The sequence below is a fragment of the Streptomyces sp. NPDC054956 genome (genome assembly GCF_053609185.1).
Genome location: NZ_JBSGXB010000001.1, coordinates 4,452 through 101,772, shown reverse-complemented (window position 1 = coordinate 101,772; position 97,321 = coordinate 4,452). Strand labels below are relative to the sequence as shown.

Below are 97,321 nucleotides of genomic sequence, written 5' to 3'. Positions count from 1 at the left end.
ACCATGCGGCGCGCGGGGGGGGGGGGGGGCGCGCCCCCCCCCCCCCGCGGCCGCCCGCAGGGAATCTTCAGCGCCGGCCCCCCGCCCCCCCCCCCCCACCCCGGGCGGGCCCCCCCGCCCGGGGCGCCCCCCCCCTCTCGCATGTCCGGCGCGGTACGGCAGGATGTGCGCATGACGAAGGTGCACGAGGACAGCCCCGTACTGCCCACCCAGCAGGACGAGGTGGCCGCCGCCGGGAGCGAGCTCATCGGCGGCCCACTGGGCCGCCACGCACGACTGGGCGGCCATTGGCTGACCCCGGTGCGCGTCGTGGTGCTCGTCGCCCTGGGGATGTTCGCGCTCGGCATGGTGCAGAAGCTCCCCTGCTACGACTGGGCCTGGTTCCGCGGGGCCGGCTCCCAGTACACCCACGCCTGCTACTCGGACATCCCGCACCTCTACGTCCTGCGCGGCTTCGCCGACGGCCTCACCCCGTACTTCGACCGGCTCCCCGGGGACATGCAGTTCCTGGAGTATCCGGTGCTCACCGGGCTCTTCATGGAGGTCGCCTCCTGGATGACCCCGGGCAGCGGCTCCATGCAGCACCGGGAGCAGATGTACTGGATGGTCAACGCGGGCATGCTGATGGCCTGCGCCGCCGTGATCGCCGTGTGCGTCGCCCGCACCCACCGCCGCCGGCCGTGGGACGCGCTGCTCTTCGCGCTGGCGCCCGCCTTCGCGCTCACCGCGACCATCAACTGGGACCTGCTGGCCATCGCCCTGACAGCCGCCGCGATGCTCATGTGGTCGCGGGGCCGGGCACTGTCCTTCGGCATCCTGATCGGACTGGCCACCGCGGCCAAGCTCTACCCCGTACTGCTCCTCGGTGCCGCGTTCGTGCTCTGCTGGCGGGCCGGGAAGTGGCGCGCGTTCGGTGCGGCGGCCGGTGGCGCCGTCGCCTCCTGGCTCGTGGTGAACCTGCCCGTCATGCTCTTCGCCTGGGAGGGCTGGACGAAGTTCTACACCTTCAGCCAGGAGCGCCCGATCGACTTCGGCTCGGTGTGGCTGCTGATCTCCCAGCGCGCCGGGACCCCGATCGAGGGCGCCAACACCTACGCGACGGGCCTGACGCTGCTGCTGTGCGCCGGCATCGGCCTGCTGGCGCTGACCGCACCGCGCCGCCCCCGCTTCGCGCAGCTGGCCTTCCTGCTGGTGGCCGCCTTCATCCTGGTCAACAAGGTCTACTCGCCCCAGTACGTACTGTGGCTCATCCCGCTCGCGGCGCTGGCCCGGCCGCGCTGGCGCGACTTCCTGATCTGGCAGGCCGGCGAGGTCGTCTACTTCCTCGGGATCTGGTTCTACCTCGCCTACACGACCAGCGGGGACAAGCACCAGGGTCTGCCCGTGGAGGGCTACCAGCTGGCGATCACCGCGCACCTGCTGTGCACGCTCTACCTGTGCGCCGTCGTCGTACGCGACATCATGCTGCCCGAGCGGGACGTGGTGCGGCGCGACGGCAGCGACGACCCCTCGGGGGGTGTCCTGGACGGCGCCGAGGACGTCTTCGTGCTGGCGCAGACGCCGAAGGCGCCGCAGGACGCGGCGCCTTCGGAGGGACAGCGGGTCGACTGGGGCGCGGGCCCCAGGGACTGACTCAGGCGTCGAGCACCCGGTCGAACTGCGTGGTGGTGTGGCGCAGGTGCGCCACCAGCTCGTCGCCGACCTTCGGCTCGGGAGAGTCCGAGGGCACGAACAGGATCGACACCTGCATGTGCGGCGGCTCGGCGAACCAGCGCTGCTTGCCCGCCCACACGAAGGGCGACAGGTTGCGGTTGACGGTGGCCAGCCCGGCCCGGGCGACGCCCTTGGCACGCGGCATCACCCCGTGCAGGGCCTTGGGAGCCTCCAGGCCGACGCCGTGCGAGGTGCCGCCGGCCACCACGACCAGCCAGCCGTCGGACGCGGCCTTCTGCTGGCGGTAGCCGAAGCGGTCGCCCTTGGCGACGTGGGTGACGTCGAGGACCGAACCGCGGTACTCGGTCGCCTCGTGGTCGCCCAGCCAAAGCCGGGTGCCGATCCGGGCCCGGAAGCGGGTCTGCGGGAACTGCTGCCGCAGCCGGGCCAGTTCCTCGGCCTTCAGGTGGCTGACGAACATGGTGTGCAGCGGCAGCCGCGCGGCGCGCAGCCGGTCCATCCAGCCGATGACCTCCTCGACGGCGTCCGAGCCGTCGGGGCGGTCCAGCGGCAGGTGGAGGGCGAAGCCCTCCAGCCGGACGTCCTCGATCGCCGCGTGCAGCTGGCCGAGGTCCTGCTCGGAGATGCCGTGGCGGCGCATCGAGCTCATGCACTCGATGACCACCCGGGCACCGACCAGGCCGCGGACCCCGTCCACCGAGGACACCGAGCGGATGACCCGGTCCGGCAGCGGCACCGGGTCCTCACCGCGCCGGAACGGGGTGAGGACGAGCAGGTCGCCGCCGAAGAAGTCCTTGATGCTGGCGGCCTCGTACGTCGTACCGACCGCCAGGACGTCGGCGCCCATCCGGTTCGCCTCTTCGCAGAGCCGCTCGTGGCCGAAGCCGTAGCCGTTGCCCTTGCAGACCGGGATCATCCCGGGGAACTGGTCCTGGATCTGCTTCTGGTGCGCACGCCAGCGCGCGGTGTCGACGTAGAGCGTGAGCGCCATGCCCGTCCGGAGCCTCTCTCGAAAAGCTGCGTGGTGCAGCGGTGCGGTGCGGTGTGTGGGGATGGGTGGGGTCAGCGGCGGGACATATACATGTCGAGCGCCTTGTGCAGCAGCTTGTTGAGCGGGAAGTCCCACTCGCCGACGTACTCGACGGCCTCGCCGCCCGTGCCGACCTTGAACTGGATCAGACCGAACAGGTGGTCGTTCTCGTCCAGGGTGTCACTGATGCCGCGCAGGTCGTAGACGCTTGCGCCGAGCGCGTAGGAATCGCGCAGCATCCGCCACTGCATCGCGTTCGAGGGGCGGACCTCGCGCTTGTGGTTGGCGGAGGCGCCGTACGAGTACCAGACGTGCTGGCCGACGGTGAGCATCGTGGCGGCGGCCAGCGGCTCCCCCTCGTGCTTGGCGATGTACAGCCGCATCCGGTTGGGGTCCTCGGAGTTGAGGGCCGTCCACTGGCGCTGGAAGTAGCTGAGCGGGCGCGGGCGGAACTTGTCGCGCTCGGCCGTGATCTCGTACAGGTGCTGCCAGGTCGGCAGGTCGTCGTAGCCGCCCTGGACGACCTCGACGCCGGCCTTCTCGGCCTTCTTGATGTTGCGGCGCCACAGCTGGTTGAAGCCCTTGAGGACGTCGTCCAGCGAGCGGTTGGCCAGCGGCACCTGGAAGACGTAGCGGGGCTGCACGTCGCCGAAGCCGGCGCCCCCGTCCTCGGCCTGCTGCCAGCCCATGCGGCGCAGCTTGTCGGAGACCTCGAAGGCGCGGGGCTCGATCTCCGAAGCCTCCACGTCGCGCAGGCGCTTGACCTCCGGGTCCTGGATTCCGGCCTTGATGGCGGTGGAGTTCCAGCGGCGGATGACGACGGGCGGGCCCATCTTCACGGTGAAGGCGCCCTGCTGCTTGAGGTGCGCCAGCATCGGCTGGAGCCACTCGTCGAGATTGGGGGCGTACCAGTTGATGACCGGGCCCTCGGGGAGGTACGCGAGGTACCTCTTCACCTTGGGCAGCTGGCGGTACAACACGAGGGCGACGCCGACGAGTTCGCCGGACTTGTCGAACCATCCGAGGTTCTCGGAACGCCACTCGTTCTTCACGTCGGCCCACGCCGGGACCTGGCAGTGGCTAGCCGAGGGCAGACTCTGGAGGTAGCCCAGATGCTGCTCTCGGCTGATGGTCCTCAGGGACAGGCTCATGCGGGGGGTCTCCTCCGGCGGCTTCGCTGGCTATGGCGCGAAGCCTACTGCGACAAGGGCGCCACCCATCTGGGGGACAGGCCGGGCCTGGGCCGGTGGGAGGCCGGCGCCCGTCGCGGAGGCACCCGGTCAGCCCAGCCAGCCCCCGAAGAGACCGCCGTGCGCCATGCCGAGGAAGAACCCGATGCCGGCGGCGCCGAGCCCGACGATCAAGGCGAAGCGCTCGCGCGTCGTCGCCGAGATGAACTGCCCGTAGGCACCGGTCAGGATCCCGATCAGTCCCGTCCAGGAGCTGAGCAGGTGCAGGTGGTGGAAGAACGCCGTGACGAACGCCACGGCGCCCAGGATCAGAGTGACCGCCACCAGGGTGTCCTGGAGCGGATGGGGCTTGCCGTCGGTCGCGAAGAGGGAGATCGACGGGGCCGGGGACTGACGTCGCATTGCCTGTGCCATCGGAAAGGCACCTCCTGGCTGCAGCAGAGCGGTGCGGGGGGCCTCCTCCGGCAGGGGCCGGGGGCATAGCACCGAGCACACCCGATGAATACAGATTGTGGCCTCCTGGTGCCGGATTTCAACCGGAAGGAGTCGAGGAGGTAGTCTGTACAGCTGCGCGGTGTCTGCTCTGCAGATGCCGTGCGCACGCATCACGACCCTCCTGCCACGGAACGACCGTGGCCGCTGAGTCCAAAGGAGGTGGGTTCCACATGCGTCACTACGAAGTGATGGTCATCCTCGACCCCGATCTCGAGGAGCGCGCTGTCTCCCCGCTGATCGAGAACTTCCTTTCTGTCGTCCGTGAGGGCAACGGAAAGGTCGAGAAGGTCGACACCTGGGGCCGTCGTCGTCTCGCTTACGAGATCAAGAAGAAGCCCGAGGGCATCTACTCGGTCATCGACCTCCAGGCCGAGCCTGCGGTCGTCAAGGAGCTTGACCGACAGATGAACCTGAACGAGTCGGTTCTCCGGACCAAGGTCCTTCGCCCCGAGACCCACTGAACTTCGGTTCAGCGGTAATCGGGATCGAGTAGCACAGCAGCCCAGCAGCAATCCCCGCCGAGAGGTTCATCCATGGCAGGCGAGACCGTCATCACGGTCGTCGGCAATCTCGTCGACGACCCCGAGCTGCGCTTCACCCCCTCGGGTGCGGCGGTCGCGAAGTTCCGTGTCGCGTCCACTCCCCGCACCTTCGACCGTCAGACCAATGAGTGGAAGGACGGCGAAAGCCTGTTCCTGACCTGCTCGGTGTGGCGGCAGGCGGCCGAGAACGTCGCCGAGTCCCTTCAGCGGGGCATGCGCGTCATCGTGCAGGGCCGGCTGAGGCAGCGGTCGTACGAGGACCGTGAGGGTGTCAAGCGCACGGTCTACGAGCTGGACGTCGAGGAAGTCGGCCCCAGCCTGAAGAACGCCACGGCCAAGGTCGCCAAGACCACCGGTCGCGGTGGCCAGGGTGGATACGGCGGCGGTAACGGCGGTCAGCAGCAGGGCGGCGGCGGTGGCAACTGGGGCGGAGCCCCGGGTGGCGCCGCTCCCCAGGGCGGCGGAGCTCCCTCCGACGACCCGTGGGCGTCCAGCGCGCCGGCCGGCGGTCAGCAGCAGGGCGGCGGCGGTGGCGGTTGGGGCGGAAGCTCCGGCGGCTCCGGCGGTGGCTACTCGGACGAGCCGCCCTTCTAGGGCAGCTCGCACCCCCACTTCTTGATTTCACAGGAGAGACACAATGGCGAAGCCGCCTGTGCGCAAGCCTAAGAAGAAGGTCTGCGCTTTCTGCAAGGACAAGACCGCGTACGTGGACTACAAGGACACGAACATGCTGCGGAAGTTCATTTCCGACCGCGGCAAGATCCGTGCCCGCCGCGTTACCGGCAACTGCACGCAGCACCAGCGTGACGTCGCCACGGCCGTCAAGAACAGCCGTGAGATGGCACTGCTGCCCTACACGTCCACCGCGCGATAAGGAAAGGGTGACCGAATAATGAAGATCATCCTGACCCACGAGGTCTCTGGCCTCGGCACCGCCGGCGATGTCGTCGACGTCAAGGACGGTTACGCTCGCAACTACCTGGTCCCGCGTGGTTTCGCGATCCGCTGGACCAAGGGTGGCGAGAAGGACGTGGCGCAGATCCGCCGCGCCCGCAAGATCCACGAGATCGCGACCATCGAGCAGGCCAACGAGTTCAAGGCCAAGCTCGAGGCCGTCAAGGTCCGTCTGGCCACCCGCGCGGGTGACGCCGGTCGTCTCTTCGGTTCCGTCACGCCCTCCGACATCGCCACGGCGATCGAGGCGTCCGGTGGCCCGAAGGTCGACAAGCGCCGCGTCGAGCTGGGCTCCCCGATCAAGACCCTCGGTTCGTACCAGGTCTCCGTGCGTCTGCACGCCGACGTGGCCGCGAACGTGGGCATCGAGGTCGTCGCCGCCTAAGGGCTGCGCATGAAGGGCCGCACCCCTCCGGGGTGCGGCCCTTCGTCGTTTCCGCGGCTTTCGGCAGGGGCGGGGCCCGTGGGGCGGTGCCGGGGCCGATGTTTCACGTGAAACATCGGCCTGTTTCACGTGAAACATCGCTCGGGGCCGCGCCGGCCCGGCGGCCCACCTGCCCGGGCGGACTACCGGGTCGCCCCGGCGACCAGCCAGCGGCCCGAGCGGGCGCGCAGCTGGAGGGTGGCCATCCGGACCAGCATCATCAGCGTCATGGCGCACCAGAGGGCCGTCAGACCGCCTCCCAGGGCCGGTACGAGCAGTGCGGCCGGGGCGAAGACGGCGAGGGTCACCAGCATGGCCCAGGCCAGGTAGGGGCCGTCGCCCGCGCCCATCAGCACGCCGTCGAGGACGAAGACGATCCCGCAGACGGGCTGGGAGAGTGCCACCACGAGCAGGGCGGGCAGCAGGGCGCTCTCGACCGCTGGGTCGCTGGTGAAGAGCGGGATGAAGACGGGCCGGGCGATGACCACCAGGAGGCCCAGTACGACGCCGGAGGCGATCCCCCACTGCACCATGCGACGGCAGGCGGCCTTGGCCCCCTCGGTGTCGCCCGCGCCGAGGTACCGGCCGATGATGGCCTGCCCGGCGATGGCGATCGCGTCCAGGGCGAAGGCGAGCAGGCTCCACAGGGAGAGCAGGATCTGGTGGGCGGCGATGTCGGCGTCGCCGAGGCGGGCGGCCACGCCGGTCGCGATCATCAGGACCCCGCGCAGGGAGAGGGTGCGGACCAGCAGTGGTGCGCCGGCCTGTGCGCAGGCCCGGATTCCCGCCGCGTCGGGACGCAGGGAGGCGCCGTGGCGGCGGGCGCCGCGAACGACCACGAAGAGGTAGGCGGCGGCCATGGCGCACTGGGCGATGACCGTGCCCCAGGCCGAACCGGCGATGCCCAGGCCCGCGCCGTAGACGAGTACGACGTTCAGGACCGCGTTGAGGGTGAAGCCGCCGATCGCGACGTAGAGCGGGGTTCGGGTGTCCTGGAGGCCGCGGATGACTCCGGTGGCGGCGAGCACCACGAGCATCGCGGGGATGCCGAGGGCGGAGATCCGCAGATAGGTGACCGCGTACTCGGCCACGGCGTCGGAGGCCCCGAAGAGGGAGACCAGGAAGGGCGCCGTGGGCAGCAGCAGGGCGATGACGGCCGCGCCGAGCAGCAGGGCGAGCCAGATGCCGTCCATGCCCTGCCGGATGGCGGCCTGGAGGTCGCCCGCGCCGACGCGGCGGGCCACGGCCGCGGTGGTGGCGTAGGCGAGGAAGATGAAGACGCTCACGCCGGTGCTGAGGAGCGCCGCGGCGATGCCCAGACCGGCCAGCTGCGGTGTGCCGAGGTGCCCCACGATGGCACTGTCGGCCATGACGAAGAGGGGTTCGGCGACGAGCGCGCCGAAGGCGGGGACCGCGAGCGCGAGGATCTCGCGGTCGTGTCGTCTCGGGGCAGCCTTCGGTGCTGCGGGGGCCTGTCTCATGTGCTCAATCTAATCTTCCACAGGTAATAGACACAAGGGCTATTAGATCCTTACTCACGCGTCGATTCGCGCGTTCGTCCCACCTCATTGGAGGCGATCTTGAGACAGTGGCGAAGTTTTTTCCCCCGACTGCCCCGTGGAGAGAGAAATCGCAGGTCAAGTGGGGTGGACGGGTAGGTCGGGTGATTTTGTCCACAGCGTCGTCCCCCGGTCCGTGCACAGCTTCCGGGGACTTACCCACAGCATTGGCGCCGTCATCCACACCTCATCCACACAGCCTGTGGATAACAAGATTGGCTGACGTCGCTCTCGGCTCTACCGTGGTTCGTTGCCCGACTCGCCGATTGCCGATTCGGGTGCCCCAAATGTCAGAGCCGTGTCGTAGAAAGAGTGACACGGCGAGGTCCGCGTTGCGGACGGGAGGAGGCGGCCCGGTGAGCATGCCCGAGCCCATGGACGACCCTTGGGCCGACAGCGGTCCAGGTGACCGTCTGCCCGCCCGTTCACGCCGCGGCGGCGAAGGCCGGGGCCGCGGGGACGACCAGCAGGACCGGGGCCGCGAGGGCGGCTCCTGGGACGGTGGCGGCGGCGGTTTCGAGCGGGTCCCGCCCCAGGACCTCGACGCCGAGCAGTCCGTCCTGGGCGGCATGCTGCTGTCCAAGGACGCCATCGCCGACGTGGTCGAGGTCCTCAAGGGCCACGACTTCTACCGCCCGTCGCACGAGACGATCTACCAGGCCATCCTCGACCTGTACGCCAAGGGCGAGCCGGCTGACCCGATCACCGTCAGCGCCGAGCTGACCCGGCGCGGCGAGATCAGCAAGGTCGGCGGGGCCCCGTACCTCCACACGCTGGTCCAGTCGGTCCCGACGGCGGCGAACGCCGAGTACTACGCGGAGATCGTCCACGAGCGGGCGGTCCTGCGCCGGCTGGTCGCGGCCGGTACGAAGATCACGCAGATGGGCTATGCCGCCGACGGGGACGTCGACGAGATCGTCAACAGCGCCCAGGCCGAGATCTACGCCGTCACCGAGCAGCGGACCTCCGAGGACTACCTGCCGCTGGGCGACATCATGGAGGGCGCCCTCGACGAGATCGAGGCGATCGGTTCGCGCAGCGGCCAGATGTCGGGCGTTCCGACCGGCTTCACGGACCTGGACTCCCTGACCAACGGTCTGCACCCGGGCCAGATGATCGTCATCGCCGCCCGTCCCGCCATGGGCAAGTCCACCCTCGCGCTGGACTTCGCCCGCGCCTGCTCCATCAAGGCCAATCTGCCCAGCGTCATCTTCTCCCTCGAAATGGGGCGCAACGAGATCGCGATGCGCCTGCTCTCGGCGGAGGCGCGGGTGGCCCTGCACCACATGCGTTCCGGCACGATGACGGACGACGACTGGACCCGGCTGGCCCGCCGGATGCCGGACGTCTCCGCCGCCCCGCTCTACATCGACGACTCGCCGAACCTGTCGATGATGGAGATCCGCGCGAAGTGCCGCCGCCTCAAGCAGCGCAACGACCTCTCGCTCGTCGTCATCGACTACCTCCAGCTGATGCAGTCGGGTGGTTCGCGCCGGCCCGAGAGCCGCCAGCAGGAGGTCTCGGACATGTCGCGAAACCTGAAGCTGCTGGCGAAGGAGCTGGAGGTCCCGGTGATCGCGCTGTCCCAGCTGAACCGTGGTCCCGAGCAGCGCACCGACAAGAAGCCGATGGTCTCCGACCTGCGCGAGTCCGGCTCGATCGAGCAGGACGCCGACATGGTGATCCTGCTGCACCGCGAGGACGCGTACGAGAAGGAGTCACCGCGCGCGGGCGAGGCGGACCTGATCGTCGCGAAGCACCGAAACGGCCCCACCGCGACCATCACCGTCGCCTTCCAGGGCCACTACTCGCGCTTCGTGGACATGGCCAACACGTAGGGGTTCCCGGCGTCTTCGGCGGATGATTGCGATCATGACATTCGAACCGACGCGGAAAGCGGGACCCGACAGCGCCATGGACATCGCACCCGAGGACCTCGCCCTGCTTCCCGCGACCAGGCGGGCGCTCCTGCACCGGATCGCGGTCGCGCAGCGCGAAGGCCGGGCGCCGTCCCTGGTGGCGGCCGTGGTGCGGGGCGGAGAGGTGGTCTGGGAGGGCTCCCGGACCATGGTCGAGGGGCACGGGCCCGACGGGAACGTGCAGTACCGGATCGGGTCGATCACCAAGACCTTCACCGCCGTTCTGGTGATGCGGCTGCGCGACGAGGGGCTGCTGCGGCTGGCCGACCCGGTGGAGAAGTTCCTGCCGGGAACGGGCGTCGGCGAGGTCACCGTCGGGCAGTTGCTGTCCCACACGAGCGGGCTGGCCGCCGAGACGCCCGGTGAGTGGTGGGAGCGGACGGCGGGCACCCTGCGTCCGGAACTCTCGGACGTCCTGGGCGAGGAGCCCTTCCGCTTCGAGCCCGGACTGCGCCACCACTACTCCAACCCGGGCTACACGCTGCTGGGTTCGCTCGTGGAGGCCCTGCGCGGAAAGCCGTGGGAAGAGGTGCTCCGGACCGAACTGCTGGAACCGCTGGGCCTGGAGCGCACGTCGGCACAGCCTTCGGCCCCGCACGCGGGCGGCTGGGCGGTGCACCCGTGGGCGGACGTGATGATGCCGGAACCGCTGGAGGACCTCGGACTCATGGCCCCGGCCGGTCAGTTGTGGTCCACCACGACCGACCTGGCGAAGTTCGCGGCCTTCCTCGTACGGGGCGACGAGCGCGTGCTGGGCGCCGGGTCGCTGCGGGAGATGCGGACGTCGGCCACTCCCCCGGAGCCCGGCCTCGCCGAGTTCGGGTACGGGCTCGGGCTGCAGCTGACGCAGAGCGGCGGGCGCCGGCTCGCCGGCCACACCGGCTCGCTGCCCGGGTTCCTCGCGGGTCTGTGGCTCAGCGAGGAGGACGACGTGGCCGCGGTGGTGCTGGCCAACTGCACCTCGGGGCTCCCGGCCGCGACGGTGGCGGCCGATCTGGTGGGCATCGTCGCGGAGGCCGAGCCGCGCGTGCCCGCACCGTGGCGGCCGCTGCGGGAGGCCGATCCGGTCGCGCTGGAGCTGTGCGGCCCCTGGTACTGGGGTACGTCGGCCCAGGCCGTACGACTGACCTACGAGGGGTTCCTGGAGCTGGGCCCGGTGGGCGGGAACGGCCGCTCGGCCCGGTTCCGGCCGGAGCCGGACGGCAGCTGGACGGGCCTGAACGGCTACTACGCGGGAGAGTCGCTGCGGGCCGTACGGCGGCCGGACGGGTCGGTCAGCCACCTCGACCTCGGCTCGTTCGTGTTCACCCGCGAGCCGTACGACCCCCAGGCCCCGGTGCCCGGCGGGGCCGACCCGCAGGGCTGGCGGGGCATCGGATAGGTCCGCCCTCCGCCCCGACCGGAGCGACTTCCCTCACGCCGATACGAGTTCACGCTCCAGCGGGGTGCGGAAGCGCGGGGTGACGCGGGCCTCCCCCAGCCAGGAGGCGAGCCGCGCGGCCTCGGCGGCGATCGCCTTCTCGGCGGCGCGGCCGGGGTCGGCCAGCAGCCGTTGGACGATCTCGCCGTCGGCGCGCTGGGCCCAGCCGCCGACGATCTCGCCGTTCCACCACACGGTGGGGCCGATGTTGCCGGCGTGGTCGAAGAGGGCCGGGCGGTGGGCGGGGTCGAGGTGGAAGCCGCGGTCCGCCCAGCCCATCGCGCTCGGGTCGAGGGCGGGCAGCAGGGCGGCCCAGGGTCCCGGGTCGGGTTCGGGACCGGTGTCGCCGGGGCCGACGAGCGCGGTGGTGCCGTCCTCGAGCCGGACCTCCTCGGGGCCCACGGCCGCGAGGGCCTTGCGGACCTCGGTGAGGGTCCAGCCCGTCCACCATTTGAGGTCGGCCTCGGTGGCCGGACCGTAGGAGTGCAGCCAGCGGCGGACGATCTCGGCACGGGCCTCGGCCGGCGGCACGGCGGGCCAGGGCTCGGTGTGGACCCAGCGGTACTGGCTGGAGGTCCAGGAACCCCTCGGCCGGTGGCGGCGGATCCGGCCGTCGGCGGCCAGCAGACGGATGACACGGGTGGCGACACCGGTCTCGGTCTCGTACTTCTTGCCCCGGCCGTAGACGAACTTCTGGCGCAGCGCGGGGACGGCCGTGGAGAGCTGGCTACCGGTGGAGGGGCCGTGGGCGTCGAGCGCGTCCAGTACGGCGCTCTCCACCCGGGCCAGCCAGTCGGCGTCGAGGCCCTGACCGTCCTCGTCGAGGTGTTTGAGGAAGGTGCGGCGCTCCTTGAGGGCGATGCCCCGGGCGGTGGAGGCGTCGACGTACGGGGCGAGTTCCGTGGAGACGGCGAAGAGCGTGTTGCGCATGCTGAGCAGCCGGACGAGGCTCACTTCCTCGTACAGGGCCCGCTCGATCGTGAGGGGATCGCTCTCGGCCAGGCGGGCCCGGGCCGAGAGGAAGACGGTCGAGGCGTCGGTGGCGTGGAAGGCGACCACCGCGTCGGCGGCCCGGGGCACATCGGCGGCGCGGGCCGAGGGCGCGAGGCGGTGCCTGAGGCCGAGCCGGTTGCGGCGCTCGGCGGTGGTGATGAGAGGGAGGCTGCTCATCCTCCCGATCGTAGGCCGGGCCACCGACGGTGGCCCGGCCCACGCACGGTTGCTCAGAGCTGGAGTTTGAACCCGACGTGGGAAGCCGTGAAGCCGAGCCGCTCGTAGAAGCGGTGGGCATCGGTGCGGGTCACGTCGGAGGTGAGCTGGACGAGCAGGCAGCCCTCCGCGCGGGACCGCTCGACCGCCCACTCGATGAACCGCGTACCGAGCCCGCTGTCGCGTTCGTCGGCGTGGACGCGCACGCCCTCGATGATCGAACGGGTACTCCCCTTGCGGGAGAGTCCGGGAACGATCGTCAGCTGGAGGGTGCCGACGACGCGGCCGTCGCGGACGGCGACGACCACGTGCTGGTGGGGGTCGTCCACCAGCCGCTCGAGCGCCTCCTCGTAGGGGGCGAGGTCGTCCGGGGACTCCCGGGTCGCCCCGAGCGGGTCGTCGGCCAGCATCGCGACGATCGCGGGCAGGTCCGCCTGTACGGCCGGGCGGATGAGCAGGTCGGAGTCGTTGTCAGGCATGGTCCGGTGCTCCTCGCTCAGCCCGCGGCCACGGTGATGGGCGCCCAGCGGCGGGTCCAGTCACCGGGCAGTCCGGGGATGTCCCGTGTCATGACGGCGTTGAAGGTGACGGAGTCCAGGCCCCGGTCCTTGAGCCAGTCGAGCAGTTCCTCGTGGCGGACGTCGACATCGGTCCGGAGCGGCCGGTCGGTGGTCGCGGCCAGGGCAGTGACCAGGGCCCGGGCCGAGGCGGTGTCCCGGGCGACCAGGGGGCCGATGACATGGGTCTGCATATTGGGCCAGAGGGCGCCGTAGCCGGTCAGCTCGCCGGCGGAGTCCTCGGCGACGAACAGCCGGTCCGTGAAGGCGGGCAGCCGGGTGATCAGGTGCGTCCGGTCGGCGCCGAAGACCTCGGCGTCCAGGCGGAGGATTCCCGGGATGTCCTCGGCAGTGGCCGGGCGGATCGAGCCGGAGTCCTCGGGGGAAGCGATGTCCTCCGGGCGGAAGACCCCCCGGAGCATCTCGGCGCGGCCGGTGGTCTCGAAGCCGAGTTCCTCGTAGAGGGGGCGGCCGTAGGGGGTGGCGTGCAGGGTGAGCGGGACGCCCTTGAGGACGTCGTCGCAGATGTACTTCATCAGGTACCGGCCGAGTCCCCGGCGGTTGTAGCGGTCGGCGACGAGGACCATGCCGACGGCTGCGAGTTCGGGATCCTCCTGGGAAGGGCCGTACCGGGTGATCACGCAGGCTGCGGCGAGTCCCTGTCCGTCGGGGGCGTCGATGCCGTAGCCGTGGCCGGCGGTGAGCAGCAGTCCCCACTTGTGGTCCTCGCGGGGCCAGCCGCGGTCTTCGGAGAGATCGGCGCAGTGGCGGAGGTCGTCCACGGTCAGTGCGCGGATCGGGAGGTCTGTGAGGTGTGGTGGTGTCACGGGCCCAGCCTGGTTCATCGGCCGGGGCCCGGTCCAGGGGATTTGCGGGTCGATGTTTCACGTGAAACATCCACCCGGCTCGGCTCCGTGCCGGTCGATGTTTCACGTTAAACATCGACCGGAGGCCGCCGGCGGGTGCCCCGGAACCCCCTGTCTCGCGGGCAGGGGAGGTACTAGCCTCGATGGCTATGACGCTCCTGCACCTGTTCGACCTCGACGGGACCCTGATGTACGGCTCGGCGGCGCCGGTCGAGATCTCCCGCCAGCTCGGCCTGTCCGAAGAGATCGCCGCGCTCGAGCGGAGTTTCGCCGCGCGGGAGATCGGGCCGCACCAGTTCGCGCTGGCGGCCCAGAAGCTCTGGACGGGCCTGACTCCGGGGCACGTCCGGACGGCGTTCGAAGGGGCGCCGTGGATCAACGGGATCAAGGAAGTCTGGCAGGAGATCCGGGAGCGCGGGGACTGCTGCGCGGTGGTCTCGCTGTCGCCCTCGTTCTTCGTGGAGCTGCTGCTGGAGTGGGGTGCGCACGCCGCGCACGGCTCGGTCTTCCCCGAGGTCCCCTTCACGCGGCCCGTGGACGTGGCGGGGATCCTGACCCCCGAGGCCAAGGTGACGGTGGCCGACCGGCTGTGCGAGCGGTTCGGCGTGACCCGCGCGGACTGCGTCGCGTACGGGGACTCCAGCACCGATGTGGCGCTCTTCGAGGTCGTGCCGGTCTCGGTGGCGGTGAACGCCCGGCCGTATCTGGCGGAGCGGGCCACCCACGTCTACGAGGGCCGGGACCTGCGGGAGGCATACCAGCTGACGGGGGTGGCACGCACGGGAGTTGAGGCATCTTAAGGGGAAAGTGGGTTCGAAACGCGGATTTCCCGCATTTCCCCGCAAGCTCTGGGGCGGGCTGGCACGCTGTGAAACCCGGAACCACGGATTCGAAGGCCGTGGCGCGTGCAGACCTACCGAGATGCTCGAAGCGAGGCACCGCATGGACGCTCCGCCCACCAGATCGGCAAGACGGGGCACGGCCCGGATACCGTCCGGGGACGGTGCGCCCGAGCCCTCCCCCGATGCCGTCCTCATCCGCCGGACCCTCGCGGAGATCGCGCCCGTAGCCGACAAGGTCACCTCCTACTTCTACGCCCTGGTGTTCACCGGGCACCCGGAGGTGCGGGGGATGTTCCCCGCGGCGATGGACGCCCAGCGCGACCGGCTGCTGAAGGCGTTGCTGACCGCCGCCGAGCACATCGACGACCCGGAGGTCCTGACCGCCTACCTGCGCCGGCTGGGCGCCGGGCACCGCAAGTACGGAACCCAGGCGGTGCACTACCCGCCGGTGGGAGAGGCCCTGATCGGGGCGCTGGCCCGGTACGCGGAGGCCACGTGGGGGCCGGAGACCGAAGCCGCCTGGGCACGGGCGTACACCGCGATCTCCCAGATCATGATCGACGCGGCGGCCGAGGCGGAGACCACGGCGCCGCCCTGGTGGCACGCCGAGGTGGTCTCGCACGATCTGCGCACCTCCGACATCGCGGTGCTCACCGTCCGCCCCGACCAGCCGTACCCCTTCCTCGCGGGCCAGTACACGAGCCTGGAGACCCCGTGGTGGCCCAGGGTGTGGCGGCACTACTCCTTCGCCTCGGCCCCGCGCGCGGACGGTCTGCTGTCCTTCCACGTGAAGGCCGTTCCGGCGGGCTGGGTCTCCAACGCGCTGGTACGGCACGCCCGGCCGGGCGACGTACTGCGGCTCGGGCCGCCCGCCGGATCGATGGTGGTCGACCACAGCACCGACAACGGCATGCTGTGCCTGGGCGGAGGGACCGGCATCGCCCCGATCAAGGCCCTGATCGAGGACGTGGCCGAACACGGCGAACGACGCCCGGTCGAGGTGTTCTTCGGGGCGCGCAGCGACAACGACCTGTACGACAAGGACACCTTGCTGGGGCTGCAGCGCTCGCACCCCTGGCTGTCGGTGCGCCCGGTGGTCTGCGACGAGGGGCTGGCCGGGCAACTGCCGCAGGCCATCGGCACCCACGGGCCCTGGAGCTCCTACGACGCGTTCATCTCGGGGCCGGCCGCGATGATCCGCAGCGGGGTGGACGCGCTGAAGCGGATCGGGATTCCCGGGGAGCGCATCCGGCACGACGCCGTGGAGGAGCTGGCGGGCGTCGCCGGGTGATTCCGGCCGGCGCCCGCGGTCGGCCGGGTCAGCCCAGGTCGGGGGCGTGCATCGCACGCACGCCTTCGATGTTGCCGTCGAGGTAGTGGCGGAGGGACAGCGGGACGAGGTGGACCGCGGCGATGCCGACGCGGCTGAAGGGCACGCGGACGATCTCGTACTCGCCCTCCGGCTCGTCGATCTCCGGGCCGTGCCGCTGGCTGGGGTCCATGGATTCGAGGTGGCAGACGAAGAAGTGCTGGACCTTGACTCCGGTCACACCTCTGTCGGCGATGTGCTCGACGGTGTCGACGAAGCAGGGCACGACATCGGTGATCTTCGCGCCGAGTTCCTCGTGGAGTTCTCGGTGGAGGGCGTCGACGACGGTGAGGTCCGAGGGTTCCACGCCTCCGCCGGGGGTGAGCCAGTAGGGATCGATGCCGGGCTTGGTGCGCTTGATGAGGATCAGGTCGTCACCGTCGAGCAGGATCGCGCGGGCGGTGCGTTTGACCACTGGACGTTCGGTCATGGGAGAAGAGTGGCCCAGACTTCCGCTTCTGAAACGCGTGCCCTCGAAACCCGCGCCCGTGGGGCCGCCGGGGCGGAGGGCGGGAGGTCCGAGCCACCGGGCGGGAGGCTCGGACCGGCCCCGTCGTGCGGGCGGCCGTTCAGGCCTCCGAGGCCGCCACGTCGAGGGCCCGCAGTACGTCCGCGACCAGGTCCTGGGTGTCCTCGGCCCCGGCGGAGAAGCGGATGAACCCCTCCGGCACGTCGTCCCCGCCCCACCGCCGGCGCCGCTCCGCGGTGGACCGTACGCCGCCGAAGCTGGTGGCGTCCTCCACGAGGTGCAGCGCGGCCATGAACCGTTCCGCGTGCGCGCGGTCGGCCAGGGTGAAGGAGACGACCGAGCCGAAGCCCCGCATCTGCCGGGCGGCCGTCTTGTGGGAGGCGTCCGAGGGCAGACCGGGGTAGCGCAGCCCGGTGACGTCGGCGCGGTCGGCGAGGGCCTCGGCGACGGCGAGCGCGTTGGCCCACTGGCGCTGGGCGCGCAGCTGGATGGTGGACAGGGAGCGGTGGGCGAGCCAGGCCTCCATGGGACCGGGGATCGCGCCGACCACCTTGCGCCAGCGCCGGATGCCGGCGGCGAGCTCCGCGTCGCGGCAGACCACGTAGCCGAGCAGCAGGTCGCCGTGACCGGTCAGGCCCTTGGTGCCGCTGGCCACCGAGAAGTCGGCGCCCAGTTCCAGGGGGCGCTGGCCGAGCGGGGTCGCGAGGGTGTTGTCGACGGCGACCAGGGTTCCGCCGGCGTGCGCCGCGTCCACGAGGCGTCGTACGTCGCAGACGTCGAGCCCGGGGTTGGACGGGGTCTCCAGCCACAGCAGCCGGGCCCCGTCGAGCACGGAGAGCTGGGCGTCGTCGCCGGTGGGGGCGGTGCGCACGTGGACCCCGTACGCCTCCAGCTGCTCCCGGACGAGCGGCAGGGCCTGGTAGCCGTCGTCGGGCAGGACGACGGTGTCGCCGGCGCGTGCCTGGGAGAGCAGGACGGCCGAGACGGCGGCCATGCCGGAGGCGAAGACGACGGTGTCCACCCCGTCCAGGCCCGGTGCCTCCAGTTCCCCGATGGCCCGTTCCAGCAGGGTCCAGGTGGGGTTGGTGTCGCGGCCGTAGGCGTAGGGGCCCTCCACGTCGCCGGGGAGGTGGAAGTGGGCGGCGAAGACCGGACCGGGCAGGGGCGGCTCGTTCTTCACGGGCTCGGGCAGGCCGGCGCGGACGGCCACGGTGCCGTCGCCGAACCCCTGGGACCGCGGGGGCGCGCTGTCGGGTGCGCTCATGGGGTGTGCTCCTTCACGGCTTCGCGTACGGCGGCCAGCAGGCCGGGGCTCGCCGCCTCGACCAGGTCCAGGCACTCCTCGAAGCCGGCGACGGGACCGTAGTAGGGATCGGGTACGTCGCCCTGCCCGGCCGGGGCCGCCGGGTCGTAGGACCGCAGCAGCCGGACCTTGGCGGCGTCCTCGGGAGTGGGGGCGAGGGCCCTCAGGTCGCGGAGGTGACCGGCGTCGAGCGCGATGACGAGGTCGAGACCGGCGAACCAGGAGGCCCGGAACTGGCGGGCCCGGTGGGCCTGCTCGTACCCGGCGGCCTCCAGGACGGCGACGGCGCGCGGGTCGGCGCCGTCACCCTCGTGCCAGCCGCCGGTGCCGGCGCTGTCGACCTCGACCCGGTCCGCGAGCCCGGCGTCGGCCACGTGGGAACGGAAGACGGACTCGGCGATGGGCGAGCGGCAGATGTTGCCGGTGCAGACGAAGCACACGCGGTACACGGGCGGCCGCCGCTTCAGTTCTTGTCGGGCAGGACCATGTTCACGGCCCAGGAGACGATGGAGATGATCAGGGCGCCCACGACCGCGGTCCAGAAGCCGTCGACGTGGAAGCTGAGGTCGAACTGCTTCGCCAGCCACGAGGTCAGCAGCAGCATCGCCGCGTTCACCACGAGGGTGAACAGGCCGAGGGTGAGGATGAACAGGGGCAGCGAGAACAGCTTCACCACGGGCTTGACGATGAAGTTGACCAGGCCGAAGATCAGCGCGACCAGGAGCAGAGTGACGGTGCGGCGGCCCAGGCTGCTGCCGTCGTCCAGGGTGATGCCGGCGAGGAGCCAGATGGCGACGGCCAGGGCTGCCGCGTTGGCGAGCGTCTTGACTACGAAATTCGTCATGTGTCTGATCGTTGCAGAGATGGTCCCGCTGGAACATCAGCTGATCTGCGGATGCCGGCGGTACGAGAGAGCACAAGGGGTACAAAGACGATGAAGGCCTTCCGGCTGACCGAGCTCGAGGCCGAGCGCGCCGCGAACGAGGGTGCCTATCTGCAGTTCCTGCGCGAGCGGAACATGTCGGTCGGGCTCTACGCGCTGGACGCCGGGCAGAGCGATCCCCAGCAGCCGCACGGCCAGGACGAGGTGTACTTCGTCGTGAGCGGCCGGGCCTCGATCACCGTCGGGGAGGAGACGACGACGGTGGCCAACGGGAGCGTGGTCTACGTCCCGGCCGGGGTGCCGCACAAGTTCCACCACATCACCGAGAACCTGAAGGTGATGGTGGTCTTCTCCCCGCCGGAGGCCTGAACCGGCAGGCCGGCTCAGGGTTCGTGGCCCGATCCCCCTAGGGGGCGGATCAGGGGACTGCGAGGGCTCGCGGGCCCCCGCCGGCAGCCGTGGCCTCCTAGCATCGAGAGCAGGAAGTCACGGACAAGGAAGAGGTTGGGACATGGAAGGCATCCGAGGGATATTCGAGGGCACCCCCTGGTGGGTCAAGTGGGTTGCCGTTCCGCTGCTGGTGCTCTTCGTCTTCGGCGGTGTGATCACCACCGTCCTGGGCGCGCTGATCAGCTTCCTGTTCAAGGCGCTCCTCCTCGTGGCCCTCGTCGGCGGACTGCTCTTCGTCGTGAAGAAGTTCACCGGGAGCGGCTCCAAGTCCTCCGCCGGAGAGTGGTAGGAAGCGGACGTCCCGGGCGGCATCGGGATTAACCCAGCTGAGGGAACGTGCAGCGCTAAACCGCTCACAGCCCGGGAATCGGCGGATAGAGTGGCAATCTGTGCCGTTCCCTGGGCACCGAAAGCCGGTACTGCCGCCCTGACCTGCGGTCCTTCACCACAGCCGCCGAGCACGACCCCCAGGAGTCACGGCACACGCGGGGGCGGCCCCCGCAGGGTGGGCCCCCGAGGCCCGCTGCCATGCCTGGGGGTGAGCTTTGTCTTCGGTTCACAACGCCGGTGTGCCGACCCTGATCGGTTCGGTGCAGAGGGCGCTGAGGCTGCTCGAAGCGGTCGGCTCCCATAGCGAGGGAGCCCCGGCGAAACAGTTGGCGCGCGAGGCCGGGCTCCCGCTTCCCACCGCGTACCACCTGCTGCGCACCCTCACGCACGAGGGCTACCTGCGCCGCGAGAGCGGCGTCTTCGTCCTGGGGGACGCCGCGGGCCGGCTGGCGGGCGGCGGACTCCAGCAGAAACGTCGCAGCATGATCCTCGACTCCCTCGCGCACTTCCGCGACGCGGTCGGGGCCCCCGTCTACTTCGCGGTCTACCGCGAGGGTGAAATCGAAGTCGTCGGCGTATCGGACACCGCGGCCAACCCGGCCTGCGAGGAGTGGGCCGACTTCCGCGAGACCGGCCACGCGCACGCCATCGGGCAGTGCCTGCTCGGCCAGCTCGACGAGAAGGCGCGCAAGGACTACTACGACCGCCACCCCGTCTCGGCCATCACCCCCTACACCGTCAGGGACATGAGGTCCCTGGAGCAGCGGATCGGCTCCATGGAGCGGATGCAGCCGGTGACGGAGCGTCAGGAGTACTCCCTGGGGACGGTGTGCGCGGCCATCCCCATCACCGCCGGCGATACAGCGGCAACCATGGCGATTTCTCTCCCTCTGCACCAGGAAAATCGATTGCTGTATGCGGTCGATCGGCTACGGAGTGAAGTAGGCGCGCTGTTGAGCACCCTCTCGTTCTCTATCAGTATCTGAAAACTCACTCCTTGTGATCTGCAAGCGCTTACACCACTCTTGTCAAGAGGGCCTTGGGGGATCATTCCTGGCCACTTCCACTACAGCGGGGTAGGCAATGCGCGAGTCGGTACAGGCAGAGGTCATGATGAGCTTCCTCGTTTCCGAGGAACTCTCGTTCCGGATCCCGGTGGAACTCCGGTACGACGCTCGGGACCCCTATGCGGTCCGCCTGACCTTCCACCTTCCCGGAGATGCGCCCGTGACCTGGGCGTTCGGCCGGGAACTTCTTCTCGATGGCATCAACAAGCCGTGCGGTGACGGCGACGTCCACATCGCTCCGACCGATCCGGAGGAGCTGTCCGATGTCCACATCCGCCTGCAGGTGGGTGCGGACAGGGCTCTCTTCCGTGCGAGCGCGGCGCCGCTCGTGGCGTTCCTCGACCGCACCGACCGCATCGTTCCGCTCGGCCAGGAGCGCAACCTCGGGGACTTCGAGGAGAACCTCGACGAGGCGCTCGACAAGATCCTGGCCGAGTCCCAGCAGAACGAGCAGAACGCGGGCTGACCGCACCCGAGCGGCACCGCATCGGGCGGCACCGCATCGGGCGGCACCGCATCGAGCGGCACCGCATCGGGCGGCACCGCCTCACGGCATGACCGCAGCACCGCATGACGCACAACGCATGACGCACAACGCATGACGCATTACGGCTCAGCGTGCCGACGCGCTGAGTGCTCCACATCGCCGTTCCTCGCGACCGGCCGTGCGCGCGAACTGACCAGTCGCGCCCGCCGGTCCGCCTTTCAGCGCTTGCGCCGCCGGCCCCGGCCGCCGCGCAGCGGCCCCGAGGCCGCCGCGGCCGCCGGGGCCGGCGCGCGGTCGGCGGAAACCACCAGCGCGGCCAGCGCCGTGGTCACGGGTACCGAGGCGACCAGTCCGATCGAGCCCACGAGGGTCCGTACGATCTCCTCCGCGACCAGCTCGCTGTTGGCCACCGAACCCATGCTGCTGTTCGCGATCGAGAACAGCAGGAGCAGCGGCAACGCCGCGCCCGCGTAAGCCAGTACCAAGGTGTTGACCACGGAGGCGATGTGGTCGCGGCCGATGCGGATGCCCGCCCGGTACAGGCCCCGCGGCCCCATCGAGGGGTCGGCCTGGTGGAGTTCCCAGACCGCCGAGGTCTGGGTGACCGTCACGTCGTCGAGTACGCCCAGCGATCCGATGATGACACCAGCAAGCAGCAAACCGCTCATGTCGATGTCGGGGTAGAGCCCGTGGATCAGCCCCGTGTTGTCGTCGGTGTTGCCGCTGAGGAACGCCCAGCCGATGAACAGCGAGCCCAGCAGCCCGATCAGCAGCAGTGACACGAGCGTGCCGAGGACCGCGACCGAGGTGCGGGCCGTCAGACCGTGGCACATGTAGAGCGCGATCAGCATGATCGCGCTCGCCCCGACCACCGCCACGACCAGCGGGTTCGAGCCCTGGAGGATCGCGGGGAGGATGAAGAGGGTCAGTACGGCGAAACTGACGGCGAGGGCGACGAGCGCGAACAGCCCGCGCATCCGCCCGACGAGGACGACCGCGAGGGCGAAGACGCCGGCCAGCAGGGCCATCGGGAACTTGCGGTTCACGTCGATCACGGAGTACTGGAGGTCGCGCGGCGCGTCCGGAGCGTAGGCGACCACCACTTCCTGACCCTTCGCCAACTGCCGTGGCGCGCCGGGCTGGACGATCTCGGTGAACTCGCGCCCCTTGTCCGGGCCGGAGCCCACCTGGACAGTGGCCTTCTTGCAGTCACCGGTCTGCGCGGCCACGGCCTCGCGGCCCTCGGGGGTGGAGGTGTCGCCGGTGGCGGGCACCTGCGCGGCGTTCACGGATTTGCAGTCGACACGCTCCAGCGAGACGACCGTGGCCTGCTGGGTCTGCCGGTCGAATCCCACGCCGGTGCGCTCGTGGGCCGGGGCTCCGCCCGGCCACAGCACGGCCATGCCGATCACCACGGCGGCGGCGAAGGGGATCAGTACGGCCGCGATCACCTTGCGCAGGTGCTTCGAGACGGGGGCCGCCGGGCCGTGGCTGTGGGAATGCCCGTGGGAGTGCCCCGGCTCCGGGTGCGCGTGGCCGGTGTGGGCGCCGTGGGCGGTGGGCTCGGTGGGCTCGGTGGGAGGATGCGGCGAGGACGTCACCGGCTGATCATCGCAACAGATGAGGGGGGCCCACTGTTCAGCACGCCACAGATGACGCTAGCGTGGGGGCTACTTTGCACAACGCGGGAGCTCGGAGCACCGGGCTGAGAGGGCGCTGATCACCGTACGCGCGTCAGATATGCGTACGGGAAGAGGCTGCGTCGACCGCCGAACCTGTTACCGGGTAATGCCGGCGTAGGGAGATCAGGTCTCATGACCATTCAGGACGCACGCACGCCTGCCGTCAGCCAGGACGCCGACGGCCAGACCGAGCGCCAGCCCGGCTGGCACAAGGGATACCTGGCGGGCTCCCGCCCCGACATCCGGGTGCCGGTCCGCCAGGTCCACCTCACCAACGGCAAGGACGTGACGCTCTACGACACGTCCGGTCCGTACACCGACCCGCAGATCGAGACCGACGTGCGCCGTGGCCTGCCGCCGCTGCGCGAGAACTGGATCATCGGCCGCGGGGACACCGAGGAGTACGCGGGCCGCCCCGTGCGCCCCGAGGACGACGGCATCAAGCACACCTCGCCGCGCGGTGGCCTCAAGAACCTCGACGCGGTCTTCCCGGGCCGCCCGCGCCAGCCCCGCCGGGGCCGTGGCGGTGCCGCCGTCACGCAGCTCGCGTACGCCCGCCGGGGCGAGATCACCCCGGAGATGGAGTACGTCGCGATCCGCGAGAACGTGTCCCCCGAGGTCGTCCGCGAGGAGATCGCCGCAGGTCGCGCGGTCATGCCCGTGAACGTGAACCACCCCGAGATCGAGCCGATGATCATCGGCAAGCGGTTCCTGGTGAAGGTCAACGCCAACATCGGCAATTCCGCGGTCACCTCCTCGATCGAGGAGGAGGTCGACAAGATGACCTGGGCGACCAAGTGGGGCGCCGACACGGTCATGGACCTCTCGACCGGCCGCAACATCCACACCACGCGTGAATGGGTGCTGCGCAACTCCCCCGTGCCGATCGGCACCGTGCCGCTGTACCAGGCGCTGGAGAAGGTCGACGGCCGTGCCGAGGACCTGACCTGGGAGATCTACAAGGACACGGTCATCGAGCAGGCCGAGCAGGGCGTCGACTACATGACGGTCCACGCCGGCGTGCTGCTCTCGTACGTGCCGCTGACCGCCCGCCGCAAGACCGGCATCGTCTCGCGCGGTGGCTCGATCATGGCCGCGTGGTGCCTGGCGCACCACAAGGAGAACTTCCTCTACACGAACTTCGAGGAGCTCTGCGAGATCCTCGCGACGTACGACGTCACGTACTCGCTGGGTGACGGCCTGCGTCCCGGCTCCATCGCGGACGCCAACGACGCGGCGCAGTTCGCGGAGCTGAAGACGCTGGGCGAGCTCAACACGATCGCCAAGCGGTACAACGTGCAGACGATGATCGAGGGCCCCGGGCACGTCCCGATGCACAAGATCAAGGAGAACATCGACCTCCAGCAGGAGATCTGCGAGGAGGCGCCGTTCTACACGCTCGGCCCGCTGACCACGGACGTCGCGCCCGCGTACGACCACATCACCTCGGGCATCGGCGCCGCGATGATCGCCTGGTGGGGCACCGCGATGCTCTGCTACGTCACCCCCAAGGAGCACCTGGGCCTGCCGAACCGCGACGACGTGAAGACCGGCGTCATCACGTACAAGATCGCGGCGCACGCGGCGGACCTGGCCAAGGGGCACCCGGGCGCCCAGGAGTGGGACGACGCCCTGTCGGACGCGCGCTTCGAGTTCCGCTGGGAGGACCAGTTCAACCTGGCCCTCGACCCGGACACGGCTCGCGAGTTCCACGACGAGACCCTCCCGGCCGAGCCGGCGAAGACCGCGCACTTCTGCTCCATGTGCGGTCCGAAGTTCTGCTCGATGAAGATCTCCCAGGACATCCGGCGCGAGCACGGCGGCGACCTGAAGGCCGAAGAGATCCAGGCGGGCATGGCGGAGAAGTCCGCCGAGTTCGCGGCCGCGGGCAACCGCGTGTACCTCCCGCTCGCGGACTGACGCGGACTGACGCGGGCTCCGGCGCGCACGGGACGGCTCGCGACTCCGAGGGGGGAGCCGCGGGCCGTCCACGGGCGTCAGCCCAGTGCCGTGAGGTAGTCCCCCGGCGCGCCGGGGGCTACCGCGTTCCGTGTCACCAGAACGCTGAGGCAGCGGTAGGCGAGGTCGGTGGAGCCGTAGACGTGGTGGGCGACCAGGGCCAGCTGCTTGAGCTGCTCGTCGGTCATGGATTCGGGATGCCCGAAGTCGCGGACGTACACGATGTCGGCCTCGAGCAGCTGGTGCAGGGCCTGGCGGAAGTCGCCACCGAAGATCACCGGGGCGATCGGCCAGCGCTTGACCGCCGTGAAGGCGTGCGGGATGAAGCCCTGGCGGCGCAGCTCCTGGTCCACGTCGCCGAACACGGGCTGGTCCTCGTAGAGCGGAACGAAAGAGACCTCGGTGTGGATCGCCACGGCCTCGGCCAGCTTCTCCCGGGCGTTCTGGAACACCATCAGTTCGGCGCCCTGGATGTCGATCTTCAGGAGGTCGAAGGCGCCGACCTCCTCCACGTCGTCCAGCCGCCGGGTGCCGACCGGGATCTCCTCGCGGACGCTGCCCCAGTCGGTGAAACCGTTGAAGAGCCCGAGCCGGTTCGGATCGGGCTTGAAGAGGCTGGTCATCCCGGAGGCGGCCGCCACGTGGAGGGTGTGGGTTCCGCCGTCGCCGATGGCATCGGGCAGGTAGGTCTCGTACGGGCCCTTGCGGCGCCGGAGCTCTTCGAGGGCGTCGGGCTGGGGCTCGAACCCGGTCACCCGGCACAGGCCGGACCGCAGCATGTCCAGGTACGGCGGGTCCCCGTCGATCGGGTTGGCGCCGATGTCGACGACGTGGGTCTGGCGGACGGGCCGCACGAGCGCGAGCACGGGCGAGGCCGCGGTGGCTGAGGCGGGGGTGGTGGGTGTGGTGGTTGATGCGGTGACCGTCATGGCGTTCTCATCCTCACGATCAGGCGACGACTCGGTACGAGGCGCCCAGCTTCTGCCGGGCGAAATCGAGGTTCGCGCGGACCCGTTCGTGCTGCTCGTCGGGCAGCTTGCCCTCGCTCAGGAGTCGCTCGCAGCACTCCAGTGACTCCTGGTACTCCCCGACCCAGTAGGCGGCGATGGCCAGCTCGTCGAGCGCGCGCCAGTCGTGCCAGGCGAATTCGACGAACAGGATGTCCTCCGGGTGCGGCGTACGTGCCGCCTGCCGGGCGAACAGGTAGGCGAGGGGCCAGCGGCTTTCGAGGCGGCAGAGGCGGGCGAGCTCGCCGAGGGCCTCGGCGCGTGAGGGCCGGCCCTCGTGCGCGCGGAGGTAGCGGTCGAGGATCTCGGCAGGCGGCCTCCCGAGGTCGACCGCGAGCCGCGCGGCGTAGAGCCGGGCGCAGTAGACCTCCTCGGCCCAGCCGCCCATCGCGGCCCGGTGGTCGTAGGCGGCGAGGGACTTCTCCGGCTCCAACGCGTCGCGCCAGCTCTGGGCCAGGTAGAACGCGTACCGGGTGTTGTCGGGTTCCTTCGCGAGGCCTTCGGTGAGGACTTCCGCGTCCCGCAGGTACTTCGCCCGCTGGCCGCCTTCGCGCAGGCGGGCTCCGCCGCCGACGGAGAGGATGTTGAAGCCCTCGATCACGCCGCGGCTGTGTTCGGTGCCGCATTCGATGTACTCGTGGAGCACGCCCACGTACCGCCAGGGCAGCCGGTTGGAAACCAGCGCCGGCCGCCAGTGGACGATCGGGCCGTCGTGCAGGGCGACCTGGTACGCGTCGAGGGTCAGCTCCGGCATGCGGAACCCGGGACGCACCTGCATCTCGTCGTCGCCGTCGATGAAGAGGAGATAGTCGGCGCTGGAGCGCGCGAGTTCGATCGCCTCGGTGCGGCTGCCGTCGAAACCCTTCCACGGACGGTCGTACAGGGTGCCGGGCAGGTCGGCGAAGCAGTCCCGGATCACGTCCTGGGTGCCGTCGGTGGAGCCCGTGTCCACGATCACCCATGTGTCGATCAGGGGGCGCACCGACTCCAGGCACTTCCGGATCGTCGGAGCCTCGTTCTTGACGATCATGTTCAGACAGACGGTCGGCCTCACCACGGCACCCTCTCGTCGGACGGATCGGACGGATCGCGGGCGACGTTAGGGAGTGCGGCCGCCGATGGGGTGGCGGCACGCCGGTGCGCTACGGAGCGTGGGCGTCGACGAGTCCGTTCGTGGGGATCGGATGGGCTGATCTATTGATTTACATACCGGAACGCTCAAGGTGCGGCCTCCGTCTTCCGTAGCTCCCCAAGGAAGTTCGAACTCGCGGCCGGGCGTTCCCGTCCCGGCTCGCATTCCGTTCCGAAGGAGTGCCGTACATGAGTCGTGAGCACCGCCCCAGGCCGCAGCTCGGCCCCATCCCCCGCAACAAGGCCTGGCTTACGGGAGGTGCTCTGGCCTCGCTCTCCCTCGTGCTCGTGGGCATGGGCAGCCCCGTCCTCGCGGCGGTCAGGCCGGCCGTCACGACCGTGAGAGCCGCGAACCCTCCGGGTGACGACTGCGAGCCGCGGCACGAATGGTCGCCGGACGAGGAGTACCGGGGCGACGGCCGGGACGAGGAGTGGCGCGAAGAAGGGCGCGCTCGCCGCGACGGCCACCACGACGGCCACCACGACAAGTGCCCGCAGCCAGGACCGACGGGTGCGACCGGTCCCACGGGGGCTACGGGTGCGACCGGCGCCACGGGCGCTACGGGTGCCAGTGGCTCGACCGGTGCGACCGGTGCGACCGGCGCCACGGGTGCGACCGGTTCGACGGGTGCGGCTGGTGTGACGGGTGCGACGGGTGCCACCGGTTCGACGGGTGCTACCGGTTCGACCGGTGCGACGGGCGACACCGGCCCGACTGGTCCGACGGGCGCCACCGGCCTGACTGGTCCGACCGGTGCGACGGGCGACGACGGTACCGACGGTGCGACGGGTGCCACCGGTGCCACCGGTTCGACGGGTGATACCGGCCCGACGGGTCCGACGGGTCCGACGGGTCCGACCGGTGCGACGGGTGACGACGGTACCGACGGTGCGACGGGTGCGACGGGGGCGACCGGTGCCACCGGTTCGACCGGTGACACGGGTCCGACGGGTCCGACCGGCCCGACCGGCCCGACCGGCTCGACCGGTGCGACGGGTCCGACGGGTCCGACGGGTCCGACGGGTCCGACGGGTCCGACGGGTCCGACTGGCCCGACGGGTCCGACGGGTCCGACGGGTGCGGGTGCGACGGGTGCCACTGGCGCTACCGGTGCCACCGGTGCGACGGGTGCAACTGGCGCCACGGGTACGACCGGTGCCACCGGTCCGGCCAGTGCGTGCAACGCCATCGCCAACTACAAGCCCAACGGCTCCCGCGAGGTCAAGGCGGTGATGGTCAACGGGATCGCGTACGTCGGAATCCGCGGGCTCGGGTCGGAACTGACGCCCTTCGACTGGCACAAGTTGAGCACCAACAACGGCTACCCGCTCGGGACGGCATGCGGAATCGCCGTCGACGAGCACAACAACAACGCCAACATCGAGGTCGAGACCATCACCGGGGACATCTACGAGACCGTTTGTACGGTCGACACCAGCAACCCTCCGTCGCTGGTGTGCGCTGACTCGTGGCACCTGATCAACCCCGGCCCCACGTCGGTGGGCCGCAACGCGGCGGCCGAGCCCGCCAAGAGCTCGCCCGCCAAGAAGCCCGTCGTCAAGAGCAAGGCCGCCAAGAAGCCGGCCGCCATGCCCGCGGTGCCGAAGGGCAACAAGCACCGCCCCTGATGCCCTGAAAGGGCAACGCCCGGCCGCTCCCCAGGGAGTGGCCGGGCGTTGGCATGCTTGCGCTGGAGTGCGCTCCAGCTCCTACAGTGCGGCCCCATGAGCATGCGATACCGAATTCTGGGCGGGACCGGCATCGAGGTCAGCACGTATTGCCTCGGCACGATGATGTTCGGGGCGGTGGGCAACCCGGACCACGAGGACTCCGCACGGATCATCCACTCCGCGCTCGACCACGGGATCAACTTCGTGGACACCGCGGACATGTACTCCGCCGGGGAGTCCGAGACGATCGTGGGCAAGGCGCTCAAGGGCCGGCGGGACGATGTCGTCCTCGCCACCAAGGTGCACTTCCAGATGGGCGAGGGACGCAACCGCAGCGGGAACTCCCGGCGCTGGATCGTGCGCGCCGTGGAGGACAGCCTGCGCCGGCTGGACACCGACTGGATCGACCTCTACCAGGTGCACCGGCCCGACCACGGCACGGATGTCGAGGAGACCCTGTCGGTCCTCGGTGACCTGGTGCGGGCGGGCAAGATACGGGCCTTCGGCTGCTCCACCTTCCCGGCCGAGGAGATCGCCGAGGCGCATCACGTAGCCGAGCGGCGGGCCCTGCCGAGGTTCCGGACCGAGCAGCCGCCGTACTCGATCCTCGCGCGCGGGATCGAGAGCGGAGTGCTGCCGGTGGCCCGACGGTACGGGATGGGCGTCCTGACCTGGAGCCCGCTCGCGTCCGGGTTCCTGAGCGGCAAGTACCGGCTGGGCGGGGCCATCGACCTGACCTCGGGGCGCGCGGCCCTCACGCCCGCCCGCTTCGACCCGGCGATCCCCGGCAACGTCGCGAAGCTGGAGGCGGTGGAGAAGCTCGTGGAGCTCGCCGACTCCATCGGCTGCACGCTGCCCGAGCTCGCCGTGGCCTTCCCGCTGGCGCATCCGGCCGTCACGTCGGTGATCATCGGCCCGCGGACCATGGAGCAGCTCGAATCGCTGATGAAGGGTGTCGGCCTGGTCCTCGACGACGCCACCCTCGACCGGATCGACGAGATCGTGGAGCCGGGCCGGAACCTGTACCACCCGGACGGGGCCTGGCGCCTGCCTGCACTGGCGGACGTCACGCAGCGGCGACGGGCACTGGGAGACCGGTCCGCCGGCTAGCCGGGCGAGCGCTCCGGGCTCCGATGTTTCACGTGAAACATCGGAGCCCGGCTTCATCACCGGGGCTGATCCGGGACCGGGTTCCCTGCCGGACGGATGCGGTACTCATGTGCGCTGACCCGATCGGCCGTGCGGCAGACCGCCAAGTGGCGGTGCTCGCTGCGCCGTTCCGCTGACCGATGGGCGCGCCGGTCGGACTCGCGAGGGAGTGGTCTTCAGGATGGCCCGCGGAGAGCCGGTGCTATTTCCGGACCTTCTGAGTTCCATTCGATCCGGTGTGCGCGAGGAGCGGTAGATGAGTTCTGAGAACAAGGCCCGTACGTACCTGGGGCCGTTGCCCCGCCGGGCCGGCTGGCTGGCGGGAGGCACGCTCGCCTCGGTGGCGCTGGTGCTGGCGGGCATCGCGTCCCCGGCCGTAGCACTGGCCGAGGCGCCCGTGGGCTCGGACCCCTGCAAGTCGGGGAACCACAGACCGAATGCGAAGCGGGCCGCGGAGGCTGCGACCGTGACCGGGCTGCAGCTCGCGCACGACGACAAGTGCAAGGTGGGCCCGACGGGCCCGCGCGGACCCAAGGGACACAAGGGAGCGACGGGTCCCACTGGCCCGACCGGAGCCACCGGCGCGACGGGTCCGACCGGAGCCACTGGTGCCACGGGTACCGGCGCGACGGGTCCGACGGGCGCGACCGGAGCCACGGGTGCCACCGGTGCCACGGGCGCGACGGGTGCCACCGGTGCCACCGGCGCGGCGAAGTGCCTCGACGTCGACGCCTACAAGCCCAGCAACAGCGAGGAAGTGAAGGCCGTGCTGACGGCCGACGGCAAGGCGTACGCGGGAATCCGCAACCTCCGGCAGCCGATGCAGGCAGGTCCCACCGCCTTCATCTGGTACGACCTCACCGACACCCCGAACGGCGGCTACCCGCCCGGTGCCTGCGCGATCTCCATCGCCACGCAGAGCTCAGCGGCCGAGGGCGTCTCGATCCAGGTGCTGACCGAGGCTGGCGCGGTGTACGAGACCACGTGCGAGATCAACACGCTGGGGGCCGGTGTCCCGCCGTTCCCGGCCAACACCCGCATCCTCGACTGCAACGAGGTGTGGACCCTGCTGACCCCGGGCCACCCGGCGCCGGGTGACACCGGCCCGGTCCCGGCTCCTCCGCTGAACCGGGTCCACCCGAACCTGCGCGAAGGCGTCGGCAAGAAGCACGAGAAGGCCGACCACATGATCACCATGGAGGGCGAGACGATCCTCCCGTCGCAGCCCTCCGGCGAGTGACACGGCGTGCTGATCTGACGTAGCACCCACACCCACCGACGCGGCCCGGGCCGCCGACGGACCTCAGTCCGCCTGGCCGTCCGGGCCGCCGACGTCGGGGCTGGTGAAGTCCGGGCTCGTGAAGTCCGGGGACGTGTAGCCGGGCCGGGGCCCCTCGGCCGGGGCTCCGGGGCTGGTGAAATCGGGCCGGGTGTATCCCAGGTTGGGGATGCGCCCGGCCCCCGGCCTTCTCGGGGCCGGGAACGCGGCCCCCGCGCTGGGATCGGCCAGCGCGTCCCGCAGGAACGGCATGATCCCCCGCTCCAGCAGGGCGTTGCGCCAGGCCTCGCGGGCACGGGACACCTCGTCGGGCACGGCCTCGGTCTCGTCCGCCACCACCTCGGTGGAGCTGTTGCGGACGGCCGTCACCAGCAGCCCGATCACGGCGAAGAGCAGGGCCGCGGCGGTGAGCCCGCCGAAGAGCCAGCCCGCCGTCAGCATCGTGTCGGCGAACGCCGGTTCGGGCTCGATCATCTTCAGGATGTAGCCCACCATCAGGAAGATCACCATGGCGGTGCCGGCCAGGACCGGCGCGAGGACCGCGACCACGGCGCTGACGCCCGCGCCGCCGCCCGCGCCCTGTCCGCCGCCCTCCTCACCGGTGGTTCCGGGGGTGGACAGGATCTCGTCCTGCCGTTCCTTGCGGACCTTCACGTAGTGGTCGTACTCGGCGGCGGCCGCGGCCGTCAGCAGCGCGGTGGCCCCCATGGCCATGGTGCGCAGCTGTTCGGCGTTCAGCCGTTCGCCGATGGCGGCGAGCTCGGGCCGGTCGTTCGCGGTGCGCAGCGCCTCGTCGAGGAGCCGATCGAACTCCGGTCGGTCTTCGGTGAGCAGGTGCGGAGCGCTGGTCATGTGCATCCCCCGATGCTCCGTGGAGGCCGGTATGCCCGCGTAGACCCGGGCACCGGCACAAACGGAGGAGAGCCTGCTACGGATAGGGCGATGGTAGAGCGCCCGAGCCGTACGTTGACAGGGGCTTTCCGGAAATACCCAGCTCCGGGAAGCCCTAGTCGTTCAGCGGGAGTTGTACGACGAGTAGTTTGCCCGCCATCGTCACGCCGCCGTCCATCGCGATGGCCAGGCCTTCCGCGTAGACGTGCGGGCCGACCACGGCCTCCGGACCACGCGATTCGTCGCCGTCCTCGGTGCCCACCTCGCCCAGCAGGTACGGGATGGGGCTGTGCCCGTGCACGACGCGGCTGCCGCCGTAGGTGCCGAGGAGCTCGCGGACGGCCGCGGGGCCGCTCTCCTCGTCCCGGAAGGCGAAGCGCTTGGTGAACTTGCGGAACAGGTCCCAGGTGATGTCGGCGTCGTTGCGGTTGAGCAGCTCGTGGATGGTGTCGTTGACGTCCTCGACCGAGTCGCCGTAGTCGAGGTAGGCGGTGGTGTCGGAGTGCAGGAGCAGGTGGTCGTCCACCAGGACGGCCGCGTCCAGCCGGGACATCCACTGCAGGTGGACGTCCTGCAGGCGCTCCATGTCGGTGCGCTGTCCGCCGTTGAGGAGCCAGGCGGCCTGGAAGGTGGCGGTGCCGGCGCCGGAGGCGACGGGGGTGTCACCGAACCGCTTGGCGCCGATGAGGAGCAGTTCGTGGTTGCCCATGAGGGCCTTGCAGTAGCCGCCGGCGGCCGCGGCCTCGGCGGAGAGCCGCATGACGAGGTCGATGACCCCGATGCCGTCGGGGCCGCGGTCGGTGAAGTCGCCGAGGAACCAGAGCCGGGCGTTGCCGGCGGACCAGTTCTGGTCGGCGTCGATCAGTCCCTGCACCCGCAGCTCGGCGACGAGCTCGTCGAGGTAGCCGTGGACGTCGCCGACGACGTAGAGCGGGCCCGGGCCGTCCGCCGCGGCGTCCTGGGGGACGTACTGGACCTGGACGGTGTCGCCGGGGCCGCCGAGGGCGCCGTGCCCGATGACGGGCAGGTCCCGCTGCGTCGGCGTGTAGCCCTCGTCGGGCTCGTCCTGTTCGGCGGCGTGGCCGGTGGCGCGCACGGGTTCACCGTTGCCGATGCCGCCCGTTCCGTAGGGGGCTTCGTGGCCGGAGCCGTGCTGAGCTGCGGGCCGTACGGCGCTCCCGTACCCGTAGCCGTACGCGTGCTGCGCGGGAACGTGGGAATGGCCCTGGTCGTAGTACACGGGGTACTCGCCGTAGCCGGTGGCGTCACCGGTGAGCCGGGTCGCCCCCGCGGCCACGGCATGTGGGGCTGGTTCGGCGACCGGCAACCGGAAGTCCCGCTCGGTGTCCGTCCGCACCGCGGGTCCCTGACCGGCCCCCTGAGTCATCGACCCCTCCACCACCGTCGCGCTGCCGTACACCTGCGGACCCTCCTGCCTCCGGGGCGGAGGGTCCGTGATGTCGTGCGCCCATCATAGGAATGCGGCTCGCGCTCTGTGACGCACCAGGGGTGGTGAATCCTGGCCGGAGCCGTTCGTTCCTACCGCTTTCTCCCGATATCGGTGTTGCTGAAATCCTCGGCGGGGCCGGCGGCCCCGCCGGTGGGCCGGCGTGGTGGTCAGTCCTGTGCCGGGGAGCGGGGTGGGCTGACGGTCGTACGGGGCTGCCTGCGCTGGGACGAGGTGCGGATGATCAACTCGGTCGGGACGACCTGTTCGACGGGTCCCCCCGTGTCGACGCCCTCGATGGCGTCGATGAGCAGCTGTACGACGGCGGTGCCGATGCGGCGCGGTTTGAGGGACAGGGTGGTGATGGGGGGTTCGGTGTTGGCGTAGACGGTGGATTCGCTGCAGCACACGAGCAGCAGGTCCTCGGGAACGCGCAGGCCGTAGCGCCGGGCGGCGGCCAGCAGGTCGGTGCCGTTGGGGTCGAAGAGCCCGTAGACGGCGTCGGGCCGGTCGGGCCGGGCGAGCAGCCGGTCGGCGGCGACGGCGCCGGCGCACGGGTCGTGGGCGGGGTAGGACTCGTAGACGGGATCCTGGCCCACGCGCTCGCACCAGCGCAGGTACGCGGTGGTGGAGAGACGGGTGTAGGTGTCGGTGGTGGTGCCGGTCAGCAGCCCGATGCGGCGGGCGCCGGCGGCTGCGAGGTGGTCGAGGAGGCCCAGTACGGCGGCTTCGTGATCGTTGTCGACCCAGGCGGTCACGGGGAGTGAGCCGGCCGGGCGGCCGTCGGAGACCACGGGAAGGCCCTGGCGGACCAGTTCGGTGACGACGGGATCGTGGTCGGAGGGATCGATGACGACGGTGCCGTCGAGGGCCACGTTGGACCAGACGTCGTGTCGTGAGGTGGCGGGGAGGATGACGAGGGCGTAGCCGCGGGCGAGCGCGGCGGAGGTGGCGGCCCTGGCCATCTCGGCGAAGTACGCGAATTCGGTGAAGGTGAAAGGTTCATCCCCGTACGTCGTCACGGTCAGGCCGATGAGGCCCGACTTGCCGGTACGGAGGGTGCGGGCCGCCGCGGAGGGGCGGTAGCCCAGCCGGTCTGCGACTTCGCGAACGTGGCGGCGGGTGGCGTCCGGCAGGCGCCCCTTGCCATTGAGCGCGTCGGAGACGGTCGTGATCGAGACGCCCGCCGCGGCGGCCACGTCCCTGATGCCGGCCCGGCCTTGTCGGCCGGCGGCCCGCCGGGTGGTCTCGGTCCGGCTCACCTGATGCTTCCCTGCTGCTGTCATGGCGTGCCGATAGTAGGGCTCGGTGGGTCGGGTGGTCCGGATGCATATGCAGGCGTTGACAGGCACGATTCTGCACGGTTCGCCACCCCCAATGACCTTGGAAACATAGGTATTTGGTGGCGAAGAGTGCAGGGTGCACTTGTCGTCGGGCCCGGGCATGCCAAAACGGAGCGCTCCGGGGCCTGTCTCAACTCACCTGTACGAGGGACGCGCGCCACGGCGCAGGCCACCGGCGCACGCATATATGCGTGCGCTCTCCCGCATTCCTGGCGCCTGCCGTTCTCGGATGGACGGAATCCTCATAAGGTGAGGAGTATTGAGTCGACGGCGACGTCGTACGGGACGGTCGAGGAGGACCTGCGGTGAGCGAGAAGAGCCCGAAGCTGCGCGCCGAGCTGGACGGCATCCCCACCTACAAGCCCGGGAAGCCCGCGGCCGCGGGTGGTCCCGTGGCGTTCAAGCTGTCCTCGAACGAGAACCCGTACCCGCCCCTGCCTGGGGTGCTGGAGAGCGTGGTCGCGGCGGCGGGCCAGTTCAACCGCTACCCCGACATGGCGTGCACGGGCCTGGCGAACGAGCTCGCGGAGCGGTTCGGGGTCCCGGTCGAGCACATCGCCACCGGCACCGGTTCGGTCGGGGTGGCCCAGTCGCTGATCCAGTCGACGGCGGGTCCCGGCGACGAGGTCATCTACGCCTGGCGGTCTTTCGAGGCTTATCCGATCATCACGCAGATCTCGGGTGCGAAGTCCGTTCAGGTCCCGCTGACCGACGGCGACGTGCACGACCTGGACGCCATGTTCGACGCGATCACCGAACGCACCCGGCTGATCTTCGTCTGCAACCCCAACAACCCCACCGGCACCGCGGTGCGCCGCGCCGAGCTGGAGCGGTTCCTGGACCGCGTGCCCTCCGACATCCTGATCGTCCTCGACGAGGCGTACAAGGAGTTCGTCCGCGACGTGGAGGTGCCGGACGGCATCGAGCTCTACCGCGACCGGCCGAACGTCGCGGTGCTGCGTACGTTCTCCAAGGCGTACGGGCTCGCCGGCCTGCGGGTCGGCTTCGCGGTGGCACACGAGCCGGTGGCCGCGGCGCTGCGCAAGACGGCGGTGCCCTTCGGCGTCAGTCAGCTCGCCCAGGACGCGGCGGTCGCCTCGCTGCGGGCCGAGGACGAGCTGATGGGCCGGGTCGGGTCGCTGGTCAGCGAGCGCAGCCGGGTCTACGGGACGCTGCTGGCCCAGGGCTGGACGGTCGTGCCCGAGACGCAGGCCAACTTCGTGTGGATGCGGCTCGGGGAGCGGACCGCCGACTTCGCGGCGGCCTGCGAGAAGGCCGGAGTGGTGGTCCGGCCCTTCGCCGGTGAGGGCCTGCGGGTCACGATCGGCGAGCCCGAGGCGAACGACCTGTTCCTGAACACGGCGGCCGCCTTCTTCAAGGAGTTCTAGCCGGGCCCGGTTCCGCGCGGACCAGTCCGGTTCCACACGGACTAGGCCAGTTCCACGCGGATGGGGTCGCCGTCGCGGACGGTGGCCAGCAGGCGGGGGTCGCCGTCGAACGAGCCGAGCACGTTGCACGGGCTCGCCAGGCGGCTCTCGCCACCCCGGGAGATCGGCGTCGGACCGTAGGGCAGCGCGAGCGCGTCGCCCTCCGTCCAGAACGCGACGGTGCCCGGCTCGACGACCTGCCGGGCGTCGTCCTCCAGTGCGACGGAGACGCCGGTGTCGAAATAGACCTCCTCGCCCCAGGTGTTGGCGGAGGCGGAAATCGGGAGCGCCCCGGCGAGCGCCTTGGCGGTCGGGGTCTCGTCGAGGGTCGCGGTGAGGTGGCCGGCGGGCCAGAGGATTCGAATCTTCATGCCCCATATTCAACAATCTGTTGAATATCTCCGCTAGGGGGTACCCCCCTGAAAGATGCCGACAGCGGTACGACATAATGCTTGTGAATGTGAACGCGTTCACAAGCGTGTCCTGCTTCCTCCCGGATTGAGTGGGATGCAAGGGGCAAACTGCGGCTGTGACCACGGCGAACCGAAGGAGACGACGACGTGGACCTAGCTCTGGCGCCAGAGACCCTGGCGCGATGGCAGTTCGGTATTACCACCGTCTATCACTTCCTCTTCGTTCCTTTGACGATCTCGCTGGCCGCGCTCGTCGCGATCTTGCAGACGGCCTGGGTGCGTTCGGAAAAGGAGAAGTACCTCAAGGCGACCAAGTTCTGGGGCAAGCTCTTCCTGATCAACATTGCGATGGGTGTCGTCACCGGCATCGTCCAGGAGTTCCAGTTCGGCATGAACTGGTCCGACTACTCGCGGTTCGTCGGTGACATCTTCGGAGCCCCGCTGGCCTTCGAGGCGCTCATCGCCTTCTTCTTCGAATCCACCTTCATCGGCCTGTGGATCTTCGGCTGGGACAAGCTGCCGAAGAAGATCCACCTGGCCTGCATCTGGATGGTCTCGATCGGCACCATCCTGTCCGCGTACTTCATCCTGGCGGCGAACTCCTGGATGCAGCACCCGGTCGGCTACCGGATGAACGAGGAGCGCGGCCGGGCCGAGCTCACCGACTTCTGGCTGGTGCTCACCCAGAACACCGCCCTGACCCAGTTCTTCCACACGATGACGGCCGCCTTCCTGGTCGGCGGGGCGTTCATGGTCGGCATCGCCGCCTACCACCTCGCCCGCAAGAAGCACATCCCCGTCATGCGCACCTCGCTGCGGCTCGGCCTGGTCGTCATGATCATCGCGGGGCTGGGCACCGCCATCAGCGGTGACCTGCTCGGCAAGGTGATGTACAAGCAGCAGCCGATGAAGATGGCCGCCGCCGAGGCGCTCTGGGACGGCGAGGCGCCCGCCCCCTTCTCGGTCTTCGCCTACGGCGACGTCGACAAGGGCCACAACACGGTCGCCATAGAGATCCCCGGGCTGCTGTCCTTCCTGGCCAACGACGACTTCACCTCCTTCGTCCCCGGCATCAACGACGTCAACAAGGCCGAACAGGAGAAGTTCGGGCCCGGCGACTACCGGCCCAACATCCCCGTCGCCTACTGGGGCTTCCGCTGGATGATCGGCTTCGGCATGGCCTCGCTCGGCGTCGGCGTGCTCGGGCTCTGGCTGACCCGCAACAAGTTCATGCTGCCGCCGGGGCTGCGCACCGGCGAGGAAGAGGTCCCGCACCTGGTCCTCTTCAAGAAGGCGCTGAGCCCGAAGTTCTCCCAGCTGTACTGGATCGTCGCCCTCTGGACCATGGGCTTCCCGCTGATCGCCAACTCCTGGGGCTGGATCTTCACCGAGATGGGCCGTCAGCCCTGGGTGGTCTACGGGGTCCTGCGCACCCGGGACGCGGTCTCGCCGGGCGTCTCCCAGGGCGAGGTGCTCACCTCGATGATCGGCTTCACCCTGCTCTACGCCATCCTCGCGGTGATCGAAGTCAAGCTCATGGTCAAGTACGTCAAGGCCGGCCCGCCCGAGCTCACCGAGGCCGACCTCAACCCGCCCACCAAGATCGGCGGGGACGACAAGAACTCCGACCGGCCGATGGCCTTCTCGTACTGAGGCTGAGGAGACCACACCATGCAACTTCACGACGTCTGGTTCGTACTCATCGCCGTCCTGTGGATCGGCTACTTCTTCCTGGAGGGCTTCGACTTCGGAGTCGGCGTACTGACCAAGCTGCTGGCCCGTGACCGCACCGAGAAGCGGGTCCTGATCAACACGATCGGACCCGTGTGGGACGGCAACGAGGTCTGGCTGCTCACGGCCGGCGGTGCGACCTTCGCAGCCTTCCCCGAGTGGTACGCCACCCTCTTCTCCGGGTTCTACCTGCCGCTGCTGATCATCCTGATCTGCCTCATCATCCGCGGTGTCGCCTTCGAGTACCGGCACAAGCGCCCCGAGGACAAGTGGCAGACCAACTGGGAACACGCGATCTTCTGGACCTCGCTGATCCCCGCGTTCCTGTGGGGCGTGGCCTTCGCCAACATCGTGCGCGGCGTGAAGATCGATGAGCACAAGGAGTACGTCGGAAACTTCTTCGACCTGCTCAACGTCTACTCGATCCTCGGCGGCCTGGTCACCCTGACCCTGTTCACCTTCCACGGCGCGGTCTTCACCTCGCTCAAGACGGTCGGTGACATCCGGGACCGCTCGCGCAAGCTGGCCGCCCGGCTCGGAGTGGTGACCGCCGTACTGGCGCTCGCCTTCCTGATCTGGACCCAGGTCTCGCGCGGCGACGGCTGGAGCCTCGTCGCGATGGCCGTCGCGGTCCTGGCGCTGGTCGGGGCCCTCGGCTTCAACTTCAAGGGCCGGGAGGGCTGGGCGTTCGCCCTGTCGGGGGTCACCATCGCGGCGGCCGTCGCGATGCTGTTCCTGACGCTCTTCCCGAACGTCATGCCGTCCTCGCTGAACGACGCCTGGAGCCTCACGGTCACCAACGCCTCGTCCAGCCCGTACACCCTGAAGATCATGACCTGGTGCGCGGGAGTGGCGACCCCGCTCGTCCTGCTCTACCAGGCCTGGACGTACTGGGTGTTCCGCAAGCGCATCGGCACCCAGCACATCGCCGACGCGCACTGAGTCCGACGCGCACTGAGTCCGTCGGGCGCTGAGTCCGACGGGCTCCCCGCCCGGCCCGCCCCACCCCGCCCGACCCTGCCTGGGGGATGTTTCACGTGAAACCGATCGACCCGCGCCTGCTCCGGTACGCCCGCTCCACCCGCCTCTTCCTGGGGGCGGTGGTGGCCCTCGGGCTCGCCGGGGCGGGGCTGGTCGTCGGCCAGGCGATGCTGATCGCCGAGATCGTGGTCGGCGCCTTCGAGGACGGTCTGGACGGCGGGGCCCTGCGGACCCCCCTGCTGCTGCTCGCGGCGGTGGCGCTCGGCCGGGGCCTGGTCGCCTGGCTGACGGAACTGGCCGCGCACCGCGCGAGCGCGGCGGTCAAGTCGGAACTGCGCGGCCGGCTCCTGGAGCGGGCCGCGGACCTCGGACCCGGCTGGCTGAGCGGACAGCGGACGGGCTCCCTCGTGGCCCTGGCCACGCGGGGCGTGGACGCGCTGGACGACTACTTCTCCCGCTACCTGCCCCAGCTCGGGCTCGCGATCGTGGTCCCCGTGGCGGTGCTCGCCCGGATCGTCACCGAGGACTGGGTGTCGGCGGCCATCATCGTCGTCACCCTGCCGCTGATCCCGGTGTTCATGATCCTGATCGGGATGGCCACCCAGTCCCGGATGGACCGCCAGTGGCGGCTGTTGTCCCGGCTGTCGGGGCACTTCCTCGACGTGGTGTCCGGCCTGCCGACCCTGAAGGTCTTCGGCCGCGCGAAGGCGCAGGCGGAGTCCATCCGGAAGATCACCGATGACTACCGGCAGGCGACGATGCGCACCCTGCGCATCGCGTTCCTGTCCTCGTTCGCACTCGAACTGCTCGCGACCCTCTCGGTGGCCCTGGTCGCCGTGACCATCGGCATGCGGCTGGTCCACGGGGAACTGGACCTGTACACCGGACTGGTCATCCTGGTCCTGGCGCCCGAGGCGTACCTGCCGCTGCGCCAGGTCGGAGCGCAGTACCACGCGGCGGCGGAGGGACTGGCCGCCGCGGAAGAGATCTTCGAGGTGCTGGAGACCCCGGCCGCCGCGTCGGGCGGGACGGGTACGGTTCCCGCTTCGGGGCTGCGGATCGAGCTCGACGGCGTCGCGGTCCGCTACGAGGGTCGGGGCGAGGACTCCCCCGGGCCGGTCTCGCTGTCGGTGGGACCGGGCGAATGCGTGGCCCTCACCGGGCCGAGCGGGGCGGGCAAGTCCACCCTGCTGCAAGTGCTGCTCGGGTTCGTCGCACCGAGTGCGGGCCGGGTCCTGATCGGCGGCGCGGACCTGGCCGGGCTGTCGGCCGAGCAGTGGCGGGAGCGGATCGCCTGGGTGCCGCAGCGGCCGCACCTGTTCGCCGGGACGATCGCGGAGAACGTCCGGCTGGCGAGGCCCGGGGCCACCGACGCCGAAGTGGGCGCCGCGCTGGAGGACGCCGGGGCGGGTGAGTTCGTACGGGCCCTGCCGCTCGGTGAGCGGACGGCACTCGGCGAGGGCGGGGTCGGACTGTCCGCCGGGCAGCGCCAGCGCCTCGCGCTGGCGCGGGCCTTCCTGGCGGACCGGCCGGTGCTGCTGCTGGACGAGCCGACGGCGGCGCTGGACGGCGAGACCGAGGCGGCCGTCGTGGAGGCCGTACGCAGGCTCGCGGTCGGCCGGACCGTGCTGCTGGTGGTGCACCGGCCGGCGCTGCTGGCGGTCGCCGACCGCGTCGTACAGGTCGGGACGGGCCCCGTGGGGCTCTCCCCCGACCGGTCCCCGACCGCCCCCGCCGAGGGGGCGGCCGTGCCGGCCGGCGCCGGGGCGGGCTCGGGTCCGCGCGATCCCGGGGAGTGGATCCTCGGGGAGGCTCCGGAGCGGGCTGCCGGGACGGGCGGCGCCGACTCCGGCGGACAGGATCCCCTCAAGCGGGTGCGCGGGGTGGCCAAGGCCTGGCAGGGACGGTTCAGGCTCGGACTGTTCCTCGGGGCGCTGGCCGTCGGGTGCAGCGTCGGGCTGATGGCCGTCTCCGGATGGCTGATCTCTCGGGCCTCCGAACAGCCGCCGGTGCTCTACCTGATGGTGGCCGTCACCGCCACGCGCGCCTTCGGCATGGGCCGGGCCGTGTTCCGGTACGCGGAGCGGCTCGTCTCCCACGACGCGGTGCTGCGCATGCTCGCCGACCTGCGCGTCGGCGTGTACCGCCGGCTGGAGCGCATCGCGCCGGCCGGGCTGCGCACGCAGCGGCGCGGCGATCTGCTGACCCGTCTGGTGGCCGACGCCGACGCCTTGCAGGACTACTGGCTGCGCTGGCTGCTGCCCGTCGGCACGGCCGTGCTCGTCGGGACCGGCTCGGTGGCCTTCACCACCTGGCTGCTGCCCGGGGCAGGGGCCGTGCTCGCCGTCGGACTGCTCGCCGCCGGGGTCGGGGTACCGCTGCTCAGCGCGGTCTGCGCCCGCCGTACCGAGCGCCGGCTCGCGCCCGCCCGGGGCGAGCTCGCCACCCGTGTGGCCGATCTGCTCACCGGAACCGCCGAACTGACCGTCGCCGGCGCGCTGGACGGCCGCAAGGCCGCCGCGAGGGACACCGACCGCACGCTGACCGGGATCGCCGCCCGGGCGGCCGCCGTCACCGGACTCGGGAGCGGCCTGTCCGCCCTGGTGTGCGGACTGACCGTGGTGTGCGCCGCCGCCGTCGGCGCGAACGCCGTCGCCGGGGGCCGGCTGTCCGGGGTGGCCATGGCCGTGGTCGTCCTGACCCCGCTCGCCGCGTTCGAGGCGGTCACCGGGCTCCCGCAGGCCGTCCAGTACCGCCAGCGGGTCCGCCGCAGCGCCGAGCGGGTCTTCGAGGTCATCGACGCCCCCGTCCCGGTCGCCGAGCCGCGGCAGCCGGTCCCGTTGCCCGCCTCCCCCTTCCCGCTGCGGCTGACCGGGCTCGCCGCCCGCCACCCCGGGCAGGAGCACGACGCGCTGCGCGGGCTCGACCTGACCCTGGAGGCGGGCCGCCGGATCGCGGTCGTCGGCCCCTCGGGCTCCGGCAAGACCACGCTGGCGCAGGTCCTGCTGCGCTTCCTGGACCAGCGCGAAGGCACGTACACCCTGGGCGGGACCGACGCGCGCGAGGTCGACGGCGACGAGGTGCGCCGGGTCGTGGGCCTGTGCGCCCAGGACGCGCACATCTTCGACAGTTCGGTACGCGAGAACCTGCGCCTGGCCCGGACCGGGGCGAGCGAGGCACAGCTGCGGGAGGCGCTCGCCGCGGCCCGGCTGCTGGAGTGGGCCGAAGGGCTCCCCGACGGGCTGGACACGCTGGTCGGCGAGCACGGCGAGCGGATCTCCGGCGGCCAGCGCCAGCGCCTGGCACTGGCGCGGGCCCTGCTCGCGGACTTCCCGGTGCTGGTCCTGGACGAGCCGGCCGAGCACCTGGACCTGGCGACCGCCGACGCGCTGACGGCGGATCTGCTGGCGGCGACCGAGGGCCGCACCACCGTGCTGATCACGCACCGGCTGGCCGGACTGGAAGCGGTCGACGAGGTGGTCGTCCTGGACCGCGGAGAGGTGGTCCAGCGCGGCGCGTACGCGGAGCTGGCCGGCGCTCCGGGGCCGCTGCGGCGGCTGCTGGAGCGGGAACGGGAGGCGGACGCGACACCGGCCGCCCCTCTCCGGGCCTGACTTCCCCCGGGCCCGACATCCCGCGGGCCCGGGTTTCCCCACTTTCGACTTTCCTCGCGAAACCGGACTAACTACTCTCAAGGGCATGTCAGCGCAGCAGTCCCAGGAATCGCCCGAGTCCTCGCCGGAGCCCGCGACGGACCAGCCCGACCCACTGGAGGCCGCTACCGCCGCCACCCGGAGTCTGCACGGGTTGTCCACCGAGCTCACGGCCCGGGTGCCGCAACTGCTGGAGGCCATGCGGTCGGTCGGTACCGGCCTCGAACTGCACTCCACGCTCGACCGGATCTGCGAGACGGCCGCCGAACTCGCGGACGCCCGCTACGCGGCCATCGGCGTCGTCGACACCGAGGGCCGCGGGCTCTCGGACTTCGTCACCTTCGGAATCAGCGACGCGCTGGCGAAGAAGATCGGACACCGCCCGGACGGGAAGCGCGGACTGCTCGGCGCACTGATCTCGAATCCCGACACGGTGCACCTCGCCGATCTGACCAAGGACCCGCGCTCGGCCGGCTTCCCCGCGCACCACCCGCCCATGAAGACCTTCCTCGGGGTACCGATCCGGGTGCAGGGCGAGATCTTCGGCAACCTCTACCTCACGGAGAAGAACGGCGGCGGCGAGTTCAACGACTACGACGTCCACATGGTCCGGGTGCTGGCCACCGAGGCGGGCATCGCCATCGGCAACGCCCGCCTCTACGAGGCCGCCACCCAGCGCGAGCGCTGGATCGACGGATCGGTCGCCGTCACCACCGCCCTGCTGTCGGGCGGGGACGCGGACGACGCGCTCGCGGTCGTCGCCGAACAGGCCCGCCGGCTCGCCGATTCGGCCGCCGGCATCGTCATGCTGCCGGCCGAGGAGGGCGGCATGGAGATCGTCGCGGTCTCCGCCGAGAACCCGGCCACCTCGCTCGGCGTCGTCATCCCGGCCGAGAGCCCCGTCGTGGCCAGGCTGCTGGAGGGCGAGCCCGTCTTCGTGGACGACGCCGCCTCGGACCCGCGCATGATCAGCCGGCTGACCAGCCAGTACGGGGCCTGCATGATGCTGCCCCTGCACAGCGGCGGCCGGGTGCTGGGCGCGCTCGTCACCCCCCGGGCGCGCGGCAAGCGGCCGTTCAGCGAGGCCGAGCGGACGTTGGCCACGCAGTTCGCCTCCCAGGCCGCGCTCGCGCTGATGATGGCGGAGGCGCAGCGGGACCGGGAACGCCTCGCGGTGTTCGAGGACCGCGACCGGATCGCCCGCGATCTGCACGACCTGGTCATCCAGCGGCTCTTCGCCACCGGGATGATGCTCGAAGGCGCCCAGCGCCGGTCCATCGTGCCCGAGGTGCGCGACGGGGTCGGCAAGGCCGTGGACGAGCTCGACGTGACGATCCAGGAGATCCGCACCGCGATCTTCGCGCTCCAGCAGGGCCCGGCGGAGGCCCCCTCGGGTCTGCGCACCCGGGTCCTGCGGGAGATCAACATGGCTGCCGTGCCGCTGGGCTTCAAGCCCGCGCACCGCTTCCTCGGGCCGATCGACGCGGTCGTCGGCGAGCTGGTCGGGAAGAACCTGATCGCCGCCCTGCGCGAGGCCCTCTCCAACGCCTTCCGGCACGCGGAGGCGTCCCGGATCGAGGTGGTCCTCGACTCCACCGTCACCCTGGCCGACGGCCGGCCCGGGGTCCGGCTGGAGGTGGCCGACGACGGGGTGGGCATTCCGGAGGGCGGGCGGCGCAGCGGACTGCGCAACCTGCGCCGACGGGCCGAGTCGCTCGGCGGCGCCAGCTCGTACGGACCGGGCCTCGGAGAGGACGGCGGCGGGACCACCCTGGTCTGGGAGGCCCCGCTCTAGGCTCCGCCAGGGCCTGCTCCCGGCTCGGGCCCAGGCTCGGCCGCGCTACGGCTGGGCGCCGGCGGCCCGTTCGGTCAGGATCTGCTCGATGACGAGGGCGACGCCGTCCTCGTTGTTGGCGACCGTACGGCCCGACGCGGCCGCGATCACGTCCGGATGCGCGTTGCCCATCGCGTACGAGGTCCCCGCCCAGCCCAGCATCTCCACGTCGTTCGGCATGTCGCCGAAGGCGACCACCTCGGCCGGAGAGATGCCGCGTTCCTCGCAGCACAGCGCCAGGGTGCTGGCCTTGGAGACACCCGGACCGCTGATCTCCAGCAGGGAGGTCGGGCTGGACCGGGTGATCGAGGCGTACGCGCCGGCGACGGAGCGGGCCAGCGCCAGGAACTCGTCCGGAGCCAGTTCGGAGTGGTGGGCGAGCACCTTCAGGACGGGCGCCGAGTCCTCGTCCCTGTCCTCTTCCAGCAACTGCTCGGCGGTGGCGACATTGGCGCCGGGGTCCTGGAAGAACGGCGGGTAGGCAGGCTCGTAGTTGATGCCGGTGGTCATCTCCACGGCGAACGAGGTGCCGGGGGCGGCGGCCCGCAGGGCCTCCACCACCTTCAGCGCCGTGATCCGGGGCAGCGGCCTGACCTGCACGAACTCCCGCCCGGTGGGGACCGGGCCGATGGCGTGCAGATCGACCACGGCGGCGCCGTTCGCGCAGATCGCCAGGCCGTGGCCCTGGACGTGGTCGCTGACGACGCCCATCCAGCGGGCCGGGCGTCCGGTCACGAAGAACACCGCGATACCGGCCTCCTCGGCGGCCGCGAGCGCGGCGACGGTGCGCTCCGAGACGGACTTGTCGTCGCGGAGCAGGGTGCCGTCGAGATCGGTGGCGATGAGCCGGGGGATGGGGGTGGTCCGGGAAGCGGAGGTGGGCCCGTCCGGGCGCTGAGGAGCCGAGGTCACGACCCCATCTTCGCCCATGCCGACGGGGGCGATGTTTCACGTGAAACATCGGACGTGCCGCCGGTGGGGATGTTTCACGTGAAACATCGCCACATGGTTGTCAGTGGCGGGTGGAAGGATCTCCTCGCCGATTTCGACGACGTCACACGGGGGGCGCCGTGCTCATCCCTTCAGCTCGGAAGTCGGACTGTGACGCCTGTGGAAGCCCGCACGCCAAGTGGGTGGGGACCCTCAGGATGGCGCTCTGCGCGGCCTGCGACCGGGCGGCCGACGTCGATCCGGAGCGCGAGCCGGTACTGGTGGGTGAGGTCCTGGCGGTCGGGGCCCATGCCCTGTTCCGCTCCTGCCGCGGCGAGGGCACGCCGGGTGCACGGCGTGACGAGGGGCGGGCTGGCGGTCGTAGGCTCGGGGCATGACTCTGCGCCTGAGCACCGTGATCCTTCCCGTCCACCGCTGGAACGAGGGGGGACGCGACCGCTGGCAGCGGGCCGAGGAACTGGGGTTCCACGCCGCTTACACCTACGACCACCTGTCCTGGCGGACCTTCCGGGACGGGCCGTGGTTCGGCGCGCTGCCGACCCTCACGGCCGCCGCGACGGCGACGGAGCGCCTGCGCCTGGGCACGCTCGTCACCTCGCCGAACTTCCGTCATCCGGTGACGCTGGCCAAGGAGCTGATGTCCCTCGACGACATCTCGGGCGGCCGGGTCACCCTCGGCATCGGGGCCGGCGGCAACGGCTTCGACGCCACGGCGCTCGGCCAGGAGGCCTGGACCCCGAAGGAGCGGGCCGACCGCTTCGGGGAGTTCCTGCCGCTGCTCGACCGGCTGCTCACCGAGGCGGACGTCTCTCAGGAGGGCACCTTCTACTCGGCCGTGGAGGCCCGCACCATCCCGGGCTGCACGCAGCGGCCGCGGCTGCCGTTCGCCGTCGCCGCGACCGGCCCGCGCGGCCTGAAGCTCGCCGCGCGGTACGGACAGGCGTGGGTGACCACGGGTGACCCGAAGATCTTCGAGCAGGGCACGCCGGAGGATTCGGTGGAGGCCCTCCGGGGCCAGATCTCCAAGCTCGGCAAGGCGTGCGCGGAGACCGGCCGGGACGTGGCCGAGCTGGACAAGGTGCTGCTCACGGGCTTCACCCCGGACCGGGGCCGCCCGCTGGAGTCGGTGGACGCGTTCGTCGACTTCGCGGGCCGCCACCAGGAGCTCGGCTTCACGGAGCTGGTGATCCACTGGCCGATCCCCGAGTCCGACTTCGCCGCGGACCAGGAGGTCTTCGAGCGCATCGCCACCGAGGGGCTCGCCCAGCTGGGCTGACGGGAGCCGTTGGCGGCCCATCGCCGCTGCCGCCGCCGCGGCCCGATCCGGTCACCCCGGCCGCCCCCGCCGTCATCGCTTCGGGGCGGGGTGGGGTGGGGCGGGGCGGCCGGGGCAGCGGGGAGCCGCGTCAGGACGAGGCGCGCAGCAGGTGGTCCCGGGTGCTTTCGGCGCTGTGCAGGAGCCACTCCGGTGCCGTGCCCTCGGGCAGCGCCCGGACCTCGTCCGCCAGCGCCCCGATCCGGGCGGCGCCCGCTTCGGGCCGGCCCAGTTCCTGCTCGGTCCAGGCGGCGTTGTTCACGCAGTGGTACCGAGCCGCCAGATGGTCCGGACCCAGCTCGGCGTAGAGGGCGGCGGCCCGTTCCCAGAGCCGGACCTCGTCCAGCCGCAGGGCCTCCAGCTCCGCCGCGCCGAGCGGCTCGGCGGGGCCGTCCGCGTCCCGCCCCGCCTCGCCCCGGTCCTCCTCGAGTTCCTCGTCGAGGTCCTCGTCGAAGTCGTCCTCGTCGTGGGCGTTGACCCGGCGGTCGAGGATCTGGGCCGTCTGGTTCCAGGTCTCGGCCAGCTCCGCCCGCAGCCCGGTGTCCAGCGGGGCTTCGGCCAGCGCGGCGCCGAGCACCTCCGCAGCCTCGTCCATCCGCGCCCGGGCCCGTGCCACCGCCGCGTCGGTGACCTCCTCGCGCAGCCCCAGCCAGGCCAGCGAGCGCAGGATGCGGACCTCCGGGACGGGCGCGTCCTTCGACTGCCGGTGCAGGTCGAGCGCCCTCTCGTACGCGGCGACCGCCTCGGGGATCAGCTGTGCCTCGGAGAGCCGGTCGGCCGCGGCCTGGGCGAAGCGGGCCTGCGGGCGCGGGTCCTCCCAGTCCTTGGTCACCTCCGCCGCCAGCAGGTACTGCTCCGCCGCGCCCCGGGAGTCCCCCAGGTCGCGCAGCAGGTCGCCCAGGAACTCCCGTACGGAGACGGTCTGGCCCTCGCCGTGCTGCAGCAGGTCCGGCAGCGTCGACTGGAGTACCTCGGCCGCCTCGGCCGTACGGCCCTCCCGGGCGTGGCCCCGGGCGAGCAGCAGCCGGGCCTGGGCCCCGCCGTCGGCGGAGAGGCCCGCCTGGTCGAACCAGTGCGCCGCCTCCAGGGCGTGCCCGGTGGCCTCCGCGTCCGCCCCGCCCCGGCGCAGCAGGATGTCGGCCAGGGTGAGCCGTACGACGCCCTGCGTCTCCGGGTCGGTGGCCTCCGCCGCATCGGCCAGTCCGGCGCGCGCGGCCTCTTCGGCCTCCTCGGGGCGGTCCAGCGACATCAGCACCCCGGCCCGCAGCACCAGCGGGTCCACGGCCAGCCAGGGCCGCTCCGCCGCCCGCGACCGGTCGGCGGACGAGGCGAGCAGGGCCACGGCCCGCTCCGGATCGCCCTGCGCGAGCGCGAGACGGCCCAGCATCTCCTCGGCCTCCGCCGCCACGTCCGGCAGGGTCGGCCCGTAGGCGTCGACGAAGTCGGCGAGCTCGGCGGCCAGTTCCCCGTGCCCGTGCGCGTCGGCGTGCCCGTGCCCGTCGTGTCCGTGCTCCCCGGTGGCCTCGAGCGAGCGCAGGTACGACTCCACCCGGATCGAGGTCAGTTCCGCGTACGCGATCCGCCGCCCGCGCAGCGGCTCGTCCGCGTCCAGTGCCTCGGCCGCGCGCAGGGCCACGGCGATCAGCCCGCGCAGCTCCCCCGCCCCGGCCCCGGACTGCGCGGCCACGGTCGCGATCCGCAGCTCGGCCAGGGCCGCACGCTCGGCCAGCCCGAGCGCCAGGTAGCCCTCGCGTACGCCGGCCAGCAGTTCCGCGGCTCCGTCGGCCCCGGCCCGCGCGGCCTCCAGGGCCCGGTGGTCCGCGACGTCGGCGGCGGTCAACGGGTCGGCACCGGCCTCGGGGCGCGCCGCCACCTCGGCCCACAGCGCGTCCGCGCCGGGATGTCCGAGGTCCCGCGCGGCGCGGGCCCGTTCCACCAGCTCCGCGATGCCCTCCACCGAGGCCGAGGACGGCGTACGCACCACCATCCGTACGGGGGTGACGGCGGCCGTCGGCGGCGGCAGCGCCGGGCTGCGCACCCCCAGCGGCAGGGCGGCCCGCAGCGGAGCCTGCCCGATGCGTTCGAGGAGCCGGTCGGAGACCCGGGTGGTGCCGTTGCGCTCGTCGAAGCGCCGGGCGATCGCCAGGGCGTCCTCGCGCAGGACCGCGTGGAGCTCGTCGACCGTGCGCGTGGTGCCCTCGTAGGTGACGGCCGGGTCCGCTCCGTGCCCGAGTTCGCCGAGGCGGCGCAGCAGCACGAGGATGCCGCCGTAGAACCGCAGCTGGGCCTCGACGTCGACCAGCGGCCCCAGGCGGGCCGCGTGCTCGGCCAGGATCTCCAGCCCGCGGGCCTCGTTGCCGGTCAGCGCGCAGAACTCGATGTGCTCGCCGATGGAGCGCAGCAGGCTCTCGTTGCCCCGCGCCAGGCGGTAACCGCGCAGGTGGTGGGCGCGGGCCTCGGCGTCGCGGCCGAGCCGGACCAGGGGAAGCAGGGAGCGGGCGAGCACCCGGTGGGGCTCCTCCAGGCAGCTCTGCTTGCCCGCCAGTACCGGCTCCCAGACGGCGACGGCCTTCGCGTCGTCGCCGCGGCCCGCCCAGAACCAGCCCTGGGAGTTGGTCTCGCAGGCGTGGCAGTCGCTCATCGCGTCGCGATCGGCGGCCTGCCAGCGCCTGACGGCCCGCTCCGCCCGCTCGTCGTCGCCGGTGGCGTCGGCGAGGTAGAACTCGGACTGGCGCACCGCGCGCTCGCCGTATCCGGCGATCCGGTAGCGCCGCTCCATGTCCTCCAGCCAGCCGGTGACCGAGGACAGCGGGATCTCGGGGGAGCTGACCAGCTGGCCCGACACCCATTTGAACCGCCAGAACAGCGAGTGCGCCTCGCCCCTGTCGAAGGCGCCCGGGTCGCGGTCGTACTCCTGGAGCAGCCGGGCGAACGGGACCACCATGCGGGTCCGCTCGGAGCTGTACTCGTAGGCGTCGATCTGGTTGAGGAGCGCCTGGCGGAACACGCTGCTGTCGCCGCAGGTTTCGGCGGCGCCCGTCAGCGCCTCCGCCTGTGCGCTGCGCGCGGCTCCGTTGGGGAGGCGCTGGTTCTCGTAGAGCGCCTGACGGATCTCCGCCGGGGTCGTCGTGCTCACGTGCGGTCCTCCTGGGTGTCGGTGCCGGCACCGGGATGCGTCGCCCATTCCAGGAGCCCGAGGAAGGCCCGGTTGAGCAGCGTGGAGTCGGCCGGGCGCAGCGGCCGCTGGGACATCAGCAGGGCCTGGCCGTAGAGCGATTCCACGGCGGTGCCGGTCAGCGACTCGTCGGGGAGGGCGGAGATCCGGCGGATCAGCGGGTTGTTGTGGTTGAGGACGAGGCGGGCGCGCGGGGCGGAGCCGCGCAGCGCGCCGAGGATTCCGCTCCACAGCGAGTCGGCGCTGTCGAGGGCGGCGTTGCGGTCGCGTTCCTGGCGGGCCTGGCGGTCGTCCAGGTAGAGCGCGGGGATGGACACGGGCTGGAAGGCGCGCAGGACCACGTCGCAGCTCTGGGGTTCGAGCCGGGTGCGGGCGGTGGCCAGGAAGGGGGCCAGGGCCAATTCGGCGGAGGTGGGGACCGGGTCGAGGCGTTCGGTGACGGCTCCCGCGTCGAGCTCGATGATCTTGAGGTCCGGCCGTACGGAGGGCAGCAGGGCCAGCAGGTCCGCGTCGTAGGTGTAGCCGGCGTTGACGATGCCGAGACCGTGGGCGGCCGCGATCGGGGCGATCTGGCGGAACTCCTCGACCGTGCGCGTGAAGTGGAGCTCGTTGTGGGCGGCCGCGAACTCCTCCAGGCTCATCGAGCCGTCGCTGGTCTCGAACGGCAGCCAGGGCAGCATCAGGCCGAGCAGCTCGGAGTCGTGCCGGGCCATCGACTTCACGCCGAGGTGGTGGACGCTCAGGAAGGCGGCCAGCCGCTCGGGTTCGCTCGCGGCGAGCTCGGCGAGCCAGGCGCGGACGCGGCTGCCCAGGGCCTCGCGCACGGCGGCCAGGGTCTCGTCGTCGTACAGGTTCTCGCGGGAGGCGGTCGGCCGCAGCGTGTCGGTGTCGATGACGGCGCGGACGAAGAACGCCCAGTCGGGCAGCAGGTTGTCGGCCTTGTCGGTCAGCAGCATGCCCTTGAGGTGGACCCGGTGCCCGGACCGGTGGCCGGGGCTGGTCGGCTCGGGCAGGACGTACGCGACTCCGCGCACGCCGGCGACCGGCAGGTCGAGGTCGATGCTGTCGAGCGGGGTGAAACCGAAGAGCCCCGCGCAGTGCCCGGCGAGCGCGACGCGGCGGGCGGCGGGGGTGGGGAACGCCCGGTCCCATACGGCGGGCCGGTCGGTGACCGGCCGCGGCTCGGCTCCGGAGCCGTCGTCGAAGGTGATGGCGTAGGGCAGGAGCGAGCCGTAGTCGCGGGCGAGCTGTTCGACCTTGGCGGGGACGACCCATTCCTCGGCGCCCGGGCGGGCCTCCAGGATGACGGTCGTACCGGGCTCCGGGCGGGCTTCGGCGGGCAGTTCGCGGACGGTGTACGAGCCGTCGTCGGTGGCCAGCCATTCGACGGGCGCGGCCTGGAGGTCGCGGGCGGAGCGGGTGACCACGCGGATCTGGCGGGCGACGACGAAGCAGGCGAGCAGGCCGATGCCGAACTGGCCGAGGAACTCCTGGCGGGTGGTCTCCAGGCCGTGGTCCCCACCGCGCTTGGAGCTGCGCCCGATGGTGGCGAGGAGGGAGTGGGCCTCGGCGGCGGTCAGGCCGATGCCGCTGTCCTCGATGGTCACCCGGTTCCCGGCGGCCGACAAGCGGATGCGGATCTCGGCGTCGGGGTCGAGCGCGTGCCGGGCGGTGACCGCGTCGACGGCGTTCTGCAGCAGCTCGCGGACGTAGACGCGCGGGCTGGAGTAGAGGTGGTGGGAGAGCAGGTCGACCAGGCCGCGCAGATCGACCTGGAAGGTGTTCGCCGCGGGATCGGAAGGGACCGGTGAGGAAGGTGGTGTGGATGTCATGGTGCGTCACCTCGCGTGCTGGTGTGGATGGTTCGGCGACCGCGAGGTACCCCCCCTCACAGATCCCGGAATGAGGAACAGGGTAGGGGGATGATCCGACAATCCCTCGGTGAATTCCGCTCTTGCCGTTCCGCTTTCCGCCGTGCTTCCGGCCTTACTGGAAGCGGAGGAATTGCGGGGGCACGCAATCCACGAGCCACACCCCGTTGGCGCTGATCCGGAAGACGTGTCCGGCGGCGCGCATCGCCCCCGCGTCCACGCTGAGGACCACGGGCCGCCCGCGCCGTGCGCCCACGCGGGTCGCGGTCTCCCGGTCGGGGGACAGGTGGACGTGGTGGCGGGCCATCGGGCGCAGCCCCTCGGCGCGGATCGCGTCCAGGGCGGCGGCGACGGTGCCGTGGTAGAGGTACGCGGGCGGTTCGGCCTCCGGCAGCCCGAGGTCCACGGGAACGGTGTGGCCCTGGCTGGCCCGGATCCGGGTGCCGTCGACGGCGAAGCGCTGCTTGTCGTTGGCGGCGACCACGTGGTCCAGCTCGGCCCGGCTGATGGGGAATCCGTGGGCGGCCGCCGCGCCCAGCAGATCGTCGATCTCCACCCAGCCCTGTGGATCGAGCACCAGTCCGATCCGTTCCGGCTGATGGCGCAGGTGTTTCGAGACGTATTTGGACACCTTCACGGTGCGTCTGTCGTCCATTCGCCCAGGGTGCCGCCTCGGCGGCGGGTGGCGCAGCGATTTTCCGCCGTCGCTCCGAACCTGGACCCCCTCTATCGCGTTTCCAAGATACGGAATACATTTTCCGCTGAGCTGTCGCCCAAGGGGAAGAAAATATGACAAACAGTACGTCTCTGTCGCGCCGAGCGGCCGCCGAGCTCATCGGCACCGCCGCGCTGCTCGTGGTGGTGATCGGGTCCGGAATCCAGGCCGCCGCCCTCACCGCCGACATCGGCGTCGCCCTCGTCGCCAACTCGCTGGCCTCCGCCATCGGGCTCGGGCTGATCATCACGCTCTTCGGCCCGCTCTCCGGCGCCCACCTCAACCCGGTGGTCACCCTCACCGCCTGGTGGGGCCGGCGCACCGGCGGCGAAGGGCTCGACGGCCGCGAGGCCCTGGTCTACGCCGCCGCCCAGACCGCCGGGGCCATCGGCGGCGCCGTCCTCGCGGAGGCGATGTTCGGCCGCGTCCCGGGCACCTTCTCCACCCAGGTCCGCGACGGCGGGCACCTGCTCGTCGGGGAGGTCGTGGCCACGGCCGGACTGGTCCTCGTGATCCAGGGCCTGGGGCACATAGGCCGTCCGAAGCTGATCCCGGCCGCGGTCGCCGCGTACATCGCCGCCGCGATCTGGTTCACCTCCTCGGGCTCCTTCGCCAACCCGGCCGGCACCATCGGGCGCAGCTTCAGCGACTCCTTCACCGGCATCGCCCCGCAGTCGCTGCCCGGGTTCGTCGCCGCCCAGCTGCTCGGCGGAATAGTCGGCCTGGCGCTCGCGACCCTGCTCTACGGGAACACCCGCCGGGCCGTCGCGGGCGGCGGGTCGGCGAAGGGCGACGTGGCCGACGTCGCCGACACCATCGACACGACGGACGTGGCGCACGCGACGGACGCGACCGGCCCGGCCGATGTGACCGGCCCGGCCGGGATCAGCCGTCCGGTGGCCGAAACCGGGCAGTCAGGTCCGGCGTTCCAGAGCATCGGCTGACCCCTGGGGCGTAGTTCCCCACAGGGCGGGCGGAGTTGTCCACAGCCCTTTGCGCCGGTTTCGGCGGCAAAAGCGTGATCCGCCCTGTGGACTACTGATCGAGCACTACCGGCCGCCGCGGCTCGCCAGATCGTTCATGGTCCGGGCCTGCAGCTCCCGTTCCGTGGCGGCCCGGACGAACTCCGCCACGTGATCGGCGCCCACCAGTTCCTGCACCGCCCGCACGGTCTCCGCAGGCAGCGCCACGGGGGCCGGACCCGAGGGCTGGGGCGTCCCGACGGCCCCCAGGTGCCGCTGCAGGTGCCGGGTCGCGAAGAGGCGCATCGCCCGCGCCAGTTCCGCGTCCACCGTCTGCTGGGCCAGCGGCCGCAGTCTGCGCACCATCGTGGCCGCCTCGGCCGCGTCCGAGTCCGTCGGCGGGACGGAACCCAGGTAGCGGGCGAAGACGTGCTCCGTGGTGAACTCCAGGAAGCGCGAGGCGATGTGCTCGACCTGGCCGCGCAGCTCCCGCAGGTGACCGGTGATCGCGGGCAGCGGCACCCCCGCGGCGTACAGCTCGGCCGCCACCGCCAGCTCCTGCGGAGAGGGCACCAGGTACTGGTCCGGGCGCCCCGGAATCCGCTCCAGCACACCCAGTTCGCAGGCCTCGCCCACCGCTTCGTCGTCGGGCTTGCCGCCGAACCGGTCGTTCAGCTCGTCCCGGGTGATCCGGGCAGCCTCCTCGTCGGTCCACGGCCCGTGCACCTCGGCGACGAGCCCGAGGACACCGCCGAGCCCGCGGCCCGCGTCCCAGGCCTCCAGCAGTTCCTTGATGGAGGCCAGGGTGTACCCGCGGTCCAGCAGGTCGGCGATCTGGCGCAGCCGCGCCAGATGCGTGTCCCGGTAGACGTTGGAACGGCCGCGCCGCTCCGGCTTCGGCAGCAGACCGCGATCCTGGTACGCCCGGATCGTACGGACGGTCGCACCGCTGTGGTGCGCCAGATCCTCGATCCGGTACTCGGCTACTGCCTGCTCGGACAACCCCGGCTCCCTACGACATGGCGGCTCGGCCGACCGCGCCCGCCGCGGTCCGGGCGGCAGGCGAAGCCGCAAGGTACTCGACCGCCCTGCGCAGCGAGCCCTCCTGCGAGGGATGGTACGACCGCCGCAGGTAGCGGGGTATGGCCATGCCGAGCTCTCTCCAGGTGGGCAGCAGACCCTTGGCCACGGCACGGTTGTGCTCGCGCAGCGAATAGCGCTGCCGGCCGGGCAGTTCGGGGTCGTTGCGCAGGAGGTACGAGGTCCCCCAGACCCACAGCCAGGCCAGCACCGGGGCCACGACGACCATGCCCTCGATCCGGCGCGCGTAGCGGGGCAGACCCGCGCCGCCGCAGTGCTGGTACATGTCGAAGGCGACGGAGCGGTGCTCCACCTCCTCCGCGCCGTGCCAGCGCAGCAGATCGAGCATGACCTCGTCCGCGCCGGCCCGGTCCAGCCCCTCGGCGTGCAGCACCCAGTCCCCGAGGACCGCCGTGAACTGCTCGATCGCGGCGATCAGGGAGAGCCGGAAGCGCAGCCACTCCTGGGCCGTGATCGGCGCCCCGAAGGGCGGGGTCTCCCCCAGCAGCCTCTCGAAGAGGAGGTCCACGTACTTCGTGTACGCCTCGGTGGGCAGCCGCTGTTCGGCGAGGTGTTCCAGGACGTAGGAGTGCTGCACGCTGTGCGTGGCCTCCTGGCCCATGAACCCCTTCACGTCCTTGCGCAGCACCGGATCGGTGACCAGCGGCAGGCCCTCCTTGAAGACCTTCACGAACCACCGCTCGCCGGCGGGCAGCAGCAGGTGCAGCACGTTGATGACGTGGGTGGCCGTGGGCTCGTCCGGTATCCAGTGCAGCGGGGTGGTCTTCCAGTCGAAGGCCACCCTGCGCGGCGCGATCGCGTACGCGCTCACAGCTTGGGCTCCAGCCTCGCCAGCCTGCGCAGGGTGCCCGGGGCGAACCGGGACATCCACAGGGCGCCCTTGGACTCGGGAGTCACCGGGACCACGGCCTGGTTCTTCACCACCGCGAGGAGGATCGCGTCGGCGACCTTCTCCGGCGGGAAGTTGCGCAGCCCGTACAGGCGGGAGGACTTCTGCTGGCGGCGCTTCTCCTCGGCCTCGTCCACCCCGGCGAAGCGGGAGGTGGCGGTGATGTTGGTGTTGACGATGCCGGGGCAGATCGCCGAGACCCCGATCGACTGCGAGGCCAGCTCCGCGCGCAGGCACTCGCTCAGCATCAGCACCGCCGCCTTGGAGGTGCTGTAGGCGGGCAGCGTCCTGGACGGCAGGTAGGCGGCGGCGGAGGCGGTGTTGACGATGTGCCCGCCCTGGCCGCGCTCGGCCATCTGCTTGCCGAAGATCCGCGAGCCGTGGATGACCCCCCACAGGTTGACGTCGAGGACCTTCTTCCAGTCCTCGGAGGTCGTCTCCAGGAACGGACCGGAAAGGCCGATCCCGGCGTTGTTGACCAGGACGTCGACGATCCCGTACTCGGCGGCGACCTTCGCGCCGAGCTTCTCCATCGCCTGCTCGTCGCTGACGTCCACGCACTCGCCCCACGCCTGCGGCGACCCGACGAGCCGGGCCATGTCGGCGGTGCGGGCCGCGCCCTCGGCGTCCCGGTCCACGCACACCACGCGGGCGCCGGCCTCGGCGAACGCGAAGGCGGTGGCCCGGCCGATGCCGCTGGCGGCGCCGGTGACCAGGACCAGCTGGCCGCCGAACCGGTCGGCGTACCTGCCCGGGGCCTTCTGCTCGGGCGCCCGTGTGGCCGGCTCCTCCCGGTCGGTGACGAACTCGGTGATCCACGCGGCCAGCTGGTCGGGCCGGGTCCGGGGCACCCAGTGCTTGGCCGGCAGGGTGCGCCGCACCAGGTCCGGGGCCCACAGCTCCAGCTCGTCGTAGAGCCGCTCGGACAGGAAGGCGTCCCCGGTCGGGGTGATCAGCTGGACCGGTGCGTGCGCGTACGCGTCGGCGCGCGGCCGGCGCAGCCGGGGCCGGATGTTGTCCCGGTAGAGCCAGGCGCCGTGCGCGGCGTCGGAGGGCAGCGAGGCCGTGGGGTAGTTCCCGGCCGGGACGTTCTCCAGCCGCTGGAGCATCTTCGGCCACCGCTTGCCGAGCGGTCCGCGCCAGGCGAGCTCCGGCAGCACGGGCGTGTGCAGCATGTACACGTACCAGGACTTGGCGCCCTGGTTCAGCAGCTGGGCCGCCCGGCGCGGGGTGGGCCGCGCCATCCGCTTCTTGATCCAGTGCCCGAAGTGGTCGAGCGAGGGCCCCGACATCGAGGTGAAGGAGGCGATGCGGCCCTCGGTGCGGGCCACCGTCGCGAACTCCCAGCCCTGCACGGAGCCCCAGTCGTGCCCGACCAGGTGGACCGGGCGGTCCGGGCTGACCGCGTCCGCGACCGCCAGGAAGTCGTCGGTCAGCTTCTCCAGGGTGAAGCCGCCGCGCAGCGGCTGCGGGGCAGTGGAGCGCCCGTGGCCGCGTACGTCGTAGAGCACGACGTGGAAGCGGGAGGCAAGGCGCTCTGCCACCTCCGACCAGACCTCCTTGCTGTCCGGGTACCCGTGCACCAGCACCACGGTCGGCCGCTGCGCGTCACCGAGCTCGACGACGCACAGCTCGACCCCGCCGGTGCTCACCCAGCGCTCGCGCGCGCCCGCCAGACCCGTGTCCGTCATCCCGCTCATGCCGCCTTCTCCTCAGCCCAGCGCCGCACGTGCGGCAGATCGTCGTCCAGCCAGAACGCGCTCTCCTCGGGGTCCCGGGAGTCGGTGACGACCAGGATCTCCTCGAACTTCGCGCCGGTGCCCCGGAAGCCCAGGTGCGGTTCCACCGCCCACAGGCCGGGCTGCGGCGGGTGGTCGGAGAAGTGGTACGGGCTCCAGAGCGGGGACCAGCCCTCGCGGTGGCCGTGCAGGGCGTCCGAGGCCAGCCCCTTCAGGGCCTGGGTGCCGAACCCGAACGCGGTCGGCGACCAGCGCCGCTCCTTGACCCGGTCTATCTTGTGCGCGATGACGCCGAAGGGGTAGGCCCGGTGCCGGTTCGCGTACCCCTGGGCGATCATCAGCCGCTCGACGTCCTCGTAGATGTCGCGCAGGGAACGGCGCTCGCGCACCTGGTCCAGGATCAGCGCGCGGTGCGCCTTCAGGTCGGACATGAGGCGGTCCTGCACCGGGTTGAGGCCGAGGCTGCCCGAGTACCCGATGTCGGCGGTGTAGCCCTTGTAGACCGGGGCCATGTCGAGGATGAACGGCATCCCCGGCTCCAGGGCCCGGTTCGTCGGGAAGAACTGCAGGGGGATCTTGAAGTTCGTGAAGGCGGTGCGGTCGCCGAACCACGCGAACGGCATGTGGAACCAGTCCCGCACCCCGCGCTCCCGCAGCCACTCGCGCTGCATCCGCGCGGCCTCGCGCTCGGTGACCCCGGGGCGCAGCTGCGCCGCGACGGCCTCCGCGCACTCGTAGGAGAGGCGCTGCACTTCCTTGAACCCGCGCAGTTCGGCGGAGAGTTCTGTGGTGCGTTGCTTGGTGTCCCCAGCCATGCCAGCCGTCCGTCCGTGTAGCCGTACGCGCCCGTAAGTTGACACTGATGAATGTGACAATGACCGGAGATCACGTCAAGGCCCGTGCACGGACCTGTGGACAAACTTGTCCGGTGCGCGTCAGCCTTGAGTCAGCCTTCCGTCCGGGTGCGTAGTCCTGAAGGCGGAGGAAGGATCGGGCTCCAGGTCTGACGATCGGGCCGTCCCGCGCCACTAACGTCGGTGACGTGACTGTCATCGCGACCGAAAGCCTGAGCAAGCGGTACCCCCGAGTGACCGCTCTCGACCGGCTCTCCCTGGACATCGGGCCCGGCGTAACCGGACTCGTGGGCGCCAACGGGGCCGGCAAGTCCACGCTGATCAAGATTCTGCTGGGACTCTCCCCCGCCACCGAGGGCACCGCCGCGGTGCTCGGACTCGACGTCGCCACGCACGGCAGCGCGATCCGCGAGCGCGTCGGCTACATGCCCGAACACGACTGCCTGCCCCCCGACGTCTCGGCCACCGAGTTCGTCGTGCACATGGCGCGCATGTCCGGGCTCCCGCCGACCGCGGCGCGTGAGCGCACCGCGGACACCCTGCGCCACGTGGGGCTGTACGAGGAGCGCTACCGGCCCATCGGCGGCTACTCCACCGGCATGAAGCAGCGCGTCAAACTGGCCCAGGCGCTGGTCCACGACCCGCAGCTGGTCCTCCTCGACGAGCCCACCAACGGACTCGACCCGGTCGGCCGCGACGAGATGCTGGGCCTGATCCGCCGCGTCTACACCGACTTCGGCATCTCGGTCCTGGTCACCTCCCACCTCCTCGGAGAGCTGGAGCGCACCTGCGACCACGTGGTGGTCGTCGACGGCGGCAAGCTGCTGCGCTCCAGCTCCACCAGCGACTTCACGCAGACCACCACGACCCTCGCGGTCGAGGTCACCGACTCCGACGCCCACCCGGACGGCACCGCCGCCCTGCGGGGAGCCCTCACCGCGGCGGGGGTCACGCTGCACGCGGGCGAGGAGGAGGGCCTGCCCGGGGCCGGCCACATCCTCCTCGTCGAGGCCACCGGCGAAGCCACGTACGACGTGGTCCGCGACACCGTGGCCGACCTCGGCCTCGGCCTGGTCCGCATGGAGCAGCGCCGCCACCACATCGCGGAGGTCTTCCGCGACAGCGACGCGACGGCCGCCCAGGCCTCGGCCCGGTCCGCCGCGTGGGCGGCCAACATGGCCGCCGCACAGTCCGCCACCCAGCAGAAGGGAGCCGGTTCCGATGGCGCCTGACACCTCGACCCAGATCCACAACATCGGCTACCGGTCCTACGACGGCCCCCGGCTCGGCCGCTCCTACGCCCGCAAGTCGCTGTTCGCGCAGTCCCTGCGCGGTGCCTACGGACTCGGCCGCTCGGCCAAGTCCAAGGTGCTGCCGATGCTGCTCTTCGCGGTCATGTGCGTTCCCGCGCTGATCCTCGTCGCGGTCGCCATCGCCGTGCCCGGCTCCACCGACCTGCCGATCAAGTACACGACGTACGCCCTGACCACCCAGGTGATCATCGGCCTCTACCTCGCGTCCCAGGCACCCCAGTCGGTCTCCCGGGACCTGCGCTTCAAGACGGTGCCGCTCTACTTCTCGCGCCCCATCGAGCGCGTGGACTACGTGGTGGCCAAGTTCGCGGCGATGGCCTCGGCCATGTTCATCCTCACCGCCACGCCGCTGCTGATCATGTACATCGGCTCGCTGCTCGCGAAGTTCGACTTCGGCGACCAGACCAAGGGATTCGGGCAGGGACTGGTGTCGGTACTGCTGCTTTCGCTGCTCTTCTCCGGCCTCGGCCTGGTCATGGCCGCGCTCACCCCGCGCCGCGGCTTCGGCGTCGCCGCGATCATCGGCGTGCTCGTGATCCCCTACGGCGCCGTGTCCGCCGTCCAGGGCATCGCCTACGGCACCGGCTCGACCGGAGTCGTCGAGTGGCTGGGGCTGTTCTCCCCGATCAGCCTCATCGACGGATTCCAGGCGGCCTTCCTCGGCGCCACCTCCGCCTTCCCCGGCCAGGAGGCCCCCTCGGCCGCCGCCGGTTCCGTCTACCTGCTCGTCATCCTCGGCCTGATCGCCGGCTCCTACGCCGCCCTGATGGCCCGCTACCGGAAGGCCGGGCTGTGACCATCATCGACATCGACCACACTTCCCGCTGGTTCGGGAACGTCGTCGCCGTCAACGACGTGACCATGCGCATCGGTCCCGGCGTCACCGGCCTGCTCGGCCCCAACGGCGCGGGCAAGTCCACCCTCATCAACATGATGGGCGGCTTCCTCGCCCCCTCCACGGGCAAGGTCACCCTCGACGGCACCCCGATCTGGCAGAACGAGCAGGTCTACAAGCAGATCGGCGTGGTGCCCGAGCGCGAGGCCATGTACGACTTCCTCACCGGCCGGGAGTTCGTCGTCGCCAACGCCGAACTGCACGGTCTCGGCGACGTGGACGCCCAGCGGGCCCTGGCCACGGTCGAGATGGAGTACGCGCAGGACCGCAAGATCTCCACGTACTCCAAGGGCATGCGCCAGCGCGTGAAGATGGCCTCCGCCCTCGTCCACGACCCGTCCGTGCTCCTGCTCGACGAGCCGTTCAACGGCATGGACCCGCGCCAGCGCATGCAGCTCATGGACCTGCTGCGGCGGATGGGCGACGACGGCCGCACCGTGCTGTTCTCCTCGCACATCCTGGAGGAGGTCGAGCAGCTCGCCTCCCACATCGAGGTGGTCGTCGCCGGCCGGCACGCCGCCTCCGGTGACTTCCGCAAGATCCGCCGCCTGATGACGGACCGCCCGCACCGCTACCTCGTCCGCTCCTCCGACGACCGGGTGCTCGCCGCGGCCCTGATCGCCGACCCGTCCACCGCCGGGATCGAGGTCGACCTGAAGGAAGGCGCCCTGCGCATCCAGGCCGTCGACTTCGGGCGCTTCACCCAGCTGCTGCCGCGGGTCGCCCGCGAGCACGGCATCCGGCTGCTGACGGTCTCGCCTTCCGACGAGTCCCTCGAGTCGGTCTTCTCCTACCTCGTCGCGGCCTGAAGGAGCTGGCACCCATGTACAACCCCACCGTTGCCCGGCTCACCTACCGGGCCCTCCTCGGCCGCCGCCGCGCGCTGATCCTCTTCGCGCTGCCCGCCCTGCTGATCCTCATCTCCGTCGCCGTCCGCGCCTTCACCGGCCTGGACGACAAGGTCGCCGCCGATCTCCTCGGCGGTTTCGCCCTGGCCACGATGGTCCCGCTGATCGGCGTCATCGCCGGCACCGGCGCCATCGGACCGGAGATCGACGACGGTTCGATCGTCTACCTGCTGTCCAAGCCGGTGAAGCGCCCGACGATCATCATGACCAAGCTGATCGTCGCGATCGCCGTCACGATGGTCTTCTCCGCGATCCCCACCCTGATCGCCGGCTTCATCCTCAACGGCAACGGCCAGCAGATCGCCGTCGCCTATACCGTCGCCGCCCTCATCGCCTCGGTCGCCTACAGCGCGCTGTTCCTGCTGCTGGGCACCGTCAGCCGGCACGCGGTCGTCTTCGGCCTGGTCTACGCGCTGATCTGGGAGTCGCTCTTCGGTAGCCTCGTCGACGGTGCCAAGACCCTCAGCGTCCAGCAGTGGGCGCTCGCCCTCGCGCAGAAGGTCGCCGGCGAGGGGTACGTCGACGCCACCGTCGGGCTGCCCACCGCGGTGATCCTGCTCATCACGGTCACCGTCGGCGCCACCGCCTACGCCGGGCAGAAGCTGCGCCGCCTGACCCTGGCGGGCGAGGAGTAGAGCCCCCGGCACCGGTACCGGCATCCGCACCGGATGTTTCACGTGAAACAGTGCCCCGCCCGGCCCACCGGCCAGGCGGGGCACAGGTTCGCGGGGCATCATCGGGGACATGATCGAGCACACCGAGCCCGAGCCGTCCAGGCCGATACGGTCCTGGATACGGTCCGCGCCCGGCACCCACATCTGGATGCTGATCATCGCCCTCACCAGCGTGGTGGTCGTGATCGTGCCCGATCACCTCGAACACGTCCTGCTCCACCGCAACAGCAGCAACATCCACGAGCTCGCCCGCCACCCCATACGGGCCCTGCTCAGCAGCGCGTTCTGGATCGAGAACCCGTCCTCGCTCCCCCTGTACGTCGTGCTCTTCGAGGTCTTCCACGCCAATGTCGAACGCTGGCTCGGCACCCTGCGCTGGCTCTTCATCGTCGCGACCGGCCACATCACCGCCACCCTGATCAGTCAGAAGGTGGTCCTGATGGCCATCCAGGACAACCGCGCCCCGCGCAGCATGGTCCACGTGGTCGACATCGGCGTGAGCTACGGCCTCGCCACCGCCATCGGGGTGCTGGCCTACCGTCTCCCCGGCCCCTGGCGCTGGTTCTACCTGGCCGGGGCCCTGGCGTTCTTCGGCATCCCGCTCGCCACCGGCGGCACCTTCACCGACCTCGGCCACGCCATCGCGCTCGCCGTCGGACTGCTCGCGTGGCCACTGACCCGCCATCGGAAATTGACTGGTACGAGGCGTGCGGCAGGGGCAGAGTGAGCGGTGCGGGGAGCAACAAGGAAGGTCCGGAACAGCCACTTCGAGCGCGCCTCGCGGCGCGGGCTGTTCCGGACCTTTTCCCGGGTTCCGTACGTGGTTACGCAGCGCCCAGCAGACGCTCCAGGACCACCGCGATGCCGTCCTGCTCGTTGGAGGTGGTCACCTCGTCCGCCACCGCCTTCAGCTCCGCGTGGGCGTTGGCCATCGCCACCCCGTGCGCGGCCCAGCCGAACATCGGGATGTCGTTGGGCATGTCGCCGAAGGCGATCGTCTCGGCCGCCTTCACACCCAGCCGGCGCGCGGCCAGCGAGAGCCCGGTGGCCTTGCTCAGCCCCAGCGGCAGTATCTCCACGACGCCCGGACCGGCCATGACCACGTCGACGAGGCTGCCCACGGTCTCCCGGGCCGCCTTGACGAGGGTGTCGTCGTCCAGCTCGGGGTGCTGGATGTAGAGCTTGTTCAGCGGAGCCGTCCACACGTCGGCGGTGTCCGCCAGGTAGAGCGCCGGAAGGCCGCCCTGCACCTGGTAGCCGGGGCCGAACAGCACCTCGCCGTCGACGCCGTCGCGGCTGGCGGCCAGAGCCAGCGGGCCCACCTCGGCCTCGATCCGCTCCAGCGCCAGCGCGGCCAGCTTCCGGTCGAGGGTCACCGAGGTCAGCAGCCGGTGCGCGCCGGCGTCGTAGACCTGAGCGCCCTGTCCGCAGACCGCGATGCCCTGGTAACCGAGGTCGTCCAGGATGTGCCGGGTCCACGGCACGGCACGGCCGGTGACGATGATGTGGGCCGCGCCCGCCGCGGTGGCCGCGACGAGCGCCTCACGGGTGCGTTCCGAGACGGTGTCGTCGCCACGCAGCAGGGTGCCGTCGAGGTCGGTCGCGACGAGCTTGTACGGGAACGGGGCCGTGCTCACTTGGTGATCGGCTCCAGGACTTCGCGGCCGCCCAGGTAGGGACGGAGCACCGGGGGCACCCGGACCGTTCCGTCGGCCTGCTGGTGGTTCTCCAGGATCGCGACGATCGTGCGCGGGACGGCGCACAGGGTGCCGTTCAGCGTGGACAGCGGCGCGGTCTTCTTGCCGTCGCGGTAGCGGACCGACAGGCGGCGGGCCTGGAAGCCGTCACAGTTCGAGGCGGAGGTCAGCTCGCGGTACTTGCCCTGGGTGGGGATCCACGCCTCGCAGTCGAACTTGCGCGAGGCGGAGGCGCCCAGGTCGCCGGTGGCGACGTCGATCACCTGGAAGGGCAGCTCCAGGCTGGTCAGCCACTGCTTCTCCCACTCCAGGAGCCGCTGGTGCTCGGCCTCGGCCTCCTCCGGCGCGACGTACGAGAACATCTCGACCTTGTCGAACTGGTGGACGCGGAAGATGCCGCGGGTGTCCTTGCCGTACGTGCCGGCCTCGCGGCGGAAGCAAGGGGAGAAGCCGGCGTACCGAAGCGGCAGCTTGTCCACGTCGATGATCTCGTCCATGTGGTACGCGGCGAGCGGGACCTCGGAGGTGCCGACCAGGTAGAGGTCGTCGCCCTCCAGGTGGTACACGTTCTCCGCGGCCTGGCCGAGGAAGCCGGTGCCCTCCATGGCGCGCGGGCGGACCAGCGCCGGGGTGAGCATCGGGACGAAGCCGGCCTCGGTGGCCTGGGCGATGGCCGCGTTGACGAGCGCGAGCTCCAGCAGGGCGCCGACGCCGGTGAGGTAGTAGAAGCGCGAGCCGGACACCTTGGCGCCGCGCTCGACGTCGATGGCGCCGAGGGACTCGCCGAGCTCCAGGTGGTCCTTGGGCTCGAAGCCCTCGGCGGCGAAGTCGCGGATGGTGCCGTGCGTCTCGAGGACGGTGAAGTCCTCCTCGCCGCCGACGGGGACGTCGGTGTGGACGATGTTGCCGAGCTGCAGGAGCAGCTGCTTGGCGGCTTCGTCCGCCTCGTTCTGTTCGGCCTCGGCCGCCTTGACGTCCTGCTTGAGCTGGTCGGCCTCCTTCAGCAGCTCCGCCCGCTCCTCCGGAGAGGCCTTGGGGATGAGCTTGCCGAGCGACCTCTGCTTGTTGCGGAGTTCGTCGAATCGCATGCCGGAGGACCTGCGGCGCTCGTCGGCGGAGAGCAGGGCGTCGACGAGGGCGACGTCCTCTCCACGGGCGCGCTGCGAGGCGCGGACACGGTCAGGGTCTTCACGGAGCAGCCGGAGGTCAATCACCCCTCCAGGCTACCGGGCCGGGCTTCCTGGGATCACACCGATATCACGCTGCGTGTCGCTATGTCCCAATTGCCGTGAATGGAAAACTTCTGCACGGTGACCGGAAGTGGCGGTTCCCCCGGAGTCGATAAAACCGGTCCCATTCCCCGAAAAGGGGCACGGCGGCCGCGGCCGGGCCGCCCCTGAGCAGGGCCGGAGGGCGTTCCTTGTCCACAGGGATTTCCCCCGGGACCGGCTTATCCACAGGCTGTGCGCCGCATCTGTGGACACAGGAATAGATCAATCCCGAGCGTGGAGCGGGCGGGCCCAATCAGGGTTCAAACCACCCTCACACACTCATTCGGGTGGGAATGGCTCGCCCCAAAGAGTTGATCGACGATGCGGGGGTGACGCCGTTCACCTCTCGCTCCCCAGCGCGAAACCTGTGCCACCCGACCGATTTGTCGACCTTGTCATGCTGCTCTGTCGACTTGTCCCCAGGTTCACATCTCTTCCTGTGGATAACTCTGTGGACAGTGGGTGGAGCGCTACGGGCGCCCGTCGAGGCAGCGGGTCAGCCAGTCCGAGGCCGCCGTGAAATCGCCGTCCGAGGTGCCGGGCCGGGCCCCCTGGACGTCACCCTGAGCGACACCGGCGCGCGGATAGGAGCCGAGGAAGCGGATCTGGGGGCAGGTGCGCTTGAGGCCCATGAGCGCCTCGCCCACGCGGCGGTCGGAGATGTGCCCCTCGGCGTCCACGGCGAAGCAGTAGTTGCCGATCCCCTCGCCCGTCGGCCGGGACTGGATCAGCATCAGGTTCACCCCGCGCACGGCGAACTCCTGGAGGAGCTCCAGCAGGGCACCGGGCCGGTCGTCGCCGAGCCACAGCACCACGGAGGTCTTGTCGGCGCCGGTCGGCGCGGCCGGCCGGGCAGGACGGCCGACGAGCACGAACCGCGTCTCCGCGTTCTGCGCGTCGTGGATCTCGGTGACCAGCGGCACCAGCCCGTAGGTGGCGGCCGCGAACTCGCCCGCGAAGGCGGCGTCGAACCGGCCCTCCTGGACCAGGCGGGCCCCGTCGGCGTTGGAGGCGGCCGACTCCCACACCGCGTCCGGCAGGTTGGCCCGCAGCCAGTTGCGCACCTGCGGCTGCGCGACCGGGTGCCCGGTGACGGTCTTGACGTCCGACAGCTTGGTGCCCGGCCGCACCAGCAGCGCGAACGCGATCGGGAGCAGCACCTCGCGGTAGATCATCAGCGGCACGCCGGAAGCCAGCTCGTCCAGGGTCGAGGTGACCCCGCCCTCCACCGAGTTCTCGATCGGGACCAGCGCCGCCGCGGCCTCGCCGTTGCGCACGGCGTCCAGGGCGGCCGGGACCGAGACCATCGGGACGAGCTCCCGGGTCGCGGCTTCGGGCAGTGTGCGAAGGGCGGCTTCGGTGAACGTGCCCTCGGGACCGAGATAGGTGAAGCGGGTGGCCGACATGCGATCAGCCTAATGCCGGGGCCCGGACGCGACCTGGGCTGTTCATCCCTCGAGCAGCCGCTGCCCCACGTACTCCCCGGCGCGCGCGCCGGGCGGCACCGCGTACAGGCCGCTGGACTCGTGCCGGATGAACTCCGACAGCGCGTCGCCGCGGTCGAGCTTGCGCTGGACGGGGACGAAACCGCGTGCCGGATCGGCCTGCCAGCAGATGAAGAGCAGCCCCGCGTCCGGGGTCCCGTCGGCGGAGATCCCGTCGTGGAAGGAGAACGGGCGCCGCAGCATGGCCGCGCCGCCGTTCTGCGCGGGCGCCGAGATCCGGGCGTGGGCGTTGGCGGGGATGACCGTCCTGCCGTCGGCGCCGATCTTGGTGAGGTCCATGGCGGTGGTCTCGTCGCCGCCGGTCAGCGGGGCGCCGGTGGCCTTCGTACGGCCGATGACCTGCTCCTGCTGGGCGAGCGACTGCTGGTCCCAGGAGTCGAGGAGCATACGGATGCGGCGTACGACCGCGTACGAGCCCCCGGCCATCCACGCGTGCTCGGCCGGCCCGGTGCCCTGGACGAAGATCCGCTTGTCGAAGTCGGCCTCGGAGGGCTTCGGGTTGTTGGTGCCGTCGACCTGCCCCATGAGGTTGCGGGCGGTCATGGGCGTGGCGGTGGCGCCGGGAGACCGGTTGAAGCCGTTCATCTGCCAGCGGAGGCGGGCCGCCTGTCCGGCGTCCTTCTGCAGGGCGCGCAGCGCGTGGAAGGCGACCAGCGCATCGTCGGCGCCGATCTGCACCCACAGGTCCCCGTTGCTGCGCTGGGGGTCGAGCCGGTCGGAGGAGAAGTCCGGCAGCGGGTCGAGGGCGGCGGGACGCCGGGCCGTCAGCCCCGTGCGTTCGAAGAAGGAGTGGCCGAAGCCGAAGGTGACGGTGAGGGAGGAGGGGCCGGAGTCGAGGGCGATCCCGCTGTCGGCGACCGGGGCGCTCTCCCCCGCCGTCAGCCGCCGGGCGGTGTCGGACCAGCGGCGCATCAGGGCGGCGGCCTCGGTACGGCCGGCGCCGGGCGCCAGGTCGAAGGCGAGGACGTGCCCCTTGGCCTGGAGGGGGGTGGTGATGCCGGCCTGGTGCTCCCCTTCGAAGGCGACCCGGGTGGCGCCGACGGACGTCAGCGCGCCCGGGGCGGCACCGGATCCGCTCGTCCCCGATCCGGACACCGCGGAGTGCACGAGGGCTCCGCCGGTGGCGCCGAGGGCGAGCCCGGCGGCCCCCGCGGCGCCGACGGTGCCCAGCAGGCGCCGGCGGGAGATCTCGACGTCGGGGCTGCCCTGGGCGCTCTCGGTGGTCTCGCTGCTGTTCTGGGTCACGCTGGTCAGCCGATCTTGACGTTCTTCTGGACGGTCGTCTGGTCGATGTCGGAGGTACGGACGGTCACGTCGATCTGCCAGTCGCCGGGCAGCGGCAGCTGGACGCCCGACGCGGACCAGTGCCCGGGAGTCAGGCGCTCGGGCACGACCGGCAGCGGGCCGATGGCCTTGTCCGTGAGGGTGAAGGCCACCCTGAGCTCGGGGAGGTCGAGCGGCTTGCCCTCGGGGGTCTCGGCCCACACGTGGAGGGTGTTCGCCCCGACCCGGCCCGGGTCCAGCTGGAGGCGCACCGAGCCCTTGCCGTCCTTGCTGCCGGTGTCGAACGGCAGCGTGATCTTGACCGCGCGGTCCGGAACGGCGGTGGCGTTGGAACCCCGGCCGGTCTCCAGCTCCGCCGCGCGGCCGGGCTCCGTACTGGTGAGGACGGTGGTGACGGCCAGCAGGACCACGGCGACACCCGCCTCGGCGAGCACGGACCGGCGCAGGCCCGCGCGGTCCGGGTCCGCGTCGCGCACCCGCTTCTCCCGGGCGGTTTCCCGGGCGGCCTTCTGCCGGGCGAGCTGGGCGGCGCGCCGGGGGTCCGCGGGGACCGCTCCGGCCGATGTTTCACGTGAAACATCCACGGATGCCCCGACGGAAACCTCGCCGGCCGAGGCAGAGGCAGAAGCCGTCTCCGTGTCCGTCCCGGCGAGCCGCGAGGTCCACTTCCGGGAGGCGTAGGCGACGGCGACGAGCACACCGACGAGGCCGATCTTGACGAGCAGCAGCCGGCCGTAGTCGGTTCCCGTGAGGGCGGACCAGCTGCCGACCTGACGCCAGGACTGGTAGGCGCCGGTGGCGGCCAGGACGAGGACGCTCGTGAAGGCCACGGTGGAGAACCGGCGGATGGCCCCGCGCTCGATCCCGGGGACCTTGTAGAGGGCGATGAGCAGGGCGGTGAGCCCGCCGAGCCAGGTGGCGACGGCCAGCAGGTGCAGGATGTCGACGGGCATGGCGAGGGCCGGCTGGACACCGGTGGAGGCGTGCTCGGACAGCGCCCACGTGGCGGCGATGCCCGCGGCGACGACCGTCCCGCCGATCCCGAGGCCGAAGACGAGGTCGCTCTCGTCCCTGGCGTCCTTGCTCTCGGCGTCCTTGCTGTCGGCGTCCTCGCCCCCGGTGGACGCGGAGTCCTCCGAGGCCTTGCCCCGGGCGTCCGCGTCCTCGACGGCCCCCGCGTCCCCGCCGCTCCGGTGGCGCCGCGCGTAGGAGCCGAACAGCACGGTGATGAACAGCGCGGCGGCGCCGAGGAGGAGCAGCCGCGAGACGAGCGCGGCGCCGGACTTGGTCTCCAGTACGGCCTTCAGCCCGGCGAGGTCGAAGGCGTCGGAGAAGTTCCCGGACCCCGTGTAGGGGTTGCGGAGCATCAGCATCGCGAGGGTGGCCACGGTGAGCGTGACCCAGGCCCGTACGACCAGCTTCTGCATCGGCCGCTCGGCGGCGCCCCGGCGCCAGCACAGGAGGATGAAGGCGGCCGAGCCGACGAGCACGGCGAACCCGGCGTAGGCGGCGTAGCGCGCGACCCCGTAGGCGATGGCGACGGGTCCGTCGCCCGGCGCCCGTGAGGGCAGCGTGACGGAGGTCGCCGAGGGGGCGCCGATGGAGAAGGTGAAGGCGCCGGCGATCGGGTGGCTGTCGGCGGATATGGCCTGCCAGGCGACCGTGTAGGTGCCTTCCGGCTGGCCCGGGCGCAGGGCGGTGCCGTAGCGGATGGTGTTCCCGCTGCAGAGGTCGCGCAGTTCGCCGGTGTCGACGCGCCTGCCCTGCGGGTCGAGGACGCGGATGGAGTCGCCGTTCATGGCGACCCCTTCGGAGAACGAGAGGGTGATCTGGGCGGGTGCCGTGGCGACCACCGCCCCGTCCTGCGGGTCGCTCGCGGTGAGTGCGGCGTGCGCCGAGGCCGGAGCGGCCGCGGCGAAGAAGGCTGCCAGCAGGGCCGCGAGGACCAGCGTGAGCCGCGGCAGGAGTGCCGTGGCGCGTACGCGGGCCGCGGATGGGGTCGGGGCGGTGGCCGTCATGGCGTGTCAGTCCCTCGGTCCGTCAGTGGGCGGTGCCATCGGTGGGCGTGGAAGAAGGTGCCTTGTACGTCCGCTCCTTGACGTCCAGCTCGACCTTGACGGGCGCGGACTTCTCGAAGCGCAGTTCGACGGTGACCTTGTCGCCGACCTTGGGGGTGCTCTTGAGCCCCATGAACATGACGTGGCTGCCGCCGCGTTCCAGCTTGAGCTCACCGTTCGCGGGCACGTCCAGGGACTGGACCTGCTGCATCTTCTGGTCCTTGGTCTCGTGGATCTGCAGATCGTCGGAGAGCGAGCTGGTGACGCCGGTCAGCTTGTCGGCGGTCTTGGAACCGTTCTTGATGACCAGGAACGCGCCGGCCATCTTGTCGTTGACGGGCTCCGGCATGTAGCCGCCGCTGACCGTCAGCTCGGGCTTGGCGTCGGCGCCGACGGCAGCGGCGGAGGCCGTCTTGGAGTCCTTGGCGTCCGAGGAGCAGCCGGATATGGCGAGCGCGGCCGTCAGGGAGAGGGCGGCGGCGATGGTGCGGGTGGTGCGGGCGTTCACGGGTTCTCTCCCTTGACGATCTTCGGCAGGTCCTTGGTGTAGTCATCGACGGTGGCGGCCTCCCCGTAGAGGAGGTACCCCTCGTCCGTCTTGGGCGAGAACGCGATGACCTGGGCGCCGTGCATGGAGACGACTTTGCCGTCGGCTCCCGTCGTGGCGGCCTCGATGCCGATGCCGAGGGTGCGTGCGGCGGCCTGGATGGTGGCGAAGTTCCCGGTCAGTCCGGTGAACGCCGGGTCCTGGGCCTTGAGCCACGCGCCGAGTGATTCGGGAGTGTCCCGTTCGGGGTCGGTGGTGATGAAGACGACCTGGAGCTTGTCCTGGTCGGCCTTGGGAAGTGCCTTCTTGGCGACGGCGATGTTGCTCATCGTCAGGGGGCACACGTCGGGGCAGTTGGTGTAGCCGAAGTAGATGAGCGTCGGCTTGCCCTTGGTCTGCTCGCGGAGGTTCCACGGCTTGCCGGTGGTGTCCGTGAGGACGAGGTCCGGCTTGTCGAAGGGCCGGTCGAGCAGGGTCGCGGCGCCGGCCTTCGCCTGGCCGCCGGTGATCTGGGTGACGTTGCCGGGCTTGGCCGGCTCGTTGCCGCAGGCCGTGAGGGTGAGGGCGGCCGCCGCCACGAGGGCGGCGACCGTCACACGTGTGGTGCGCATGGGGATGTCCCTGAGATCGGGGGTGGTACGGATGGATCGGCGCATGCCGGGCGGCCGTCGGTGCCGGCCGGGCGCGCGGGATCGGTCGGTCGGGAGGTGCGGCAGGTCAGGAGGTGCGGCGGCGCGAGGCGACGCCGAAGGCCACGCCACCGAGGCCGACGACGATGCCGGCGACGCCGAGGGCCCGCGCGGCCGTGTCGGAGCCGCTCTTGGCGGCGGCCTCGGCGTGGTCCTCGTGGCCGGCACCGGCGGTCTTCGCGGCGTCCGCCTTGGCGTCGTCGTGGTGGTCGCCGGACGCCGGTGCGGCGATCAGCTTCAGCACGGGCGCCGGGTTCTGCGGCTCGGCGGCGCCGTCCTTGGGCTCTTCGATCCAGCGGACGACCTCGCCGTTGTCGTACGTCTGGATCGCCTTGAAGACCATCTTGTCGACGTTGTCGGGCAGCTTGCCGACGGACAGCGGGAACTGCTGGAAGTGCCCGGGCTCGATCTTGCCGCCGGACCAGGTCACCTTGGTGACGGCCTCGTTGATCTGCTTGCCGTGCACGGTGAGCGGCTTGTCGAGCTTGCTCTTCTCCACCTTCACGGTCCAGCCGGGAACGTCCTGCGGCATGACGGAGGAAAGCGGCTGGTCGGCCGGGAAGTTGACCTCGAGCTGGCTGGTCGAGGCGGCGTCGCGCTCGTTGGGGACCTTGAAGTTGATCGTCGCGTAGCCACCCTTGGTGGCCTCGCCGGGCTGTACGCCGACGTGCGCGGAGGCGGTGCCGGAGAGGACGAGGACGGAACCGGCGGCGAGGGCGGCGGCGAAGGAGACGCGAGAGGTCTTCATGGCAGAAACACTCCACGGAAGCTGTGGTGACGGTGGCTCCGCGTGCGGCGCGCGCGGAGTTCCGCGGCACCTGCGCTCCCGTCGAATGTCCCGGGGAGGGGGTGCCGCGTCAGGCTGCGAGGGCGAGCGCCGAGGGCGGCCCGCGCCTGATCACGGTGTGCTGGAGGGAGTCCCGGCCGGTGGAGGCGGCGGGGCCGGCGGCGGCCCGGGCCGACCGCGGAGCGCGGGCCGGCGTGCCCGGAAGCCCGGCGCCCAGGGCCCGTACGTAGGCCAGCGCGGCACGCAGCGGGCGCACCGGGCCGGCTTCGGCGGAGAGCCTGGACAGTTCGACGAGGCGGAACAGCGCGGCGTCCCCGCGCCCGAGCAGCCAGCCGGCGGCGAGCGCGGCCAGCAGGTGTCCGAGCAGCATGGCCGGGCTGAACAGTCCGACCACGCCCGCGGCCGGCTCCACGAGGCCCTGCCCCAGGTGAGCGTGGCCCAGGTGGCCCTGCGCCTCGGCCTGTGCGGCCAGGACGGCCGGGTCCAGTCCGGCGCTCTCCAGGATGCGGCGGGCCTCCGCCGGGGCGATCGGGACCGAGTTGCCCCCGCACACCAGCTGGGCGGCGAGCGCCGCGAGCGAGGTGTCCGAGGAGGCGGCGCCGCCCGCCGGGGCCGCGGCACCGTGCTGGCCGAGGCCGAACACGGTGTGCAGCGCGAGCTGACCGCCCGCCAGTCCGGCGGCGATGCCGGGCAGGGAGCGGCGGCGGCCCGCGAGCGGGGCGGCGACGGCGAAGACGGCGAGGAAGCCCGCGCAGAGCGACCACCAGGGGACCGGCGCGCAGGATGCCAGGGCGTGCCCGGCCGCGGACAGCACGACACAGACCGCGGTGAACACCGCGGCCCGGATCAGCCTGAGGCCGGGTCCGGCCTGCGTCGCGTGGGGGGCAGTCATGGCCGGGCCATCATCGCACTGGGCTTAGGCGGGTCATACGGCAGGTGCGCCGGATACTTTGCGTTCCCGCGCACGGAGGCGGCGGCCGGAGCGCCTCCGGAGCACGTCCGGAGCACGTCCGGAGCCCGGACTTCCCCTCGCACACCGGTCGCGCGTCAGTCCGTACGGGCCCGCCCACCACCGCCCATACCGCCGCATACACCGCCGCCCGGGAGCGCCGCATCGGCCGAACGGGGGCTCTGTCGGTCCTCGGGGGCTTACGCCGCGTCCAGGGCGGCAATAGGTAACCGTATGAGCATCTGGTGGTCTCTCCACTTGAGGCGCGAAGCAGCGAGCGTGCCCCTCGCCAGGCGGCTGCTGCTGGGGACGATGGAGACCGCGGGGGTGGACCCGGACATCTCCTTCGACCTGTCGGTGGCGCTGAGCGAGGCCTGCGCGAACGCCGTGGAGCACGGTGGCCGCGAAGCCGCCCCGCGCGCGGGCGACCCGGACGGGACCGGGGCGTACCACGTCACGGCCTACCTGGACGGGGACCGCTGCCGCATCGAGGTGAGCGATTCGGGTCCCGGTTTCCCGGCCGCGACGGTGGCCCGCCGCAGACCCTCCCTGGCCGAGCACGGCCGGGGCCTGCACCTGATCGCGGAACTCGCCGACCACGTCCGCTTCCGCAACCGGCCGGGCCGGGGAGCCGTGGTGAGCTTCGACAAGATGCTGAAGTGGCGTGACGACGCGCTGCTGAAGGTGTCCTAGACGCGCCGATGGGCGGCACCCCGCAGGGGGTGCCGCCCATCGCCGTGCGTATGACGGATCAGCCCTTGAGGCGGGCCATCCACGCCTCGACGTCGTCGGAGGTGCGGGGCAGCCCGTCCGACAGGTTCCGGTTGCCGTCCTCGGTGACGAGGATGTCGTCCTCGATGCGGACGCCGATGCCGCGGTACTCCTCGGGCACGGTCAGGTCGTCGGCCTGGAAGTACAGACCGGGCTCGACCGTCAGGCACATGCCCGGCTCCAGCGTCCCGTCCACGTACGCCTCGGTGCGCGCGGCGGCGCAGTCGTGGACGTCCATGCCGAGCATGTGGCCGGTGCCGTGCAGGGTCCAGCGACGCTGCAGGCCGAGCTCCAGGACGCGCTCGACCGGGCCCTCCAGCAGACCCCACTCGACGAGCTTCTCGGCGAGCACGTGCTGGGAGGCGTCGTGGAAGTCGCGGAACTTCGCGCCCGGCTTGACGGCGGCGATGCCGGCTTCCTGGGACTCGTACACCGCGTCGTAGATCTTGCGCTGGATGTCGGTGTACGTGCCGCTGATCGGCAGCGTGCGCGTGACGTCGGCGGTGTAGAGGGAGTGGGTCTCCACACCGGCGTCGAGCAGCAGCAGGTCCCCGGAGCGGACGTCGCCGTCGTTGCGCACCCAGTGCAGGGTGCAGGCGTGCGGGCCGGCGGCGCAGATGGAGCCGTAGCCGACGTCGTTGCCCTCGACGCGGGCGCGCAGGAAGAAGGTGCCCTCGATGTAGCGCTCGGAGGTGGCCTCGGCCTTGTCGAGCACCTTCACGACGTCCTCGAAGCCGCGGACGGTGGAGTCGACGGCCTTCTGCAGCTCGCCGATCTCGAACGCGTCCTTCACGGCGCGGGCCTCGGAGAGGTAGACGCGCAGCTCCTCGTCGCGCTCCTTGGTGACCTTGTCGGTCAGGGCCGCTTCGATGACGGAGTCGTGGCCGCGCACGTTGCGGACCGGGCCCTCGGCCTCGGTCAGCTCCTCGGCGAGCTTGCGCACGTCCTTGGCGGGGAGGCCCAGCAGTTGCTCGGCCTCGGTGAGGGAGTGGCGGCGGCCGACCCACAGCTCGCCGCTGCCCGACAGCCAGAACTCGCCGTTCTCGCGGTCGGAGCGGGGCAGCAGGTAGACGGTCGCGGTGTGGCCGGTCTCCCCCGTGGGCTCCAGGACCAGGACGCCGTTCTCGGTCTGGTCACCGGTCAGGTACGCGTACTCGGTCGAGGCACGGAAGGGGTACTCCGTGTCGTTCGAGCGGGTCTTCAGCCGCCCCGCGGGGACGACGAGGCGCTCGCCGGGGAAGCGCGCGGACAGCGCGGAGCGGCGGGCGGCGGTGTGCGCGGCCTGGGCGATCGGCTCCAGTCCGCGCAGCTCGGTGTCGGCCCAGCCGGTGCGCATGCTCTCGGCGAGTTCCTCGCTGACGCCCGGGTACAGCCCGTTCTTGCGCTGCTTGTGCTTCTTCTGGGGCTGCTCTTCTTCCGGGGTCTCCGGGGTGAGCTCGTCAGCCACGTCTTCTCCTCAGTACGACGGACACGGACCGGGTATGGACCTCATCCATCGTATGTGTGAGCGGACGGCACCCGGCAGGTCATGTGACAAATCAGCTAAACCGGGTCACTCGGCCCGTCTCGTCCGCCCTTCCCGGCCCGCCGCGCCGCCTCACTCGAACCGGGCCGCGAGCAGCACGATGTCCTCTTCGGCGCCCGTGCCGGCCTGCGCCGCGGCGGCCGCCGCCTCGCCCTCCGGAAGCACGGTGCGCAGGATGTGGTCGCAGATGGCGGCCGGGTCCTCGCGGACGGCGCGGGGGATTCCCGCCGCCGCGGCGTGCAGCCGCGCGTACGCCCGGTCCATCGGGTCGCCGGTGCGCCGCAGCAGCCCGTCGGTGTACAGCAGCACCGTTTCTCCGGGCGCGGGCTCGATCTCCACGCTGGGTGCCTCCCAGCAGGACAGCATTCCCAGCGGCGCGGAGAGCGTGGTCTCCACGTACTCGGTGCGGTGCTCGCCGATCAGCAGCGGCGGGGTGTGGCCCGCCCCGGCCAGGATGAGCTTCCTGCCCCGGCCGCCCGTACCCGGGCCCGCGGCGGGCTCGCAGTACGCGAAGAGCGCGGTCGCCGAGCGCGCGGGCTCGGTCAGGCGCAGCAGCAGCTCCAGGTCGGACAGGACCGCGACCGGGTCCTCGCCCTCCATGACGGCGTACGCGCGCAGCGAGGCCCGCAGCCGGCCCATCGCGGCGATGGCGCTCGGTCCGGAGCCGGTGACGGAGCCGACGGCCAGCCCGAGGGCGCCCTCCGGCAGCGGCAGGGCGTCGTACCAGTCGCCGCCGCCGCGCGGACCGGTGTGGTGCCGGGCGGCGAGCTGGACCCCGGAGATCCGCGGGAGCCTGCTGGGCAGCAGTTCCTCGGCGACGGTGGCCAGGTCGGAGCGGGAGCGCTCCACCTCGACCATGCGGGCCAGGTGCTCGGCGGCGTGCCGGACGTAGAGCCCGGCCAGGTCGCGCTGGCGGTCGCTGGGCTCGGCCTGCTCGTCGTAGAGCCAGACGGCCGCGCCGAGCCGGCCGGTGGCCTCGGCGGTCAGCGGCAGCGAGTAGCTGGCGGCGAAGCCCAGGCGGGCGGCCACCTCGCGGTGGCGGGGGTCGACGGGGGCGGCGTACCCGCCGGAACCCGGGGCCGTGCCGGGTTCGGGGAGCACGTCGGAACCGCCGTGGGCGTCGGGCAGCCCGTCGAGGATCCGCCCGTAGGAGGTGGCGCTGCGCGGCACCGTCTCGATGTGCCCGAGGTCGGCGTGGCCGAGGCCGAGGCCGATGGTCGTGGTGGGGCCGAGCCCGTCGGAGGGCTCCAGGACGATCAGGCCGCGCCGGGCGCCGACCAGTGCCGCTCCGGCGCGCAGGAACTCCTGGAGGGAGGAGGCGAGGTCGGTGGCGCGGGCGAGCCGCTCGGTGAGTTCGTGGAGGGTGGTGAGGTCGGAGACCATGCCGGCCAGGCGGTCCTGGATGACCGAGCTCGCCGCGGGGGCCGGCGCCGGGGCGTGGGCTGTCCGTGGGGTCGTCGTGGTGGACAGGGGCGCCGGTGCGGGCGCCACAGTGTGCGGGGACGCTGTAACTGCTGGATCGATTCCAGCCACTTTCGGCAAATGCGGGGCGCTCATGGCGTCCGCCTTTCCAGCTGGTGCGATTCGCCATATAGCATCGCAAACCCCCAGATCATGCTGCGCCGCCATCAATGAATCCACATCTACACGCACACAAGGAGCGATGTCCAGCATTGCCCAGGTGGGAATCCTGGTGTCCGTGGGACGGCAACTCACTGTCCGGTCGAGGCTAGAACTTGGCCGGAAAATGCGGGAAGCGGGCGCTTTTTGCGGTCGACTGGGCGGGTCCGCCAGCCGGTCCGGGTACGTAATCGGTGGCAACCGGGGACAGTTGGCGCACTCCGGCACCCGCCGGGAACCGTCCGGCGCGGTCCGTCGTCCCCATCGACGACAGTCGTTCCCTCCTCGGCCCGGGGCCCCGACCCGGGTCGCGTTCCGCCCCCGCCGGACGTTTCATGGACCCGTGAGAAAACTGCACGAAGCGTGTGAACCTGCTTCTGGTGGACAGGGACGCGAAACGTGTACGTGTGGTGAAGCACCGCTCACGTGGTGTGATGTGGCCCTCGACGTTCAACGGAAAGGAACGAGCGCTCATGCGCGAGATCCTCGGAAGGCGTCTCCAGCGGCTCCGCAACCGCCTGCAATCCCTGCGCCCCGCCCCGCCGCAGGGCGACGAACCCGCTCTGCTCGACGCGGCGCTCACCTGCGTCGGGACCTGGCGGTGGCCCGTACTGCCGGGCGTCGGGCGCTCCGGCGCCGACAGCTCCCGGTGCGCCTGCCCCGACCCCGACTGCGTAGTACCCGGCGCGCATCCCTTCGACCCGGGGCTGCTCGCGGCCACCACCGACCCCCGGATGGTGGCCTGGTGGTGGGCCAACCGGGGCTCCGCCCCGATCCTGCTCGCCACCGGGGGCACCGCGCCCTGCGCGGTGAGCCTGCCCGCCGCCGCGGCCGCGCGTGCCGTCGCTCGGCTGGACGCGCAGGGCATGCGGCTCGGGCCGGTCGTGGCCACGCCCACGCGGTGGTCGCTGCTCGTGGCGCCGTACTCGCTGGAGCGGCTCGGCGAACTCCTTTACGCCAAGGACCACGTGCCCTCCTCGCTGCGCTTCCACGGCGAGGGCGGCTACCTGCTGCTGCCGCCGTCCGCCGCGATCGGCGGCGGCCAAGTGCGGTGGGAGCGCGAGCCGGCGGCGGACGGGGAAGTCTGGCTGCCTCAGGTGGAGGCGGTCGTGGACGCGCTGGTCGAGGCGAGCACGGGCGCGTCGGGCGGCGGCAGCCGGCTCGCCTACTGACCTCCGGTCGCCGGCGGATCACTCGTACGGGTGCCAGCAGGACGAGTTTCCAGGGGAATTGGGCGCGGGGATCTCCGGGCCCCATTCCCGCGTCGCTATCTTCGGCGAATGAATCTCCGCCTGATCGGTATCGGTGCCGGTGTGCTGATCATCTTGTCGCTCCCGCTGGCCGGAGCGATCGCCGGGCCGGATTTCGCCGGTCAGAGCGACGGAAAGGGCGGCGGGCTGCTCTCCACCTTCGGCCTGGGCCGCTCTTCTCCCGGCTCTTCCGGCCCGGGTTCCACGGACTCCGGTGATTCCGGTACGAGTTCCGGTTCCGGTCGTGCGCGTACGCCGGCCCCCGCCGCGGGGGCGGCCCGCCCGGGCCCGCCCGAGCAGCCTCGTACGGACGCGCACTGCGGGCCCGAAGTGTCCTCGCCGCAGGGGGTGGAGGCGCAGACGTGCGTCCTGGCCGGCGAGGGGCGGACGTGGGGGCGCAGCTACTACCGCAACACCAGCGGCCGTCCGCTCGACGCGGTGCTCACGGTGATGGGTCCGGCCGGGCGGACGGTGCAGATCCACTGCGCGGTCGGCGCGGGGGACGAACCGGGTCTGTGCGAGACGCCGAGGGATCCCTCCGCGGGTCCGCCCGAGAACTACTCGGCCGTTGCGGAATTTGCAGTTCCGGATGCTGAAGGAGAGCTGCTGCTGCGGTCCGGGAGCAACTCACCGGCACCGGGCGACGGTTGAACACCGCCGGAAAATCAAGGGCCCGGTCGCTGGCGACGGGGGATGCACCAGCGACCGGGCTACAAGAACGGTAACAAGAGATCGCCTGTTCGCAAATTCGATCTCTGATATTCAGACACCGATTTGCAGGCGATTAGCGGGAGTTGTGACACCGGTCACCGCTCAGCGGTGACCCGCGGCCCGCTCGGGGCCGGGGGTCGCGGACGGTCCCCGGCCTCGGTCAGCTGAGCGTCACCTGGCGGTTGGTGAGGCCGCCGCGGGCCCGGCGCTCCTCCGTGGTCAGCGGCGCGTCCGTGGCGAGTGCGACGGCCAGGCGCTCCGCGAACTCGGCCGCCGGCTTCTCCACGTCGTCCGCGGAGACGCCGGTGGGCAGGTCCCAGACGGGGACCATCAGACCGTGCGCGCGGAAGGAGCCGACGAGCTTGGTGCCCTCGCCGAGCGAGGAGGTGCCGGCCGCGTGCAGGCGGGCGAGCGCGTCGAGCAGCTTCTCCTCCGGGTGCGGCATGACCCAGCGCAGGTGGTTCTTGTCCGGGGTCTCGCACCAGTAGGCGGCGTCCACGCCGGTCAGCTTGACCGTCGGGATGGCGGCCGCGTTGGCGCGCTCCAGGGAAGCGGCGATCTCCGGCGAGGCGTTCTGGGCGCTCTCCGCCTCCGGAATCCAGAATTCGAACCCGCTGTGCACAACCGGCTCGAAACCGCCGTCCGCGGACAGGAGATCCTGAAGTCGCGAACCCTCGGCCGGAACCCGGCGGGCCTCGACGACGGTGCCCGGCTCGGCGGCGAGCGCGCGCTCCAGGGTGTCGGCCATGTCGCGGGCGAGGTCGCCGGTGCTCGAGTCGTTCTGCAGGCCGAGCAGGACGGAGCCGTCCTCGCGGCGCAGCGCCGGCGAGGCCAGCGGGAGTACGGTCACCAGCGTGACGGAGGGGACGCCCTCGGGCAGGCCGTCCTTGAGGGTGAGCGGCACGGTGGCGGCGGGGACGAGCTCGCGCAGCGCCACCCAGTCGCATTCGCCGGGCAGACCCTCGAACGGGCGACGGACGTGCTCGGTGACGGCGTGCGCGGCGGCGGCGCCGTGGCAGGCCTTGTAGCGGCGCCCGGATCCGCAGGGGCAGGGCTCGCGAGCGCCCACCACCGGGATCTCCCCGCTGTTGAGCTGCGGCTTTGCGGTCTTCGCTGCGGGGCGCTTCTTGGCCATCGTGGGTGTCTCCCGGTTGCGGCGGTACGGCGTACGTCTGGGCGCGAGCCTAGCCGTTCGTACCGCCGCAAACGGTGGGGTGCGGCCGGGAGCACGGTCGGCGTGCGCTCCCGGACGGCCGCCATCTGTTCGTTCGAGGCCGGTGATCGGGGGATCGGTGATCGGGGATCAGGGATCCAGATCGTCGAAGGCCGAAGCGAAGTCGATCGCCGGGGGCGCGACGCGCGTAGCGAAATCCTCGTGCCGGGCCCCACAGGCGACGATCACCCAGACGGTGACCTCACCCGCCGCTCCGTCCCGGACACCCCAGTCCTGGGCCAGGGCGCTGATGATGTTCAGCCCCCGCCCGCCCCGTGCGGTGACCGAAGGCGTGGCCGGGACCGGGCGGGTGGGCCCGCCGCCGTCCGTGACCTCGACCGTCAGCCGCCCCGCCTTGTCGACGCGCCATGACGCGCGTATGCCGCCGTCGCCGATGTCCCGCGCGCCCAGCGGTCTGCCGTGCCGGCAGGCATTGCTGAGCAGTTCGGAAAGGATCAGTACGGCATCGTCCACGACCGATTCGGACAGACCGCTGACACGCAATTGTTCGCGCATCAGGTGCCTGGCCTCGCCCACGCCCGCAGGACCATGGCGTACGTCCATGCACGACGACGTGGGCACTTCTTGTGCCACCATCAACGCCACCCCCGGAACCTCCTTAGCCCCACGCATGGTCTGGATGCCCCAATGGCCTGGACCGGAAACCGCCCAAGCGGAGCCCTCTGGCGCATTGACGACGGCCGAATGCGGAGCGGATGCGCCGGTGCACACCCCGTGACATCCGGGTCGGGTGTGACGGGTGGGCAAAAGGGGACGTCAGCGCCCTAGTTGTGACAGAACCTGTCGCGGTCTGTTCGTGATGATCGCTTCTACACCCAGATCAGCGCAGAGCTGAACGTCCTCGGGATCGTTCACGGTCCATACGTGCACGGAGTGGCCCGCGGCTTGAAGTTTGCGGATGAACCCCGGATGGCTCCGCACGATCCGCATTCCCGGCCCCGCGATCCGCACCCCGGCCGGCAGCCGCCCGTCGCGCATCCGGGGCGAGATGAACTGCATCAGGTACACGGTCGGGATCGTCGGAGCGGACGCCCGGATCCGGTGCAGGGAGCGCGCGGAGAAGCTCATCACCCGGACCGGGTGCGGGCCCTCGGCGGGCGGGGCGTCCAGGCCGAAGCGCTTGAGGAGGAAGAGGAGCCGCTCTTCCACCTGTCCGGCCCAGCGGGTCGGGTGCTTCGTCTCGATCGCCAGCTGCACCGGCCGCCCGGCGTCGGCGACCAGCTCCAGCAGCCGCTCCAGGGTGAGTACGGAGGTCCGCTCGGGGTCGGCGTCCCAGTCGGGGGACTCCTCGCGGTCCTTCCAGGAGCCGAAGTCGAGTGCGGCGAGATCGGCGAGCTCCAGGGCGGAGACGGCGCCGCGGCCGTTGGACGTGCGGTTCACCCGGCGGTCGTGGACCAGGACCAGATGGCCGTCGGCCGTGAGCCGGACGTCGCATTCGAGGGCGTCGGCCCCGTCCTCGATGGCCTTGCGGTAGGCGGCCAGGGTGTGCTCGGGGGCATCCTCCGAGGCGCCGCGGTGGGCGACGACCTGGATGGGGCGCGGCGTTGCGTGGGTCACCGGCTCATGGTGCCACCGAGAGGGCTCCCGATGTCGGGGAGCGCCCTGTGGGTGCTTCTGCAGATGCGTCCGATATGTCGGAGATAAAGGATAGGGGGAGACGCACAGGTCCGGCTTACAGTGCTCTGACGGGCCATGGGAAAGGCTTTGCCCTGGAACTTGTACGGCACGTCGAACGTTCAGTCGGACCGATCGCCAGTATTTCTGAAGCCGTGTGTGACGAGGAGAGAGCGCTGTGAGCACCGAGAACGAGGGCACCGCGGCCCCGACGCCCCCCGCGGCCCCGCCCGCACCCCCGGTGGCCGCTCCCGCCTCCGAGGCGCCCGCCGCGCCCGCCGTCACCCCGGCCGCGGCCCCGGCTCCGGCCGCCGAGCCGGTGACGCAGCAGCTCCCGCCGACTCCCGCGCCCGGCCCCGAGCCGACCCAGCAGCTCCCCCAGACCCCGGCCGCGCAGCCCGCGGCCCCGGCGGCCGCCCCGGCCCCGGCCCCCGCTCCGGCAGCACCGGCTCCCGCACCGGCGTACGCCGAGTCCCCGGTCCCGCCGGCCGCACCGGCGTACGCCCAGCCCGAGCCCTCCGCCCACGCGCCGCAGGCGACCGGCGCCGAGGCCTGGCCCCCCGCACCGCCCGCGGCCCCCGCGTACGGGACCGGCGGCGGCCACGGCGGCGGCGCCTGGGGCGTGCCCCTGACCGCCGACGGTGCCCCGCAGCCCAAGCCGAAGGGCAAGGGCGGCCTGATCGCGGGCGTCATCGTGGCGGCCCTCCTCGCGGGCGGCGTCGGCGGCGGCGTCGGCTACTGGGCCGCGGACCGCAGCTCCCACGGCTCCGGCTCGACCACGGTCAGCGCCGGCAACACCCCCAAGGACCTGAAGCGGGACGCGGGCTCCGTCGCGGGCCTGGCGGCCGGCGCGCTGCCCAGCGTCGTCACCATCCAGGCCTCGGCCGGCGACGGCGAGGGCGGCACCGGCACCGGCTTCGTCTACGACCAGCAGGGCCACATCCTCACCAACAACCACGTGGTGGCCTCCGCGGCCAACGGCGGCAAGCTCAGCGCGACGTTCTCCGACGGCAAGAAGTACGAGGCCGAGGTCGTCGGCCGGGCCCAGGGCTACGACGTCGCCGTCATCAAGCTGAAGAACCCGCCGTCCGGGCTCAAGCCGCTCCCGCTCGGTGACTCCGACAAGGTCGCCGTCGGCGACTCGACGATCGCGATCGGCGCCCCCTTCGGCCTGTCCAACACGGTCACCACCGGCATCGTCAGCGCCAAGAACCGCCCGGTCGCCTCCGGTGACGGCTCCGGCGGCAAGAACTCGTACATGAGCGCCCTGCAGACGGACGCCTCGATCAACCCGGGCAACTCCGGCGGCCCGCTGCTCGACGGCCGCGGCGCGGTCATCGGCATCAACTCCGCGATCCAGTCGGCGGGCAACGGCGGCTTCGGCGGCGGCCAGGCCGGCTCCATCGGCCTCGGGTTCGCCATCCCGATCAACCAGGCGAAGAACGTCGCCGAATCGCTGATCAAGACGGGCAAGCCGGTCTACCCGGTGATCAAGGTCTCCGTGGACCTCGCGGCCAAGACCGAGGGCGCCAAGATCTCCGAGACGGGCGCGTCCGCCGATGTCCTGGTCGACCCGAACGGCCCGGCGGCCAAGGCGGGTCTGAAGCCCGGCGACATCATCACCGAGCTCGGCGGCAAGACGATCGACAGCGGCCCGACCCTCATCAGCGAGATCTGGACCTACAAGCCGGGTGACACGGTCAAGCTGACCTACCTCCGCGGCGGCAAGCCGACCACGGTGGACATCACGCTCGGCTCGCAGGTCGGCGACAAGTAGCCGGCGACGAACAGGCGGGGCGCGGCCGGTTCGACTGGCTTGTTGGGAGGGGCCGTAGGCGCGATTCCGCCTACGGCCCCTCCCAACATCCGCTTATGCTTCGCTCGTGTTCGATACCCGGCACATACGAACGTTCCACGAGGTGGTCGCCTCCGGGTCCTACTCGGCCGCCGCCCGGGTCCTGGGGTACACCCAGCCCGCGGTCACCCAGCAGATGAAGGCGCTCGAACGCGCCGCCGGCACCCCGCTGTTCACCCGCGTCGGGCGCCGCATGCAGCTCACCGAGGCCGGGGAGTCCATGGCCCGGCACGCCGAGTCCATCCTCGGCAGCCTCTCCGCCGCGGAGGCCCAGCTCAAGGCGTACGCCCGCCTGCGCACCGGGCGCGTCCGGCTGTGCGGTTTCCCCAGCGCCAACGTCACCCTCGTCCCGGAAGCCCTGAGCAGCCTCGCCAAGGACCATCCGGGCATCCAGGTGGAGCTGCTGGAACAGGAGCCGCCGGACTCCCTGCGCAGGCTGGAGCGCGGCGAGTGCGACATCACCCTGGCCTTCACCTATCCGGGGCTGCACGAGGAGATCCCGGAGGCGGTCGCCGAGGTCAAACTGCTGGAGGACCAGCTGACGGTGCTCCTGCCGACCGGTCACCCGCTGGCCCGGCGCAGAGCCGTGCACCTCGCGGACCTCTCCGAGGAGCGGTGGATCGCGGGCTGCCCGCGCTGCCGGGCGAACCTGCTGCACGAATGCGCGGAGCTCGGCTTCGTCCCCGACATCCGGTTCGCCACCGACGACAACCTGGTGGTGCAGAGCCTGGTCGCGCAGGGCCTGGGCGTGGCCATGATGCCCGCCCTGGTGCTGCCCTCGCTCTCGCTGAGCAAGGCGTGCGGGCGGGTCCTGGAGCCGGCCGCGCGCCGTCACATCGCCGCCTACGTGTACCGCGACCACGCGCGCATCCCGGCGACGGCGGTGGTGCTCGACGCCCTGCGCCGAGCGGCGTCGAACCGCATCGGCTGCTGAGCGGGCCGCCGCCTCCCCGTTCCGCCCGGCCGTCCCGGACCCGCCAATCCATAAGCGGGTCTTGGGATTTCGGCTCGGAACTGTCGTTGGACGTGATGGATCGTCTCCTCGACGCTCCCCTTATGACCACCACCACGCCGGCCCGTACGACCGCGAGGACGGCCGCCCTCGTCAGTGAGATCCGCACGGTCGTGAACCGCGGGCTCGCCCCGGACCTGACCGCCTACCTCGTCGGCGAACGCCTGGCCCCGCACCTGGGGACGACCGGTCTGCTCACCGCCGCGCAGCGCGAGGGCCACCCCGACCGCTACCGGCAGCACATCCTGCACGCGGAACCGGACGGCAGCTTCTCGGTGGTGGCCCTGGTCTGGCTGCCGGGCCAGGAGACCGCGATCCACGACCACGTCTCGTGGTGCGTGGCCGGAGTGCACGAGGGCGAGGAGAGCGAGCTCCGCTACCGCCTCGCCCCCGCCACGGCGACCGAGGGTGCCCGGCTGGTGGCCACCGAGCACGTGGTCAACGGGGTGGGGGACGTCTGCGGGTTCGCCCCGCCCGGGGACATCCACAAGGTCCGCAACTCCTGTTCCACGAAGGCGATATCCCTCCACGTATACGGTGCCGACGTCGTCCGCCTGGGCAGCAGCGTCCGCCGTGTCTACACGCTCCCCTCCGACTGATGGCCCTGCTGAACCGCCCTGTGCGGGGGGCGGGATCGCCGGGACGGAGCGATGTTTCACGTGAAACATCGTCACCGTGGCCCGGGTTGGGCCTCGCGGCCGCCGGAGTGCTGGTGGCCTGGTCGCTGCACCGGCTGGTGCCCGGGGTGCCGATGCTCACGGCTTCGGTGGTGCTCGGCATCACCGCGGCGCACCTCCCGCGCGTACGGGGCTTCGTACGGGGAACCGCGCGCCCGGGCCTCTCCCTGGCCGGACGGCGGCTGATGCGGATCGGCATCGTCCTGTTGGGCCTGGCGCTGGGCCTGGACCAGGTGCTCCGGCTCGGCTGGGCCACGGTGGCGATGGTGGCGGGCGTGGTGGCCGCCACCTTCTTCGGCACCCTCTGGCTCGGCCGCAGGCTGGGACTGCCCGGCGATCAGCCGCTGCTGATCGCCACCGGATACTCGATCTGCGGGGCCTCGGCCATCGGCGCGGTCAGCGAGGTGTCCGGCAGCGACGAGGAGGACGTGGCGTCCTCGGTCGCCCTGGTCACCCTGTGCGGCACCCTCGCCATCGCCGTACTCCCTCTCCTGCAAGCCCCGTTGGGCCTCTCGGACCCGGAGTTCGGCCGCTGGGTGGGAGCGAGCGTCCACGACGTCGGCCAGGTGGTGGCGACCGCCCAGACGGCCGGTCCCGGGGCGCTCGGCGAAGCGGTCCTGGTCAAGCTGATGCGGGTGGCCATGCTGGCCCCGCTGGTGGCCGCGGTGGCCTTCTCCGTACGGGCCCGCAGGCGGGGGGTGCGCACCTCCTCGGGCCGCCGGCCGGCCCCGGTGCCGCTGTTCGTGGCCGGGTTTCTCGCGGCGGCCGCCCTGCGCGCCACCGGGGTACTGCCCGACGTGGCGCTGGAAGGGGCGCACACCGCGCAGGAGCTGCTGCTGGCGGCCGCCCTGTTCGGCCTGGGCAGCGCGGTCCACCTGCCCACCCTGTCCCGTACCGGCGGCCGGGCCGCCCTGCTGGGCCTCGGGGCCTGGATCATGGTGGCCGGGGTCTCGTACGCGGGAGTCCTCCTCACCGGATGACCCCGGACGGAACGGAGTTGGCCAATTCCTGGCCTGAACCGACCGAACGTTCCGACTGCTTCCTGACTTCTCGTCCCGGCCGTGCCACTCTGCCTGCGATCCGCACCTCCGATCCGCACCGGCAACTCTTCATCCGGGCACGGCAGAAGGAGTCATTGCGTGAATCGTCATCGCACAGCCGTATCGGTCCTCCTCGCGGCGGGCGCCCTGATCGCGGGCGCCCTGACCTCGGCATCGACCTCGGTCGCGGCTCAGTCCCCGTCCTCGTTCCGGCAGCAGCAGACCCAGGGGTTCTGGACCGCGGAGCGCATGCGCTCCGCCACCCCGCTGGACATCACGGCGGCCCCGGGCGCAGGCCACCGGGCGCCCACCGCCGCGGCCCGCACCACGACGATCGCCCCGACGGCCGCGAGCGCCTCCCCCACGGCGTTCCCGCAGGCGGGCGGTGCCTGGACGGGCGGCGGGGCGGTGGTCAAAACCTCCGGCCGGGTCTTCTTCACCTTCGGCGACCGCACCGCCTCCTGCTCCGGTGACTCGATCACGAGCGCCAACGGCAGCACGGTGATCACCGCCGGCCACTGCGTGAAGTACCAGGGCACCTGGCACACCAACTGGGTCTTCGTGCCCGCCTACGACAACGGCAACGCGCCCTACGGGCAGTGGCAGGCCACCAAGACCTTCGCGACCGACCAGTGGGCGGCGAGCGAGGACATGAACATGGACGTCGGCCTCGCGGTCGTCGCCCCGCTGAACGGCCAGAAGCTCAGCCAGGTCGTCGGCGCCCAGGGCATCGTGTTCAACGGCGGCTACAACAAGAAGATGTACTCCTTCGGCTTCCCCGCGGCGGCCCCGTACGACGGCACCAAGCTCGTCTACTGCAGCGGGAACACCGGCAAGGACTTCCTGCTGACCAAGGACCACAGCATGTCCTGCAACATGACCGGCGGCTCCAGCGGAGGCCCCTGGTTCCAGGACTTCAACGAGGCCACGGGTCTGGGCACGCAGGCGTCGGTGAACAGCTTCGGCTACACCTTCCTGCCCAACCGCATGTACGGCCCGTACTTCGGCAACGAGGCGAAGGCCGCCTACGACAAGGCCCAGACCGCCTGATCCGATCGGAATTCCCCAGCGCCGCCCACCCCCACCGCCCGGTACTCTGTACCCGCCAGGTGGGTTGCCCGAGCGGCCTAAGGGAACGGTCTTGAAAACCGTCGTGGCGCGAGTCACCGTGGGTTCAAATCCCACACCCACCGCCAGTCGAAGAAGCAGCAGGTCAGAGGGCGGGTACCCGAATCGGGTGCCCGCCCTCTCTCCTCCCCCGGTCCCATCCGGCCACGCCGTGCTCCGCGGCTCGCGTCCCCCCGGGCGCGAGCGGGAGGTCAGCGGCCGTTCGGGTCGCCGCCCTCTCGCCGCCTGCGGTTGCGGCGGCCGAGGGCGCCGGCCAGGCCGATCAAGCCGCCCGTGAGCGCGCCGGCCACGAGGATGCGCAGCAGGTCTTCCATCGAGTACTCCCCTCCGGACCCAGTCCACCCTCTCCCGGTCCGCCCCGGCGGGGCGTTCCACGGGTCGGGTGCTGATCGACTACGGATGGGGACGTTATCGACGGGCGGACGGCCTGGCTTGGACAAATGTCACCTCGCCCCTCACAGGGCGAGGGCTCCCTCCGCCATCCGGGCCACGGCCATCCGGCCGGGTGTGGTGGCCGCCAGGGCGCGGAACTCGCGGTTGAGGTGGGCCTGGTCGTAGAACCCGCAGGCGGTGGTCACCTCCGTGAGGTGCGCACCCTCGCGGGTGAGCAGCCTCGCCGCCCGGTGGAAGCGCAGGACCCGGGCGGAGGCCTTGGGCGTCAGGCCGACCTGTTCGGTGAACCTGCGGACCAGGTGCCCCCGGCTCCAGCCCACTTCGGCGGCGATCCGGGCGACCGGGATCGACCCGCCGGCGCGGGACAGCAGCCTCCAGGCGTGGCTCACCTCGGGTGCGGGGCGCGGACCGCGCTCCAGCCGGGCCGACAACGCGATGTCGAGCAGGTCGAACCGGGCGGCCCAGTCGCCGGTGGCCGCCAGTTGCTCCACCAGCACCCGGGCCTCGGGTCCGAGGACGGCAGCCAGCTCGACCACCCTGTTGGTCAGCTCGCTCATGGGCACGGCGAACAGCCGGAAGGCGCCCAGCGGGGTGAGTTCCAGCCGGATCGCCTCCTGGCCGCCGGGGTGGTCGCACAGCCGGGGGCCGTCCTCCAGCCCCGCGACCAGGGAGCCGGTGACCTGGCTGTGCGCACTCCCGTCCGCCAGCCGGCGGATCTGTGCGAACGGCTCCCCCAGGCTGATCACCACGACGGCCCGGCCCGTCGGAACGAGCCGCACCCGGTAGGGCGAGGCGGACGTCTCCCAGTAGCCGGCGTAGCTGCGCACGAACGGGCGCAAGTGGGGAGGCCAGGGCCGGGTCACCCGCCACCGGTCGCCCACCCGGGTCATCTCGACCCCGCGGCAGGCCGTGTCCGCGCTCGCGACCACCGGCATGTCCCACTTCCCTCCCGCGGCACCGGGCGCCCGGCGCCCACCGGGCCGGGCGGCCCGCGCCTACGGCTCAATAATCCTTGAGGGTGATCGACTTCGCGGCCTTCTGGATCGGCTCCATCACCTTGGCCATCATCCGCTCCTTGCCGGGCAGCCGTCCCAGGATCGAGAGAACGGTCAGCTGGATCGAGATCTGGCGCTTGGTCCGCATGACCATGTGCTTGATGTTCGAGGGGCCGAGCTTCTGGTTCTCCTCGGCGAAATGGCGCATCTCGCGCTCGTACGCCGCGAAGCCGGTCCGGTGGTCCCCGCCGGCGGCGGCGAGCTCGCCCGCGAGGACGTAGGCGCCGACCAGGGCCAGGCTCGTGCCCTGGCCGGAGGCGGGCGAGGCGCAGTACGCGGAGTCGCCGACCAGCGCGGTGCGGCCCTTCGACCAGTGGTCCAGGTGGGCCTGGCTGAGGGAGTCGAAGTAGAAGTCCGGGGCATCGTCCAGCGCGGCGATGAGCCGGGGCACCTCCCAGGCCTCGCCGGCGTACGCGTCCGCCAGGAGCTTCTTCTGCTGGGCGATGTCGTGGCGGTCGTACTCCAGAGGGTCGGAGGCGAAGAGGAACATCGCCTTCGCGCCGGTGTCCTTGGCCGTGCTGTACGTCAGGGCGGTGCGCAGGGGGGAGACGTACGTCAGCTCCCAGCGGTCGAGGTCGAGGTGGTTGGGGACGCTGTAGATCGACACGTAGTAGCCGAGGTCCCGGATGAACCGCTCCTCGGGCCCGAAGACCAGTGCGCGGGTGTTGGAGTGCAGTCCGTCGGCACCGACGACCAGGTCGAAGAAGCGGCGCTCGCCGCTGTCGAAGACCACCTCGATGCCCTCCCCCGTCTCGGTGGCGGAGGCGATGGAGTCGCCGAAGAGGTACTCGACGCCGTCGGCTCCGTCGACCGTGATGTCGTGGAGGATCCGGTTGAGGTCGCCGCGCAGGATCTCGGCGTCGTGGCTCTCGCGGCCGCCGAAGGTGTCGCCGTCCAGCGTCGCCACCCGCTTGCCCGCCGCGTTGACGATGGAGCCGCCCTGGACGTCCGTGCGCTGGGCCCGGATCGCGTCGAGGATTCCGGCGCGGGACACCACGTCGAGCGCGGCGCCGCGGATGTCGATCTTGTACCCGCCCTCGCGGACGGCGGAAGCGCGCTCGACGACCGTCGGCCGGAAACCGTGCCGGCGCAGCCAGTAGGCCAAGGCCGTACCCGCGATGCCGGCACCGGATATCAGTACGTTCTGGTTCTGCATGGAAACCTGGTCCCCCGACCATGAGAAGTGGATCCGTCGCGCAGCCCTCGGAGCATGGTGTCAGGGCTGGCTGAATGTCAACATCCGGCCAGGGATGGGCAGATGGGGCTCATGTGTCAGCGGATGAACCGAACGACGCGTCCCGGATCCCCGGGCGGTGGGGGTGGGTATACGCCAGCGGTTTCCAGGGTGCAAATCGGGTGATTACTCCCTCTGAGTGGTGTTTGTCGGAAGATCGGCGCGGGGCGTGGAGCCGGTGCGGTTGCGCTCGCATCATGACGAATGTATTCAGATCCGCCCGTCGGAACATCGCGAAATGAGGGAACCGTCATGGCTCACCGCAGCACCATCACCTCGATCTGGACCACCGTCCTCGCAGCGCTCGTGGCACTCTTCGCCGCTCTCGGCTTCGGTGGCAAGGCCGCCCCGGCCGCCGCCTCCCCCGCCTCCTCCTCCAGCACCCCCGCCGCCGCCACCGCGGCCCGGCCGGCCTTCATGGCCCGGCGGACCTGGCGGGCGATGATGCGGGGAGGTTCGCTCCCGCCCACCATCAAGCAGCGCATCCGCGCCGAGGCCCACGGCAAGACCCCGTCCGTCCGCCGCTCGACCACCGCCGCAGCCCTCACCGCCGGGAACGGGTTCGCGTCCGCCTCCGGGTTCGCCTCCGGTGCCGCGGAGAGCGACCGTGCGGCCGCCATCGCCGCCGCCGTCCGGATCGGAGCCGCTCGCCGGGATATGGCGCTCGCCGCGTAGCAGTACGTACGGAAGCGACGCAGCACGCACGAGAGGGACGGCGCGCACGAGAAGACGGCGCGCACGAGAAGACGGCGCGCACGAGAGAGACGGCGCGCACGAGTGACAGCGCGCACGAGGCAAGGCAGTACGCACGAGGCGAGACAGTACGCACGAGGCGAGACAGTACGCACGCACGCACGAGACAGCAGGCGCTGGAGCCCGGTCGGTCGGTGGAGTAAGGCCGCGACCGCGGATCGCGCCACGCGGGTGCCCCGGAGCGGGGCACAGAGGAATGGCCCCGGCGGGCGCCGGGGGCGTGCAGGGGGCGTGAAGCTTGGTAGGGCAGGGCCGCAGGCCCGGGAGACCTTGGGGTTCCCGGACGGCGCGGCCCTTTTCGGCATGTCCGGGGTGTACCCGGCGCCGGGCGCTTTGGCGGAACGCTTCGCCCCTTGCGCGGCGGCGGTTTCGGGGGCTCGCGAGGCGCTGACCTGGGGCGTCGGGGGCGCGAATGAGGTTTATCCGATGTTGGTCATGCTTGCGGGGGAATCGAGGACTCCGGGGTGGTTCGCCGGGGATTCGGTGGGCAACTCTGGAATCGCGACGTCGTCACCACACGGAAATGACCGAGGCGGTCGGCCAACTGCCTTGGAGTAAAACCCCACTTCGGTTTTCTGGAGGATAAAGACATGGCAAGCATCCGTACCGCCCGCGTCATCGCCGCCGTCGCCGCTCTCCCCCTCGCCGTCGCACTCTTCGGTGGCGTGGCCTCGGCCGACAACGGCTCCTTCGCGAACGACGGATCGAATGCGAGCGTCGCCAGCATCATCGGCAGCGGCGTCGGCGGCAGCAACCACGGCAACTCCTCCACCTCGCAGCAGGTGGCCACCGGTTCCGGCGCGTCCAACCAGAACAACACCGCGCAGGTCAACGGCTCGGCCTTCACCGCGATCGAACAGCACAACTCCACCGTCGCGGTGAACTTCTACCCCTGGTGGTAGCCGCGGCCTGAACCGCACCGACTGTTGAGGGCGCCTGTGCGACCGGACCGGCTGGGGTCCGGTAGCGCAGGCGCCCTCGGGCTTTTCCCGGTCCCCGTCACAGTGCCCCGGCCTTGACATCCACCTGGAATCTGACGGACAGTCAGGTCCACTCGATGATGTGATGCCGGGAGGCCAGCGCCGTGCACCTCGCCCCGACCGAAGGCCAGTTGCGGCTCCGCGCCGAACTACGGGAGTACTTCGGAAACCTGCTGCCGGACGGGGTGCCCGAGGACCCCGCCGCGCAACGCGCCCTACTGCGCCGCATCGGCGCCGACGGACTCCTCGGCCTCGGCTGGCCCGTCGAGTACGGAGGCCAGGGCCGCGGCCCGGACGAGCAGTTCGTGTTCTTCGACGAGGCCTACCGGGCCGGTGCCCCCGTCTCCATGGTCACGCTCAACACCGTCGGCCCGACCCTGATGAAGTACGGGACCCAGGAGCAGAAGGACTACTTCCTGCCCCGGATCCTCAAGGGCGAACTCGTCTTCGCCATCGGCTACTCGGAACCCGAGGCCGGCACCGACCTCGCCTCCCTGCGGACCAGGGCCGTGCGGGACGGCGGGGACGGCGGGAGCGGCGGGGACTGGCTGATCGACGGGCAGAAGATCTTCACCTCCAACGCCCAGAACGCCGACTGGATCTGGCTCGCCTGCCGCACCGACCCCGAGGCGCCCAAGCACAAGGGCATCTCCATCATCCTGGTGCCCACCGACGACCCCGGTTTCGCCTGGACCCCGATCGAGACGGTCGGCGGCCTGACCACGACCGCCACGTACTACGACTCCGTCCGCGTGCCCGCCGGCAACCTCGTCGGCCCCGAGCACGGCGGCTGGGGCCTGATCACCAACCAGCTCAACCACGAGCGCGTCGCCCTCGCCGCCATCGGCATGCAGGCCGAGGACTTCTACGAGGACGCCCTCGGCCACGCCCGGACCCCCGACCCGGTCACCGGCGAGCGCCCGGCAGACCGCCCCTGGGTGCAGTCCAGGCTCGCCGAGGCGCACGCCCGCCTCGCCGCCGTACGCCTCCTCAACTGGCGCCTCGTCCAGGACGTCGGTGCCGGCACCCTGGCCCCGGGCGACGCCAGCGGCGTGAAGTTCCTGGGCACCGAGTCCACCGTCGAGGTGTACCGGATCTGCCAGGAGGTGGTGGGGGAGGAGGCTCTCGTACGGGGCCCCGGGCCCGGTGCCTTCGCCGGCGGCGAGCTGGAGCGGATGAACAGGGCCGCCCAGATCAACACCTTCGGCGGCGGCGTCAGCGAGGTCCAGCGGGAGATCGTCGCGATGATGCGGCTCGGCATGAAGGGGAGGAAGCGATGACCGCCACGGCCGACGGAGCGGAAGAGGCAGCCCGGTTCCACGCGCTGCTCAAGGCGTTCGAAGGGCAGCCCGCCGCCACCGCGGGACAGGGCAAGGACGCGGTCAACGAGCCGATGATCCGGCACTGGTGCGAGGCGATGGGCGACACCAACCCCGCCTACACCGGCCCGGACGCCATAGCCCCGCCCACCATGCTCCAGGCCTGGACGATGGGCGGACTCTCCGGCCACGGCGAGCGCTCCTCCGGCTACGACGAGCTCCTCGGGCTGCTCGACGGCGCGGGCTGCACCTCCGTCGTCGCCACCGACTGCGAGCAGGAGTACCTGCGGCCGCTGCGCCCCGGCGACGCGATCACCTTCGACGCCGTCATCGAGTCGGTGTCGCCGCGCAAGACGACCAAGCTGGGCACCGGCCACTTCGTGACCACCCGCATGGACGTCCGCGCGAACGGCGAACTCGCCGGGACCCACCGCTTCCGGATCCTCAAGTACGTCCCCGCGGCGAAGAAGCCCGCCGAGCCGGCCGGGCCCACCGGGCGCGCCAAGCCGGCCAAGCCCGCCCAGCGCCCCCGCCCCGTGATCAACCGCGACAACCAGGGCTTCTGGGACGGCGTGCGCGAGCACAAGCTGCTGATCCAGCGCTGCACCGCCTGCGCGACGCTCCGCTTCCCCTGGCTCCCCGGCTGCAACGCCTGCGCCGGCCCCGAGTGGGACACCGTCGAGGCCTCCGGCGCCGGCACGGTGTTCAGCTACGTCGTCATGCACCACCCGCCCTTCCCGGCCTTCGACCCCCCGTACGCCGTCGCCCTCGTGGAGCTCGTCGAAGGCGTCCGGATGGTCAGCAACATCACCGGCGTCCCGTACGACAAGGTCCGCATCGGAATGCCCGTCCAACTGGAGTTCCTGCGCGTGGACGAGGAACTGGAACTGCCCGTCTTCCGGGGGAGTGAGGGCTGATGGACTTCCACCCCACCGAGGAACAGGCCGCCGCGGCCGGGCTCGCCGCCCAGATCTTCGGCGACCTCGCCACCCACGACCGCCTCGCCGCCGCCGGCACCGGCAGTGACGCCGAACTGTGGAAGGCCCTCACCACCGCCGGCCTGACCGCCGCCGTCGAGGACGTCGGCCTGCTCGGCCTGGTGCTCCTGCTGGAGGAACAGGGCCGCACCACCGCGCAGGTCCCGTACGCCGCCACCTGCGTGTACGGGATCCTCGCGCTGGCCCGTCACGGCAGCGCCGAGCAGCGCGCCCGGCTGCTGCCGGCCCTCGGCTCCGGTGAAGCGGTGGCCACCGGAGCCTTCCCGGACCGCGGCCGGATCAACGCTTCGCCCGACGGCCGCCTCACCGGGACCGCCCCCGCCGTGCCCTGGCTGCGCGAGGCCACGCACGTCCTGGTCCCGGACGCGGCCGGGGCCCTGTGGCTCGTACGGACGGACGCGCCGGGCGTGAGCACCTCGCCGGTGGAGACCACCGCGCCCTGGTCCGCCGGGAGCCTGACCCTGACCGGAGCCGAGGCGGAACGGGTGGGCGAGGCGGGTGCCTACGCGGACGTGCTGGCCGTCGCCCGCACCGCCTTCGCCGGTCTCCAGGCGGGCGTCTGCGCGGGCTCGCTGGCCCGCGCCGTCGAGTACACCTGCACCCGCGAGCAGTTCGGCCGGCCGCTCTCCACCAACCAGGGGGTCATGCTGCGCGCGGCCGACGCGTACATGGACACCGAGGCGATACGGGTCACCGCGTACGAGGCGGCCTGGCGCGTCGACGAGGGGCTCCCGGTGGACGACCACGCGCTGACGGCGGCCTGGTGGGCCTCGGAGGCGGGCAAGCGGGTCGTCCACGCCGGCCAGCACCTGCACGGCGGGATGGGCGCCGACCTGGACCACCCCGTCCACCGGCACTTCCTGTGGGGGCGCCAGCTCGACGCGTACCTGGGCTGCGGCAGCGAGCTGCTGGCCGAACTGGGCGCGCTCCTGTCCGAAGACGCACCCGACGCACCCGACGCACCCGAGGGGGACGACGCATGAACATCGGCGACACACTGCCGCCGCTGGAGATACCGGTCACCCGCACCCTGATCGTCGCGGGCGCGATCGCCTCCCGCGACTACCAGGACGTGCACCACGACGCGGTGCTCGCGCGGGAGAAGGGCTCCCCGGACGTCTTCATGAACATCCTGACCACCAACGGCCTGGTCGGCCGGTACATCACCGACCACCTGGGCCCGGCCACGGTGCTGCGCAAGGTGGCCATCCGCCTCGGCGCCCCGAACTACCCCGGCGACACCATGACCCTCACCGGCACCGTCACCGCCCTCGACGGGGACACCGCCGAGATCCGCGTCGTCGGCGCCAACGGCATCGGCCACCACGTCACCGGCACGGTCACCGTCACCCTCGGCACCCCGGAGGCCACGGCATGAGCGTCCGCACCCGCGACGAGCTCGGCGGCCGGGCCGCCATCGCCGGCATCGGCGCCACCGAGTTCTCCAAGGACTCCGGCCGCAGCGAACTCAAGCTGGCCGTCGAAGCCGTGCACGCCGCCCTCGACGACGCCGGGCTGACCCCCGCCGACGTCGACGGCATGGTCACCTTCACGATGGACACCAGCCCCGAGATCACCGTCGCCCAGGCGGCCGGCATCGGGGACCTCTCCTTCTTCTCCCGCATCCACTACGGCGGCGGGGCCGCCTGCGCCACCGTCCAGCAGGCCGCCCTCGCCGTGGCCACGGGGGTCGCGGAGGTCGTCGTCTGCTACCGCGCCTTCAACGAGCGCTCCGGCCGCCGCTTCGGCTCCGGGGTCCAGCAGCGCGAACCCTCGGCGGAGGGCGCGGCGCTGGGCTGGTCACTGCCCTGGGGCCTGCTCACCCCGGCCTCCTGGGTGGCCATGACCGCCCAGCGCTACCTGCACACCTACAACCTGACCCCCGAGGCCTTCGGCCACGTCGCCGTCACCGACCGCCGGCACGCCGCGAACAATCCGGCCGCCTACTTCTACGGCAAGCCCATCACCCTCGCCGACCACGCCGCCTCGCGCTGGATCGTGGAGCCGCTGCGGCTGCTGGACTGCTGCCAGGAGACGGACGGCGGCCAGGCCATCGTCGTCACCACCGCCGAACGGGCCCGGGACCTGCGGCAGAAGCCGGCCGTGATCACCGCCGCCGCACAGGGCGCGGGCCGCCGCCAGGAGGGCATGACCTCCTTCTACCGCGACGGCCTCACCGGGCTCCCCGAGATGGACGTGGTCGCCCGCCAGCTGTGGCGGACCAGCGGACTGCGGCCCTCGGACATCGACGTCGGCATCCTCTACGACCACTTCACCCCGTTCGTGCTGATGCAGTTGGAGGAGTTCGGCTTCTGCGAGCCGGGGGAGGCCGCCGACTTCGTCGCCGCCGACGCGCTGCCGCTCAACACCCACGGAGGCCAGCTGGGGGAGGCGTACCTGCACGGCATGAACGGCATCGCCGAGGCCGTCCGCCAGCTGCGCGGCACCTCCGTCAACCAGGTCTCCGGCGCCGCGCACGCCCTGGTCACGGCCGGCACGGGGGTACCGACCTCCGGGCTGATCCTCGGCGCCGACGGCTGAGCGGCCCCACCCAGGCCCTGGTGGACGCCCCGCCTCCTCCACCTTCAGGAGGTGGGGCGAGCCCCACCCCTACAACCTGAGGCGGACCCCTCTTCGGCACTTGCGGCCGATCCCACGCGCCCGCGCCGCTCCTAGCGTGGAGGCATGACCACGCCTGTGTGCACGCTCGCCTCGAATCCGACGCCGTACCCGTCGTTCTCGGCGTACGTCCGGACCCGCGGCACGGTCCTGATGCGGACCGCGCGCTCGCTCACCGCCAACCCCTGCGACGCCGAGGACCTCCTACAGACCGCGCTGGCCAAGACCTACGTCGCCTGGGACCGGATCGAGGACCACCGCGCCCTGGACGGCTACGTCCGCCGGGCCCTGGTCAACACCCGGACCAGCCAGTGGCGCAAGCGCAAGGTGGACGAGTTCGTCTGCGACGAGCTACCCGAGGCCGATGGACCGGCGGCCGCCGACCCCGCCGAGGCCCAGGCCCTGCGCGACGCGATGTGGCGCGCGGTGACCCGGCTGCCCGACCGGCAGCGGGCGATGGTCGTCCTGCGCTACTACGAGGACATGAGCGAGGTCCAGACGGCCGAGCTGCTCGGCGTCTCCGTCGGCACGGTCAAGAGCGCCGTCTCGCGGGCGCTGGTCAAGCTCCGCGAGGACCCGGAACTGACCCCGGTCCGCTGACCCCGCCCCGTCCCCCGACCCGTCGATGTTTGACGTGAAACAACGACCACCGCCGGACCCCCGGCCCCCGCGCCGCGCCGTTATGCGGGTCTTTGTACCGCCGGGTGGTGACGTGCCGGCCGGGTCGTGGGCAGAAACTGCAGGAAAC

Annotated in this window: 87 protein-coding genes, 1 tRNA gene and 1 pseudogene; 46 read left to right on the top strand and 43 right to left on the bottom strand. The window is 71.5% G+C overall.

The features are described from left to right. Window positions 1–171 precede the first annotated feature (171 nt). The gene (locus ACWGDE_RS00465; protein ID WP_453386715.1) at window positions 172–1,632 is read left to right on the top strand and encodes a glycosyltransferase family 87 protein; all 1,461 of its coding nucleotides are present in this window, start codon (window positions 172–174) and stop codon (window positions 1,630–1,632) included. A gap of 1 nt (window position 1,633) precedes the next feature. Here the strand turns inward: ACWGDE_RS00465 and ACWGDE_RS00460 are convergent, their stop codons facing one another. From ACWGDE_RS00460 to ACWGDE_RS00450, 3 genes are all read right to left on the bottom strand, one after another. Then, window positions 1,634–2,665: an alanine racemase gene (locus tag ACWGDE_RS00460; protein ID WP_453386714.1), complete on the bottom strand. Its 1,032-nt coding sequence runs from the start codon at window positions 2,663–2,665 to the stop codon at window positions 1,634–1,636. Between the two features lie 71 nt (window positions 2,666–2,736). Further along, the gene (locus ACWGDE_RS00455) at window positions 2,737–3,855 is read right to left on the bottom strand and encodes a lipid II:glycine glycyltransferase FemX (protein WP_453386713.1); all 1,119 of its coding nucleotides are present in this window, start codon (window positions 3,853–3,855) and stop codon (window positions 2,737–2,739) included. A gap of 129 nt (window positions 3,856–3,984) precedes the next feature. Next, complete coding sequence (locus ACWGDE_RS00450) at window positions 3,985–4,308, bottom strand: hypothetical protein (RefSeq protein WP_453386712.1); 324 nt, start codon at window positions 4,306–4,308, stop codon at window positions 3,985–3,987. Window positions 4,309–4,559: 251 nt separating this feature from the next. Here ACWGDE_RS00450 and rpsF point away from each other — a divergent pair, with 251 nt between their 5' ends. The 4 genes from rpsF (at window position 4,560) to rplI (ending at window position 6,270) form a co-directional block, all read left to right on the top strand. Then, window positions 4,560–4,850, top strand: coding sequence for a 30S ribosomal protein S6 (gene rpsF, locus ACWGDE_RS00445; RefSeq protein ID WP_004950685.1), 291 nt, complete (start codon window positions 4,560–4,562; stop codon window positions 4,848–4,850). 72 nt (window positions 4,851–4,922) lie between these two features. After that, window positions 4,923–5,525, top strand: coding sequence for a single-stranded DNA-binding protein (locus ACWGDE_RS00440; protein WP_453386711.1), 603 nt, complete (start codon window positions 4,923–4,925; stop codon window positions 5,523–5,525). Window positions 5,526–5,568: 43 nt separating this feature from the next. Continuing rightward, complete coding sequence (gene rpsR, locus ACWGDE_RS00435) at window positions 5,569–5,805, top strand: 30S ribosomal protein S18 (RefSeq protein WP_005315025.1); 237 nt, start codon at window positions 5,569–5,571, stop codon at window positions 5,803–5,805. 18 nt (window positions 5,806–5,823) lie between these two features. Next, window positions 5,824–6,270: a 50S ribosomal protein L9 gene (gene rplI / locus ACWGDE_RS00430; protein WP_214947419.1), complete on the top strand. Its 447-nt coding sequence runs from the start codon at window positions 5,824–5,826 to the stop codon at window positions 6,268–6,270. A gap of 182 nt (window positions 6,271–6,452) precedes the next feature. Here rplI and ACWGDE_RS00425 read toward each other — a convergent pair whose 3' ends face one another. Continuing rightward, on the bottom strand, window positions 6,453–7,790 hold the full coding sequence (locus tag ACWGDE_RS00425) for an MATE family efflux transporter (RefSeq protein WP_453386710.1): 1,338 nt from the start codon (window positions 7,788–7,790) through the stop codon (window positions 6,453–6,455). A gap of 452 nt (window positions 7,791–8,242) precedes the next feature. On the opposite strand from ACWGDE_RS00425, the gene dnaB reads away from it, so the two are divergent. Together dnaB and ACWGDE_RS00415 are read left to right on the top strand one after the other, a co-directional pair. Next, entirely contained in the window at window positions 8,243–9,706 is a 1,464-nt protein-coding gene (dnaB, locus tag ACWGDE_RS00420; protein ID WP_453386722.1) for a replicative DNA helicase, read from the top strand. A gap of 76 nt (window positions 9,707–9,782) precedes the next feature. After that, window positions 9,783–11,168 carry a serine hydrolase domain-containing protein gene (locus ACWGDE_RS00415; protein ID WP_453386721.1) on the top strand — a complete coding sequence of 462 codons (1,386 nt, stop codon included), beginning with the start codon at window positions 9,783–9,785 and terminating at the stop codon, window positions 11,166–11,168. 33 nt (window positions 11,169–11,201) lie between these two features. On the opposite strand, the gene ACWGDE_RS00410 is transcribed toward ACWGDE_RS00415, so the two are convergent. Genes ACWGDE_RS00410 through ACWGDE_RS00400 form a run of 3 tightly spaced genes read right to left on the bottom strand, consistent with a single transcriptional unit; the run spans window position 11,202 to window position 13,800 of the window. Continuing rightward, window positions 11,202–12,377, bottom strand: a complete 1,176-nt coding sequence (locus tag ACWGDE_RS00410) for a winged helix DNA-binding domain-containing protein (protein ID WP_453386709.1) — start codon at window positions 12,375–12,377, stop codon at window positions 11,202–11,204. A 53-nt stretch (window positions 12,378–12,430) separates the two neighbouring features. Then, entirely contained in the window at window positions 12,431–12,895 is a 465-nt protein-coding gene (locus tag ACWGDE_RS00405) for an N-acetyltransferase family protein (protein ID WP_453386708.1), read from the bottom strand. Between the two features lie 17 nt (window positions 12,896–12,912). Then, a complete protein-coding gene (locus ACWGDE_RS00400) occupies window positions 12,913–13,800 on the bottom strand; it encodes a GNAT family N-acetyltransferase (RefSeq protein ID WP_453386707.1) in 888 nt (295 codons plus the stop codon). 188 nt (window positions 13,801–13,988) lie between these two features. On the opposite strand from ACWGDE_RS00400, the gene ACWGDE_RS00395 reads away from it, so the two are divergent. Together ACWGDE_RS00395 and ACWGDE_RS00390 are read left to right on the top strand one after the other, a co-directional pair. After that, window positions 13,989–14,639, top strand: coding sequence for an HAD family hydrolase (locus ACWGDE_RS00395; RefSeq protein ID WP_453386706.1), 651 nt, complete (start codon window positions 13,989–13,991; stop codon window positions 14,637–14,639). A 121-nt stretch (window positions 14,640–14,760) separates the two neighbouring features. Further along, window positions 14,761–15,972: a globin domain-containing protein gene (locus ACWGDE_RS00390; RefSeq protein WP_453386705.1), complete on the top strand. Its 1,212-nt coding sequence runs from the start codon at window positions 14,761–14,763 to the stop codon at window positions 15,970–15,972. A gap of 28 nt (window positions 15,973–16,000) precedes the next feature. On the opposite strand, the gene ACWGDE_RS00385 is transcribed toward ACWGDE_RS00390, so the two are convergent. The 4 genes from ACWGDE_RS00385 to ACWGDE_RS00370 form a co-directional block, all read right to left on the bottom strand. Then, window positions 16,001–16,480 (bottom strand): NUDIX domain-containing protein, encoded by a 480-nt coding sequence (locus tag ACWGDE_RS00385; protein WP_453386704.1) that lies wholly within the window; start codon window positions 16,478–16,480, stop codon window positions 16,001–16,003. A gap of 139 nt (window positions 16,481–16,619) precedes the next feature. Beyond that, window positions 16,620–17,783: a cystathionine gamma-lyase gene (locus ACWGDE_RS00380; RefSeq protein ID WP_453386703.1), complete on the bottom strand. Its 1,164-nt coding sequence runs from the start codon at window positions 17,781–17,783 to the stop codon at window positions 16,620–16,622. Then, entirely contained in the window at window positions 17,780–18,271 is a 492-nt protein-coding gene (locus tag ACWGDE_RS00375) for a low molecular weight protein-tyrosine-phosphatase (protein ID WP_453386702.1), read from the bottom strand. The genes ACWGDE_RS00380 and ACWGDE_RS00375 overlap by 4 nt, the downstream gene beginning before the upstream one ends. A gap of 14 nt (window positions 18,272–18,285) precedes the next feature. Next, the gene (locus ACWGDE_RS00370) at window positions 18,286–18,666 is read right to left on the bottom strand and encodes a phage holin family protein (RefSeq protein WP_453386701.1); all 381 of its coding nucleotides are present in this window, start codon (window positions 18,664–18,666) and stop codon (window positions 18,286–18,288) included. Between the two features lie 90 nt (window positions 18,667–18,756). Between ACWGDE_RS00370 and ACWGDE_RS00365 the strand changes: the two genes are divergently transcribed. The 4 genes from ACWGDE_RS00365 to ACWGDE_RS00350 all read left to right on the top strand — a co-directional run bounded on the left by ACWGDE_RS00365 (window position 18,757) and on the right by ACWGDE_RS00350 (window position 21,018). Next, window positions 18,757–19,074 (top strand): cupin domain-containing protein, encoded by a 318-nt coding sequence (locus ACWGDE_RS00365; RefSeq protein ID WP_453386700.1) that lies wholly within the window; start codon window positions 18,757–18,759, stop codon window positions 19,072–19,074. Between the two features lie 151 nt (window positions 19,075–19,225). Beyond that, a complete protein-coding gene (locus tag ACWGDE_RS00360) occupies window positions 19,226–19,444 on the top strand; it encodes a DUF5326 family protein (protein ID WP_453386720.1) in 219 nt (72 codons plus the stop codon). Window positions 19,445–19,733: 289 nt separating this feature from the next. Beyond that, on the top strand, window positions 19,734–20,471 hold the full coding sequence (locus ACWGDE_RS00355; RefSeq protein ID WP_453386719.1) for an IclR family transcriptional regulator: 738 nt from the start codon (window positions 19,734–19,736) through the stop codon (window positions 20,469–20,471). 97 nt (window positions 20,472–20,568) lie between these two features. Continuing rightward, window positions 20,569–21,018 (top strand): SsgA family sporulation/cell division regulator, encoded by a 450-nt coding sequence (locus ACWGDE_RS00350; RefSeq protein WP_243331178.1) that lies wholly within the window; start codon window positions 20,569–20,571, stop codon window positions 21,016–21,018. Window positions 21,019–21,257: 239 nt separating this feature from the next. On the opposite strand, the gene ACWGDE_RS00345 is transcribed toward ACWGDE_RS00350, so the two are convergent. Beyond that, on the bottom strand, window positions 21,258–22,640 hold the full coding sequence (locus ACWGDE_RS00345) for a YibE/F family protein (RefSeq protein WP_453386699.1): 1,383 nt from the start codon (window positions 22,638–22,640) through the stop codon (window positions 21,258–21,260). A 213-nt stretch (window positions 22,641–22,853) separates the two neighbouring features. Here ACWGDE_RS00345 and thiC point away from each other — a divergent pair, with 213 nt between their 5' ends. After that, on the top strand, window positions 22,854–24,641 hold the full coding sequence (gene thiC / locus ACWGDE_RS00340; RefSeq protein ID WP_453386698.1) for a phosphomethylpyrimidine synthase ThiC: 1,788 nt from the start codon (window positions 22,854–22,856) through the stop codon (window positions 24,639–24,641). A 77-nt stretch (window positions 24,642–24,718) separates the two neighbouring features. On the opposite strand, the gene ACWGDE_RS00335 is transcribed toward thiC, so the two are convergent. Then, window positions 24,719–25,609 carry an FkbM family methyltransferase gene (locus tag ACWGDE_RS00335; protein WP_453386697.1) on the bottom strand — a complete coding sequence of 297 codons (891 nt, stop codon included), beginning with the start codon at window positions 25,607–25,609 and terminating at the stop codon, window positions 24,719–24,721. Window positions 25,610–25,628: 19 nt separating this feature from the next. Then, complete coding sequence (locus ACWGDE_RS00330; RefSeq protein ID WP_453386696.1) at window positions 25,629–26,741, bottom strand: tetratricopeptide repeat-containing glycosyltransferase; 1,113 nt, start codon at window positions 26,739–26,741, stop codon at window positions 25,629–25,631. Between the two features lie 266 nt (window positions 26,742–27,007). Between ACWGDE_RS00330 and ACWGDE_RS00325 the strand changes: the two genes are divergently transcribed. The 3 genes from ACWGDE_RS00325 to ACWGDE_RS00315 all read left to right on the top strand — a co-directional run bounded on the left by ACWGDE_RS00325 (window position 27,008) and on the right by ACWGDE_RS00315 (window position 30,878). Beyond that, window positions 27,008–28,447, top strand: coding sequence for a hypothetical protein (locus tag ACWGDE_RS00325; RefSeq protein ID WP_453386695.1), 1,440 nt, complete (start codon window positions 27,008–27,010; stop codon window positions 28,445–28,447). Between the two features lie 102 nt (window positions 28,448–28,549). Continuing rightward, window positions 28,550–29,599 (top strand): aldo/keto reductase, encoded by a 1,050-nt coding sequence (locus tag ACWGDE_RS00320; protein WP_453386718.1) that lies wholly within the window; start codon window positions 28,550–28,552, stop codon window positions 29,597–29,599. Between the two features lie 295 nt (window positions 29,600–29,894). Beyond that, window positions 29,895–30,878: a hypothetical protein gene (locus ACWGDE_RS00315; RefSeq protein WP_453386694.1), complete on the top strand. Its 984-nt coding sequence runs from the start codon at window positions 29,895–29,897 to the stop codon at window positions 30,876–30,878. A 63-nt stretch (window positions 30,879–30,941) separates the two neighbouring features. Here ACWGDE_RS00315 and ACWGDE_RS00310 read toward each other — a convergent pair whose 3' ends face one another. The 3 genes from ACWGDE_RS00310 to ACWGDE_RS00300 form a co-directional block, all read right to left on the bottom strand. Further along, window positions 30,942–31,775, bottom strand: coding sequence for a hypothetical protein (locus ACWGDE_RS00310; RefSeq protein WP_453386693.1), 834 nt, complete (start codon window positions 31,773–31,775; stop codon window positions 30,942–30,944). Window positions 31,776–31,923: 148 nt separating this feature from the next. Then, complete coding sequence (locus tag ACWGDE_RS00305; protein WP_453386717.1) at window positions 31,924–33,210, bottom strand: metallophosphoesterase; 1,287 nt, start codon at window positions 33,208–33,210, stop codon at window positions 31,924–31,926. Between the two features lie 215 nt (window positions 33,211–33,425). Continuing rightward, the gene (locus ACWGDE_RS00300) at window positions 33,426–34,541 is read right to left on the bottom strand and encodes a LacI family DNA-binding transcriptional regulator (RefSeq protein WP_453386692.1); all 1,116 of its coding nucleotides are present in this window, start codon (window positions 34,539–34,541) and stop codon (window positions 33,426–33,428) included. Window positions 34,542–34,903: 362 nt separating this feature from the next. On the opposite strand from ACWGDE_RS00300, the gene hisC reads away from it, so the two are divergent. Next, window positions 34,904–35,986, top strand: a complete 1,083-nt coding sequence (gene hisC / locus ACWGDE_RS00295) for a histidinol-phosphate transaminase (protein WP_453386691.1) — start codon at window positions 34,904–34,906, stop codon at window positions 35,984–35,986. 41 nt (window positions 35,987–36,027) lie between these two features. On the opposite strand, the gene ACWGDE_RS00290 is transcribed toward hisC, so the two are convergent. After that, window positions 36,028–36,396: a cyclophilin-like fold protein gene (locus tag ACWGDE_RS00290; protein WP_112448355.1), complete on the bottom strand. Its 369-nt coding sequence runs from the start codon at window positions 36,394–36,396 to the stop codon at window positions 36,028–36,030. Window positions 36,397–36,585: 189 nt separating this feature from the next. Between ACWGDE_RS00290 and ACWGDE_RS00285 the strand changes: the two genes are divergently transcribed. From ACWGDE_RS00285 to ACWGDE_RS00270, 4 genes are all read left to right on the top strand, one after another. Beyond that, window positions 36,586–38,091 carry a cytochrome ubiquinol oxidase subunit I gene (locus tag ACWGDE_RS00285; RefSeq protein WP_453386690.1) on the top strand — a complete coding sequence of 502 codons (1,506 nt, stop codon included), beginning with the start codon at window positions 36,586–36,588 and terminating at the stop codon, window positions 38,089–38,091. Between the two features lie 18 nt (window positions 38,092–38,109). Next, the gene (gene cydB, locus ACWGDE_RS00280) at window positions 38,110–39,111 is read left to right on the top strand and encodes a cytochrome d ubiquinol oxidase subunit II (RefSeq protein ID WP_453386689.1); all 1,002 of its coding nucleotides are present in this window, start codon (window positions 38,110–38,112) and stop codon (window positions 39,109–39,111) included. A gap of 95 nt (window positions 39,112–39,206) precedes the next feature. Continuing rightward, the gene (gene cydD, locus ACWGDE_RS00275; protein ID WP_453386688.1) at window positions 39,207–42,764 is read left to right on the top strand and encodes a thiol reductant ABC exporter subunit CydD; all 3,558 of its coding nucleotides are present in this window, start codon (window positions 39,207–39,209) and stop codon (window positions 42,762–42,764) included. Between the two features lie 85 nt (window positions 42,765–42,849). After that, window positions 42,850–44,598, top strand: a complete 1,749-nt coding sequence (locus tag ACWGDE_RS00270; protein WP_453386687.1) for a sensor histidine kinase — start codon at window positions 42,850–42,852, stop codon at window positions 44,596–44,598. A gap of 45 nt (window positions 44,599–44,643) precedes the next feature. On the opposite strand, the gene ACWGDE_RS00265 is transcribed toward ACWGDE_RS00270, so the two are convergent. Further along, on the bottom strand, window positions 44,644–45,567 hold the full coding sequence (locus ACWGDE_RS00265; protein WP_453386686.1) for a Cof-type HAD-IIB family hydrolase: 924 nt from the start codon (window positions 45,565–45,567) through the stop codon (window positions 44,644–44,646). Between the two features lie 394 nt (window positions 45,568–45,961). Between ACWGDE_RS00265 and ACWGDE_RS00260 the strand changes: the two genes are divergently transcribed. Then, window positions 45,962–46,864: an LLM class flavin-dependent oxidoreductase gene (locus ACWGDE_RS00260; protein ID WP_453386685.1), complete on the top strand. Its 903-nt coding sequence runs from the start codon at window positions 45,962–45,964 to the stop codon at window positions 46,862–46,864. 130 nt (window positions 46,865–46,994) lie between these two features. Here ACWGDE_RS00260 and ACWGDE_RS00255 read toward each other — a convergent pair whose 3' ends face one another. The 3 genes from ACWGDE_RS00255 to ACWGDE_RS00245 form a co-directional block, all read right to left on the bottom strand. Beyond that, window positions 46,995–50,039 (bottom strand): tetratricopeptide repeat protein, encoded by a 3,045-nt coding sequence (locus ACWGDE_RS00255; RefSeq protein ID WP_453386684.1) that lies wholly within the window; start codon window positions 50,037–50,039, stop codon window positions 46,995–46,997. After that, window positions 50,036–51,910 (bottom strand): HSP90 family protein, encoded by a 1,875-nt coding sequence (locus tag ACWGDE_RS00250; RefSeq protein ID WP_453386683.1) that lies wholly within the window; start codon window positions 51,908–51,910, stop codon window positions 50,036–50,038. The genes ACWGDE_RS00255 and ACWGDE_RS00250 overlap by 4 nt, the downstream gene beginning before the upstream one ends. Before the next feature lie 154 nt (window positions 51,911–52,064). Further along, the gene (locus tag ACWGDE_RS00245; RefSeq protein ID WP_453386682.1) at window positions 52,065–52,604 is read right to left on the bottom strand and encodes an RNA 2'-phosphotransferase; all 540 of its coding nucleotides are present in this window, start codon (window positions 52,602–52,604) and stop codon (window positions 52,065–52,067) included. Between the two features lie 134 nt (window positions 52,605–52,738). Here ACWGDE_RS00245 and ACWGDE_RS00240 point away from each other — a divergent pair, with 134 nt between their 5' ends. After that, entirely contained in the window at window positions 52,739–53,608 is an 870-nt protein-coding gene (locus ACWGDE_RS00240; protein ID WP_453386681.1) for an aquaporin, read from the top strand. 105 nt (window positions 53,609–53,713) lie between these two features. On the opposite strand, the gene ACWGDE_RS00235 is transcribed toward ACWGDE_RS00240, so the two are convergent. From ACWGDE_RS00235 to ACWGDE_RS00220, 4 genes are read right to left on the bottom strand one after another with little or no spacing between them, the layout of a single operon-like run. Continuing rightward, on the bottom strand, window positions 53,714–54,628 hold the full coding sequence (locus ACWGDE_RS00235) for a MerR family transcriptional regulator (protein WP_453386680.1): 915 nt from the start codon (window positions 54,626–54,628) through the stop codon (window positions 53,714–53,716). 10 nt (window positions 54,629–54,638) lie between these two features. Next, on the bottom strand, window positions 54,639–55,538 hold the full coding sequence (locus ACWGDE_RS00230) for a metal-dependent hydrolase (protein ID WP_453386679.1): 900 nt from the start codon (window positions 55,536–55,538) through the stop codon (window positions 54,639–54,641). After that, window positions 55,535–57,307: an SDR family oxidoreductase gene (locus ACWGDE_RS00225; RefSeq protein WP_453386716.1), complete on the bottom strand. Its 1,773-nt coding sequence runs from the start codon at window positions 57,305–57,307 to the stop codon at window positions 55,535–55,537. Before ACWGDE_RS00225 ends, ACWGDE_RS00230 begins: the two co-directional genes overlap by 4 nt. A 5-nt stretch (window positions 57,308–57,312) precedes the next feature. Continuing rightward, window positions 57,313–58,170: a M24 family metallopeptidase gene (locus tag ACWGDE_RS00220; protein ID WP_453386678.1), complete on the bottom strand. Its 858-nt coding sequence runs from the start codon at window positions 58,168–58,170 to the stop codon at window positions 57,313–57,315. Between the two features lie 227 nt (window positions 58,171–58,397). Here ACWGDE_RS00220 and ACWGDE_RS00215 point away from each other — a divergent pair, with 227 nt between their 5' ends. From ACWGDE_RS00215 to ACWGDE_RS00195, 5 genes are all read left to right on the top strand, one after another. Then, entirely contained in the window at window positions 58,398–59,441 is a 1,044-nt protein-coding gene (locus tag ACWGDE_RS00215) for an ABC transporter ATP-binding protein (protein ID WP_453386677.1), read from the top strand. Beyond that, window positions 59,431–60,318: an ABC transporter permease subunit gene (locus ACWGDE_RS00210; RefSeq protein ID WP_453386676.1), complete on the top strand. Its 888-nt coding sequence runs from the start codon at window positions 59,431–59,433 to the stop codon at window positions 60,316–60,318. The genes ACWGDE_RS00215 and ACWGDE_RS00210 overlap by 11 nt, the downstream gene beginning before the upstream one ends. Beyond that, a complete protein-coding gene (locus ACWGDE_RS00205) occupies window positions 60,315–61,226 on the top strand; it encodes an ABC transporter ATP-binding protein (protein WP_453386675.1) in 912 nt (303 codons plus the stop codon). The genes ACWGDE_RS00210 and ACWGDE_RS00205 overlap by 4 nt, the downstream gene beginning before the upstream one ends. Before the next feature lie 14 nt (window positions 61,227–61,240). Further along, window positions 61,241–61,960, top strand: a complete 720-nt coding sequence (locus ACWGDE_RS00200) for an ABC transporter permease (protein WP_453386674.1) — start codon at window positions 61,241–61,243, stop codon at window positions 61,958–61,960. A gap of 109 nt (window positions 61,961–62,069) precedes the next feature. Next, window positions 62,070–62,726 (top strand): rhomboid-like protein, encoded by a 657-nt coding sequence (locus ACWGDE_RS00195; RefSeq protein ID WP_453386673.1) that lies wholly within the window; start codon window positions 62,070–62,072, stop codon window positions 62,724–62,726. Between the two features lie 97 nt (window positions 62,727–62,823). On the opposite strand, the gene ACWGDE_RS00190 is transcribed toward ACWGDE_RS00195, so the two are convergent. The 9 genes from ACWGDE_RS00190 to ACWGDE_RS00150 form a co-directional block, all read right to left on the bottom strand. Beyond that, a complete protein-coding gene (locus tag ACWGDE_RS00190) occupies window positions 62,824–63,636 on the bottom strand; it encodes an HAD family hydrolase (protein ID WP_453386672.1) in 813 nt (270 codons plus the stop codon). Further along, window positions 63,633–64,910, bottom strand: a complete 1,278-nt coding sequence (gene serS, locus ACWGDE_RS00185) for a serine--tRNA ligase (RefSeq protein ID WP_453386671.1) — start codon at window positions 64,908–64,910, stop codon at window positions 63,633–63,635. The genes ACWGDE_RS00190 and serS overlap by 4 nt, the downstream gene beginning before the upstream one ends. 527 nt (window positions 64,911–65,437) lie before the next feature. After that, on the bottom strand, window positions 65,438–66,373 hold the full coding sequence (pheA, locus tag ACWGDE_RS00180; protein WP_453386670.1) for a prephenate dehydratase: 936 nt from the start codon (window positions 66,371–66,373) through the stop codon (window positions 65,438–65,440). A gap of 42 nt (window positions 66,374–66,415) precedes the next feature. Then, entirely contained in the window at window positions 66,416–67,717 is a 1,302-nt protein-coding gene (gene efeB / locus ACWGDE_RS00175; RefSeq protein WP_453386669.1) for an iron uptake transporter deferrochelatase/peroxidase subunit, read from the bottom strand. Window positions 67,718–67,722: 5 nt separating this feature from the next. Further along, a complete protein-coding gene (locus tag ACWGDE_RS00170; protein WP_453386668.1) occupies window positions 67,723–69,774 on the bottom strand; it encodes a copper resistance CopC/CopD family protein in 2,052 nt (683 codons plus the stop codon). A gap of 22 nt (window positions 69,775–69,796) precedes the next feature. Continuing rightward, window positions 69,797–70,321, bottom strand: coding sequence for a copper chaperone PCu(A)C (locus tag ACWGDE_RS00165; protein ID WP_453386667.1), 525 nt, complete (start codon window positions 70,319–70,321; stop codon window positions 69,797–69,799). Continuing rightward, complete coding sequence (locus ACWGDE_RS00160; RefSeq protein WP_453386666.1) at window positions 70,318–70,971, bottom strand: SCO family protein; 654 nt, start codon at window positions 70,969–70,971, stop codon at window positions 70,318–70,320. Before ACWGDE_RS00160 ends, ACWGDE_RS00165 begins: the two co-directional genes overlap by 4 nt. 106 nt (window positions 70,972–71,077) lie before the next feature. Then, window positions 71,078–71,797, bottom strand: coding sequence for a YcnI family copper-binding membrane protein (locus ACWGDE_RS00155; protein ID WP_453386665.1), 720 nt, complete (start codon window positions 71,795–71,797; stop codon window positions 71,078–71,080). 109 nt (window positions 71,798–71,906) lie between these two features. Continuing rightward, entirely contained in the window at window positions 71,907–72,728 is an 822-nt protein-coding gene (locus ACWGDE_RS00150) for a hypothetical protein (RefSeq protein ID WP_453386664.1), read from the bottom strand. 291 nt (window positions 72,729–73,019) lie between these two features. On the opposite strand from ACWGDE_RS00150, the gene ACWGDE_RS00145 reads away from it, so the two are divergent. After that, window positions 73,020–73,478: an ATP-binding protein gene (locus tag ACWGDE_RS00145; RefSeq protein ID WP_453386663.1), complete on the top strand. Its 459-nt coding sequence runs from the start codon at window positions 73,020–73,022 to the stop codon at window positions 73,476–73,478. A 58-nt stretch (window positions 73,479–73,536) separates the two neighbouring features. Here the strand turns inward: ACWGDE_RS00145 and ACWGDE_RS00140 are convergent, their stop codons facing one another. After that, window positions 73,537–75,003, bottom strand: a complete 1,467-nt coding sequence (locus ACWGDE_RS00140; protein WP_453386662.1) for an aminopeptidase P family protein — start codon at window positions 75,001–75,003, stop codon at window positions 73,537–73,539. A 150-nt stretch (window positions 75,004–75,153) separates the two neighbouring features. Then, window positions 75,154–76,755, bottom strand: a complete 1,602-nt coding sequence (locus tag ACWGDE_RS00135; protein WP_453386661.1) for a PP2C family protein-serine/threonine phosphatase — start codon at window positions 76,753–76,755, stop codon at window positions 75,154–75,156. 419 nt (window positions 76,756–77,174) lie between these two features. Here ACWGDE_RS00135 and ACWGDE_RS00130 point away from each other — a divergent pair, with 419 nt between their 5' ends. After that, window positions 77,175–77,873, top strand: a complete 699-nt coding sequence (locus ACWGDE_RS00130; RefSeq protein WP_453386660.1) for a bifunctional DNA primase/polymerase — start codon at window positions 77,175–77,177, stop codon at window positions 77,871–77,873. A gap of 108 nt (window positions 77,874–77,981) precedes the next feature. Then, window positions 77,982–78,602: a hypothetical protein gene (locus tag ACWGDE_RS00125; protein ID WP_453386659.1), complete on the top strand. Its 621-nt coding sequence runs from the start codon at window positions 77,982–77,984 to the stop codon at window positions 78,600–78,602. A 220-nt stretch (window positions 78,603–78,822) separates the two neighbouring features. Here the strand turns inward: ACWGDE_RS00125 and ACWGDE_RS00120 are convergent, their stop codons facing one another. The 3 genes and pseudogenes from ACWGDE_RS00120 to ACWGDE_RS00110 form a co-directional block, all read right to left on the bottom strand. Beyond that, window positions 78,823–79,797, bottom strand: coding sequence for a DUF5926 family protein (locus ACWGDE_RS00120; RefSeq protein WP_453386658.1), 975 nt, complete (start codon window positions 79,795–79,797; stop codon window positions 78,823–78,825). Between the two features lie 168 nt (window positions 79,798–79,965). After that, window positions 79,966–80,567: pseudogene (locus ACWGDE_RS00115) on the bottom strand (ATP-binding protein). 85 nt (window positions 80,568–80,652) lie between these two features. After that, the gene (locus ACWGDE_RS00110; protein ID WP_453386657.1) at window positions 80,653–81,453 is read right to left on the bottom strand and encodes a glycerophosphodiester phosphodiesterase; all 801 of its coding nucleotides are present in this window, start codon (window positions 81,451–81,453) and stop codon (window positions 80,653–80,655) included. 235 nt (window positions 81,454–81,688) lie between these two features. On the opposite strand from ACWGDE_RS00110, the gene ACWGDE_RS00105 reads away from it, so the two are divergent. From ACWGDE_RS00105 to ACWGDE_RS00080, 6 genes are all read left to right on the top strand, one after another. Continuing rightward, the gene (locus tag ACWGDE_RS00105) at window positions 81,689–83,287 is read left to right on the top strand and encodes a S1C family serine protease (RefSeq protein WP_453386656.1); all 1,599 of its coding nucleotides are present in this window, start codon (window positions 81,689–81,691) and stop codon (window positions 83,285–83,287) included. Window positions 83,288–83,393: 106 nt separating this feature from the next. Continuing rightward, entirely contained in the window at window positions 83,394–84,299 is a 906-nt protein-coding gene (locus ACWGDE_RS00100) for a LysR family transcriptional regulator (protein WP_453386655.1), read from the top strand. A 122-nt stretch (window positions 84,300–84,421) separates the two neighbouring features. Continuing rightward, a complete protein-coding gene (locus ACWGDE_RS00095) occupies window positions 84,422–84,976 on the top strand; it encodes a cysteine dioxygenase (protein WP_453386654.1) in 555 nt (184 codons plus the stop codon). After that, window positions 84,976–86,034 carry a YeiH family protein gene (locus ACWGDE_RS00090; RefSeq protein WP_453386653.1) on the top strand — a complete coding sequence of 353 codons (1,059 nt, stop codon included), beginning with the start codon at window positions 84,976–84,978 and terminating at the stop codon, window positions 86,032–86,034. The genes ACWGDE_RS00095 and ACWGDE_RS00090 overlap by 1 nt, the downstream gene beginning before the upstream one ends. Before the next feature lie 159 nt (window positions 86,035–86,193). Beyond that, window positions 86,194–87,144, top strand: coding sequence for a trypsin-like serine peptidase (locus tag ACWGDE_RS00085; protein ID WP_453386652.1), 951 nt, complete (start codon window positions 86,194–86,196; stop codon window positions 87,142–87,144). Window positions 87,145–87,202: 58 nt separating this feature from the next. After that, window positions 87,203–87,290: transfer RNA gene (locus tag ACWGDE_RS00080), tRNA-Ser, on the top strand. Window positions 87,291–87,413: 123 nt separating this feature from the next. Here the strand turns inward: ACWGDE_RS00080 and ACWGDE_RS00075 are convergent. The 3 genes from ACWGDE_RS00075 to ACWGDE_RS00065 form a co-directional block, all read right to left on the bottom strand. Further along, complete coding sequence (locus ACWGDE_RS00075; RefSeq protein ID WP_453386651.1) at window positions 87,414–87,536, bottom strand: hypothetical protein; 123 nt, start codon at window positions 87,534–87,536, stop codon at window positions 87,414–87,416. Window positions 87,537–87,677: 141 nt separating this feature from the next. After that, window positions 87,678–88,550: a helix-turn-helix domain-containing protein gene (locus tag ACWGDE_RS00070; protein ID WP_453386650.1), complete on the bottom strand. Its 873-nt coding sequence runs from the start codon at window positions 88,548–88,550 to the stop codon at window positions 87,678–87,680. Between the two features lie 67 nt (window positions 88,551–88,617). After that, a complete protein-coding gene (locus tag ACWGDE_RS00065) occupies window positions 88,618–89,826 on the bottom strand; it encodes an FAD-dependent monooxygenase (protein ID WP_453386649.1) in 1,209 nt (402 codons plus the stop codon). A 330-nt stretch (window positions 89,827–90,156) separates the two neighbouring features. Between ACWGDE_RS00065 and ACWGDE_RS00060 the strand changes: the two genes are divergently transcribed. From ACWGDE_RS00060 to ACWGDE_RS00025, 8 genes are all read left to right on the top strand, one after another. Further along, on the top strand, window positions 90,157–90,579 hold the full coding sequence (locus ACWGDE_RS00060) for a DUF6344 domain-containing protein (protein WP_453386648.1): 423 nt from the start codon (window positions 90,157–90,159) through the stop codon (window positions 90,577–90,579). Between the two features lie 668 nt (window positions 90,580–91,247). Continuing rightward, window positions 91,248–91,559 carry a hypothetical protein gene (locus ACWGDE_RS00055; RefSeq protein ID WP_405490773.1) on the top strand — a complete coding sequence of 104 codons (312 nt, stop codon included), beginning with the start codon at window positions 91,248–91,250 and terminating at the stop codon, window positions 91,557–91,559. 182 nt (window positions 91,560–91,741) lie between these two features. Next, window positions 91,742–92,917, top strand: a complete 1,176-nt coding sequence (locus ACWGDE_RS00050; protein WP_453386647.1) for an acyl-CoA dehydrogenase family protein — start codon at window positions 91,742–91,744, stop codon at window positions 92,915–92,917. After that, complete coding sequence (locus ACWGDE_RS00045; protein ID WP_453386646.1) at window positions 92,914–93,873, top strand: bifunctional MaoC family dehydratase N-terminal/OB-fold nucleic acid binding domain-containing protein; 960 nt, start codon at window positions 92,914–92,916, stop codon at window positions 93,871–93,873. The genes ACWGDE_RS00050 and ACWGDE_RS00045 overlap by 4 nt, the downstream gene beginning before the upstream one ends. Continuing rightward, window positions 93,873–94,937 carry an acyl-CoA dehydrogenase family protein gene (locus ACWGDE_RS00040; protein ID WP_453386645.1) on the top strand — a complete coding sequence of 355 codons (1,065 nt, stop codon included), beginning with the start codon at window positions 93,873–93,875 and terminating at the stop codon, window positions 94,935–94,937. Before ACWGDE_RS00045 ends, ACWGDE_RS00040 begins: the two co-directional genes overlap by 1 nt. Continuing rightward, window positions 94,934–95,332: an acyl dehydratase gene (locus ACWGDE_RS00035; protein WP_453386644.1), complete on the top strand. Its 399-nt coding sequence runs from the start codon at window positions 94,934–94,936 to the stop codon at window positions 95,330–95,332. Before ACWGDE_RS00040 ends, ACWGDE_RS00035 begins: the two co-directional genes overlap by 4 nt. After that, the gene (locus ACWGDE_RS00030) at window positions 95,329–96,495 is read left to right on the top strand and encodes a lipid-transfer protein (protein ID WP_453386643.1); all 1,167 of its coding nucleotides are present in this window, start codon (window positions 95,329–95,331) and stop codon (window positions 96,493–96,495) included. The genes ACWGDE_RS00035 and ACWGDE_RS00030 overlap by 4 nt, the downstream gene beginning before the upstream one ends. Window positions 96,496–96,639: 144 nt before the next feature. Beyond that, window positions 96,640–97,173: a SigE family RNA polymerase sigma factor gene (locus ACWGDE_RS00025; protein WP_453386642.1), complete on the top strand. Its 534-nt coding sequence runs from the start codon at window positions 96,640–96,642 to the stop codon at window positions 97,171–97,173. The last annotated feature ends 148 nt before the right edge of the window (window positions 97,174–97,321 follow it).

Bases quoted from the DNA above. Each gene is read 5' to 3' on its own strand.
- ACWGDE_RS00135 (WP_453386661.1), bottom strand. From the start codon at position 76,755: ATGCTGGACATCGCTCCTTGTGTGCGTGTAGATGTGGATTCATTGATG.
- ACWGDE_RS00045 (WP_453386646.1), top strand. From the start codon at position 92,914: ATGACCGCCACGGCCGACGGAGCGGAAGAGGCAGCCCGGTTCCACGCG.
- ACWGDE_RS00145 (WP_453386663.1), top strand. From the start codon at position 73,020: ATGAGCATCTGGTGGTCTCTCCACTTGAGGCGCGAAGCAGCGAGCGTG.
- ACWGDE_RS00240 (WP_453386681.1), top strand. From the start codon at position 52,739: ATGACAAACAGTACGTCTCTGTCGCGCCGAGCGGCCGCCGAGCTCATC.
- ACWGDE_RS00065 (WP_453386649.1), bottom strand. From the start codon at position 89,826: ATGCAGAACCAGAACGTACTGATATCCGGTGCCGGCATCGCGGGTACG.
- ACWGDE_RS00120 (WP_453386658.1), bottom strand. From the start codon at position 79,797: ATGGCCAAGAAGCGCCCCGCAGCGAAGACCGCAAAGCCGCAGCTCAAC.
- ACWGDE_RS00060 (WP_453386648.1), top strand. From the start codon at position 90,157: ATGGCTCACCGCAGCACCATCACCTCGATCTGGACCACCGTCCTCGCA.
- ACWGDE_RS00320 (WP_453386718.1), top strand. From the start codon at position 28,550: ATGCGATACCGAATTCTGGGCGGGACCGGCATCGAGGTCAGCACGTAT.
- ACWGDE_RS00250 (WP_453386683.1), bottom strand. From the start codon at position 51,910: ATGACATCCACACCACCTTCCTCACCGGTCCCTTCCGATCCCGCGGCG.
- ACWGDE_RS00325 (WP_453386695.1), top strand. From the start codon at position 27,008: ATGAGTCGTGAGCACCGCCCCAGGCCGCAGCTCGGCCCCATCCCCCGC.
- ACWGDE_RS00130 (WP_453386660.1), top strand. From the start codon at position 77,175: ATGCGCGAGATCCTCGGAAGGCGTCTCCAGCGGCTCCGCAACCGCCTG.
- ACWGDE_RS00075 (WP_453386651.1), bottom strand. From the start codon at position 87,536: ATGGAAGACCTGCTGCGCATCCTCGTGGCCGGCGCGCTCACGGGCGGC.
- ACWGDE_RS00030 (WP_453386643.1), top strand. From the start codon at position 95,329: ATGAGCGTCCGCACCCGCGACGAGCTCGGCGGCCGGGCCGCCATCGCC.
- ACWGDE_RS00265 (WP_453386686.1), bottom strand. From the start codon at position 45,567: ATGGGCGAAGATGGGGTCGTGACCTCGGCTCCTCAGCGCCCGGACGGG.
- dnaB (WP_453386722.1), top strand. From the start codon at position 8,243: ATGGACGACCCTTGGGCCGACAGCGGTCCAGGTGACCGTCTGCCCGCC.
- ACWGDE_RS00405 (WP_453386708.1), bottom strand. From the start codon at position 12,895: ATGCCTGACAACGACTCCGACCTGCTCATCCGCCCGGCCGTACAGGCG.
- ACWGDE_RS00450 (WP_453386712.1), bottom strand. From the start codon at position 4,308: ATGGCACAGGCAATGCGACGTCAGTCCCCGGCCCCGTCGATCTCCCTC.
- ACWGDE_RS00055 (WP_405490773.1), top strand. From the start codon at position 91,248: ATGGCAAGCATCCGTACCGCCCGCGTCATCGCCGCCGTCGCCGCTCTC.
- thiC (WP_453386698.1), top strand. From the start codon at position 22,854: ATGACCATTCAGGACGCACGCACGCCTGCCGTCAGCCAGGACGCCGAC.
- ACWGDE_RS00390 (WP_453386705.1), top strand. From the start codon at position 14,761: ATGCTCGAAGCGAGGCACCGCATGGACGCTCCGCCCACCAGATCGGCA.
- pheA (WP_453386670.1), bottom strand. From the start codon at position 66,373: ATGTCGGCCACCCGCTTCACCTATCTCGGTCCCGAGGGCACGTTCACC.
- ACWGDE_RS00220 (WP_453386678.1), bottom strand. From the start codon at position 58,170: ATGGCTGGGGACACCAAGCAACGCACCACAGAACTCTCCGCCGAACTG.
- ACWGDE_RS00460 (WP_453386714.1), bottom strand. From the start codon at position 2,665: ATGGCGCTCACGCTCTACGTCGACACCGCGCGCTGGCGTGCGCACCAG.
- ACWGDE_RS00350 (WP_243331178.1), top strand. From the start codon at position 20,569: ATGCGCGAGTCGGTACAGGCAGAGGTCATGATGAGCTTCCTCGTTTCC.
- ACWGDE_RS00260 (WP_453386685.1), top strand. From the start codon at position 45,962: ATGACTCTGCGCCTGAGCACCGTGATCCTTCCCGTCCACCGCTGGAAC.
- ACWGDE_RS00095 (WP_453386654.1), top strand. From the start codon at position 84,422: ATGACCACCACCACGCCGGCCCGTACGACCGCGAGGACGGCCGCCCTC.
- ACWGDE_RS00160 (WP_453386666.1), bottom strand. From the start codon at position 70,971: ATGCGCACCACACGTGTGACGGTCGCCGCCCTCGTGGCGGCGGCCGCC.
- ACWGDE_RS00310 (WP_453386693.1), bottom strand. From the start codon at position 31,775: ATGCACATGACCAGCGCTCCGCACCTGCTCACCGAAGACCGACCGGAG.
- rpsR (WP_005315025.1), top strand. From the start codon at position 5,569: ATGGCGAAGCCGCCTGTGCGCAAGCCTAAGAAGAAGGTCTGCGCTTTC.
- ACWGDE_RS00415 (WP_453386721.1), top strand. From the start codon at position 9,783: ATGGACATCGCACCCGAGGACCTCGCCCTGCTTCCCGCGACCAGGCGG.
- ACWGDE_RS00425 (WP_453386710.1), bottom strand. From the start codon at position 7,790: ATGAGACAGGCCCCCGCAGCACCGAAGGCTGCCCCGAGACGACACGAC.
- ACWGDE_RS00070 (WP_453386650.1), bottom strand. From the start codon at position 88,550: ATGCCGGTGGTCGCGAGCGCGGACACGGCCTGCCGCGGGGTCGAGATG.
- ACWGDE_RS00465 (WP_453386715.1), top strand. From the start codon at position 172: ATGACGAAGGTGCACGAGGACAGCCCCGTACTGCCCACCCAGCAGGAC.
- ACWGDE_RS00150 (WP_453386664.1), bottom strand. From the start codon at position 72,728: ATGACTGCCCCCCACGCGACGCAGGCCGGACCCGGCCTCAGGCTGATC.
- ACWGDE_RS00210 (WP_453386676.1), top strand. From the start codon at position 59,431: ATGGCGCCTGACACCTCGACCCAGATCCACAACATCGGCTACCGGTCC.
- ACWGDE_RS00200 (WP_453386674.1), top strand. From the start codon at position 61,241: ATGTACAACCCCACCGTTGCCCGGCTCACCTACCGGGCCCTCCTCGGC.
- ACWGDE_RS00410 (WP_453386709.1), bottom strand. From the start codon at position 12,377: ATGAGCAGCCTCCCTCTCATCACCACCGCCGAGCGCCGCAACCGGCTC.
- ACWGDE_RS00025 (WP_453386642.1), top strand. From the start codon at position 96,640: ATGACCACGCCTGTGTGCACGCTCGCCTCGAATCCGACGCCGTACCCG.
- rpsF (WP_004950685.1), top strand. From the start codon at position 4,560: ATGCGTCACTACGAAGTGATGGTCATCCTCGACCCCGATCTCGAGGAG.
- ACWGDE_RS00440 (WP_453386711.1), top strand. From the start codon at position 4,923: ATGGCAGGCGAGACCGTCATCACGGTCGTCGGCAATCTCGTCGACGAC.
- rplI (WP_214947419.1), top strand. From the start codon at position 5,824: ATGAAGATCATCCTGACCCACGAGGTCTCTGGCCTCGGCACCGCCGGC.
- ACWGDE_RS00335 (WP_453386697.1), bottom strand. From the start codon at position 25,609: ATGACGGTCACCGCATCAACCACCACACCCACCACCCCCGCCTCAGCC.
- ACWGDE_RS00395 (WP_453386706.1), top strand. From the start codon at position 13,989: ATGACGCTCCTGCACCTGTTCGACCTCGACGGGACCCTGATGTACGGC.
- ACWGDE_RS00225 (WP_453386716.1), bottom strand. From the start codon at position 57,307: ATGACGGACACGGGTCTGGCGGGCGCGCGCGAGCGCTGGGTGAGCACC.
- ACWGDE_RS00170 (WP_453386668.1), bottom strand. From the start codon at position 69,774: ATGACGGCCACCGCCCCGACCCCATCCGCGGCCCGCGTACGCGCCACG.
- ACWGDE_RS00455 (WP_453386713.1), bottom strand. From the start codon at position 3,855: ATGAGCCTGTCCCTGAGGACCATCAGCCGAGAGCAGCATCTGGGCTAC.
- ACWGDE_RS00090 (WP_453386653.1), top strand. From the start codon at position 84,976: ATGGCCCTGCTGAACCGCCCTGTGCGGGGGGCGGGATCGCCGGGACGG.
- ACWGDE_RS00155 (WP_453386665.1), bottom strand. From the start codon at position 71,797: ATGAAGACCTCTCGCGTCTCCTTCGCCGCCGCCCTCGCCGCCGGTTCC.
- cydB (WP_453386689.1), top strand. From the start codon at position 38,110: ATGCAACTTCACGACGTCTGGTTCGTACTCATCGCCGTCCTGTGGATC.
- ACWGDE_RS00040 (WP_453386645.1), top strand. From the start codon at position 93,873: ATGGACTTCCACCCCACCGAGGAACAGGCCGCCGCGGCCGGGCTCGCC.
- ACWGDE_RS00370 (WP_453386701.1), bottom strand. From the start codon at position 18,666: ATGACGAATTTCGTAGTCAAGACGCTCGCCAACGCGGCAGCCCTGGCC.
- ACWGDE_RS00035 (WP_453386644.1), top strand. From the start codon at position 94,934: ATGAACATCGGCGACACACTGCCGCCGCTGGAGATACCGGTCACCCGC.
- ACWGDE_RS00385 (WP_453386704.1), bottom strand. From the start codon at position 16,480: ATGACCGAACGTCCAGTGGTCAAACGCACCGCCCGCGCGATCCTGCTC.
- ACWGDE_RS00380 (WP_453386703.1), bottom strand. From the start codon at position 17,783: ATGAGCGCACCCGACAGCGCGCCCCCGCGGTCCCAGGGGTTCGGCGAC.
- ACWGDE_RS00195 (WP_453386673.1), top strand. From the start codon at position 62,070: ATGATCGAGCACACCGAGCCCGAGCCGTCCAGGCCGATACGGTCCTGG.
- ACWGDE_RS00315 (WP_453386694.1), top strand. From the start codon at position 29,895: ATGAGTTCTGAGAACAAGGCCCGTACGTACCTGGGGCCGTTGCCCCGC.
- ACWGDE_RS00290 (WP_112448355.1), bottom strand. From the start codon at position 36,396: ATGAAGATTCGAATCCTCTGGCCCGCCGGCCACCTCACCGCGACCCTC.
- ACWGDE_RS00125 (WP_453386659.1), top strand. From the start codon at position 77,982: ATGAATCTCCGCCTGATCGGTATCGGTGCCGGTGTGCTGATCATCTTG.
- ACWGDE_RS00245 (WP_453386682.1), bottom strand. From the start codon at position 52,604: ATGGACGACAGACGCACCGTGAAGGTGTCCAAATACGTCTCGAAACAC.
- ACWGDE_RS00365 (WP_453386700.1), top strand. From the start codon at position 18,757: ATGAAGGCCTTCCGGCTGACCGAGCTCGAGGCCGAGCGCGCCGCGAAC.
- ACWGDE_RS00300 (WP_453386692.1), bottom strand. From the start codon at position 34,541: ATGACAGCAGCAGGGAAGCATCAGGTGAGCCGGACCGAGACCACCCGG.
- ACWGDE_RS00270 (WP_453386687.1), top strand. From the start codon at position 42,850: ATGTCAGCGCAGCAGTCCCAGGAATCGCCCGAGTCCTCGCCGGAGCCC.